This is a genomic window from Pseudomonas sp. CCC4.1, from assembly GCF_035019225.1.
Lineage (GTDB): Bacteria > Pseudomonadota > Gammaproteobacteria > Pseudomonadales > Pseudomonadaceae > Aquipseudomonas > Aquipseudomonas bubulae.
In genome coordinates this window covers 1-108,762 of record NZ_JASJWL010000007.1, presented here as the reverse complement: position 1 = coordinate 108,762, position 108,762 = coordinate 1, and the positions used below count along the sequence as shown (strand labels likewise).

Sequence of the window (108,762 nt, the reverse complement as noted above, 5' to 3'; positions counted from 1 at the left end):
GCCAAGGTATTTGTACCTTTTGTCCAACGTTGTATTTCGATGATGCGCGTCGTGCCTCCAAAGTTAGTGACCACCTTTAGATACTTAAGATCTTGCATATCAAAGCTACAATTACCAAACCCGTCCGAGTGTTCATCGGCATCTTGGTAAGTGGCATTGAACTCTAGCCCGCGCTTCATATAGGCCTTTTTAATCAGCTCTAAGCGCGTGTTGCCAATGCGAGTATCCTGCCGCCCTATGATTGTGCATTGATCGAGGTTGGTACCTTGATAACGCCCGGCGAAGCCGGGAACCAGTGCAACGCCAGTATCGTCAGTAACTTCACAGTTTGTGTACGCCGCCCCCTGATTCAGCAAGTTTCCGACAATACGTCCGACCGGCATGGTGTCCCCAAACGGAACCCGGTTGGGAATGAATGTATTGCAGCCAATAAACTTTGTTTGCCAACCGTTACCCCGGTTAACGAATCCATAACCACCGTTAGCCAGAGAGGCCGGTTGGTTGTAGTCGATCAAACTTGGACTGTCGGCAATGCACCCTACGAACGTGTTTGACTGGCCTTCGTTCCAGAAGCAGGCGAGCATTGGTACAGACTGAGGGATGCCCCCTCGCTCGTACACTCCCCAGTTATGCAAGGCTCCGACCGTGTTGTTATTACCCGTAAACTTTGAGCCGATGGCTGAGCCGACGCACGCACCGGCGCCAAAGTTACCGTCAGATGAAGTGACCAACAGGCCAACAGAGTCTAGATCAGCGTTCGCGGGCTTCCCGCCAAGAATCATCGGTTGATGTACTTTAATTGTCCCAAGGCTCAAACCTGAGCCTGATGTTGATTTAATACCTACAAACAAAGACTCTTCAACGGAAACTTTTTCGTATCCGCAACTTTGTGACCGAGAGAACTCAGCACAAATAACCCGCTGCCTGCCACCTTTTACTCTAAGGTGCCCGCCTCGACCTCGGTAATCTTGGCTAGTCACAGAATTACCGAAGCGGATAACCGCAGCGTTCATTGCGAATCCCGGCAGCGCGACAATGGCCCCATCATTACAATCAAAAATAGTTTTATTATAAACCTGAATCGTTCCAGAAGTTGGGCTGTCACCCAGAAGAATAATTTCAGACTCTGAGTTAGCGGCGGTCGCGGCGTTATAGGCTGGAAGCCAATCCCATGTCGTAGGATCGCTGGGGTCAGCTTTCGATGTAATAAACTTTTCGTATTCCCACAGACTGACTTTCTTTGTGGCCAGGAAGAAGTCGACGGTTCCACGCTTGGCTACGTTTGGAGTTTTTCGTACAGCAGCAACTTCCGTCGCGCCTTTAACAGGGTCGGCAAGCTTTTCCTCAAGCACCCGGACTGCGCTATCTATTATTTCTGATGTTTCCGTCACATCATTACACTGCACCCGCAGCCGATAGTCCCGACTACCCTTCACCACCCGCAGATCATAAATACCATTGGGCGCGGCAAACTGGATAAGGCCTTGCTGATCAGCCACAAAAGGGTTGGCCAGAGCCACGCCATTCGAGGCCTGCAGTTCATTCACCAAGCTCTCAGTGCCCCGCTGATACAAATAGCAAACTGCACCACCGAGGATGTTGCCCTCGTCATCTTGGGCAAAAAAGTTCTTAAGTTCCAAATTAGGCTCCGGTGATGGGCTTCAACTGCCCTGAAAGTTGTGTGCCGGTACCGGCATGACCGGCGAAGCTCGCCGCGTTGGTTGGGACTGGGCTCGATGCGTGCTGGTGGCCAGCGATGTCGGTGTTCATCTGGATAACCAGGTCGATCACGTCACACAGCACCTGCAGCACGTTCACGCTCTCAGAGCCGATCCAGTTGGTGGGGGCCACGCTTTTGCGGACGCCCATGATTCGTTCCACCAGATCGCCACCGATCGTGGTGTTGAGCTTTTGCCCTACGACCAGGTTGAGGTCGCGACCGCTGGCCAGGTGCAGGTCGTCCAGTGCGGCCACGCTCGCGGATCCGCCCGACAGCAGCTTGAGTGCCCCCAGCGCCTCGATCGCCTTGATGCCCCCGACTGACTCCTTCGAGTGGTCATCGATCTCCACTGTGCTGCTCTGGTGGCGTTCGACATTGGTCAGGCTTTCAACCTCCCGATCAACGGACTTGTCACGGATCCGGCCATCGGTCTGGCGTGACCAGTTACCGTCGGCGTCAACCCGTTGCTGGGCGGCTTCGCTGTGCTGCCACACCTGGTCACCCTTCGGCACCTTCGGCAGGCTCAAACCGTGCGGCAGGATCGTTTGGATATACGGCTTGTTTGGCAGACCATAGGCGAAACACACGACCACTTGGGTGCCTTCTTCCGGGAAGGCGAAAAAGCCCATCTCATCCCCGCCCATGGGCATAGGTAGCGGCACACCGGCCAGCACTGGCAGTGCTGGGTCAGGCTCGCCGTCAGCGTCCAGCAGCTCGATGTCCACCGCAAAGCGCGGGCGGAAGTCGTCGCAGATGCCGGCGCTGACCGGGGCATCAGCCACACCCACCACCCGGGCAAAGCGCGGCAGGTGATAACCGCCAGTGAGTTCGGGGAACTGCCGCTCTACACTGCGGCGGATTGCGTCTTCCATCGGATCGCCATGTGGTTGCCGGTGAGCGTCACCTGGGTGATCCGCTCGCCTTGGTTGAAGGATGCACCTGGTCGCAACCCGGGAAGGGCCGCGATCATCGCGCTCTGATTGTTTTGGTAGTCGTTGAACAAATCGACAGGCAGCGGCAGCGGCGATCGGTTACCGAAGAAGCTGTCGACCCAACTGCCCACAAACACTTCGCCGTCGCCCTGCTGCTGCCATATGAAGTCGGTGATACCGAAAACCCGGGGCAAGCTGTCCATGGCCTGGTAGCCGGCAGCCAAGTTGTAAAAGAACGGGGCTTTGACCTTGGCGTAAGCCTTGTCAGGTACGCGAAAGCTCAGCCCGGTTTTCTGGTTGATCTCGGCCAGTACAGTGCTCAGATCGGCATGGCGCAGATTGAGTGGCAATGGGTTAGCCAGGATTGCGGCCAGCTCGCGACAGAACAGCACTTGCTCGATTGCGTTGGACGAGGTGCAGCGCTCGACGTAGCCAATAAAGTGGCGCTGCAGCTGGCTGTCGTTGTAGCCGATATCGAGTGTCACGAGCCCCTTCACCGGCGTCGCTGCTTTGATGGTCAGCGTTGCCCTGCCCGGGGTTCGCAGTTCGAGGCGAACGTCATCGCTGACCAGGGGATACACCACTCCGCCGATGGTCAGCACCTTGTGCAGCTTCATGCTCATGAGACACCGCCCAAGTAGGTATCCAGCTTTTTCAACGTGGCTTCGAACCCAGTCAATTCTTGACCTGCCTCGCCATTTCCGCCCGTACCTGGTGCAGTCACGGACTGCCCCGGGGCACCTTGCTGGTTCACACCCTTCCCGGCTCGGCGCGTCTCAACGCGCTCAGGGTTAGAGAGCTTTTCCGACAGGGTGAACTGCACAAGCCAGGCCCGAAGCGTGTCGTCTTCCCGGGCACTGACGCCGTCAGAGAACTGCACCTGGCGCACGCCAAACGCGGACGCGGTGTCGTTTACGACCCGGTAGGTTTTGAGTTGGCCACCGCTGCCGGTCGCTTCCGCCAGACGCATCAGGTTGCGCAAAAACGTGTCATTAACGAACGGAATCTGCAGCGTGACCGCCAGTGTTTTGGGCTTAAACCCTTTGTGAGCGGAGTCGGTGTTGCTGGTCTGTCCGGACAGATCATCGCTTTCGATTCGCAGGTTGGCGGTGACCTTGAGGTTTTTGCCGCGCACCTGTTCGCCATCGAGCAATAAGGTCATAGGCCCACCAATTCCCGAACAAAGCCCAACCCTTTCAGGGATCCAACCAGTAGCACTCCAGCGGACAGCCCCCATTCGTGACCGGGTGCTTCGCCCTGCAGCAGTTGACGGCGCAACTCGGCGGCATTACCGGGGCCGATCAGGCGGGCGCGCATGGTGTCGTCAGCGGCGCCGCCGGCGAATTGAGACTTGAGGTCGGCCAATTTCTGAGCCTGCGACTGCGCCTGACTGGCTTTGCGCGCGGCCATCTTGGCCAGGTCTGCCATCGGCGAACTGTCCGCGTAGCTCTCCAATGCCGACAGTTGACTGTTCAGGGCTTGGGTGGCGGCCTTGGTCACGGTGCAACGCTCCAGAGGCAGAGCCCCCCAGCGCGGCAGTGTGCCGGCGGTGGGCAATTCCCACTTTTCAGCGTCCAGTGCGAACAGGTTTTTCGCTCGGCGTTCGGCGCGCTGCAGGTCTGGCGTGGGCAATACGGCATTGAATCGGGCCAATGTCGCCGCGAACTTGTCGTACCGCGTGCCAAGGAACATCACCACTAGGGCGTATTGCGAGCCCGCCGGGCGGCTGTCGTCACCGGTATCTTCAAGCTTCTCGCCCAGTTGCTGCAGCAAGTTAGGCGCAGACAGGTAGCGCTGATAGCCGCGGCCCTGCCCCACTCCACTTTGAAACGGGGTCACCACCAGGCAGGCCGGCACTTCGCCCAGGGCATCGCTCAACCTGGCACGACCAGCAGCGACAGCAGCTTCTGCAGCGGCGCCAACCGGCCCCGGTGAGGTCGTGGCCAAGTCGGCCAGACCCTCAAGACGTTGCCCGGTGCTGACCAACTCGCTGCTGGCCAAACCTTTGGCGGCATCGAGGTCGTTGAGCCACTGGGTGGACTGCTCCGGCCAGCGCAGGATGATGGGTGCCCAGGTCATATTGATGTTCATGGCAGTCTCAGCACCTGATACAGGCAAGGAAGGCGATGTTTTTCGAGCGCGTTTCACTGCCACCGGTGGCGGTGATGGTGATGGCATGCGAGTGGTCGCCACCGGAATTTATGGTGATGTTGTGCGCATGCGCGCCTGACTCAGTGGTGGTGGTTATTAAGTAAGGGGTATCGGTCCCGTTCAGTGGGTTTCGTGGCTCGCCTGGAGTGCCAAAGTCCGCCCCATCCGGAGTGAGGTTGCCATGGTGGATGTTGTGGGTATGCGCGCCCTGGGTATCGCTCGAAGCCGTGTGTGTATGTCCGCCAGCTCCGGCAGAACTGCCGGTGTGGTTGTGGCTGCGCATATCGTCAGGCTGGTAGCTACCCAGAACACGGCCGACATCGATGCCCCGGCCATCATCCAGAAAGCGAGGATGGAGTCCGCGTGCGTCAGGCACATTGAAAGTGCTAACACCATCACCCGCACCGTACTTAGTACCGATTTTGGCGAATAACTTGGCGTAAACCGTACGGGATTTCGCATCGCCATTGGCACGCAACGACCTTGTCGGAGGGCTGTCCATCGCAACCGTGAAAATTTCCCCGACTGCTTCGTCAGCAATAAGCTCGTGCAAGGCTTTGAGCGCCTTGGTCGTGGCCAGAATCTCACTGCTGTCAGTGCCCGGATCGTCGCTTTTGGCGTTAGGTAGATTGCCCAGGCCTACGTCGACCTTGGTCGTGGCCCGGGCGCGCAGGTTCTCGTAATCCCCATTTCGTGCCGCGAAGTGTTTCACCAGGGCGCCGGTGATGGGCTCGCTTTGACGCAGGTCGGTGATCTCTCCCGAGATCGCAACGCTGGCCAACTCCACCACGTAGTGGGCGGTCCCATTGCTGTCGATGTAGTCCGTTTTGACCTCATCAAAGACCACTTTCCAAGTGGCTACCGTGCCGTTACCTTCCCGGGCCAGTGAGACGTCAAGCCAGGATTTGACTGGCAACGCCGGCAGTTGCGCATGAACGGGCTCCACCAGATCGACACGAATCCCTTCAACGTAGGCAATACCCGCTTTGACCTGGTACAGACCAAAACTGCGCTCCATCTGAAGGCTGTCGGCCAGGAAACACACACGGCCAAACACGTCACGATTGCTCAAGCGCTCGCGCAGATCGATGCCGTTCAACCGCACCGTGAAGTCGTGCTGCCAGGTACTGGCGTCGACGGTGATGCCCGTCAGCGCCTGGGCACCGTTGAACTCCACCAGGAAGTTGCGGGTAACGTTGTTGCCGATCTGCAGCGGCGGAATGTTCTTGCGCTTCTGCTGCACCGGAACGGTCGCAACCGCCAGTAACTCACCACCGGCGGCTTCCAGACCGATCCAATTGAAGTCCCAGTCACCAACGTCTGAGCCGACCATCAGGCTGTAGATCACCTGGTTGGGGCTGACATAGCCTTTGCGGTCGTAGACTTTGGTGAAGACGATTTGAGCCACCGGCGGCTTGCCCGCTGCTCGATCGACCGGGGCGTTCGGATCAAGGCCAGGCACAAGGGCCAGAACGAAGCGAGCAACCTCAAGCTTCTCCCCAGCGCCTTGCTTTTGGGCAATAAGACTCTCGCCGGCAAGGGTAATGCTAGCTCCCATGGGTGCTCCTAAAATGGGTCATTCAAAAAGGTGAGAATCGCGAGCTCGTTGATCACGATCAGGCGGCTTGAGCTGTCGTCCAGCGTGGCAATCAGGGTCTGCTGGTCGTCGTTGAAGTCAGCCACGCCGATGTTCAATTTCACTGGGGTGATCGTGACGAAGTCGTACCGCCGGCAGGTGCGGCCGTATTGCTGCATCAGCACACGCAGCAACACCGGGTTTTCGCTCAGTTGTGTGTCGGATAGATGCAGCAGCACCACGTCCCAATCGAGGTCCGGCAGGCGCTCCTGGATCTCCACATAACCGACGCCCAGGCGTTCAAAAATGCGAACCATGCCGGCGGTGCTGCCCGCGTCCACGGCATTGATAAAGGCGTACTTGACCCGCAGGCGGTACAGCTTTTCGGGCTCACCGTGGAAGCGCTGAATGTCGCGCTGCCAGGCCAACAGATCGAGCACGCTCAGGTGGCAGGTCTCGGCGTCCATCTGCAGCAGCGGCCAGTTCAGCCAGTTCTCGACCTTGCCCCACCACGCTTGTGCGGCGGCTTTGAGCTTGGCCAGCTCCGGCCCGTCGAGCCAAAAAGGCAGGCTCAACTTAAACATTCAGCTCCACCTCAACCCCGGACAGGCGCGGAATGGTCAGCTCTGAAAGAATGTCGACGTTGTCGAAGTCCAGCGACTCGATACCCGAGAATTGTTGATGCAGTTCCTCGCCCAGGCGGCTGAAAGAAAAGCGCGACTGCGGGTGAGTCAGCGTCGGCTGGTAGTCGCTGGCCGTGCTCTCGCGGAACGCGGCACGGATAAACAGCTCGATGTCAGATTTAAGCGCTGGCCAGCGCTCGGCGCCGACCTCAGCCTTTGGCCAGACCGTCACCCGCACGGTGTGCAGCGTGGCGGGCATCTCCAACACCAGAAGGTCATCACCATGGCCATGGTTGCCCTGGTCACGGATATAGCTATTGATTACAGCCAGGAAGGTGTCCGCCGGCGAATCCGCCTCGAACAGCACAAAGGCGTTGGCACTGCCGGGGCCCCGGGGCGCGTTGTGCTCAAAATAAACGCCATCCGGCTGCACGCCCGGGAAGACCGAGATCATGGCGCGATAGACCGCGTCGGTGTGCCACTGGTTGACCGCCGAGAACTGGTTACGCACGCGCAGACGCAGCTCGTCGTCGGGCTCGGTGTCGGCGCCGGGCTGGGTCAACCAGCTGTCAGCATTCACTACCTGGACCACTCCGGGCACCGGTTCCGGCAGAATCGAAAAGTAACCTGGTGCGAGATTGAATCCGCTGCCCGCCTGCTTGGCGCGGGCCAGTATGCGGATCTGCGACTCGCCATCGGCAAAACTGACCGCAGCCACCGTCACCAGCTCGTACACATTGCCGTTGATCGCAATCGACTGCACGCGGGTACCGGCGGGCACTTCCAGCAAACCGGCCAGCGCACTGCGGGTGAACAGAAGCAAGCCCTCGGCCTTGGTCGCAGGCTTGCGGGTAACGTTGACCGCCCAGGCCAACATATCCAGCCAGGCACCGGTGGCGGTCTTTACGAAAAAATTCGGCAACACAGTGCCGGCGATAAAGTCGATCAGCCACATCACGGGCTTGGTCACCAGCGCGGTGATCACCCGCCAGAACGGTGACCAGGCACTGGTATTACTCAACTTGCTGCCCTGGGCGACAACTTCCAATTCCCAGGCCGCGCGCAGTTTGGCCTCGGTAGTTGGTATCCCGGCGTCACTCAGCGCCTTTTTAAAATCAACGTCGCTCAAAACACCACCTCGACAGATCCGAATTCGACGGTTTTGGCCGCCAGCAAGTACCTGCCCTTTTCCTCTTCAGTGATCTGCACGGTGCCTGGTACCAGGCGCACGTCCGTCTCCACCAACAGCTCCAGTTGCTGAATGCAGTCAGCTCGGCGGAAGCGATCACGCTCGGCTACCAGGGTCACCAGCAACCCGCTTTCGCGGATCATGTGGCCGATGTCCTGGGCGATGCTAGTCCGATCGTCCACCAGCAAAGGCTGGTTTGAGGGATCCAGGGTCAGGTCGTTATGGGTGATCAACAGATCGATATAGAGGCTCATCCGCCCACCGCCATGGCCATCATGTTTTCCATCTCCAGCGGGCTCATGGGCTTGGCCGTGTGGATCTCTACCTTCTCCACATGCGTTCCCTTGTTCTGGCTGCTGGTGTTCTGAATGCTGGTCAACAGCCCACCAGGGGGCACAGCCGAAGCGCGTGTGGGGGAAAGGCTCGGAATCGCTGCGTTGATGCTCTGCTGGACTTTCTGCGAGCGCTCGGCCTGCTCACCAGCACTCATGGCGGAAGTAGCCCCCGGGATCTCCGGCATGGAGCCGAGACTCGCTTCGATATTCACACCGGGAATCTTGTTCAACATCTCGATCAGGCCATTGATGGCCTTCTGGAAAATCGCGACGATGCCGTCCCAGGCGGCTTTGGCCATGCCTGACCAGCCGCCCATTGAGCCGAACCAGTCCGACAGCGCGGAGAGCTGGTCACTGACCCACTTGAACGCGACCGTGTTCATCAGTGCGCTGCTCAAGTCATCCCAGTAATAGATTGCGGCGCCGACGATCGCGACCAGGGCGACAATACCCGCGATGATCAGCCCCACCGGGTTGGCGTACATGGCAGCGTTGACCAGCCAGATCGCGCCCTGCCAGAGCAACATGGCGCCTTTTACCAGCCCCATCCACGCCACCATCAGGATCATGCCGGCGACAAACGCGGTGACCATGACGGCGTGGTACAGGAACATGGCAATGCTTTTCCAGCCGGTCCACGTGAGCACCTGCCAGACGACGACCAAGGACAGCCAAACCATCTTGCTCAGCCCGACGAGGAACGTCATAGCCGCCATCGCCGCCGTAAGCCCCAGTATCGTCAACACGGTGATGCCAACCACACGGGTGATATTTGGGAACAACTGAGTCCAGCGCGTCAGCGTGCCTGCGATACCGACCAGGCGGTCCATTAAAGGCGCCAAGATCGGAATCAGTGCCTGACCGAACGCAATGCGCAGTGCTTCAACGGCCTTCGCAAACTGTTGCCACGGATCCACCATGGCCTTGGCCATGTTCGCGGCGTCCTCCAGCCCACGGACTTGGCCCAGCTTATCCAGGCTGCTTTTGAACCGATCGGTGTCTTTGGACAAGGCGGTGATGACCCGCGCCCCTTCGCCGCCGAAGGCCTCGGTCAGCTTGGCCCCGGCTGCTGCGCTGTTCAGGTCGCCAAACTTGCCCTCAAGCTTGGCCAAAATGTCGGCCATCGGCATCAGTTGGCCGTTCTGGTCGTTGAATTTCATCCCCAGCTTTTCGGACGCTGCGCCGATGTTCTCGAAAAACGACTTATACAGACCTCCGGCGTCACCACCTTCCATGGTGCTGCTCAACGTACCGATCACCGCGAACTGTTCGGCCAAGTCAACGCCGGCCGTATTCGCGATCTGGCCAACTTCCTTGAAGGCATCCTTGAGCTGTGCGCCGTCCGTACGGAACAATTGAGCAGCCAGTGCCGTCTGGCCGCCCATTTTCTCGACCCATTCGCTTTTGCCCATGGCATCCGCCTGGGTTTTGAACAGGTTGTACATGGTGCCGACGTAGGCCCCCATGGTCTCGGCGTCGGATTTGGTCGCCTTGGCCAACAGGTTGCTGGTGTTGGTGAAGGTGGCCAGCTGTGAGCCCGTCAGGCCTTTGATGGCGCCCTCGATGCTGTACGCCGAAGCCACAAAGTCCCGGGCGTTTTCACCGTAGGCCACGGAGAACTCCAACGCCTTCTGATTCAGCGCGGTCAGCGCATCCTCTGCTACGCCCAGTGAACGGACTTCGCCCAGGGCGCGGTTCATCTCCAACGCCGGTTCCAGGGACTGGCTAATCGCAACACCCGCGCCCACCATGCCCGCGAGCCCAAGGCCCATGGTCTTGATGTTGTTTTGACCTTGCTCTGCCAAGTCCGAAAAGCTGGTTTTAACCTTGCCTAACGGCGCGGTGATCTTGTCGGTCAGGCTCAAGATAAAGGCCAGGCGGGCGCTGCGATCTGCCATGTGTCGTTACCCGTTCAATGCAAGAGCGATGGCGTTGGCCACCGCGATTTCCATGCGTTTCCAGTGTTCGTCTTCCAGCCACTTGGCCGTGCCCATGTTTTCGATCGAGGGTTCTGCCCCGGGCAGCCAGCGGTTGGTCAGGGCCATCAGTTGGCCCAGTCCGTCCTCGCTCAGTCGCTCTGCGTGTTCGAGGGCTTTTTTACGATGATTTCAACGTCTGGCCCGTACTCTTCCAGCAGCGCACCGGCCAGCTGCATGACCATCACCGGGTTGACCAGCAAGGGTTTCAGCGTGGCGCGCTCCTGTTGGTCGACGGTGTTGACCAACAGGTTGTTGGCCGGCGACACCTTGTTGTTGGCAGTCAGGCCATTGAAATACTTGGTCACGTCCTGCGGGGTCAGGGTGAAAGTGAATTCCTTTTCACCAATTTCCAGGGTGATTTCGCGGCGTTCAGTCATCGTTTTTATCCAGTCAGGGTTGGGGTAACGGTTAACGCAGGCAGATCCTGCGGACGTGGTCTTGCAGGCCCAGGATCATTTCTCGACTCAGGGCGAGTTGATCTTTGAGGGTGAAATAATCCGGTCGAGCGTCTGTTGCGAGTTCGGCGGTGCCTGCATCAGCCACGCCGCCGGCGCCGGTCTGGTCGGGCTTGGGGCTGCTGCAGGTAGCTTTGACGCGCAGCCGCTGACGGCCATCGTCAACAGCACGGCGCAGATCATTGTTTTCAGACAGTGCATGGTTCAGTGCCTCGGTTCGGGTACGGTCGTTTTCGTCGCGATCAGCCAGCATTTCGCCGCTGATACGGGCCGCTTCGCGCAGACCGGTCACCTCAAGCTGGGCGATGTCGCGCTCGCTGCGTGCGGTGTCGCGCTGCCCCTCTATGAGGTCAAAGTAGGTCCACGCAACCAGGACCATCACCAGGGGAAACCAGCAATCGCGCAGCATCACAAACCCACCTCGCACAACTCACGCTCAGCGGCGCGACGATTGACCAGCCCGGCCAGTTGCTTGCCACCGGCATACACCCAACGCGACAGCTGGGCACATGCGCCCCTCACGTCGCCGCTGTTCAACAGCCGCAACAGTGTCGAGCTGGAAAACTGCCCCTCACCGACGTTGTAAACAAACGACCCGAGGGCAGCGCGGCGGGTATCAGGCAGCGGAACACCCACCTGGCGATCCACCGCGGTCAGTGCGATACGCAATTCACGCTGCAGCAGCTGGTCGCATTGCCCCGGTGTGGCCCGATCGCTCAGCTTTACGCCCTGGGTGACGCCTTCGCAGATAGTGGGAATGCCCACCGGATCGAGGTAGGCCACCAGTGAGCGACCTTCGAACCAGGTAACCAATGCGCCGGTCATGCCCAGCACGCCCGTTAACGCACCAATGACGATCTTATTGCGCAGGCTCATGGCTTGCCCTTCCAGTCGCGCAGCATCTGGCGGTATTTAGGGACCAACAGAAATATCTGCAGCACCATGTAAAGCGCGGTCAGCATGTAGGCAACTGCCGACCAGTCGACGGCACCTGTCGCACCGGTAGCGGCTACGCCGATTGCCGGTGCCGCCTTGGCGAAGGCAATGGCAGTGTCCTGAGCGGCCTGATTTGTGCTCATCGGAGAACTCCTTTCTCAAAAATGGTCTGGCATGGCACGCAACGCAGGATCCCGCCCAGTGCCTGGCGTGCTGCAGGAATTTCGCTGTCACAGTCCAGGCATTCACTTCGGCTTGGCCCGATCGGGCGCGACTTGGCCAACTGGGCGGCAATCGCCTGGTCGCGTTGGCGTTGCTCCGTGGCCTGGGCGCGATCGAACGGGCAAGACATCAGCGCAAGCCCTCGATCTCAGCAGCGGCCAAGTAAGGCACGCCATTGATGCGGATAAAGTCCGGGCTGGTGACGTCAAACGGCACCTTGTGCTTGGACGTTTCACCGCCTTTCTGGCTAATGCCTAACAGGCTCGAGACTCGCAATTTGCAGCCGAAAGCCTCGACACGCAGCTCCTCGTCGCCGGCTTTGGCAAAGAAAACGGTGTCGAAAGGATCCAGCCCGCGAAAGCTGCCGGCAGAGCGTGCTGCTTCGATCAGTAGGTTGAAGTTGCTAGTGGTGAACTCCATTTCTCCGCTAGCCGAGACGTCGCCGTCTACGTGACCATCAGGAACACCCTTGCTCTGTGCCACAGCGGTGTTGTCCGTGATGTCGAGGGTGCAGTTTTCAACGTGAACGAGCAGATCGCCCAGGTTCACGTCAAAGTTCTTGCCGCCAATACGTGACATAGGGGATTACTCCGAATCGTCGGTGGAAAGGTCGAGGGCGATGTTGGCCGTCAGGTCTTTCGGGCAGTCGATCGGCCGGATCTTGATGTAGATCTCGACCTTCTTTTTGCTGAGCCATACCAGGACGATGTCGCCATCCTTGGGCGTCTCGATTTCACCTGGGAACACCTGGCCGGCGAACGTGGCGGACTTGGCCATCTGACGCAGCGGCTTCATAAACGCACTGACAGCAGCAGTCATGCTGTTGGGGGTGTTGTTGAGTCGGCGATCACCGACGCGGCGAATCAGCAGCGGGCGCACCTGACGTGCGGCTTTGTCAGCCAGGCGCAAGTACTCCACCACCAGGAAGTCACTGTCCGGCGCATCGAGCATGTTGCCGTCGCCCCAGAACACGCCCGGGTAATCCGGATAGGTCTGTGAGACCGAGAAGCGCGCCTTGTCCAGCTCGGCACGGATCGCCGATGGCAGCGGCACTTTGTCGAGGTCGATAGGTACGGGGCCCAGACCTAACAGAGCGCCGGACGCCACACGCATGGGGGTGTCGGCAATGCTCACGGCAGCATTCGCCAAACGACCGGCCAGTACGCCCAGGTCATTGCCGTGCAACTGAGGCACGACCAAGACACGCGGCGCGGCAAGATCTGCGGTGATAGCCCGCTGCTCGACCAGGTACTGATCCCAAGTCTGCAGCGGAGTGATACCGGCACTCGCCGCCATCACGAAAACCCGACGGCCATAAATGTTATTCAGCTCGATTGCCGCGTCATGCATGGCCGACAGATCTGAGCCTTCCTCCACCGGCGTGGTGATCACCACGCCCTCGACCGAAAACCCCTGCTGCTGGGCATTCTCCAGCGCTTCGGACCAGTCGCCATTGGCTGCAATCGGCGCTGCCAAGCAGGCCCAGCGATCGCCACCGTTCAATTTGGCGGCAGTGATCTGGGTTTTCAGGTCACTGGCCGGAAGGCCCAGCGAGACGTCCAGATCGCTGTCGTTGTTTAAAGGGATCAGCGAGCCGACGCTCTTAGCGCCGGTGCCGATGAAAAGGAAATAGCGTTCGATCTCAGTCACGGCACCCTGGCCCAGATTGAGATTGTTAACGCTGACTTTGCCGAGTGCCATGCAGTGCCTCGCTAGCGGGGTGAATTAAGGATTTGTTGAAAGACCTGGTTAACCAGATCGCTGGTTTCGTTGCCGCTGCTCACACCGAGGAACTGGCGTTTTGGCAAGGTGATGTCCCAGCTTTGCGCGCCCGACGACTCGGTTCGTTCATCGTTCAAAATGCGGATTAACAGACCGGCCTTGGCGTAATTCACATGTTCTTGAATCCACGCTACCGAGGGCCGAGTCAGTGTTTTTTTGCCTTTCTGCCGGGTGCGAAACCCCAGACGACGCAAGCGCTTGGCTTGTTTGTCCGTGCAGGCGATACCGGGCGGGACTTTGTTCCAGCGGCGCATTTGTGCCGCGGTACGCCGCTCGCTGGCCCCGTTGTGCTGCTGAGATGCAACCCATCGAGTCAGGGCGTTTTTCCAGCCCAATTCCGCTTCGTCGGAGCTGACACGGGTGACCTGCAGCAGCTTGGCCAACCCGGCTTCCATCTTCTTTTTGCCCTTGGCCGACCCCTTGCGCTCAGCGAAGGGGGTGCCGTCCAGGTTCTGCTGCTCACGCACACGCTTACGGCTCATCGAGCGCACACGCTTGGTGACGTTGTTCAGTAGCCGGCGGCGCAGCTGGGGCGGCAGCTCAAGCAGGGCCAGTTGGGCGTCAACGCTGAGCAGCCCCCTGACATCGAGGTCGAGCGGATTAGCGGCCATTGCTGCCCACCTCGCCGTGCTCGGCAATCCAAAGGTCGAACGGGACAAACGCCCAGGTCTTACCGAAGGCCTCGATCTCGCCGGCTGGATCCTCGGCCAGGTACTGCGGCTCGTTGAACTCCAAGGTGATGTCAACATCGGCCAGGTCGTTGTCGAGCATGCTGATGTCGAACTTCGGCGCCGGTAGTTCGTCGCGGTCTCGACTCGGGTCATTGGCTTCAAGCCAGCTCCCCACCAACGCCATCAGACGCCCCGGGTGATCGGCGAAACTCTCAAGGACAATCGTCGCGCTGTAACGCATATCGCCCATGTGCAGACCGCCAACGTCGGGTTTCCAGATCAGATCCAGGTTCACCTGGTTGGTCCAGCTGTCGAGCAGCTCGGGCAGGACCAGGCGGCGCTCGATCAGGAACGTGGTAAGGGCTTTGAGTTTGATCACAGCAGCGCCGCCGTGATGCGGCCACGGCCCTGCAGAGAACGAACACACTGCTGGCTGAATGCGAGGAAGGTTTCCGATCGCTCAGGCAATTCCTTGCCGGTGTTTTCGGCACTTTCACGGCGGGTGATAGTGGCGAACTGGGTCAACAGGTTGGCTTTGGCGCGGCAATACACGGCGCGCTTGTACGTCGCTACGTGAAATGTGCGCTCCGGCAGCACCGTAGGGTCAGCAGATTCCACGCTGGTGACACCAGCGTCCTGCCATCTGACTTTGAGCCTGGCCAGATCTTGATTGACCTCGGTCATCGCCGTGGTCAAACCGTCGACCAGCGTTTCGACCAGGTATTCCCCTGGAAGGCGATAAGCCTCCTGGAACTGAGCCAGTGAGAAATTCGGCCAAAAACCGTCATTCTCAATCTGGCGTTCCGCAAACTTGGTGGGGTTACCTGAAAAGCTCATCGCTGGCCGCTCGAATAGGGCGGGAAAACTGTTTGCAGTGGGTCGACGGCCATAAATGGCTGACTCACTTCGACAGCTTCCCGCTGGGGGGGGTAATTCGGTTATTCGTTTGGTTGTTCTTAAGCGGCTTCGGACTCTTGCTTGGCCAGTGCCTTGCGAGCGCCTTCCAACTTGGTGCCTACGCCGATCGAGTCATACAGCTGCGTGGCACGCTCCAGGTGCTTGATAGCCACCGGCCAATCACGACGATCCATTGCCAAGATGCCGAGCACCTTGTGGTACCGAGCGGGAATGCGTTCAAAGAGCTGCCATTCGCCATCAACCTGGGGCAGTAAGTTGGACAGGTACGGCTCTGGGCTGCGACTGGCTTTGTACTCGGCCTCAGCCCAGTCGATCACCTCATCAGCAACGAAGGTCTGCACGTTGCGCTTGAAGCGCTCCGGCAACTCTTGCTCCTGCTCCATGGCGAAGCTGGCGAGCTCCAGGCCTGCATCAAACTGCGCGGTGTCGAACAGCCAGACCAGGACTTGCATCATTACTGGGTTCGGGAAACTCAATCCGGAATCACGGTAACGCTGCACATAGTCCAGGTACTTGGGCAGTAGTTCGTCACGCTTGAGCTGCTGTCGCAGTTCACGGCTGTCGATTGCGCTGACACGCTCCAGATCAACGTTCAAGGCGTCGACCATCAACTGCAGGTGCTTCTTGGCATTTGCTGGGCTGTTGAGTGCGGTGGCAGCTGAATAGACGACCACCTCGGCACTGACGCCGGCAGCCGCTGGCCCTTTGGCGATTGAGCGGCGCTTATGCGCCAGTGCCAGGCTCACGGGGTCACCAGTTCGACGTTCTCGGTCATGGCGAACTTCTCCAATTGCTCGATCACATAGCCTTCATTTCGGCTGTTGTAATCTTCGACGCGGGAGCGGCGCGGGTTGTCGATGGTCTGTTTGCGCCAGCTGGTGTCCTGGTAGTAAAGCGACAGGTTGTCAAAGCTGGTCACAACAACGGTGTCGACTGGAAAGAATGGGAAACTAAAGCTCGGCAGACCGCCATAAGTCGCAATGACCTGAGCCTCTTCAATACGCTCTTTCTCGGTCGGTACGTCGCCTTGCTTGGCGTACAGCTTTGCCTTGTCGGCTGCCAGCAGGTCAGAGCCGATGATCGCAATCAGGTCGCCGCCATCACGCAGGCGCTCATCCACCATTTGCTTGGTGTCATGCACCAGAGCATCGAGATTCGCGTAGTCGCCACCAGCGCCCAGCAAGACTTTGCCTGCTACATCGCCTTCCGTGAGCACTTGGGAAGGAATCTGCTCACGCGCAATTTGCAGCCAACCTTTGTTCACGTCCTGGAGCATTGGGAAGGCAGCGATATCGGTCTGCGGCGCTGCGTGAGTCCCGTGGAAACCGACCATGATGCGGTCCAGTGCGATCTGTTTCTGCACGGCGGCCGAGTATTTCTGGTGGAAGTCTGGGAATTTGGCCCAGGCATCAATTTTCGCGTAAGGCAGACCGACATCGGATTCGGTGGACGAAAGCTCGTAGGTGTTTGCATCCAGCGCCGAAGCATCCTTGGCTTCGCGATCCTTAGCGGAAGTGTTGGTGCGGCCAGTGACCGGGCCGGAAACACCCAGAAAGACCTTCTGGCCCTTGATTTCCGAAACGCCAATAACGTTGATGCGTAGCAAAAAATCTGACTTAGCCGTGATGGCGTCGTTCAGTTCCTGAGCGATCGAAGGCTCCACGTTGAACATCTTGCGGGCCAGCACAACGCCGTAAGTTTCGGCAATCGCTAGCTGCAGCTCCGCATACATCTTTGCGCCAAAAGCGCTAAGGGACTGAGCCATGTTAGAGCACCCGCTTCTTAGTGTCGGCGCCGGTAGTCTTCGGCAGTGAGCGACCAGCTGAGGTGTTCTTCATATCGTTGAACTCCTTAGTCAGTGCTGCAAATTGGTTGGCCAAGGTCTTATTTGCCTTGCCCTGTTTTTTGCTCTTGAACTCGGTTTCGGCGCTGGTCACTACATCATCGACAGCCTCCTGCACGACTTCGATCAGCGCATCGTCGGGCTCAGGCGCTTCGGCGGCAGCAACCTCGATCACAGAGTCCAGCCCTGCGACGATGATCAGGAGTTGATCGCGCAAGGCCTTGAGGGCCGTGCCGGTGGTTTCATCCATTTCGTTGTTCTCTTCGGTAGTTGTCGGGGAGGAGTCGTCAGGCACTTCGTCAATACCGAAGCGTTTGAGCAGTTTGCTGAACATGCTGAAGACCTTGCCCATTTCGCCGGTTGGCTCTTCTTCTTTCAGCGCGCCGAGAGGCACTGCAGCGGCGTAATGCACAGGCTTACCGGTCTGTCGGGAGAAGTAGAGTTCCTGAGTGCCCAGGCTTGCCGGCGAATCGGTCACGGCCAGACCGGTCAGATAGGCTTTGCCGGTGTTGGCAAAATCCGGAGTAACCTCAATGCTGGTGAACAGTTTTTCACCCTGGTCATTGAGATAAAGCAGTCTCTGGTTTGGCTTCAGTTGGGCTTCCAGCGCTACTTGGCCAGGAGGCAAATCATCGGCGTCCTCAACCAGGCGCACGGCAAATACGGTTCCGTGAGCGCCTGACCAGCGTTCATGCTCGGACCAGATCGACGCTGTATATGTAGCGATGCTGTACGTCTCAGCGATGTCACGCAGTTCCTGGGGAAGGATTACTCGACCATCAACGGTCGGGCCGCTGGTGGCGACACGTTTCCAGAACGAAACAAGGGAACGGGGCATGGGCGTTAACTGCGCTCAATCGGTGATTTGAGCCGCCACGATATGCACCGGAAGACTGCCAAACAAACGGTTCGATTCAGGGTTAACTGTAGAATCTATATCTACGCAGAAAGCAGAAATCACACCCACGTTTCGTGCGTTTTCGCCGCATAGACTGCGGCCTATGCCATACGCCCCCGAATTAAAAGAAGCAGCCAAACGCCTCTATTTACGCCGCTGCAAGCCGCGTGAAATTCAGGCGCAGTTATCCCTGCCCAACATCCGGATCATTTACTACTGGATCCGCCAGGGTGAGTGGGACGACATGCTGTCGGACGAAGAACCGCTCACCGCCGTCAGCCGGCGCATCACCCTGCTTCTGGATAAACCCGGCAGCCTGACGAAGGGCGATCTGGACGAACTGACGCACCTCACCACCATTCGCGAACGCCTGGCCAAGCAATGCGCCAAGCCCGCACCGATGCAGACGAATGATCCACAAGAGGACGGTGGCCACCGTCGTGACGAGCGGCGCAGCGAGCGAAAGGATCGGAGCGATCGAGACGACAAGGCCGGGAAGAAGCGCGAGAAAAAGGTGAAGAACGACGTCAGCGGCCTGACGGAGGTGGACTTTCTCGACAAGTTCATCAGCAAGATGTACGGCTATCAGAAAGAGCTATACGCCGCCAAAATCAACCCGCTGACGGCGCGGATCCGCGACATCCTGAAAAGTCGCCAGGTGGGCCTGACCTACTACTTCGCCGGCGAAGCGTTCATGGACGCTGTGCTAACCGGCGACAACCAGATATTCCTGTCGGCCAGTCGCGCCCAGTCCGAGATTTTCCGTAGCTACATCATCTCGTTTGCCCAGGCATGGTTTGGCCTGGAGCTGACCGGCAACCCGATCGTACTCAGCAAGGACGGCAAACCGTGGGCTGAACTGCGCTTTCTCAGCACCAACAGCAGCACCGCCCAGGGCCACCATGGCCATGTCTACGTCGACGAATACTTCTGGATCAGGGATTTCGAGAAACTGAACACCGTGGCCAGCGCCATGGCGACCCATAAGAAGTGGCGCAAAACCTATTTTTCGACGCCCAGCGCGGTGTCACACCAGGCCTATCCGTTCTGGACCGGCGAGAAATTCCGCAACAGCAAGAAGAAAACCGCCAAAGAGCCATGGCCGAGCGAAAAGCAGCTTGCTGCTGGCGTCCTTTGCCCGGACGGCCAGTGGCGCAAGGTCATCACAATCCTGGATGCGATCGCCGGCGGCTGTGATCTGTTCGACCTCGAACAGTTGAAGCTGGAGTACGACGATGACAAGTTCGAACAGCTGTTCATGTGCAAATTCATCGACAGCACCCAGAGCGTGTTCCACCTGGCAGACCTGGAGCGTTGTTATTCCGATCTGTCGCTGTGGACTGACTACGACGCAGACGATCCGCGACCATTCGGCAACAGCCCTGTCTGGATCGGCTACGACCCAAGCCGAACCCGAGACGATGCAACGTGCGTGGTCATCGCGCCGCCACTTGAGCCCGAAGGGAAGTTCCGGATCCTGGAAAAGCACAGCTGGCGTGGGCAGTCGTTCAAGTACCAGGGCGATCAGGTCGAGCGGCTCACGAAGCGCTTCAACGTCCAGCACATTGGCATCGACACCACGGGCATCGGTTATGGCGTGTTCGACATCGTGCGCGACTTCTACCCGCGTGCGACCTCGATCCATTACAGCCTGGAGACCAAGAACAGCCTTGTGCTCAAGGCGCAGGACACTATCGTCGGCAGCCGCATTGAGTGGGACGCCGGCTGGAACGATATCGCCCAGGCTTTCCTAACGATCAAGCGCGGGGCCACGGGCAGCGGGCAGATCACTTACAGCGCATCGCGCACGGACGCCACCGGTCACGCCGATATCGCCTGGGCAATCATGCACGCCCTGGCCAACGAACCCCTCAACACCGACAAAAAACAACGTAGCCGCTACGTGTTCAGCAACTAAAGGCCACCATGACGAAGCGAACAGTCAAAGACCAACCGACTCAACCCAAGCAACCGACGCGCGCATTCGCATTCGGAGATCCCGAACAGGTTCTTGTCCGCAACATGGGCGACTACCTGGGCGTATTCGCCTCGGAGGACGGTCGTTTGTACAAGCCGCCGGTGTCACGTCAGGGTCTGGCCAAACTGCTTAGGGCCAATGCACACCATGGCGCGATTCCTAAATTCAAACGCAACCTGTTGCTACGTGAGTTCATCCCATCCCAGGGCTGCAGCGTGGCCACCATGGGCCGCGCCGGTCTCGACTTCGTGGTGTTTGGCGAGGCGTACCTGTATCGCAAGCCAAACATGCTCGGCCAGATCCTGGAGCTGGAACACCTCCCCGCAATCAACATGCGGGTAAAGGTCGACGGCGGGTATGTGATGTTGCTGCCGGACGGAAAAGAGATGGAGTTTGATCGGGACGAGATCGAGCACGTCATGGACTACGACGTCGAGCAGGATATTTATGGTGTGCCGGATTACCTCGGCGGCATGCAGGCGCTGTTGCTCAACGAAGCCGCCACCCTCTTCCGCCGGCGCTACTACGCCAACGGTGCCCATGCGGGCTATGTCTTCTATACCAACGATCCGAACTTGACGGAGAAGGACGAGGAGAATTTGCGAGAGCAGATCTCAGGCAGCAAAGGCGTAGGCAACTTCCGCTCGCTGTTTCTGAACATCCCAGGTGGTGCTGAGAAGGCTGTTCAGATCATTCCGGTGGGTGATTTCCAAGCCAAGGACGAGCTGGAGAAGGTCAAGAACATCACCCGCAACGACGTGATCGCCGCCTGGCGAATGAACCCCGCACTGGCCGGCATCATCCCGGAAAACAGCGCGGGCTTTGGCGACATCGAAAAGATAGATCGGGTGTACACCAGCAACGAGATCCTGCCTATCTGCCAGCTGTTCAACCAGTTGAATGACTCACTTCGCGAAGACAGGAGAATCAACTGGAAAGAACGCAAAGAGCCAGTTGAAGCAGCTACTAAAAAAGCATAGCAAAGAGATTACCCCTACAAAATATGGCAAAATGGTGGCTATTGAATGCCCTGGGGAGGGACACCAATGCGAGTTACATGCAAATGCGGGCACAAGGGGTTGATTCGAGATAGCGACATGCACTCACCGGACTTTGTCACGCTTAGGTGCCTGTGCTTGAACGTTGATTGCGCGCACAGCTGGGTGGCGCACCTGACGTTTTCTCATACGGTGAGCCCATCGGCTCAGACCTTCGACAGGGTGTTGATCGACCGTTTTAAGAGTTTGCCAAAAGCACAACAGCGTGAATTGTTTGAGCAACTAGGGGCACAGCCTACGGCGTAAACCGCCGACTCAAAATTGTCGGCGATCGATTAGATGGGTTGGATCATCAGTTGCTGAACGGTTCTTCAGGGTGAGTAGCTAATACTTCGGACATCCGCCGGAGATGAACCTGTTCCTTTTCACTCAGCAGACGGTACAGCCGAATCAGCCGACGTTCAATTTTGGTCAAGCCAATCCATTCGAACTCGGTGGTACCGACATTGCCCAGTTCGTCTTTCGTGCGATCCAACATGCTAACTACTCCATAAAGTGCATTGCTGAATCGACGTTATCGGGGCGGAATCTGGCTTTAGAACAAGGGCGCGACGAATGTCGTACATGCTTTGTTACAAGCTAATTCCGCTGTCGATCGGCATCGTCCGCCATGGCTTTGAGGAATCGACGAATCGCTTCTTGGTCCCCTGGCGCGATGCTTCTGTATTGCTTGATCAACTTCTCTTCTTCTGGAGTAAACATTTGCCCGAGCGGCGTGGAACGCTGGCCTGTCAGCACAAATCCCGCATCGACACCGCATTCTTCAAGTGCTGCCACATAGCGAAGGTCGATCGAGTTCGCCCCCAACTCGTAGTTTTTTTGAGTCCCCCGACTCACCCCAAGAAGCGCTCCAAACTCTGTTTGATTTAATCCCAAGCGCTCGCGCTCTTCCCTCAGGCGTTCACCTACTTGATCTGCTATGAGCATTTTTTTATTCACCACCATTGACTTGATCATTTTTTTGACCAAGAATCACCACAGACAAACGCAAACAACCACAAACGAACAGAGTGACCACTATGCCCGCCACTGTTACGCCCGAGCAAGCCCGCGCTGATCTGGATCGCAGAGGAATAAGCATTGCGGAATTCAGCCGCAAATACGGCCTGAACAAAAATTTAGTCAGCGACCTATTGAACGGTCGGATCAAAGGTCGCCGTGGGGAGGCACATCGCGCCGCCGTACTACTCGGTATCAAAGACGGCGTGATCGAACAGTAATGGCAAAGGCTCAAAGGGAAAAACAGAAGATGAAAAACGTCGTTCTAAAAACTCGTAGGGATGTGGCCAGTGAGCTGATTCGGTCTTTGCCCGGTGGCTGTAAATTCGCGTCAGATCTACTCGGCATGAAACAAAAGAAGTTTGAAAACCATGCCTACGAGAACAACAAAAGCAGTCCATTAACTGCTGAACAGGTTTATCAACTGGAGTTGGTAACAGGAACGACTCATTACCCTGAGTACGTCGCAGCCATGTACGGAGGTATGTTCGTCCCAGTGGCAAATCCGGACTCACTCGACAATGTTGAGCTGTACACCATGTGTGTGAATACAGCCGCTAAGCGCGGGACAGTGGACCAAATCATCGCCCAAGCTCTTGAGGACGGTGTGATAGATCAAGACGAAGCAGACGCTATCCATAAAGCTGAAAGCCTACACATGGCTGCCAGGCATGCGGAAGTTATGGCAGTTCTCCAGCTGCATGCAAAGCGTCGGACATCCTTCGTTTCTTAACAGTCCAGTAGCACCACCAACCCAACAAAACGCCTGTCCCACACCCCGTGGGTTTGGGTGAGCTGCGTCCAAATTCGAGGTTTCACTATGGGAAGCGCCGTGATTGTCACCACCCAAATGCCGCCTGACCAGGCAAGAGCGCTACGGGCTGCCGTGCGTGCGCAGTACCTGATGAGCCTGAATGAACACTGGTACGCAGACGAATATCGCTACGTCCCAGAGATAGTACGACACGAGCGGATCCTCGAAAAATTCCCGGTGATGGCAGCCCAGATAAGCCTGCTGGCCGCCCTATCCCTCAGCCTTAAAGCAGTGAAGCAATCATGAGAGACGATCTCCGTCACGACGTCCTGCAGCGCATAGAGTCCGAATTCGGACTTAAACACCGTGCCCCCACCAACTACATGCGAGGTGGGACTTGTCCCAAGTGCAACAAAAAAGAGCTATACACCCGATTCGATAGTCCGTGGCAGCTCATCTGTGGTCGTCAGGAAAAGTGCGGCCACACGGTGCACGTAAAAGAGATCTACGACGACCTCTTTGAAGATTGGAGCAAGCGAGTTCCCGCCACTGAGAACGCCCCCACAGCGACTGCGCGTGCATATCTTGAGTTTGCCCGCGGCTTCGATATTTCACTGATTGGAGGTTGGTTTACACAGGATACGTACTACTCGGCCCAGCACGATGCTGGCAGTGCGACGGTACGCTTCACCCTGGAGAAAGGGGGATATTGGGAACGCCTGATCGATCGACCTGCGCGCTTCGGTAAGATGAAGGCCCGCTTCAAACCGGGGGAGTCCTACAAAGGAGTGTGGTGGTGTCCGCCGTGTGTCGACGTACTCGAGGCGAAGGAGATCTGGATTGTCGAGGGGATCTTCGACGCGCTTGCCCTAGTTCACCACAACATTGCCGCCGTGTCGGCAATGTCATCAAACGCCTTCCCGGCCGACTCTCTGCAAGCCTTGGTGGCAGCTCGCGCAGGCAACCTGCCAAAGCTGGTTTGGGCGCTCGATAATGAACCAGGTGCACACGCTTACACCAAACGTTGGGTCCGTATGGCCCGTGAACTGGGCTTCACCTGCGAAGCAGCCCAGATCCCCCAGCGGGATAACAGAAAGGTCGACTGGAACGATCTGCACCAGCGTTGGCAATTCCTGGACGAAGGCGAAAAGCGTGATGCTCAGGTCGACAAAGACATCATCGCTGCACGACATCATGGCGCCCTGCTGATCGCTGAGAACGCTACCGAGAAGGCCCTGGTGATGTTCGACTGGAAGCGCCGCAGCGAATTCCACTTGGAGTTCGGCAATCGTCTGTACTGGTTCAAGCTCGACCTGGAGAAGTACAACAAGGCGATCCAGGAGCTCGAGGACAGCGACCACCACGATGACCAGCAGCTGAACAACAAACAGATGCGTTCCAAGGCCATGCAGCAGTGCGGCGCGCTGCAGCGCATCGCCACCTGTAACCCGAAGGCTCTGTACTACCAGGAAAACAAACTCACCGACGAGTCCTGGTACTACTTCCGGATCACGTTTGCTCACGACGCGGCACCGATCAAGAACACCTTCACCAGTTCGCAGATCTCCTCGTCCGCTGAGTTCAAAAAGCGTCTGCTTGGAATTGCCCCGGGCGGGATGTTCACCGGTACCACCCAGCAGCTCGATGCCTTCATCGAGGAGCAAACTGACGCCCTCAAAACCGTACAGACCATCGACTTCACCGGCTACACCCGTGAGCACGGCGCGTACATCTACGGCGACGTGGCGGTACGCGACGGCAAGATGTTCAAACTGAACGAAGAAGACTTCTTCGATATGGATCGACTGAGCATCAAGACCCTGAGCCAGTCGGTCATTCTCAATCTGAACACAGACTTGGAAAAGTTCGACACAGAATGGCTGGACATCATCTGGGAGTGCTTCGGCGCCAAAGGTCTGGTCGCACTCGCATTCTGGTTCGGGTCACTGTTTGCTGAACAGATCCGCCAGCACCAAAAAAGCTACCCCTTCATGGAAATCATCGGTGAGCCCGGCGCAGGTAAGTCCACGCTGATCGAGTTCCTGTGGAAAATGTGCGGCCGTATCGACTATGAGGGCTTTGACCCCACCAAAGGCACCCCGGTCGCTCGGGCGCGGAACTTCGCCCAGGTCGGCAACCTGCCGGTGGTACTCATCGAGTCGGAGCGAGAAAAAACCGACGGCAGCCAGACCAAGCAATACGACTGGGACGAACTCAAGACCGCGTACAACGGCCGGAGCGTTCGCTCTACTGGCGTAAAGAACAACGGAAACGATACCCGTGAACCCCCATTCCGTGGAGCTGTAGTCATCGGCCAGAACCATGCTGTGAATGCCTCCGAACCCATCCTGCAGCGACTGGTACATATCGCCATGACAAAGGACGGGCAGACACCACAGACCAAATTGTTGGTGGAAAAGCTGGAGCGCATGCCGGTCGACCGCGTGAGCGGGTTCCTGATCAAAGCAACGATGAAAGAAAACATCGTGATGCAGACCGTCCGTGAACAAGTGCCGGTCTACGAACAAAAGCTGCTGGCTCTGCCGGAGATCCGCACCGTCCGGATCGCAAAAAACCATGCTCAGTTACACGCTTTGATAGATGCCCTGGTTCACGTTATCCCGTTGAAAAAGCACCAGGTAGACGCGGCCCATACCGAGATCCAGAGCATGGCCAAGGAACGTCAGCTGGCAATCAACGCTGACCATCCGATCGTCGTCGAGTTTTGGGAACTGTACGAGTACTTGAACAGCGCAGCAGGCGGACTCAACCACTCCCGTAATGACGGCCTGATTGCTGTGAACCTCAATGACTTTGCCAAGGAAGCCGCAGAGAAGCGCCAAAAAGTGCCGGATCTCACAGAACTGAAGCGCCACCTCAAAACAAGCAAGTGCCCCAAGTTCATAGAGACGAACAGAAATGTTTGCTCGGCATGGGATGTCGACGCCGCCAACAAAGCGAAAACCGTGCGGTGCTGGATGTTCCAGACAGCCTAAAACCACCCTCCCCAACTTCTGCCGCCACGAACGGTATGGAAAAAGTTATGGCCAATCGAAGCGCAGCTCAAGTCGCACCCATCCTCCCGCGCTTTATTCGCGCTGGAGTGGCATACGGCTATCTCGGCATGTGCCGGGACGAATTCAACAAAACAGTCCGGCCTCATGTTCGGGAATTCCCAATCGGAAAACAGGGTGTCGGCTTCGACCGACTGGAACTTGACGCGTGGGCCGACGCTTACATCCAGGCCATGGCGATTGAAAAAGCAGCCAATCAGGACAACAATCGGCCCCGCAGCGAGCGCCAGGGCGGATCCAAAGGAGATACGCAATGGCACAAAAAGCAATCACCGGGCTCCAGCAAATGCCGAGCGGCATCTGGAAGATCGACAAGAAGTACCGAGGTGAACGAATTCAAGAGAGCACTGGCACTCGTGACCGCGCCGAAGCGGAGCAGTACCTGATCTATCTCTTGGAACAGCGCCGAAAGGAGAAGGTGTACGGGATCAGAAAGGTGAGGACTTGGCGGGAAGCGGCAACTCGCTTCCTGCTTGAGGTGAAGGATCAGGCATCGATCCATATTTCGGCAACGTACATGGCACAGCTGGATCCGTTCATTGGGGATATGCCAATCACACACGTCGATGATGACGCCTTGGCTCCCTACATCAGCTCGAAGCTGAATCCGGCAATGGGCAAGCCAGTAACTAATCGGACAGTGAACATCGCCCTTCAGCGAGTGATCCGGGTTTTGAATCTATGTGCCAGAAAGTGGAGAGATGATGAACGTCGGGCGTGGATAGATGTGGTACCGATGATCTCGCTACTGGATGAGAAGACGAACTGCCGCAAGCCCTACCCGCTTTCTTGGGAAGAACAATCGATCTTGTTCGCTGAGCTGCCGGCACACCTCCAGACCATGGCCATGTTCAAGGTCAATACGGGGTGTCGGGAGCAGGAGGTTTGCAAACTTCAATGGGATTGGGAGATAGCGGTACCGGAGCTGGATACCATGGTGTTTTTGATTCCGGCCGGGTTCGGCGGGCGAAGCGCAAGGTCTGGCGTGAAGAACCGGGACGAGCGCCTGGTGATTCTCAACACAGTGGCCAAGTCGGTCATTGAGAAGCAGCGAGGCCAGCACAAGCTGTACGTCTTCCCTTTCGGCAAGCCAGACGGCGACGGGGACGAAACAATGGTTCACCGCATGAATGACTCAGCCTGGAAGAAGGCCAGGGTCAGGGCGGCGAAAAAATGGCAGGAGAAGTATTTGCGGCCGGCACATGATGGTTTCGCCCGGATCCGCATTCACGACCTGAAGCACACCTTTGGCAGAAGGCTGCGTGCAGCAGGCGTGACTGAGGAGGATCGCAAAGCTTTGCTCGGCCATAAGAACGGCAGCATCACCAGTCATTACTCAGCGGCAGAGCTGGACCAACTAATTGAGGCTGCAAACAAGGTATCAGTAACCGACTCACGCGCACCAGCGCTGACGATCCTGAAGAGGAGGCAGGGATAACAGGAAAACCCAAGGTCACTCGAAAAGTCACTAGGGTAGAAATGAAAAAGCCACCCAAAAGGTGGCTAAGTCATTGAATAATATGGTCGGGACGGAGTGATTCGAACACTCGACCCCTAGCACCCCATGCTAGTGCGCTACCGGACTGCGCTACGCCCCGACTAGGCGTTACAACTTGCTAGAACGTTGAGAAATATACCTTAAGCTTTTGAAATACGAAAGTATTTTAAATGCCTCGGTTATTTCTTCAGTACCAGCAAGACATCCTCCAATTCGGAGATCGTTTGGCGGATCAGCTGCTTGTATTGCGTGGTGTCATCTTTGGCTTCATCACCGGAAAGCCGCAAGCGCGCACCTCCAATGGTGAAACCCTGGTCATAAAGCAGCGCACGAATCTGCCGGATCATCAGCACATCTTGGCGCTGATAATACCGGCGGTTTCCGCGACGTTTTACGGGGTTGAGCTGAGGGAATTCTTGCTCCCAGTAGCGCAGCACATGCGGCTTTACACCGCACAGCTCGCTGACTTCGCCTATGGCGAAGTAGCGTTTGCCTGGGATCGGCGGGAGCTCGTCGTTATGACTTGGTTCCAGCATAAGCCTCTACTCGGGCCTTCAACTTCTGCCCTGGACGAAAAGTGACTACACGGCGAGCCGTGATCGGGATTTCTTCTCCCGTTTTCGGATTGCGGCCAGGCCGCTGTCGCTTGTCACGCAGATCAAAATTGCCAAAACCTGACAGTTTGACCTGCTCGTTGTCTTCAAGAGCGTGCCTGATTTCTTCAAAAAACAGCTCGACCAATTCTTTGGCCTCGCGTTTATTCAGGCCCAACTCTTCGTAAAGACGTTCCGCCATCTCAGCTTTTGTCAGAGCCCCCATACGTCACTTCCTTAGCGTGGCGTTCAACCTTTGTTCAAGCGAGGTGAGGATATTTTGCGTTGCGGCGTTCACCTCATCGTCATTAAGAGTGCGCGATGGATGCTGCCAGGTCAAGCCAACTGCAAGGCTTTTTCTATGCGGATCAATGCCTTTACCCTGGTAAACATCAAATAACCTTAGGTCTGTCAGCCATTCGCCTGCATTTTCACGAATTACATCCAGCACAGCACTGGCTGCAACGTCACGATCGGCCAACAACGCCAGGTCACGACGCACTTCAGGAAAGCGCGATAACTCATGGAATTTCGGCATTTTACCTGCCGCCACTTCTGCCAGAACCAGTTCAAAAACAAACACTGGACGGTCAAGACCAAGGTTTTTTGAAAGCTCAGGGTGGATGGCACCGACATAGCCAACTTCGCGACCGTCACGCTCGATACGTGCAGTCTGGCCCGGATGCAGAGCAGGATGTTTGCCCGGCACGAAGGTAAACGCGTCCAGGGCACCGGCAAAACCCAGCACCGCTTCTACATCAGCCTTGACGTCGAAGAAGTCGACAACATCACGACCTTGAGCCCAGCCTTCAGGCAGACGACTGCCGCAAACAACACCCGCCAGCATCGGCTCTTGTTTCAGACCCTCAAGCTGGCCAACAAAACGCAGGCCGCTTTCAAACAGGCGAACGCGATCTTGCTGACGGTTCAGGTTGTGCTGCAACGACTTGACCAGGCCGGGCCACAACGAGGCACGCATGGCAGCCATGTCGTTGGAAATCGGGTTGGCCAGCAACAGCGGTTCAACACCCGGGCTAAACAGTTCGAACTGTTTCGGGTCGATAAAGCTGTAGGTGATTGCTTCCTGATAACCACGAGCGACCAGCAAACGACGCAACTCCGGCAGGTCGCTACGCGCCTCTGCTTTGGCTTGCGGTGCCAGACGGGCCTGCGGGTAACGGACCGGCAGGCGGTTGTAGCCGTACAGGCGCGCCAGTTCTTCGATCAGGTCAACTTCCAGGCTGATATCGAAGCGATGGCTTGGCACTTCTACGCGCCATTGCCCTGCCCCTTCAGCGGTGATGGTCAGGCCCAGGGCGCTGAGCAGACGCTCAACTTCCGCCGCGTCCATTTCCATGCCGAGCATCTGGCTGATACGCGCTGCACGCAAGGTGATCGGTGCAATCGACGGCAGATACTGCTCGCTGACGGTTTCAACGATCGGGCCAGCTTCGCCGCCAGTGATTTCCAGCAGCAGGCCAGTGGCGCGCTCCATGGCTTCACGGGCCAGTTGCCAGTCCACGCCACGCTCGTAGCGGTGCGAAGCATCGGTGTGCAGGCCGTAGGAGCGGGCCTTGCCAGCGACAGCGATCTGATCAAAGAAAGCGCTTTCAAGGAATATGTCGCGGGTCTTGTCGGTCACACCGCTGTGCTCGCCACCCATTACGCCGGCAATGGCCAAAGCGCGGGTATGGTCTGCAATCACCAGCGTGTCGCTGCGCAAGGTGACTTCCTGGCCGTCGAGCAGTACCAGCTTCTCGCCTTCTTCAGCCATGCGTACACGAATGCCGCCATTGATCTCGGCAAGGTCGAACGCGTGCAACGGCTGACCCAGTTCCAGCATGACATAGTTGGTAATGTCGACAGCGGCATCGATGCTGCGCACGTCAGCGCGACGCAGGCGCTCAACCATCCACAGCGGCGTTGGCCGGGACAGGTCAACATTGCGGATCACACGGCCCAGGTAGCGCGGGCAAGCAGCAGGTGCCAGCACTTCAACCGGACGCACTTCCTCGTGTACCGCAGCAACTGGCGCAACCACCGGGCGAGTCACCTGGGCGTTATACAGAGCGCCCACTTCACGCGCCAGACCTGCCAGCGACAGGCAGTCGCCACGGTTCGGCGTAAGGTCGACTTCAATGCTGGCGTCTTCAAGACCCAGATAGACGCGGATGTCCTCGCCCACCGGTGCATCGGCCGGCAACTCCATCAGGCCGTCATTGCCCTCGCCCACTTGCAGTTCTGCTTGCGAGCACAGCATGCCGTTGGACTCAACGCCACGCAGCTTGGCCTTTTTGATTTTGAAGTCACCCGGCAGTTCGGCACCGATCATGGCGAACGGGATTTTCAAGCCAGGGCGCACGTTGGGCGCACCACACACTACCTGAAAAGTCTCGGCACCATTGCTGACCTGGCAAACACGAAGCTTGTCAGCATCAGGGTGTTGCTCGGTGCTCAGCACCTCGCCCACAACCACGCCACTGAATACACCGGCGGCCGGCGTAACGCTGTCGACCTCAAGACCGGCCATCGACAGACGAGCAACCAGCTCGTCGCGACCTACCTGCGGGTTTACCCAACCACGCAGCCATTGTTCACTGAATTTCATCCTGCTCTCCTAAGAATTCGTTACGACTAGCGAAATTGCGCGAGGAACCGCAAGTCGTTGTCGAAGAACAGACGCAAGTCGTTCACGCCGTAACGCAGCATGGCCAGACGCTCAACGCCCATGCCGAAGGCAAAGCCCGAGAACTCTTCCGGGTCGATCCCGGACATGCGCAGCACGTTCGGATGAACCATGCCGCAGCCCATGACTTCCAGCCAGCCAGTCTGCTTGCAGACACGACAGCCTTTACCGCTGCACATCACGCATTCCATATCCACTTCAGCGGAAGGCTCGGTGAACGGGAAGTAGGACGGACGGAAACGCACGGCCAGTTCTTTTTCGAAGAACACCCGCAGGAACTCTTCGATGGTCCCTTTCAGGTCAGCGAAGTTGATATCGCGATCGATCAGCAGGCCTTCGACCTGGTGAAACATCGGCGAATGGGTGATATCCGAGTCGCTACGGTACACACGGCCCGGGCAGACAATGCGGATCGGCGGCTGCTTGGATTCCATGGTGCGGACCTGTACCGGCGAGGTATGGGTGCGCAACAACATGTTGGCATTGAAATAGAAGGTGTCATGCATCGACCGGGCCGGGTGATGGCCCGGGATGTTGAGCGCTTCGAAGTTGTGATAGTCGTCTTCAACCTCAGGGCCTTCGGCGATGCCGTAGCCAATATGGGTAAAGAACTGTTCGATACGTTCCAGAGTCCGGGTCACCGGATGCAGACCGCCAGAGGTCTGGCCACGGCCAGGCAGGGTCACGTCAATGGACTCGGCAGACAGTTTGGCGGCCAGTTCGGCCTCTTCAAACAACGCCTTGCGCGCATTGAGAACCTCTGTGACACGCTCCTTGGCAACGTTGATGAGGGCACCGACTTGCGGACGCTCTTCTGCTGGCAAATTGCCCAGGGTCTTCATCACCTGAGTCAATTCACCCTTTTTGCCAAGGTATTGAACCCGGATTTGCTCCAGGGCATTGATATCTTCAGCGCTTTGCACAGCCTCTAGTGCTTGAGAGACCAGCGCATCCAGGTTTTCCATGTACAGACTCCAGATACAAAATAGGGGAAGAGCTTGAAGGCTCTTCCCCTATTTATGACGTTTAGCACCCGGGCTTACACAGGCAAGCCCAAGTGACTGTCGGGGGTACTTAAGCCAGAGTGGCTTTAGCTTTCTCGACAATCGCAGCAAACGCCGCTTTTTCGTTCACTGCCAGATCAGACAGAACCTTACGGTCGATCTCGATGGAAGCTTTTTTCAGGCCGGCGATGAAACGGCTGTAAGACAGACCGTTGATACGAGCACCAGCGTTGATACGAGCGATCCACAGAGCGCGGAACTGACGTTTTTTCTGACGACGGTCACGGTAGGCGTATTGGCCTGCCTTGATTACCGCTTGCTTGGCAACACGGAATACGCGTGAGCGTGCGCCGTAGTAGCCTTTAGCCAGTTTCAGAATTTTTTTGTGACGTTTACGGGCGACAACGCCACGCTTTACACGAGCCATGAGTTACTTCCTCTAGTCTTAACCAAAAATTAACGAAGGCGCAGCATGCGCTCGACTTTTGCCACGTCAGACGGATGCAGCAAGCTGCTACCGCGCAGTTGACGCTTACGCTTGGTCGACATTTTGGTCAGGATGTGGCTCTTGAAAGCGTGCTTGTGCTTGATACCGTTAGCAGTTTTCAGAAACCGCTTAGCAGCACCACTTTTAGTCTTCATCTTTGGCATGTTCGGATACTCCGCATTCAGTTGATAAACATAATCAGAAGGCCTGCCGTGCCCAATTGATTACTTCTTCTTTTTCGGGGCGATGACCATGATCAGCTGGCGTCCTTCCATCTTAGGATGCTGTTCGACGGTACCGTATTCCGCAAGGTCAGCTTCAACCCGCTTCAACAGTTCCATACCCAGCTCCTGGTGGGCCATCTCACGGCCGCGGAATCGTAACGATACCTTGGCCCTGTCCCCATCACTCAGGAAACGTACCAGGTTGCGCAGTTTTACCTGGTAATCCCCTTCCTCCGTCCCTGGACGAAACTTGATTTCTTTAACCTGAATCTGTTTCTGGTTTTTCTTTGCAGCAGCAACCTGTTTCTTCTTTTCGAAGATAGATTTGCCGTAGTCCATCAGCTTGCAAACTGGGGGTACTGCATCAGCGGAAATTTCCACCAAGTCCAGTTTGGCCTCTTCAGCTTTAAGAAGCGCGTCTTCAATTGACACAATCCCAAGCTGCTCGCCTTCAGCCCCAATTAACCGAACCTCGCGTGCCGAGATATTCTCGTTGATCGGGGCTTTCGGTGCAGCTCGTTTATCTTGTCTCATTTCACGCTTAATAATAATTACTCCGAATCATGGCGACCACGCCGGGAAACCGCTTGTGCGAGGAATTCAGCGAATTGCGCGACGGGCATCGAGCCCAGGTCAGCACCTTCACGTGTACGCACAGCGACAGTCTGCATCTCGACTTCCCGATCTCCGATAACCAAGAGATAAGGAACCTTGAGCAAAGTATGCTCGCGGATTTTAAAGCCGATCTTTTCATTTCTCAAGTCAGACTTGGCACGAAATCCGCTCTGATTGAGAGTTTTTTCAACTTCAGCAGCAAAATCTGCCTGTTTGTCAGTGATATTCATGATCACTGCCTGGGTTGGAGCCAGCCAAGCAGGGAATGCGCCTTCGTAATGTTCGATCAGGATACCGACAAAACGTTCGAACGATCCAAGGATCGCGCGGTGCAGCATAACCGGGTGCTTACGGCTGTTGTCTTCGGACACATATTCTGCGCCAAGACGGATCGGCAGGTTGAAATCGAGCTGCAGGGTACCACATTGCCAGACACGACCCAGACAATCTTTCAGAGAAAATTCAATCTTGGGACCGTAGAAGGCACCTTCGCCCGGTTGCAAATCGTACGCCAGGCCAGCGCTATCAAGGGCTGAAGCCAATGCGCTTTCGGCGCGATCCCACAGCTCATCCGAACCCACACGCTTTTCAGGACGCGTCGACAGCTTGAGCTCAATGTCCTTGAAACCGAAGTCAGCGTAGACATCCAGCGTCAGCTTGATAAAGGCAGCCGACTCGGCCTGCATCTGCTCTTCAGTACAGAAGATGTGGGCATCGTCCTGGGTAAAGCCACGCACACGCATGATGCCGTGCAGGGCGCCCGACGGCTCGTTACGGTGACAGGCACCGAATTCGGCCAGACGCAGCGGCAGCTCGCGGTAGCTTTTCAGGCCCTGGTTGAACACTTGCACATGGCAAGGGCAGTTCATCGGCTTGATCGCGTAGTCGCGGCTTTCCGACTGGGTAGTGAACATGTTCTCGGCGTAGTTGGCCCAGTGCCCGGATTTTTCCCAGAGGCTGCGATCAACGACCTGAGGAGTCTTGATCTCCAGGTAGCCATTGTCGCGCTGTACTTTGCGCATGTACTGCTCAAGTACCTGGTACAGGGTCCAGCCATTCGGGTGCCAGAACACCATGCCCGGGGCTTCTTCCTGGGTGTGGAACAAGCCAAGGCGCTTGCCGATTTTACGGTGATCGCGCTTTTCGGCTTCTTCGATACGCAGGACGTAGGCCGCCAGCTGCTTTTTGTCAGCCCAGGCCGTGCCATAGATACGCTGCAACTGCTCGTTCTTGGCATCGCCACGCCAGTAGGCGCCCGACAGCTTGGTCAGCTTGAACGATTTGAGGAAACGCGTGTTCGGCACGTGAGGACCGCGGCACATGTCGACGTATTCTTCATGGAAGTACAAGCCCATGGCCTGCTCGTCCGGCATGTCTTCGATCAGGCGCAGCTTGTAGTCTTCACCACGGGCAGCAAACAGTTCGATCACTTCGGCACGCGGCGTCACTTTCTTGATGACGTCGTAGTCTTTTTCGATCAGTTGCTGCATGCGCTGTTCGATAGCAGCCATGTCATCCGGGGTGAACGGACGCTCATAGGCGATATCGTAGTAAAAGCCTTCGTCGATGACCGGCCCGATGACCATTTTGGCCGTCGGGAACAGCTGCTTCACCGCATGACCGACCAAGTGGGCGCAAGAGTGACGAATGATCTCCAGCCCCTCTTCATCCTTGGGCGTGATGATTTGCAAGGTGGCATCGTTTTCAATCAGATCACAGGCATCCACCAGCTTGCCGTTGACCTTGCCGGCCACGGTGGCTTTAGCCAGGCCGGCGCCAATTGAAGCGGCAACCTCGGCTACAGAAACTGGATGATCGAAAGAGCGTTGACTGCCGTCGGGAAGAGTAATAGTTGGCATGGCGCCTCCTCTCCTAGTGGTGACCCCTACCAAAGGTCACGTGGGTTGGGATGAGCCAGTACGCGATTCGGTGGTATGCCTGCCTCACAGTGGCAGGAGCCTTGCGGCGAACCTAAAACCGAACCAGAGTGACTGGAGTTCAAATCAAAAAGGTTAATGGCACTGCATGACGGTTCAAGGAACACGCGAATGCAGGAAATAGCCAGGGCGGCATGCTAGCACAGATGGATACGCCTGTTGCGCACCCCTCCCCGCATCCGCGAGAAAACGGGGTTTTTTACAAAAGGGTGAACTTGAGCTCCACTTACCTTTCACATACTCAGTGATACACACTCGGTTTTAATGCCTACAAGGAGCATCTTATGCGCACGATCCGCTTACTCGCCTTCGCAGCCCCCCTGGCGCTGCTGCTACCCCTGAGCGCCCAGGCCGATAACTGGCCTGCAGGCGCCAAAAAAGACTACATGAAGGACTGCGTAGCGGCAGCCAGCCAAAGTGTTGACGCAAAAACGGCCCAACAGCATTGCGCATGCGGTGCGGACAAGCTGTCCGAGAAGTTTACAAGCGCCGAAATCACACAGCTGATGAGCAAGACAACCCAGCCTAGCGCAGAGCTTCGCACCCGGGCTCTGGACGCCATCCAGGCTTGCCGGGCCAAGAAATAACCACCCTCCTCACGGCTCGAATTGAGCCGTGAGGAGAGCAAAAACAGTCAAAAACGCTTTTGCACGTAAAAAATATTGATTCTCGACTGCTTTTTTTCTAACAGCCTTTAGCCCTCAACCCCCCGTAAACCGGGGGTCTTGAGCATTTCAAAGAGCAGACGAGGGTTAACATTGCAGCAATCTGTAGCTCAGGGGGGCTCCCAAAGCGCACATTTCGACTATGATACCTCGGTGTGCCCAGTTGGCCTGAGCAGCACAGTACTACTGAAAATATAAGTTTCTTGGAGATACACCATGTCTAATCGCCAAACCGGCACCGTAAAATGGTTCAACGATGAAAAAGGCTTCGGCTTCATCACTCCTCAAGGTGGCGGTGACGACCTGTTCGTACACTTCAAAGCTATCGAAAGCGACGGTTTCAAAAGCCTGAAAGAAGGCCAGACCGTTTCCTTCGTGGCTGAGAAAGGCCAAAAGGGTATGCAAGCTGCACAGGTTCGTCCGGAGTAAATCTCCCGCGAACAAAAAAACCCCGTCCATGTGACGGGGTTTTTTATGCCTGACGCAATGTCAGGCCAGGTTAGCCGCAGTTAACCCGGGTAATGATGCCAGCGTCGTCCGCATTGAGATTGAGACGGTCCGAGCGGTACTCAAGCGTCATCACGTCATGCGGCATCAAAATACGCGCGTTCTGCGCACCAGCCTTGATACGGGCCTGCTCCAGAAGCTGCGCCGAAGCCTTTTGACCGACTGCAAATGCTGCTGATTTAGCATCGCAACGGCTATGCCCCGCCTCGGCGACAGGCTCCTTGACCGAACTTGCGGTGCTGCATCCGGACAGTGCCAAGACCGCCAACAACGAACCCAATGACACTAGCTTCCAAGACATGAAGCCTCCTTAAGATAAATAGTCTGAACCCTTGCGACAGCTTTTTCGCACATAGGTTGCATGACGCCTCTCAGCGCCTTCTGATTTGCCAGCACCGGCAAGTGTGCCCGAGCCGACTTTTACCGTGCACCCCTAATCATTGCCAAATATGTTCAGGTGTCAGTACACATCAATGTAATCGAACGGCGGATTAGGCCAGTTGTCCTTGAGGGCATTGAATATCTGCATGACCCAGACCTCATCGCTTGCTGCAACTTTTCCGACATAGCCAGAACCTGCCGCCCAGGTCTCCAGCCTGAAAAGCAGACCGTCGATATCGACACCGCCCACCACACCCGAAGAAATATAAGCGATACCCGTCTTGGTCACGCGCAACTGTGTATGGGCATCATCACTGGCCGAGGCCAGCAACTGACGCACAGCGCCAAGAGTAAAGCCCTCAGGGTTGTTTAGATCAATTTGCATGGCCTGCACCGCTCCCAAAAAGTGCAAGTGTGGCACGCAGTGCGGGGGTCATGGGCTGTTGAGGGTGCAAAAACCAATATTTACTTTGGTCTATTCATAGCGAAATGACGACTTTTTGCTAAAATCGCCTTTTCACGCCCCTTTCCCATGAGCACCCCATGACAACAGTCAGCATCGATGCAGATATCAAGGCCAAGTGGCATCAAGGACAGTGCTCATACAGCCCTGGCAGCCCTGAAGAGCTGGCCATTATCGGCATCGACCTTTTGGTTAAAGAGCTCGGCACGGAAGCTGCCCGAGCGTTCGTCAGTCAGGTGTTCGAAAAGTACAAACCGGCCGAGCCCGTCAGGCTGACCTGACGGCGCGCAACCTCACTTCACTTGAGCCGGCCCAGACGCGCGGTAAGCAAGTCAAAAAAGCCCTGCGCGTCACCGCTCTCGACCCAAAAGGCGTTTTTGGGCTGGTTCAAGGTGTTGTACCAGTCCGGGATAGTCTGGCCAAAGGTCGGCCCCTCGCGAGTATCCACGACCAGGTTGACTTCACGCCCGGAGAACAGCGCAGGATTGAGCAGGTAGGCAATGACACTGGCATCGTGAACAGGCCCGCCAGGCAGTCCGTAGTGCACCATGTCGCCTTTCACATATTCATTGAGAATATCGCCCACCAGTTTGCCGGCCGTATTGCCCAGTGCAGCGATCTGCTTCAGTCGCGCCTCGCTGGTAAGGATCTTGTGTGTCACATCCAGCGGTACATAGGTCAGTTTCACCCCGCTCTTCAACACCACGTCTGCCGCATGCGGATCGGCATAAAGGTTGAACTCGGCAACCGGGGTGATATTACCGCCATTGAAATGGGCGCCGCCCATGACCACGACTTCCTTGATTCCCTGCGTGATTTCCGGGGCCTGGATCAAGGCCAGGGCCAGGTTTGTCTGCGGGCCGAGCATGGCAATGGTCACGCTGCCTGGCTTGGCTGCACGCAAGGTATCAACCAGGTAATTGACCGCATTGGCCTTTTCGAGACCTTTGGCCGGCTCATGCACAGGCACACCGGTGACGCCTTCCTGGCCGTGAATGTTCTCGGCGTAAATCGGCGTACGCACCAGGGGTTTAGGGGCCCCGGCATACACCGGCACGTCTTCGCGCCCTGCCCACTCCCGGGCCAGCCGGGCATTGCGCGAGGTCTTGTCGAGCCGTACGTTGCCCGCCACGGTGGTAATGGCCCGCACCTGTAACTGCTCCGGTGAAGCCAGTGCCAGCAGCAGAGCGACCACATCATCGGCGCCGGGGTCCGTGTCGATGATCAAATCGATCTTGTCTGCGGCTTGAACACTCGACATCGTGATGGCGGACACGAACAAGACACTCCTGATCAATGGCTGAAAAATCCGGGTAAAACGTGGCATCACAACTCCCTGGTTATTTGTCTAAAAAGTCACGCCAGAGACCAAGGCAATATTGCAGTACGGGCGACACTCTCCAGTACGAACAATCACCTTTGCCTGCAGGCATAGTTCCTTGAAAGCATTATGGGTGAGAAGGCTCCTTGAGCCCAACTCCCCCTTGCCTGCATATTCGTCGATACATGACAGCGCCGGGCATGGCGCCTGCAACAACTCAGTGGCGAGCACATGGCTTTGCACCTGCATCTCACTGAGCAGGGCGCGCAACGTGCTGGCAACATCAGGCACGCCTTGAGTCAGGGCCAGATCAATCAGTTCGATGCCCTTGGGCACCGGCAAACCGGCATCGGCAATCACCACGATGTCGCCATGCCCCAGCGAGGCAACCAGCCGCGACAAGGCGATATTCAGCAGCGGTGTTTTTTTCATGGTGCTTTAAAGCCCTGAACATCACGCAACAATGGAATCGAAGGCTGAGCCCCCGCCCGAGTGACCGATAACGCGGCGGCGACCTGCGCAAAGCGTATCGCGTCGTCCTCTTCCATACCCGCCGCCAGCGCGGCAGAGAGGCCGCCGACAAAGGTATCGCCCGCCGCCGTGGCATCCACCGCCTCGACCTTGGGCGCAGTAAAGTGCATCACTCGGTGGGCACTGACAAACAAGGCCCCCAGCGCGCCCAGGGTGACAATCACCTTGCCCGCGCCCAGCTCGACCAACCGCCGGGCAGCCCGCCCGGCCGACTCAAGGGAATCAACCGGCACACCGCTAAGCGCCCAGGCCTCGCTCTCATTCGGGATCAGGTAGTCGATGGCGCCATACCAGTGCCCCGGCAACGGAGCACTGACCGGGGCGGGATTGAGGATCACCACTTTGCCCAGTTCACGTCCACGCGCCAGCACGCATCCGACTGTTTCCATCGGCACTTCAAGCTGGCAAACAAGCACTTGCGCACCTTGCAAGACGTGATCAAAGGCGCGGATATCTTCCGCGGCCAGGCAGCCATTGGCACCCGGCACCACCACAATGGTGTTCTGGCTGCAGGCATCCACCGTGATAAGGGCCACGCCGCTGGCACAATCAGGCACGGTGCGCACTGCCACACAATCAACCCGGTCAGCCAGCAAGCCGTCGCGCAACTGCACGCCATAGGCGTCACCGCCGACACAGCCGAGCATTGCCACCCGGGCCCCCAGGCGCGACGCTGCTACCGCCTGGTTCGCGCCCTTGCCACCGTGCACGGTGGTAAAGGATTGCCCGAACACCGTTTCCCCCGGGCGCGGCAATCTCTCGGTACGCGTGACCAGATCCATATTCAGACTGCCTGCAACCAGAACATTCGCTTGCATGTATCGACACTCATCCAGTGATTGTAGGGGGGGATTTCAACGGTGCTTGCGCATAAGCCCGGGTGGACTCGCGCAGCACAATGTCGGGTTTGACGATCCGCTGCTCCACCGCCCGCCCGGGTACGGCAATGCGGCGCAACAATAACTGGGCAGCGATCTCGCCCAGTTGCAGGATCGACTGCCCGACAGTTGTCAGCGACGGATAGACATAACGGCTCATCTGTACATCATCAAAACCAATCACCGACAACTGCTGGGGTACCCGAATATTGCGCTCGGCCGCCGCTCGCAATACGCCGATGCCCATCATGTCGTTGCAGGCAAAAATGGCCGAGGGCGGGTTGTGCTGCAGCAAGCTGACCGCCGCGTTGTAGCCCCCGACACTGCTGAAGTCACTCTCGACCATCCACTGCCCCTGAGGCGTTATACCCGCCTCCAGCAGCGCACGCCGATACCCGGCCATACGCAACTGCGCGACACGGGTGGCGGCGGGCCCGCCAATGCAGGCAATGGCACGATGCCCCAGATCGAGCAAATGCCGCGTAGCCAGATAAGCCCCCAGTTCGTGGTCGATGCACACCAGGTCAGCCTCAACCCCCTCAAAGCTGCGATCGACAATCACCATCGGCGTGCGTACGCCGACCAACCCGCTGGCCATCCCCAGGTCGCCTGTGGACGAAGCGACCACCAGCCCGTCCACACGCTTTTCCAGCAGCACCCGCAGGTAATTGCGCTGCTTGACCGGGTCATCATCACAGTTGCACAGGATCACGCAGTAATTGTTGCGCTCACAGTAATCCTCGATACCTCGCGCCAACTCGGCAAAGTACGGGTTCAGGCTATTGGCCACCAGCAGGCCGATGGTCGCTGTGGTCTTGGCCTTGAGCGAGCGTGCTACCGCGCTGGGTACATACTCCAGGTGTGCAATGGCTTGCTCAACCTTCAAGCGCACAGGTTCACTGACAGGGCGGGTTTTATTCAAAACATGAGAAACCGTCGTGTACGAAATGCCTGCCATTGCCGCGACATCTTTAATCGTTGCCATTGCTCAATTCCGTCGCTGTGCGCGTTGACTGCGGTAAGTGTCCAATACCACTGCTATCACAATGACAGCACCGGTAATAATACGCTTGGTGGGTTCCGTCGCGCCGATTTGAGCCAGCCCTGCGGCCAATACTGAAATAATCAGCACACCAAAAAACGTACTGATCACCGAACCGCGCCCGCCCATCAAGCTCGTGCCACCGATCACCACGGCCGCAATCACCTGCAGTTCAAGGCCCGAACCGGCATTGGGGTCTGCCGCCTCGAGGCGGGATATCTGAAACAGCGCCGCCACTCCTGCCAACAACCCCATCAGGCTAAAGACCAAAATCTTGTAGGGCTTTGGATTGATACCGGCCAGGCGAACGGCTTCTTCGTTGGTGCCAATGCCAATCAGATAGCGCCCAAACACCGTGCGCGTCAGCACCGCCTGGGCGATGACAATAATCAGCAACGCAATAATGAACGCGGGCGAGATGCCAAAGGCAACCGGATTGGCAAGCCAGGCGAACGCGTCGCCGATATACGCCGTGCGCGATCCTGTAAGCTGGTAGGCCCCGCCCCGGGCCATTTCCAGCACCCCCAGCGAGACAATAAAAGACGGGATTTTCCAGGCCACCGTGATCGACCCCGTAAGGGTCCCCGCCAGGGCCGCACAGCCCATGCCCAGCAAAGCGGCAGGCAATACACTCCAGCCCCAGCCCAGAATCGCAACGCTGACCGCCGACGCTGCCAGGGCCAACACCGAGCCGACCGACAGGTCGATGCCGCCGATGATCAGCACAAAGGTCATGCCGACCGACAACACCATCAAGTCGGGGATCTGGTTGGCCAGCGTGCTGAGCGTGTCATAGGAGAAAAAATGTTCACTCAGGCTGGAAAACAGAATGATCATGGCCAGCAAGGCGCCCGCCAACCCGAGGTAGGTGCCCATTCCGTAGTAGTTATGTGCACTTTTATACGGCACGCGGGTAGGGTTCATGAGGCTTCCTTTGGCGTGGCTTCAGCAAGCAACGCATCTCGTTTTTGATAACCGGCAAAAGCTGCCGCCAGTAACTGTTCCTGACTCCAGCTGTCACGTTCAAAGGTATCGATCAGCCGGCCCGCAGACAGCACGCCAATGCGGTCACAAATCAGCATCAACTCGCGAAGATCGCTCGACACCACCACCAGCGCCTTGCCCTTGCGCGTCAGCTCGCCCAGCAGCCGGTAAATATCGAACTTGGCGCCAATATCGATACCGCGCGTAGGCTCATCGAACAGCAGAACCGAACAGTCGCGCTCCAGCCAGCGGCCAATGACGACCTTCTGCTGGTTGCCACCGGACAGTTGCGACACCACTTGTTCCGGGCCGCTGCTGCGGATGCCCATGGCGTCTATCTGACGCCGGGCCAATGCGGCCTCCTGCTCCCGGTTGACCAAGCCACTGCTTGAAATCCGATCCATATTGCCCAGGCCGATGTTGGCACTGATCGACTGGGTCAGCAGCAAGCCTTCACCCTTGCGGTCCTCGGTAATCAGTGCGATGCCCTGCCGGACAGCATCTGCCGGCGAATGGAGGGTCACTACCTGCACAGGAGTACCCACTGCAACCGTGCCGCTGTCGGCCACATCGGCACCATAGATCAGTCGCAGCAGTTCGGTGCGCCCTGCCCCGATCAGTCCGGAAATCCCGAAAATCTCGCCTTTTCTGACTTTAAACGATACATCTCGTACCTTGTCCGAGCGGCTGATACCACAGACTTCAAGTGCCGTTTCACCCAAGCTACGTTCGCCCAAATCCAGCTGGTCACCCAACTCGCGGCCCACCATCAAGTTGACCAGTTGTTCGCTGTTGTAATCGGCAATGGGCTCGACGCACACCAGGCAACCGTCGCGCAGTACGGCAATCCGCTGCGCCACCTGTGCCAGCTCTTCAAGTCGATGGGAGATATACACAATCGCCACGCCACGGGCCTGCAGCCGTTCGATTTGCACAAAAAGCATTTCAACTTCACGGGCGGTGAGCATGGCCGTGGGCTCATCGAGGATGAGCACATGGCAATCGCCGATCAGGTTGCGCGCAATCTCGACCATCTGCTGATGGCCAATGCCCAGCTCCCCGACCAGGGTGTCCGGGTCAATCGCCTCCAGACCCACCTGGCTCATGGCCTCAATGGCCGCTTTGCGCAACTGCTTGCGGCTGATCCAGCCCAGGTGGCCGGGCAATTTGTCCAGAAACAGGTTTTCCGCCACCGTCAGCGTGGGCAGCAGGTTCAGTTCCTGCATGACCATGCGCACACCCAATTGCTCGGCCTGCGCACGACTGCCCGGGGCATAGGCCTGGCCATTGAATTGCATGTGCCCGAGAGTCGGCACCTCCAGGCCACCCATGATCTTCGATAGTGTGCTTTTGCCAGCGCCATTCTCACCCGTCAGGGCCAGAACTTCGCCGCGATGCAACGACAGCTCGATAGCAGCCAGTACCGGCTGCTGAGTGTAGGTTTTACCAATCCCGCTGACCGTGAGGACCACGCTGGCATCAGGAGCAGACATGACATTTCTCCGGGCACCTGCCCGACCGGGCAAGTGCCTGCGACAGCGAGTGGGATTACTTGTTGATGACCAGTTCGACAGGGGTATCGATGACACCGTCCTTGAGGTTTTCAACCGGTTCTTTTTTGACCAGCTTGAGCGCCGTTTCGATGCCATAAACCGCCTGTTTGGCGGCAGCCTGATCGGCCGTTGCCAGCACGCGGCCATCCTTGAGCATGGGTTTTATCGCATCGATGTTGTCATAGCCGACCACTTGCACCTTGCCGACCTTGCCTGCAGCCCGGATAGCCGACACCGCGCCCAGCGCCATGCTGTCATTGCCCGCCAGGATGGCCTTGAGGTTTGGATACTCGCTGAGCATGCCCGCCGCAACCTTGTTGCCACCGTCGATTTCCCAGTTGCCCGACTGCACCGGCACAATCTTCATCCCGGCAGCGTTCATCGCATCCGTGAAACCCGCTGTGCGCATTTGCGCATTGGTCGTGGTCGATACACCCTCGATGATCCCGACCTCATCACCGGCCTTGAGCCTGGTGGCCAGGTACTCGCCGACCTCACGAGCCCCCTGCCTGTTGTTGGGCCCCACAAAGGGTACTTCGAGCCCTTTGCTTTTCAGCACCTGGGGGTCGAGCTGGTTGTCGATATTGACCACCACAATGCCACGGTCACTGGCCTTTTTGATGGCCGACACCAGCGCCTTGGAGTCTGCGGGCGCAATCACCAGCGCATCGACCTTGGCGATGATCATCTGATTGATGATGTCGATCTGGCCCGCAGTGTCCGTTTCATTTTTGATCCCGTTGGAAATCAGGTCGAAACTGGCGGCATTGGCCTTTTGATAATCCTCGCCACCCTTTTGCATGGTGACAAAGAACTCGTTTGCCAAGGACTTCATGACCAGGCCGACTTTGGGTTTTTGTGGCGTATCGGCATTGGCGACAGGGAGGGTAAGGGATGCCGCAGCCAGCATGGCGACAGCAAGAAGGCGTCCAGCAAATGGCAGCTTCATGGGGGCAACTCCGATCTTATGATTATTGTGAGCAACGTCCTGCTCGCACACGCCTGAGCGCCAAAAGCTGGGTGACTGGCATCAGGTCATGCCTGACTGCCAGAAATACAGACTCAAGAAAACGGCGCAAACGTTTGCTAGGCCCTCACTATGGAAAGCCACCTGTTATTTGTCAATGTGAAAAAAAACGCGATCAGACACATCGATATTCGACTCTCCGAACAAAAAAAAACGCTTCTGTTCGGAAAACCGTCCGATTTCTTTTCCAGAAAGCGGATCGTGGAAATAAAGACCCATAAATCAATACGTTGTGTGCGCCCCGAGAAACTTCGCTTAGTGGCACAAATAGTGCTTTCCAGTCTCTATGCATGGTCAATAAATGGCACATGCCGAACAAAGTGTGCAGTCATCGGCATACTCACTAATAAGAGAAAAAACAATGAAAAATGCTGTTTTGAAAACTTTTGTTCCGGGCGCACTGGCCCTGCTGCTGGCACTGCCGACCGCTCAAGCGCAAGAGGCTGTCACCAAGCCCAACGTCATCATCCTCGCCACTGGCGGCACTATCGCCGGTGCAGGTGCCAGCGCTGCCAACAGCGCCACTTACACGGCCGCTAAAGTCGGTATCGACAAATTGATCGCCGGCGTCCCCGAGCTAAGCCAACTGGCCAATGTGCGTGGCGAGCAAGTGATGCAAATAGCATCCGAGAGCATCACTAACGAAAACCTGCTGCAATTGGGCCGCCGGGTCGCCGAACTGGCTGACAGCAACGACGTTGATGGCATCGTTATCACCCACGGTACCGACACCCTCGAAGAAACCGCCTATTTCCTGAACCTGGTCGAAAAAACCGACAAGCCCATCGTGGTGGTCGGCTCCATGCGTCCGGGCACCGCCATGTCGGCTGACGGCATGCTGAACCTGTACAACGCCGTTGCCGTTGCCGGCAGCAAAGATGCGCGCGGCAAAGGCGTGCTGGTCACCATGAACGACGAAATCCAGTCGGGCCGTGATGTCAGCAAAATGATCAACATCAAGACCGAAGCCTTCAAAAGCCCGTGGGGTCCGCTGGGCATGGTCGTTGAAGGCAAGTCCTACTGGTTCCGCTTGCCAGCCAAGCGCCACACCATGGACTCCGAGTTCGACATCAAGAACATCAAGAGCCTGCCAAACGTTGGCATCGCCTACTCCTACGGCAATGTGGACGACACCGCCTATAAAGCGCTGGCCCAATCCGGTGCCAAAGCCATCATCCACGCGGGTACCGGCAACGGTTCAGTGTCCTCCAGCGTGGTGCCGACCTTGCAAGCCCTGCGTAAGGATGGCGTACAAATCATTCGTTCTTCCCACGTAAACAACGGCGGTTTCGTACTGCGTAACGCAGAACAGCCTGACGACAAAAACGACTGGGTTGTTGCCCATGACCTGAACCCGCAGAAAGCCCGCATCCTGGCCATGGTCGCCCTGACCAAGACCCAGGACAGCAAAGAGCTGCAGCGCATCTTCTGGGAATACTGAGTGCTTGCTTGACGCCTTGGCGCGCTGAATAAGCAAGGCCGCCTCCCCTATGGGAGGCGGCCTTTTTATTGGTCGGACAAAAGCTGCGGCACAACCGGCAGTTGCACCAAACAGTTGCCAAATGTGGCGCAGTTAAATACTGTATGCGCATACAGCACACCAAGGATTGCATCATGGCTAAAAAAGCAGCAAAAGAGCCGACTCCGCCAAGCCCCTATGAAATTTTCGGCACACGTATACAAAAAATCATCAGCTCGCCAAAAGCTCAAAAAGACAAAATGGCGGTGCTTGAGCGACTCGAAGGCGATAACCCTGAGTTCTGGGAACGCCTGCTGGAAGAAATTTCTGAAAACGATAACGTCACTGTCGCCCACCGCGATGATGGCGGCGTGAATGTTTTCTGGACCGTGCTTGAGGAAGACTGAGTCAATGAGGGTTTGTTTACTGGTACTGCTCGGTCTTTTCACCGTTGCAAGCGCACAGGCCGCGGCCCCGAATACCTTCAGCGAAGCCAAGAAGGTTGCCTGGAAGCTCTACGCGCCGCAGTCCACCGAGTTCTACTGCGGTTGCAAATACACCGGCAACCGCGTCGACCTGAAAGCCTGCGGTTATATCCCGCGCAAAAATGCCAACCGTGCCGCACGCATCGAGTGGGAACATATCGTTCCCGCCTGGCAGATCGGCCATCAGCGCCAATGCTGGCAAAGTGGCGGGCGAAAAAACTGCACCCGCAATGACCCGGTGTTCAAAGTTGCTGAAGCCGACTTGCACAACCTGGTACCCAGCATCGGCGAGGTCAATGGGGACCGCAGCAATTTCAGTTTTGGCTGGTTGCCCGAGCAAAAAGGCCAATATGGTTCGTGCCTGACACAAGTCGATTTCAAATCCAAAAAGGTCATGCCCCGCCCCTCCATTCGCGGGATGATCGCGCGCACCTACTTTTACATGAGCAAGCAATACAACTTGCGTCTGTCCAGGCAGGACCGCCAGCTTTACGAAGCCTGGAACAAAACCTACCCGGTTCAAGCCTGGGAGCGCCAGCGCAATCAGGCGGTGGCCTGCGTGATGGGCCGTGGCAACGAATTCGTCGGCCCGGTCAACCTCAAAGCCTGCAGTTGAAATCACCCCTGCCTGCACCCGCCTTGAGCCCTGGTTAAAACTGCGGTTCAAGGTGCTGTCCCTGCCCTTCGACGTTCGCTTTCGGCCAATCATTGTCCGACTGGATTCAGAGGGCGAATATTGCCGAACCGACAATGCTGAGCTATTACTTTCGGCATGATCAAACAGGTTCGATTCAATAAAAAACAACGGGTGGTAGACGAACTCGTCCACCGTATCGAAAGCGGGCTTCTGGCAGACGGTCACCTGCTGCCGGAAGCAGACCAATTGGCTCAAGAACTGCGTGTCAGCCACAGTACGTTGCGAGCAGCACTGGCCGAACTGGAAAAGCGAAAATACATTGCCAAACGCACCGAGGGCGGCGCCATCGTCACCTACGACGGTATTACGCTCGACCAAAACAACGGCTGGACACAGGCCCTGGCCAACACCGGCGCCCGTATCCACACCGAGCTACTGCGACTCGAGGCCATAGAGCGTGCGGACCTCCTGCATCGCTTCGGCTTGAGCCAGTTCGTGATCCTTGAGCGCCGCCGTCGCCGCGATGATGGCACTGCGATTTCTCTGGAACGCTCGTTCGTGCCCGCAACAGGTGGCCTGGAAGGTCTGCCACGTATAGGGCTGATTGACGACTCGCTCACCATTACGCTGGCGGCCTATGGCTTTGTCGGTGATCGTGGCGACCAATGGATTGGCGCCGAGCCGCTCGATGAAGAAGACGCACTATTGCTCGGCCGCCCCGCCGGCACGGTTTTTCTCAAAGCCCTGCGCACCACCTACGACCGCCAAGGACGCTTTATGGAAATGGTCGAGAGCTGGCTGGATCCTGTGCACTTTCGCATGTACCACTCATTTGGCACGCCAACATGACGCAGGCGGATCTCGCCCTTGGCGCACTGTACGGCCTGGCCCTGGGTGATGCGCTGGGCATGCCGACCCAATCGTTCAGTCGCGGACAGATCCAGGCCCGCTTCGGGTGCATTACAACCCTTGAGAATGCCCCGGCCGATCAACCCATTGCGCCAAATATGCCCGCGGGCTCAATCACCGACGATACCGAGCAGGCAATACTGGTCGGCCAACTGCTCGTTGAAGGCAAAGGCAATATTGACCCCCACCAGCTTGCCCGGCGCCTGATCAGTTGGGAGTCCGGCATGCGGGCCAAGGGTTCCCAGGACCTTCTGGGGCCATCAACCAAGCGCGCAATCGAGATGATCCTCGCTGGCCACAGCCCCACCGAATCGGGCCGCTACGGCACCACCAACGGCGCGGCCATGCGCATTGCTCCGGTAGGTATCGCCAGCGATATCAACCAGCCGGAACGCTTCATCCATTGTGTGGTTCAGGCGTGCCAGGTGACGCATAACACCAGCCTGGGGATTGCCAGCGCAGCCGCAGTGGCCGCCGTCATCTCCAGCGGCATAAACGGTAAAAAACTTGAGCACGCCCTCAATGCTGGCACTGAAATGGCCTTTATCGCCGAACACCAGGGTCACTGGGTTGCCGGGGGCCGCATCGGCCCGCGTATTCGCTGGGCCAGACAGGCCAGCTGCGAGTGCAACCCCGACAATTTTGGCGACCTGCTCTATGACGTGATTGGCACTTCGGTCGCTTCCCAGGAGTCCGTAGTAGTCGCCTTTGCCCTTGCCCAACGCGTGGCCAGCGCAGGGCTGAACCGTTTCGATGCCCTGTGCATGGCCGCCAGCATCGGTGGCGACACCGACACCATTGCCGCCATCCTCGGCGCCATGCTTGGTGCCTGTGGAGGAATGCAACAGTGGCCCGCGACACTGATCGAACAGATCACAAGGGTCAACGACCTGCATCTGCAGCCTCTGGCACGCGATCTGTCAGCCCTGCGCCTTGCGTAAAAAACCTGCCATGGACAGCAACACGACGGGCCTGGCACAAAGTCAGCGCCACACACAGCCTGCGACAACGATAACAAGCGCATCAGGAGCCATACGCCATGACTTCCCCTGACCCCGGGCACAGTGCCGGGCAACTGGAAACACGCGGCATCGAGCCGGTTCCCGAAAACGAGTGCAACGGCAACCCCGGGCAGCTGTTCTGGGTATGGTTTGCTGCCAATATCAGCATCCTCGGCCTGCCACTGGGCGCCACGCTGGTGGCCTTCCATCAACTGGCCATCTGGCAGGTGGTCATCGTCGCCTTGATCGGGGCTGGCGGCTCGTTCGCCCTGGTCGGCGTCATCTCCATCGCCGGTCGACGGGGCCGAGCACCAAGCCTGACCCTATCGCGAGCTATATTCGGCGTACGGGGCAATATAGGTCCTACGCTGGTTTCACTGATTTCCCGTGTCGGCTGGGAAACCGTAAACACCACCACCGCGGCATTTGTGCTGCTGGCCTTGTCTTCAATCCTGTTCAATACCCCCACCGAAGCCAAAAGCGCACCGGTGCTCACCCTGGTGTTTATCGCCCTCTTCACCCTGCTGACCCTTGCGGTTTCAGGCCTGGGCCACGCCACGCTGCTGCTGATCCAGAAGTGGGCAACTTATGTGTTCGGCGCGCTCAACCTGCTGGTCGGCGGTTTTCTGTGCGCCACCATCGACTGGCCAGGCGTCTTCAGCGCCAGCCCGGCACCCGTCAGCGCCGTGATTATCGGGATTGGCATCATGGCCGCGGGCACCGGTATCGGTTGGGCCAACGCCGGGGCTGACATGTCGCGCTACCAAAAATCCAGCGTCAGCGCCGCGCAACTGGTGGCAAGCGCAGCCTGGGGCGCAGGGATTCCACTGGTTCTGCTGATCACTCTGGGGGGGTTGCTGACGGTCGGCAACCACGCGCTGGCATCCGCAACCGACCCCATTGCAGCAATCCGCAGCCTGCTGCCCTCCTGGATGGCGGTTCCCTACCTGGTCAGCGCCTTTGGCGGCCTGTTGCTGTCCAATCATCTGTCCGTCTATTCGGCCGGTCTCACCACCCTAACCCTGGGTGTAAGGATCAAGCGGGTGCAGGCCGTCGTCGTGGATATCGTGGCGATTTTCTGTGGTTCGATTTACTTCATGCTATTTGCCGACAGCTTTTACGGCCCTTTCATCACTTTTATTTCACTCACTGCCATCCCGATTACCGCCTGGGTAGCGATTTTTGTCGTCGACCTGCTGCACCGTCACTGCTACAGCGCCAACGACTTGCTCAACGTCAGCCCCAGCAGCGCCTACTGGTACAGCGGCGGCATCGAATGGCGGGCCTTGAGTGCCTGGGCCGTGGCCCTGCTGCTGGGGTTATGCTTTACCCGGGTTGGCAGCAACGATGCCGACTGGTTTACCGGCCCGCTCGCCGATTCCTGGCTGGGCCACAACGGCCTCGGCTGGGTCGTGACTTTCATCGTGGCTGGCGGCCTGTATGCGCTGCTGGGCGGCGCCAGAGACCGCCGCCTGCCAGCACAGGACAGCGCCCATGCCTAGATTGCTGCACACAGGCCAGGTGATCATCGATCTGGCCATGAGCCTGGACACACTGCCCGCCTCCGGCGGCGACGCGCTGGCCCACAGCGCCAGCTTTCACGCCGGTGGCGGGTTCAACGTAATGGCCGCTGCCCAGCGCAACGGCCTGCAGAGTGTGTACCTGGGGCGTCATGGTCAGGGACAGTTCGGTGACATGGCTCGCCAGGCCATGCACGCCGAGGGCATACACATGACCCTGCCAGTAGACCCGCATAAAGACACCGGGCTGTGCGTCGCACTCACCGAAGCCAGCGCCGAGCGTACTTTTATTTCCTGCATTGGTGCCGAAGGCGGGTTGTCTGCCCACGACCTCGCGCACGTCAGCGTGCAGCCCGACGACCATCTCTATGTCAGCGGTTACAGCCTGCTCCATGTCGGCAAGGCGAGGCCGCTTTTGCAGTGGATACAGGGCCTGGCGCAGAGTGTCCAGGTGACCTTCGATCCCGGCCCGTTACTGACCGATATTGACCCGCAACTGCTCGACGCCCTGCTCCCGCGCCTGAACCTGTGGACCGGCAACACTGCCGAAGCGCTGAGTTTTACCCATGCCCCCACACTGACCGACGCCCTGCCTGCCCTGAGCGCACGCCTGCCCACACACTGCCTTGCGGTTGTGCGCGACGGCCCGCAAGGCTGCTGGATCAGTGACCGCCACGGTCAGCAACACATCGCCGGGTTCAAGGTGCAGTGCATCGACAGCAATGGTGCCGGGGATGCTCATACAGGCGTGCTGATTGCCGCATTGGCGGCCGGGCATCCCGCACCGCAAGCGGCGCAACGGGCCAATGCAGCAGCGGCAATCGCCGTGACCCGTCGGGGGCCTGCCACAGCGCCGGGCGCTGGCGAAATTGATCGTTTATTGGGCGAAAATGGTTTTCATTGATCGAAAAAGAATTCCCCTACATGCAAATACGACTATAGGCCTGCCCACAACAGGACTAAAGACTGTAAAAAACATCTGCAAAAACATGATGAAACGTTAGAAAATATTCAAAATACTGTTTTAACCCTAACCAGGCTCACGGAATGCAACTCCAGCGCCCGATAACTCTTCTAGAGGTCGGGCCATTTGTGCGTGTTTGCAGGGCTGCGTTTCTCCTGAATTGTGAAGATACTCTTGAAACTCATCATTATTGCTGTCTACGTCTTGTCCATCGCCTATGTCCACCTGCGGGGCAAGGTTCGCCATAAGCTCGGGCGTCAACTGACCGATCACTCCTCCTTCCTGGCTCCGATCAACTGCTTTTTGTATCTGTTTTCCAAAGTGCCCGGCCAGCCCTACCTCAAACCTGCCGATTTCCCGGAACTGCAACCCTTGCAGGATCACTGGCAGGAAATCCGTGAAGAAGCGCGAAACCTGATGCAGGCGGGCGAGATCAAGCGTTCCGAGCAACCCAACGATGTCGGCTTCAACTCGTTTTTCAAAAGTGGCTGGAAGCGCTTTTACCTGAAGTGGTATGGCGACAACCACCCTTCGGCGGTCGAACTGTGCCCGCGCACCATTGAGCTGCTCAACAGCATCGGTACGGTCAAGGCCGCCATGTTTGCCGAATTGCCCCCTGGCTCCAAACTGGTGCGTCACCGCGACCCCTACGCCGGATCGCTGCGTTTTCACCTGGGCCTGGACACCCCGAATGATCCAGGCTGCTATATCAACGTTGACGGCCAGAACTACGCCTGGCGTGACGGCGAGGCGGTGATGTTTGACGAAACCTTTATCCATTACGCCGAAAACACTACCGATAAAAATCGCATCATCCTGTTCTGCGATGTCGAGCGTCCGATGCAGTATCGCTGGGCCAGTGCCTTCAATCAGTGGTTCAGCCGCACAGTGATGGCATCCGCCAGTTCGCCTAACGATGCCAGTGACAAAACCGGCGCCCTGAACCGCGCATTTACCCGGTTATACAAGATTCGCCTGCGCGGCAAAGAGCTGAAAAAGCGCAATCGCACGCGTTACTACGTAGAAAAATGGTTGGTGTTCGGCGGGTTGCTGGGTGTGTTTTTGTTGGTCTAGCCTTGTAGCCGCTACGAGGCACGAAGCTGCGAAGGGCTGCGTAGCGGGCCCGCACTTTTAAACTCCTGTGGCCCTTAATGCAGCCTCGCACCTCGTCAGCCGCTACACCACCAGCGGCGGCAAGGTGCCCAGCAATGACACGGCGGCGACTGCCGCCAAGCCAAACAGCCATTCCAATGCAACGCTTCTGCGCAACAGGGTGAAGCGGCCCGCACGACTCATCAGCAGATTGAACAGCGCCAGCAGCAACATCACCCCCACCAGGGTCACCTTGATCAACAGAATCAGGGCGAAGCCTTCAAACAAAGGTGAAGGCCAGAGCGCACCGGTCAGCACGCGGGTATTGATCAGCCCGGTAAGAATAATCCCGGCGACCAACATAAATCCCAGATTGCTGAAGCGCTGCAACACAGCGCCCACGTCCTGACCGACAGGCCGCACAAGGATAAGCTGCAACCCCAACAGACCACCGATCCAGGCCCCCACACACGCCAGATGCACCCACTGGTTAAGCATCAGCAATTGCCCACGCCAGCCATCCAGCATCGCGCCGTGACCCACCGGAGCCAACGTGCCCAACAACAGAAAACCCAGCAACCAGATAAGGTTAAATCCGCTACGGGCATACAAGGCGAGCAACAACAGCACGCAAAACAGCAGATGAAAAGCCCACACCTGGCCGAAAAAGGTACTGCCCAACACCAGCCACAACGTCGCCGGGGCCAGGGTTTCAGGCCAGCTTCCTGCCATCGAGTGGGTGGTCAACAGTAACCAGGCAAGGCCGCTGGCCAGCGCCACCCAGGCCAGCACCCGATTGACCTTAAGCAATTGGCCATCAATGTCGAAGGATGGCCATGCCCCGCGCAAAAGAGGCCTGAATGCACAGGCTCCGAAGATCAGCAACACCACACTGAAATGCACAAACCGGCAGATCACCATTGCACTGAGCATCAACTCAGTTGCTCACCGTAAAGCTGTAATCGCCGGCACTTTTGTGGGTATCGACAGACACGGCGTTCCATTTGACGTTATAGGTACCCGCCGGCAACGGCTGTGCCGGTGTCACAATCAGGGTTTTCTTGTTGCCGGGTTCGGTCTTGATGCTGCTCACCGGCACCGGCGCCTGGTCATGGCTGATCACAACCTGGGTAAACGCCTGCTCCACGCCTTCACTGAACACCAGGCGCAGTTCGTTGACGCTGTTCACCGTGCTGTCGGCGGCGGGGGTCGCCTGCTCCAGATGGGCATGGGCAAACGCTGCGCCGGCCCCGGTCATCAGTGTCAGTAACGCAGCCGTATTAAGAACTTTCTTCAAAAAAGCAGCAGCCATTGCACAGTACCTTGAGAGTGAAATACACGGTCATAATACTCGCCTAAACTGATTTGAAGGGCGAGCGCAGACAACACAAACACAACGTCTCCCCCGCAAGGATTCCGGTATGCCCACCCGCCTCAGCTTTATTTGTCATGCCCGCACAGAAGCCCAGCGTCTGGGCCGCTTTGCACTGGATGAGGCGGCTGACCCGAAAGGCCTGCTGTTGGCCGCCGAATTGAGTGCCAGGCTGAAGAAGCCGGTACGCATACTCTGTGCGCCCGAAACCCGCACATTGCAAACCGCCCTGGCACTGGGTGGTGAGATTGAAATCGTGCCCGCCCTGGGCGATTACGATATCGGCGACTGGCAGGGCCAGCGCCTGTCAGACCTGCAACAAAGCATGCCCCAGGCGCTAGCCAACTGGATCAGCAACCCCGATGCCGCGCCCCATGGCGGCGAGTCGATACAGGCCCTGTGCCTGCGGGTCAGCGCCTGGCTCGACGAGTTTCGCGAAGAGGGTCATTTTGCCGTGGTGACTCATCCTTTTGTGATCCGCGCTGCCATATTGCACGCCCTGGCAGCGAGCACTGCCTCCTTCAACCTGATTGACGTAGAGCCACTGGCGGTGGTCGACCTGCGCTTCAACGAGCGCTGGCGCTTGCGGGTGTAATTCACTCCTCCAGCGTCAGCCCGCCGGGAGGCAATGGCAGCGCAGTTTTGTAGCGCACCTGTTTGAGGGCGAAGCTGGAGCGGATATTGGCCACCCCGGGCACCTTGGTCAAAAAGTCCATCATGAAACGCTCCAGCGCCTGAATGCTGGGCACCAGCACCCGGATCAGGTAATCCGGGTCGCCGGCCATCAAGTAGCACTCCATGACTTCATGGCGATCGGATATCGCCGCTTCAAAATGCTGCAGGGCTTCCTCGACCTGTTTTTCCAGGCTCACATGGATAAACACATTGACATGCAGCCCCAGCATATCGGCGTCAAGCAGGGTCACCTGCTCGCGGATCAGGCCGCGCTCTTCCATGGCCTTGACCCGGTTGAAACAGGGCGTCGGCGACAGGTTGACCGAACGCGCAAGGTCCGCATTGGTGATGCGCGCATTCTGCTGAAGGCTATTGAGAATCCCGATATCAGTTCGATCTAGCTTGCGCATGAGACAAAAGCACCTGTTTTTTATGTTTATGCAGAATTCTTATCCTTAAACGCTGCAAAGCACAATGAACTACAGAGAAATATTCTTCGGCGTCAGGAATATGATTGTTGTAGGACAAGATCTTGGTTTTTATCAGACAGATCTTCGACAGTACTACCTAGCTCCCGCGCCTATAAACACGACAAGATCGAGCGTAGAGAAAGCCATGAATGAATATGCACCGCTGCGCCTGCACGTTCCCGAACCGTCCGGCCGCCCAGGCTGCAAGACCGACTTCAGCTACCTGCGCCTGACCGATGCCGGTCTGGTGCGCAAACCCCCGATCGATGTAGAACCTGCCGACACCGCAGACCTGGCCAGAGGCCTGATCCGTGTTCTCGACGACAAGGGCCAGGCCCTTGGCCCGTGGGCCGAAGGCGTATCGAGCGAAGTGTTGCGCGAAGGCATGCGCGCCATGCTCAAGACGCGCATTTTCGACACGCGCATGGTGGTCGCCCAGCGTCAGAAAAAAATGTCGTTCTATATGCAAAGCCTGGGCGAAGAAGCCATCGGCAGCGCCCAGGCCCTGGCCTTGAACATCGACGACATGTGCTTCCCCACCTACCGCCAGCAAAGCATCCTGATGGCTCGTGATGTGCCGCTGGTCGACCTGATCTGCCAATTGCTCTCCAACGAACGCGACCCGCTTAAGGGTCGGCAATTGCCGATCATGTACTCGGTGCGCGACTACGGCTTTTTCAGTATTTCCGGCAACCTCGCCACCCAATTCGTACAGGCGGTTGGTTGGGGCATGGCCTCGGCCATCAAGGGCGACACCAAAATCGCCTCGGCCTGGATCGGTGACGGCGCCACCGCCGAATCGGACTTCCACACTGCCCTCACCTTTGCCCACGTTTACCGCGCCCCGGTGATCCTCAACGTGGTCAACAACCAATGGGCCATTTCGACCTTCCAGGCCATTGCCGGTGGCGAGTCCACCACCTTTGCCGGACGCGGCGTGGGCTGCGGTATTGCTTCGCTGCGGGTCGACGGCAACGACTTTATCGCCGTTTACGCCGCCTCGGCCTGGGCCGCAGAGCGCGCGCGCCGCAACCTGGGGCCGACCCTGATCGAATGGGTCACTTATCGTGCTGGCCCGCACTCCACCTCCGACGACCCATCCAAGTATCGTCCGGCCGATGACTGGAGCCACTTCCCGCTGGGCGATCCGATTCTTCGCCTCAAGCAGCACCTGATTGCCACCGGCAACTGGTCGGAAGAAGAGCACGCAGCCGTCAGTGCCGAGCTGGAAGCGGAAATCATTGGCGCGCAAAAGGAAGCCGAGCGTTTCGGCACCCTGGCAGGCGGGCAGATACCCAGTGCCGCGAGCATGTTCGAAGACGTGTACAAGGAAATGCCCGAGCATTTGCGCCGGCAACGCCAGGAATTGGGGTTATAACCAGATGAACGACAACAATAAAATTCAGATGGAGAACGCCGTGAGTACCAGCACCATGACGATGATCCAGGCCCTGCGCTCGGCCATGGATGTGATGCTCGAGCGCGACGATAACGTGGTGGTGTTTGGCCAGGACGTGGGCTACTTCGGCGGTGTGTTCCGCTGCACCGAAGGCCTGCAGGCCAAGTACGGCAGTTCGCGGGTGTTCGACGCACCGATCTCGGAAAGTGGCATCGTCGGTACCGCCGTGGGCATGGGCGCCTATGGCCTGCGCCCGGTGGCCGAAATCCAGTTTGCCGACTATTTCTACCCGGCGTCCGACCAGATTGTTTCTGAAGCGGCGCGCCTGCGTTACCGTTCTGCCGGCGAGTTTATCGCGCCAATGACCATCCGCATGCCCTGCGGCGGCGGGATTTACGGTGGCCAGACCCACAGCCAGAGCCCCGAGGCCATGTTTACCCAGGTCTGCGGCCTGCGTACCGTGATGCCATCCAACCCCTACGACGCCAAGGGCCTGCTGATTGCCGCCATCGAGAACGATGACCCGGTGATCTTCCTCGAGCCAAAACGCCTGTACAACGGCCCGTTCGACGGCCACCACGACCGTCCGGTAACCCCCTGGATGAAGCACCCGGCCAGCGCCGTGCCCGACGGTTACTACACCGTCCCGCTGGACTGCGCCGCCATTGTGCGGCCCGGTACTGAAGTCACCATCCTGACCTACGGCACCACCGTTTATGTGGCCCAGGCCGCCGCCGAAGAAACCGGCATCGACGCTGAAGTAATCGACTTGCGCAGCCTCTGGCCGCTGGACCTGGACGCCATTGTCACCTCTGTAAAAAAGACCCGCCGTTGCGTTGTTGTTCACGAAGCCACCCGTACCTGCGGGTTTGGCGCCGAGCTGATCGCACTGGTTCAAGAGCACTGCTTCCACTACCTGGAAGCGCCGATCGAGCGCGTAACCGGCTGGGATACCCCCTATCCCCATGCCCAGGAGTGGGCCTATTTCCCCGGCCCGGCGCGAGTGGGTGCTGCACTACAACGGGTTATGGAGGTCTGAATGGGTACGCACGTTATCAAGATGCCGGACATTGGCGAAGGCATTGCGCAAGTAGAACTGGTGGAATGGTTTGTCAAAGTCGGTGACATGGTCAGCGAAGACCAGGTGGTCGCCGATGTGATGACCGACAAGGCCACGGTAGACATCCCCTCCCCCGTGGCCGGCAGGGTCCTGGCCCTGGGTGGCCAGCCTGGCGAAGTCATGGCCGTGGGCAGCGAACTGATCCGCATCGAAGTCGAAGGCGCCGGCAACCTGCGTGAAAGTGCGCAAGCTGGCCCTGCAGCGGAACCTGTGGTCGCCGCAGTAAAAGCCGCCCCTCAAGCTCGCGTAGAAGTGGCCGTGGTGGCCGCCCCACCGATCAAGGCGGCACCGGCACAACGATCGGCGCCTGTGGCCCGTGAAGCCAACGAGCGCCCGCTGGCCTCCCCGGCCGTGCGCAAGCGCGCCTGGGATAGCGGTATCGAGTTGCGCTTTGTGGTTGGCAGCGGCCCGGCGGGCCGTGTCCTGCATGACGACCTGGATGCATACCTGGCCCGCGACACCGCAACCAGCGTGGCACCGGCCAGCGGTTACGCCCTGCGCAACGACGAGCAACAGATCCCGGTGATCGGCCTGCGCCGCAAGATCGCCCAACGCATGCAGGACGCCAAGCGCCGTGCCGCACACTTCAGCTATGTCGAGGAAGTGGACGTCACCGCCCTGGAAGAACTGCGTGCCCAGCTCAACCAAAAATGGGGGGACAGCCGCGGCAAACTGACCCTGTTGCCGTTTCTGCTGCGGGCCATGGTCGTGGCCTTGCGCGACTTCCCGCAGATCAACGTGCGCTACGACGACGAAGCGCAAATCATCACTCGCTTTGGCGCCGCCCATATTGGCGTCGCCGCGCAAAGCGACGGTGGTTTGATGGTGCCTGTGGTGCGCCATGCCGAGACCCTCAACCTGTGGGGCGCCGCCGATGAAATCGCCCGCCTGGCCAACGCCGTACGCACCGGCAAGGCTACCCGCGAGGAACTCACCGGCTCGACCATCACCCTGACCAGCCTGGGAGCCTTGGGCGGGATTGTCAGCACACCGGTGGTCAACCTGCCCGAAGTGGCGATCATTGGCGTCAACCGCATCGTCGAGCGCCCGGTGGTGGTCAAAGGCCAGATCGTGGTGCGCAAAATGATGAACCTCTCCAGCTCCTTTGACCATCGTGTGGTCGACGGCATGGACGCGGCGCAATTTATCCAGGCCATGCGTGGCTTGCTCGAACAACCTGCCACCCTGTTTGTGGAGTGAACATGCAGCCAACCCAACACACCACGCTGCTGATTATCGGCGGCGGCCCCGGCGGCTATGTGGCAGCGATCCGCGCCGGCCAGCTGGGCATTCCGACGGTCCTGATCGAAGGCCAGTCGCTGGGCGGTACCTGCCTGAACGTCGGCTGCATCCCGTCCAAGGCCCTGATCCACGTTGCCGAACAGTTCCATGCCACCCAGCGCTACAGCACCGGTACTTCACCGCTGGGGATCAAGACCCAGGCCCCGACCCTGGACATCGGCCAGAGCGTGCAATGGAAAAACACCATTGTTGATCGCCTGACCAGCGGCGTCGGCGCTCTGCTGAAAAAGAACAACGTCAAGGTCATTCACGGCTGGGCCAAAATCCTCGACGGCAAGGCGGTTGAAGTCGGCGGCCAGCGCATCGAATGCGAACATCTGTTGCTGGCCACCGGCTCGCAAACGGTCGACCTGCCGATCCTGCCCATTGGCGGGGCGATCATTTCGTCCACCGAAGCCCTGCAGCCCACCACCATTCCCCGACGCCTGACCGTGGTTGGCGCTGGCTATATCGGCCTGGAACTGGGGATCGCCTACCGCAAGCTGGGGGCCGAAGTCACGGTGGTTGAAGCCCGTGACCGTATCCTGCCAACTTACGACAAGGACCTGACCTTGCCCGTGGCAGAATCCCTCAAGGCACTGGGGATTACCCTGTATCTGGAGCACAGCGTCGAAGGTTTCCAGGCCAGCAGCAAAACCCTGTCGATGCGTGACCGCATGGGCCAGAGCCAGACCCTGGAAACCGATCAGGTGCTGGTGGCGGTGGGTCGTCGGCCGCGTACACAAGGCTTCAACCTTGAAGCGCTGGCACTGACCATGAACGGCCCGGCGATTCGCGTCGACAACCGTTGCCACACCAGCATGCGCAATGTCTGGGCGATTGGTGACCTGACCGGCGAGCCGATGCTGGCCCACCGGGCCATGGCCCAGGGTGAGATGGTTGCTGAAATCATTGCCGGCAAACAGCGCGAGTTCAGCCCTGCGGCGATTGCCGCGGTGTGTTTTACCGATCCCGAAATCGTCGTGGTGGGCAAAACCCCGGTTGAGGCGCAAGAGGCCGGTCTGGACTGCATCAGCGCCAGCTTTCCGTTCTCTGCCAATGGCCGGGCCATGACCCTGGAAGCCAAAACCGGCTTTGTGCGGGTTGTGGCGCGACGTGACAATCACCTGATTGTCGGTTGGCAAGCCGTGGGGGTCGGTGTTTCGGAGTTGTCGACGGCCTTTGCCCAGTCATTGGAAATGGGCGCCTGCCTGGAAGACATCGCCGGCACCATCCACGCGCACCCGACCCTGGGCGAAGCGGTCCAGGAAGCCGCGTTGCGTGCGCTGGGGCATGCGTTGCACCTGTAATCCCCCCCTTACTGTGGGAGCGGGCTTGCTCGCGATGCAGGCGACGCGGTTTATCTGATAGACCGAGTGGCTGCTATCGCGAGCAAGCCCGCTCCCACAGCAAGTCAGGCCCTGCGCAATCCAACACTGGGCGTAATGGCTCAACACCAGTAGAATCGCGCTCTTTTTTCCAGGGCGCTCGCCATGACCTCTCTTAAAACCCCGCTCGAAGCCGAGTCCCAAACCAGCGAGCTGGTCTTAGGTCTTGAAGACCGTCCCAAGCCGTGGATCGCCTTTCTGGCCGCCCTGCAGCACCTGCTGGCCATTATTGTGCCGATCGTCACCCCCGGCCTGCTGATCTGCCAGGCCCTGGGTGTGTCCAGCCGTGATACCAACCTGATTGTCTCCATGTCGCTGGTGATCTCCGGTATCGCTACCTTTGTTCAGTGCAAACGCTTTGGCCCCTTTGGCGCCGGACTGCTGATCGTCCAGGGCACCAGTTTCAACTTTGTCGGCCCGCTGATTGCCGGCGGCGCACTGATGGTCAAGCAAGGCACGCCGGTTGAAGGCGTGATGGCGGCGATCTTTGGCGTGGTGATTGCCGGCTCGTTTGTCGAAATGGGTATCTCGCGCATCCTGCCTTTTGTAAAACGCATGATCACCCCGCTGGTCACCGGCATCGTGGTGCTGATGATCGGCCTGACCCTGATCAAGGTCGGCCTGATCAGCATGGGCGGCGGCTTCACGGCCATGGGCAACGGTACCTTCGCCAACGGCGAAAACCTGATGCTGTCGGGTGTGGTGCTGGCCATTATCGTGATCCTTAACCGCATCCCGCTGGTGTGGATGCGCAGTTGCGCCATTGTTATCGCCCTGGCCGTGGGCTACGCCCTGGCAGGCTACCTGGGCCGCCTGGACTTCACCGGCATGCACCAGGCCGAGCTGTTCCAGGTGCCAATGCCCTTGCATTTCGGCCTGGGGTTTTCCTGGGCGCTGTTTATTCCCATGCTGGTGATCTACCTGGTCACGTCGCTGGAAGCCATCGGTGACGTCACAGCCACCAGCAAAGTATCGCGCCAGCCGGTCGAAGGCCCGGTGTGGATGCAGCGCATCAAGGGCGGGGTGCTGGTCAACGGCGCCAACTCGTTTCTGGCGGGTATCTTCAACACCTTCCCGAGTTCGGTGTTTGCCCAGAACAACGGTGTTATCCAGCTCACCGGTATCGCCAGCCGCCATATCGGTGTGTGGATTGCCGGCATGCTGATCCTGCTGGGCCTGTTCCCCAGCGTTGCCGGTGCGATTCAGGCAGTGCCTGAGCCGGTACTGGGCGGTGCGGCCATGGTGATGTTCGGCGCCGTTGCCGCTTCGGGTATCAATATTCTGGCCAGCATTACCCTGGACCGCCGCGCCCTGCTGATCATTGCCGTGTCCCTGGCGCTGGGCCTGGGCGTATCGCAAGTGCCTGAGTTCCTGGCGCATATGCCTGCAGCTCTGCGTAACGTACTGGAGTCAGGTGTGGCTACAGGCGGTATCTGTGCCCTGCTGTTGAACTGGTTCCTGCCGGAAACAGAGAAAAAACCGACGTTGTAAGCGACACGGCCAGGCAGGAGTGCCTTTTGCCCTCCTGCTTGTGCTTACAAAAACGGGTCGTTATTCACCGCCAATCTTTCCCAATTTCTTCATTTGGCCTACTATTTTCTCAAACCCTCAATGCCTGACATAGGCGATGTTTATGAACACATACGGTGAGCGACTCAAACATGAGCGTTTGCGCCTGAAACTGACACAGGCACAACTGGCGAATGCGGGGGGTATAGGGCGCCATGCACAAAGCTACTATGAGCGCGATATCACCTTGCCCCGCGCCGACTATCTGGCGGCCATTACTCTGCTCGGTATCGATGTGGTGTTCATCATCACTGGCAAGCACACCCTGCCTGTTTACGAGGAAATCAGTTGTGACCGAACCCGGCACCCGGCATCAAAAAGCACTTGATCGCTTTCTCAGTGACCACCCTGAACTGGTCGTGGCGCTTGAGACATTGAACCCATTGGCCGCCCGCGCTATCGGCCAATCGATAAAGGAATATCGCCAGGAACGCTTGAACGAAGCCTTTGAGGCCGAGGCTGAGCGTCTGGGATTTTTCGCCTGGGAGCTGACCCTGCAATTGACCAGCGCCAGCCCGCAAGAATTCGAGGCCCAGCGCCTTGAAGTGCATCGCGAAGTGGCGCAAATGGCCGGCATGGAATGGGTTGAATACTGCGAACTGCATGGCCCGCTCCGTAGCAGTTGACGAGCCGTGCGAGGCTACGGCAGCCAGATACTCGAACATACCTTCTGCAGCAACGCCTTGTTGTGACTGAACACAATCATCCCCAGCTCCCGACGCCTGGTCTCTTCGAGCAAGACTTGCCACACCTGCGCCTGTACATGCGCATCCAGTTGCGCCGTCACTTCATCGGCAATCAGGTAGCGGGTGCGCGGATCCAGCGCCCTGAGCAAAGCGATACGCGCCAATTCTCCGCCAGACAATTCGTCCGGGCGACGGGCCAACCACCCGGGATTCACCGCCAGGCGTGCCAGCCAGGCGGCATCTGGCGACCAGGCATCACGCAGGCTCTCGCCCGTTGTGCGATAAGGGTTGAAGGTCTGTTCAGGATGCTGCGGCACCAGCTGCACCGGGCAATAGCCCTTTTTCGCAAGCGCTTTGCCATCCACTGTGATGCTGCCCGAGGTTGCTGACTGCCATTGCGCCAGCACCCGGCCCAGGGTGGTTTTGCCATAACCGCTGGGCGCCGAGATGCCCTGACGCTCCCCCGGCCGCACCTGAAACGACACACAGTCCCAGAGCTGCCGGCCATCCTGGACAATGCTTAATTGCTGGACCTCAAGCATATTCCGGCACCCGCCGGGCAAAAAACTGTTGTTCCGGCAAGGCTGCCCACAACGACTGCAACCAGGGGCTGCCGCCGTTTTCGCGCAGTTCCAGGGCACTCAGGGTTTCGTGCAGCTCGCCCTGATGAAACACAGCGATCCTGTCGGCAAAGCGCGCCGCCAGGGCCAGATCATGGGTCACCCACAAAATCCCCCGACCTTGCAGGCAAAAGCCCTTGAGATGGGTCAACAGTTGGCAGGCATGTTCGTCATCCAGCCATGAGGTGATCTCGTCCGCGAGGATATAACGCGCAGGAGTCAAGGCCGCGCAACTGGCCAGAACGCGCTTGGCCATGCCCCCTGACAACATGCGCGGGAATTCGTCCACCAGTTCTGGCTTGAGGTTGTAGTGCGTGAGCTGCTCGGCCACATCGCCAAGCCCCAGCCTGACCCCGCTCAAGTGCGCAGCACGCTGCAATTGCGGCCCGACCTTGATCAGCGGGTTCAGGGCGTTGACACCCTGGGGTACATAGCACAGGGCTTTGCCCCGCTGATTGACCTTGCCGGCCTCCCCCAGCACCTGCCCGTCGAGCACTATTTCGCCGCGACAACGCATGTTTTCCGGGAGCAAGCCCAAGGCACTTTGCAGCAGCAGGCTTTTGCCTTCGCCGCTGGAGCCCACCAGCGCCGTCAATTCTCCGGGGCGTACTTCAAGGGAGATATTGCTCAGCAGCGGATGCCAGGTTTTATGGCCCAACCAATGATAGTGCGCAACGTCGATCGCAAACCGGTCGAATTTCAGCATCAGGTAATCCTTATCCAGAGCTGCTGCAATGCCCGTGCAAACTGGTCAAAAACCAGTACCAGGCCCACCAGAATCAAACCCGGAAAAAACGCCAGCCACCAGGCACCACTGCTCAAGTACCTTAGCGCATCAGCCAGCAACAGGCCCAATGACGGATCATGGGGCGCCAGGCCGAAGCCCAGGAAACTCAACGCCGCCGAATGCAGAACTGCGTGGGGGAACATCAACAGGGTACCGACGATCCACTGCGGCATCAGCAACGGCAACAAGTGATGACGCCAGCGATAGAAGCTGCTGTTGCCCAGGCGATGGGAGAGCATCACAAAATCGGTCTCGCGGATACGCAGGATCTCGCCGCGCAGGATCAGGGCCAGGCGTGGCCAGTGGGTCAACGCCACGGCCAGGATGACCCCCTGCTTGCCACCGCCCAAGGTGAAGCAAATCAATACCAGCAGCAACAAATGCGGCAACGCCAGCATGCTGTCGATCAGCCCGCGAATCAGGTAATCCAGGGTTTTGTTCAGCGCACACAAACTGGCCGCCAGCATCGCCAGAAAGCCGCTGCTGAACGCTGCAGTCAGGCCGATCTGCAGGCTGGTGGTCATCCCCTGAAAACACCGCAGCCACAGATCACGGCCCAGGCTGTCAGTGCCAAACCAGTACTCGGCAGACGGTGGCAGGCGCCGTGCCAGCAGATCCATGGAGACATCAATATTGATGATTGAGATACCGTAGGCGATCAACCCCAGCAGCATCAGCAACGAGAGGCAGAGCCTTAGCAAGGCGCGATTGGGGTTGTAGGTCATACCTGGCGCGCCGCCCCGCGGTTAAGGCGCAGTAACAGCGCGTTGGCAATGCTGTTGCCGGTGAATACCAGCACCGCACAGAACATCACGATCCCCATCAACAATGGAATATCGCCGCGTAATCCGGCATCGATCGTGGCCTGCCCCAGGCCTGGATAAGCGAACACTTTTTCAGCCAGCAGTGAACCGCCGATCAACTCCCCCACCGAGGCAAATTGCAGGCACAAGGCCGGGGTGATGGCATGGCGCAGGATATGAAAGTTGATCAGCGGCCAGCCTTTGTCGCCCTGGGCATGGGCGAAACGAATAAATTCGCTGTTCATCACTTCAGCCACCCGCGAGCGGGTATGCAGGGCGATATTGCCCACGCCCAGTACACCCAGGGCCAGCATGGGCAGGATCAAGTGTCGCAACTTGTCGCCCCAGGTTGCGGTTTCGGCATTGCTGCCGGGGGTCCAGGCGCAGCAGATCGGCGCCCAGTTGAGCGTCACGGCAAACAGTGACAGCAACAGCAGGCCAATCCAGAACGTCGGCATGGATGCCAGCACATAGGACAGCGTCGAAATAAGGCGGTCAGGCCAACGGTTCAAATAACGCCCGGCCGTCAGCCCCATGGCCAGGCCGACGATGCCGGAAAACAGCCAGGCCGAAAACAGCAGTGCAAAGGAGGTGGCAAAACGCTCTCCAATCACCTGCGAGACCGGCGCGTTATAGAGCATTGAATAGCCGAAATCGCCTTGCAGCATTTGCCCGAACCAGCGCAAAAAGCGCTCCCATAACGGCAGATCGAGCCCCCAGCGCGCCGCAATCAATGGATATTGCTCGGGCGGTACGTGCAACAGATCGTTACCTATATAGGCCCGGATCGGGTCTACCGGAGAAAAACTGAGCAAGGCAAAGGTGCCCGCTGCCGTTACCAGCAGCAGGCCCAGCAAACGCAGCACAAACAGCGATAGGCCGCGGATCACCGGCAGGTCCACTTCCAGTGATCAACGCTGTTGAGCAGCGACCAGGAACCGTGGATTTCCGGGGCGCCCTTACCCAGATCGATGCACTCATCGGTGAGGTAAGTGTGCTGAACATTGAGCAACCAGGCCCAGGCGGCATCTCCTTTAACGCCGACGCCGGTTTTGCCGTCCCACTCCACTTGCTGCCAGAACGGCACCGCCTGCTGCCAGGTCGGCGCATCGAGGGCTTGCTGCAGATGCTGATCGACAACCGGGTTCTGGTAATAACCGGGGTTGTAGTATTCCACGCCTGCCGCCTTGCTGCTGTAGTGATGGTAAAGCTCCATCGGGTCGAGGCTGCCCCAGCCAAACAGGGTCGGGTTGGCGTGCATGTTGCGCTCAACGGTTTCCCAACTGCCGGACTTCAGGTCTACGTCGATGCCCACGGGCTTGAGCATTGAGCGCACGGCCTGGGCCAGATCCCGGCGAGTGGCATCGCCACTGGCGTACCACAGGGTGATTTTGGCCGGCAGGCCGTTTTTTTCACGGATGCCATGGGCGTTTTCAATCCAGCCTGCGTCTTCCAGTATCTGCCGGGCTTTGTCGGTATCGCCATCCTTGAACAGCGCATCCGGGTTATCCCACGGTAAACCCTGCACGCCGGTGTAGGCCGGGATCGCGTGGCCTTCGAGAATCTGATCGGCAAGCAGTTGGCGATTGATGGCGTAGTTGATGGCTTTGCGGATGGCCACATCAGCCGTCACATCATTGCCAATCGGGTAGCCCTGGGCATCTTTTTTACCGGACGCGAGGGTTGGCATCACGATGCCACGGTTTTCCACACTGGGGCGAACCCACAGTTTCATGCCCGCGGCAGGCGTCACGGCCAGCGCAGGGGCGATGCGCACAATACCCAGCTGCTTGCTTTGGGCGGCAGCGAAAGCGCTGTCTTCATCCAGGAACACAAACACCAGTTTGTTGAAATCGTTCTTCTGCCCTGCGTAGTACGGGTTGGCCTCAACGATCAACTGCTGACCCGGCTGGTAGCTGACCAACCGATAAGGCCCGGCGCCAATCGGCTTTTGCGCGTAGGTTTTGGCGTCGTATTGGTCTGCCGAGACAATCCCCAGCGAACCGAGCACATTGACGAACGTGCTTTGCGGCGCCTTGAGCTCAATACGCACCGTGAGCGGATCAACCGCCTCGGCCTTGAGGAAGTTGCCCATATCGACCTTGCCACCACTGGCCGCCGCATTGTTGTAGGTGTAAGCCACGTCCTTGGCGGTCAGTGGCGAACCGTCGGAGAACTTGAGGTCGGGCTTGAGCTTGAGGGTCCAGGTCTTGCCATCCGCGCTGGCCTGATAATCGCTGAGGAGAAAACCGCTCCAGGACAAATCTTCGTTTTGCTTGAGCAAAGGGCTGTGCAACAGCAGATAACTGCCGTGGCTCCAGCCCAGCATTGGATCAAAGCCTTCGGTCGGCTCATCACCAATGGCCAGTTGCAGGGTGCGATCCTGCGCTGAGACAACAGGCGCTGCCAACACACTCAACAAGGCCGCAGCCACCAGGGTGTTACGCATCCATGCGGGTTTTGACATCTATCCTCCTGATATGAAATGGCCTCGCCCAAACGGGCCGTACGCAGGTTATCGCGCCCCACAGTAATAGCAGGCTGATTTTAAATAGCCAGTTATGCATCTGATTTTTTAGGGGTTTTCCAGGCGATACGTCTTACCTTGTAACAATTGCCACAGGTCAGGTTCCCCGGGCATGACTGTGCTATACCAATGGGTACGCTTATTCAGTCACGCCATACAGACACAGCTGACAGAGGTTCGCATGTTCAAAGGATTAGCCGGTCACCTCACAGAAAAAAACGTTCACTCGATCAACACCTTGCCGTCCAACAATATCGAATTGTTCGACTGCTATGCCGGTTTGATCCTGGGCCACCTGTACCGTAACTTCCCCTTGCCCATCACCCTGACTGCCGAGCGCTTTATCGACTACAAAGGCCTGGCGGACAGCAACCGCGAGGCGCTGGAAAAAGAAGAGAACCTGTTCCTGGCCACGGTCAAATGGCTGGCGGATATTGGCTACATCCACTTCGACGGCATGTCGGGCGTAGCCTTTTACGAAGTGGTTCTGACCAACAGCGGGCTGCTGATCCTGCGCGCTTACCCGGAAGGCACCGACACTGCGCCGACCCTGGGCGAAAGACTGGCGCAGTGCGTCAACAACGAAAACACCGCCGATATGAGAGCGCTGGTAACCCAGGCACTGAGTCTGGGCGTGCGCATGATCAGCCCGATGAGTCGGTCGGGGATTTAAGCCAGGCCCATCAATGCACTTGGCCATGAACGCTCACCGTGACCAAGTGCATTTAAACAGCCATTATCCTCCACTCACTACCCGCCGCCCTCCCACCCGCCACCCCAGCTGAATCCCGGCTGCCGCGATTAAAATCGCCGCCACGCCCACCCATTGCAGCGGTTCCAGGCGATGGCCAAAGGCAAACCAGTCCACAAATATCGCGGCAATGGGGTAGATAAAGCTCAGTGCTCCGATCAATGCCGTGGGCAGTTTCTGGATTGCTCCGTAGAGCAGTACATACATCAAGCCGGTATGGACTACGCCAAGCGTCAGTAAGGCGCCCCACGCCTGTGCGCCAGCAGGCAGCTCAGTGACGTTGGCCAGGGGTGCCAGCAGCAGTGCGCCGGTGCTGACCTGGATCAGCGCGATCAGGTGCGGGGGGATCCCGCGCAGGCGTTTGATGATCAGCACGGCCACGGCGTACATCAAGGCCGCACTCAGCGCCAGGGCAATCCCCAGCAAGTACTCACTGCCGCTCTCCCCTTGCCCGTGGTGGGCGCTGACGATCGCCAACATGCCCACAAACGACACCACCAGCCAGGCCAGTTTGTGCAGGGTTATTCTTTCACCCAGGAACAACGCTGCCAGACCGAGCAGGATAAATGGCTGAACGTTGTAGACCGCCGTACCAATGGCGATTGAGGCCCTGGAGTAGGACGCGAACAACAACACCCAGTTGGCAACGATGGCCACGCCGCTCAAAACAACCATCGCAAAGGTAGTGCGGTTCAGCAGACCGCGGCGTAAAAAACCCATCCGCGCACAGATCAGCAGCAACGTCACCGCGCCAAACACACAGCGCCAGAACACCACATCCAGCACTGCTTGCCCGCTTAGCAGGACAAGCCAGCCAATGGTGCCGGAGATAAGCATGGCTGCGACCATTTCCAGCGAACCGCGTTGCGTGGTTTTGTCCATATTTGCCTCCCTCAAAGTAGGAAACAGTATGGCAATCGCGATTCATGCAGCGCCATAATCCAGAAAAGGCAATTCGTCATTTTTGCCTTTAGTGTTAAGGCATTCTGCCAATTTGGCCTAAGGAGCAAAGATGAGCGACGAGATAGATCAGCTGTTGATCAGCGCACTGATGCAAGACTCACGCAGCTCCCTGAAAACACTGGCCAGCCTCAGCGGCCTGTCGTCACCCAGCGTCGCCGAGCGCATTCGCAAGCTCGAAGAGCGCGAAGTGATCAAGGGTTACACCGTGGAAGTCGATCCCAAAGCCTTTGGCTATCAACTCCAGGCCATCATCCGCATTCGACCGCTACCGGGGCAGTTGCAGGAAGTGGAGCGCCAGATCCAGAACATCCCCCAGTTCACCGAGTGCGACAAGGTGACGGGCGATGACTGTTTTATTGCCCGTCTGCATGTGCGTTCAATCGAGCAATTGGACAGCCTGCTTGATGGCCTCAATGCTTACGCCGAAACCAATACGTCGATCATCAAAAAAAGCCCGGTCAAACGCCGGTTGCCGCCCATGGCCTGAGTGCGCCCCTCCCTAAGCATGGGCCTGAACCACCCACTTCACTTTCGCCAGGCCCTCACGCAGGGCCGTCATGCCCACCGAGCCCAGCGCCAGCCTTATCGCATGGGGCACATGGGCCGAAGTTGCAAAGGGCTGCGCGGTCGACACCGAGACCTGCTCACGCGCCAACGCCGCAACAACCTGGTCCGCCCGGGCGTCCTCTGACAGAGGCAACCAGACAAAGTAGGACGAAGGATGGCGGATCCTGTGCAACCCCGCCAACTGCTCATCAGCAATGAGCTGCCTTGCCTGTGCGTCTTTGCGCTTTTGCGACTCGAGCCGGGTCACGGTGCCATCGTCGAGCCAAGCACTGGTGATAGCGGTCATCACACCGGGAGCATTCCAGGCAGTCACTCGGATTATCCGCTCAAGGACACTGACCTTTTCTGCGGGCGCGACGATAAAGCCCACGCGTAAACCCGCTGCGACACTTTTGGAAAACCCAGACACGTAAACGGTTCTTTCCGGCGCCAAGTCAGCCAAAGACGTCGGCGGGTTATCGACCAGAAAAGCGTAGGCCGCATCTTCGATGATATGCAGATCATGTGCCCGGGCGATCGCGACCAAGTGTTGGCGCTGCTCCAGGCTCATCACCCACCCCAACGGATTGTGCAACGTCGGCATGCTGTAGACAGCACGCACAGAGCGACGGCGACACAGCCTGGCGAGGGCATCCAGATCCGGCCCGCTTTCCGTGCTCGGGATGGGCAGCAATTCAAGGTGCAGGGCCAGCGCCAGTGCCTTGAAACCTGGGTAGGTCAAGGCGTCCACCGCGATCACGTCACCAGGCTGGAGCAGTGCCATCAGCACCACGCTCAACCCGTGTTGTGCGCCGTTGACGATCAACACCTGTTCGGCGGGCACATTCAACCCGCTCCTGGCCAGGTGCCTCGCGACCGAGGCGCGCTCATGCAGGCGCCCGCCATGGGGCTGGTAGCGCAACAACGATTCCAGATCGCCAGACAACGCCAACTGCCGCAGCGCAGTACGCAACAGTTCGGCCTGGCCCGGCAAGGAGGGATAGTTGTAATTGAGATCCAGCATCCCCGCTATCACGTCGGGCTGGTCTATACCGTGGCCTGGTGGTAGCGAGGTTTCCCGGACAAAAGTGCCACGCCCGGTTTCGCCACTGACCAGCCCCATGGCCTCAAGCTCGGCATACACGCGACTGGCCGTGACCAGCGCCAGCCCTTCGCTGGCTGCGAGCTGGCGATGGGTAGGCAAACGCGTGCCCGGCGGCAAACGGCCTGAGCGGATATCGTCGGCAAACGCGTCTACCAGCAGCTTGTAGCGGGAACGGGGCATCGGGCTTTGTATCCATGACAATTTTTTGATTGTCATTAATCATCAGCCATAGGATGGACTGTATGCAATCCCGCGATTGGCCTTGAGCGTGAGACTCGATGGAACGTACTTCCAACTTGCAAACCCCCACCACTGAAAAAAACCTGAGCGGCTGGATAAACGGGTTTATCGGCGTGGTCATTTTCAGCGCTTCATTGCCTGCGACCAAGGTGGCCGTGCTGGAACTTGACCCGGTATTTCTGACCCTGGCCCGTGCCACCATCGCCGGTGTGCTTGCCCTGGCCATGCTCGGGCTACTCAAGGCACGACGGCCGCAGTTCAGCCAGCTGGTGCCCCTGCTGCTGGTGGCAACCGGGGTTGTGGTGGGGTTTCCGCTGCTGACCGCGCTGGCTTTGCAGCATGTGACTTCGGCCCATACCATTGTCTTTCTGGGCCTGCTGCCGCTGTCTACCGCAGCCTTCGCCGTGGTGCGCGGGGGTGAAAGGCCGCGGCCAGCATTCTGGCTGTTCTCGATCCTGGGCAGCGCGTGCGTCGTGGCCTATGCCCTTGCGCAGGGTCTGAGCGCAGCGCCCGAGGGTGACATCCTGATGCTCCTGGCAGTACTGATCTGTGGTCTTGGCTATGCCGAAGGGGCCAGGTTGTCGCGTACGCTGGGCGGCTGGCAGGTCATTTCATGGGCACTGGTGCTGTCACTGCCATTGATGGCTCCGCTGGCATGGTTGTGGGCCCCCGCTTCGTTCCAAGGTATTAGCGCACCTGCCTGGCTCGGCCTGGCTTACATCTCGATCTTCAGCATGCTGATAGGCTTTGTATTCTGGTACCGGGGGCTGGCCCAGGGCGGGATTGCCGCCGTTGGGCAGTTGCAGCTGCTGCAACCATTTTTTGGCCTGGCACTGGCTGCCACCTTGCTGCACGAGACTGTAAGCATGGGCATGTTTGGTGTTACAGCGGCGGTGATCCTGTGCGTTGCCGGGGCCAAAAAGTTCGCCCGGTAGCCTGTAGCCCCCGTGCTTGACCTCTGAGAAGTCGGTACTGACTATGCCGATGACACTTTTGGAGCGAATCGTTTCAGCCGCTGCCTCGATAATCATTCCTTACTGAGGACAGGTCGAGGTGCAGCATGACAAGCGTATCCATAGAGCAGGTCAGCCCTGAAACGCTGAGAAAAGTGATTGTCGCCGCCGCCATCGGTAATTTCGTCGAATGGTTCGACTTCGCCGTCTACGGTTTTCTGGCCACCACCATCGCTCAGCAGTTTTTCCCCAGTGGCGATGCCAGTGCCGCATTGCTCAAGACCTTTGCTGTGTTTGCGGTGGCCTTTGCCTTTCGCCCCCTTGGCGGGATTTTTTTCGGCATGCTGGGGGACAGGATAGGCCGCAAGCGTACCCTTGCCATGACCATTTTGCTGATGGCCGGGGCCACTACCTTGATCGGTATATTGCCCACTTATGCTGCAATCGGGGTTATGGCGCCGATCCTGCTCACCCTGATTCGTTGCGCCCAAGGCTTTTCTGCAGGCGGTGAATACGCCGGGGCCTGTGCCTATTTGATGGAGCACGCCCCCAGCGATAAAAGAGCCTGGTACGGCAGCTTTGTGCCGGTTTCGACATTTTCCGCTTTTGCCGCTGCGGCCGTAGTGGCCTACGCCCTTGAGGCTTCGTTATCCGCTGAAAGCATGGGCAGTTGGGGCTGGCGCCTGCCGTTCCTGATTGCTGCGCCACTGGGCCTGGTAGGGCTTTATTTGCGCTGGAAGCTGGATGAAACCCCGGCCTTCCAGGCCGTGAAGGAGGAGCATGCGATCGCCCACTCCCCACTCAAGGACACCTTGCGCAACCATGGCGCGGCGATCTGCTGCCTGGGAGCCTTTGTGTCGCTGACGGCACTGTCCTTCTACATGTTCACCACTTACTTCGCGACCTACTTGCAGGTCGCGGGCGGCTTGAGCCGGGCAACCGCTTTGCTGGTGTCGCTGATCGCCCTGCTCTTCGCCGCCGCCATCTGCCCTCTGGCCGGGCTGTATTCGGACCGGGTCGGGCGGCGGGCGACCGTGGTGACCGCGTGCGTTCTACTGATGGTCGCGGTGTATCCGTCGTTCCTGATGGCCAGCTCGGGCGGGTTCGCAGCGTCCATCGTCGGTGTCATGCTGCTGGCAATTGGCGCGGTGTTGTGTGGCGTGGTGACCGCAGCTTTGCTCTCGGAGACGTTTCCGACCCGCACTCGCTATACCGCTTCGGCCATCACCTACAACATGGCGTACACCCTTTTTGGCGGCACCGCACCGCTGGTGGCGACATGGCTGATCAGCACCACCGGCAGCAATATGTCGCCCGCGTTTTATCTGATGGCCGTTGCACTGCTCGCCCTGGCTGGCGGCCTGGCATTGCCGGAGACCTCGCGGATTTCCTTGCATGATGTGGCGACACCCGAAAATGCGGCGCAAGCCGTCGCTGCGGTCTGAGGGGCCAAGAGGCTGAGAGTGCCGGGGCTGCCCGGCACTCTCTGCAGAAGATCATTCACCCTGCCCCCTTGAGCACCGGCAACACAACCCTCACCGCCAACCCGCCACCCGTGCGGTTGCTCAGGGTTAGCGAACCGCCGTGTTCCAGCACAATCGCTCTGGCTGCCGACAGTCCGAGCCCCACCCCGCCGGTGCTTTTGTTGCGCGATTCTTCAAGCCGATAAAAAGGCACAAACACCTGCTCATGACTTTGGACAGGAATGCCCGGCCCCCGGTCAAGAACGAAAACAGTGACCTGCTCATCGTCCCGACTCAGCTCGATGGCCGGCTCGCCTGCGTACTTGATAGCGTTATCCAGCAGGTTGGTCATCACCCGTTTCAGGCCAAGCGGCCGCCCCAAATACACCAGGTGCTCAGGACCGTTGAAGGCAATGTCAATGGACTGGTCGCGGTAGTCATCAATCAGGGTTTGCAACAACCCTGCCAGGTCAAATTGCGTGGCCTGCTCCAGCCGGGCATCGTCGCGAAAGAACTCCAGGCTGGAGTTGATCATGGCCTGCATCTCGTCTACATCGCGAAACAGACGCTGTTGTTGGTCCGGGTCGTCAATAAACTCACCGCGCAGTCGCATGCGTGTCAGCGGGGTGCGCAAGTCATGGGAAATGGCCGCGAGCATCTGGGTACGGTCTTTTATGAAGTGTTGCAACTGCGCCTGCATGGCGTTGAACGCAAGAATGGCCTGTCGGATCTCCCGAGGGCCAACCGGCTCAATGGGCGGAGCACGAAAATCGACACCAAAACGCCGGGCGCCCTCGGCAAATTGCTGTAAAGGCCTGGCCAGATGGCGAGTGGCGATCAGCGCCACAAGCACCGTGGACAACAACACCAGCAGGATCAAAATCAGGTTTCGCTGCCATTGGCCCAGGCCCCAGCTGCGCGATGCGATGCTGAACATAAGCCATGAGCCATCCTCCAGTTGCACCAGCAGGGCGTAATGCCCGTTGTGCTGTGGCCAGTCATCAGGCTGATAGGCTTCGAGGCGTCGCTCTGGGCTATTGAACAGTCGCTGCGCCAGCGGCGTGGCCGTGCGACTGGCCGCTTCGGCCACCTGCGGCAAATCCAGGCCGGCACGGCTGGCATGCCAACTGATGCTCAGGGCGCTGTCAGTGGCTGCCGCAGCCAGACGTTGGCGCTGTGGCGCCGGCGAAGCTTCGATCAGCTTGGTCGTCAGGGAAATCTTTTCCAGCAGCCCGATTTCACTCAGCGGCGGGTAAGCCCAAACACCCGCCAACTGAGTAAACAGCGCATTGAATGCCAGCGCCGTAAGCATCGCGACAATGGTGGTCAAGGCAATCCAGCGTGCGATGGTGTTGCGTGAGCGCAGGCGCCAGCCTGAAATCCAGCCCGTCACTGACAGGTCACCCCGGGCGTGAACAGGTAACCGACATTGCGCACGGTGCGAATCATCTCGACCCCTTTGCTGTCGAACTCCAGCTTGCGCCGCAAACGGCTGACCTGTACGTCGATGCTGCGATCGAACGCGTCATGGCCAGCGCCACGAGCCAGATCCAGCAACAGTTCGCGAGTCAGAATGCGCTGGGGATGTTCGACAAACACCAACAACAAATCGAACTCTCCGGCAGACAAGGGGATCATCACCTGATCCGGTGAGCGCAGTTCGCGACGGGTCAGGTCCAGTTGCCAGCCCGCAAACTTCATCAGTGGCCGCGGCACCTGCCCGACCGAGGGCTGGCCCTGCCCTGCCCGGCGCAACACGGCACGCACCCTGGCCAACAGTTCCCGGGCATCAAAAGGTTTGCTCAGATAATCATCGGCGCCCATTTCAAGACCGACGACCCGATCACTCAGCTCGCCCATGGCCGTCAGCATGATGACCGGCGTGGGGTATTGCTGACGCAAACGCTGACACAGCATCAGGCCGTTTTCGCCAGGCAGCATCAAGTCGAGAATAATCAGGTCCGGTGGTTGCAGCGCCATCGCCGCCCACAGTGACGTGCCATCGGTGGCCACCTCCACCGAATATCCGTGTTGTACAAAAAACTTCTTCAGAAGCGCGAGGACCTCCAGGTCATCGTCCACGATCAAAAGGCTGCTCACCGGCGCATTCCACTTAAGGTATGTAAAGGCTTCCATCTAAAACTATTCGTCCCGCTGCGTCATATATTTCAACTTGGTAACAAAGTTGCGGCCAGGCAAAAAAGCAGACATATCCAGGCAAACCGCGAATGCGAGGATCAGACCTCTTTCCTGCCAAGAACGCGTGTACCCATGCCTTGCGAAAACCCGGCCATGATCCTGGAGCAGCGACTGGTAAAGCGTGCCAACGCCGCCCTGCACTGTCGCGAAACAAGCCTGCGCCTGTCGAGCGATCGCGACACGCTGGTACTCAGCCGCTATATCGAGCATTACAGCCATGAAGGTGTTCAGTGGATCGAGAGCACTCATACAGTGCCGGTGAGGGCTTTGCTGAAATGGATGATCAGCCACGGCGAACCGCAAACCCTGAGCCAGGATAAAGACCTGTAGCCATCTGGTGACCCCGGCGCAATAGACTTAGCATGGTGCTCCCTATCCCCAGCCAGAGGAACGGCCATGCCCCTGATCAAATCCGATGCGGCACTGATCATCATCGATATGCAAAAAGGGATAAGCCTTCCCGGGCTTGGTCGCAGAAACAACCCGCACACCGAGCTCAACGTACAGCGCCTGCTGGAAACCTGGCGGCATGTACAGCGTCCGGTAGTCCATGTCCGGCATATATCCCGATCGCCTGCCTCGGTATTCTGGCCCGGCCAGCCTGGCTGCGAGTTTCAGGAGGGGCTGGCCCCGCTCGATAGTGAGCACGTGGTTGAAAAGAACGTACCCGATGCATTTACCAACACAGGCCTGGAACGCTGGTTGCGCACGCGCGGGATTGAGCAGTTGGTCATCGTCGGCGTGATTACCAATAATTCCGTAGAGAGCACGGTTCGCTCAGCAGGTTGCCTGGGGTTCGATGTGATTGTGGGATCGGATGCCTGCTATACATTCGATCAGATAGACCTGAATGGACGCCTGTGGCCTGCCGAGGATGTACATGCACTGTCGCTTGCCAGCATGGCAATGGATTACGCCAGGGTCCGGGACGTCAACCAGATACTTGAACAGCAGGGTTAGGAAGGAAGCCGCCGAACTTGCGTTCGGCGGCAGCCGGGGTCAGGAGACCGCGTCCAGCGCGGTTTTTTCCGCCTTGGCCAGCGAGCGACTGCGCAGCCAGCTGAAGCAAATGGCGAGGATCAGCGCAAAGCCTACGTAGCCCAGCAGCGGATACACGGTGCCCACCAACTTGCTGAAACCACCCAGGCTCAAAGCCAGACCGACACAAACGGTCACTGCACTAAACAACTTGAAACGGCCCGATTCCGGCTTGGCAAAGCGTGCACTGAAGGCAAAGAACATCCCAACCGCAGTGCTGTAGACCATGCACACCAGTGCGATGGACATCACCACCGAGAGCAGTGGCGAGATGCGCCCGGCCAGTGCCAGGGACGGCATTTCAATACCCTGCAGCTGGTTGATGTTGGCAAACAGGCCGATGTTCAACAACAGGATCAGGGCGCCCAAACCAAGCCCGCCGAGCACACCGCCGAGAGCGGCCGCCTTGGGTTGTTTGGTCATGCCACCGATCACTGCCAGCATCGGGAAACCTACCGCGATATTGAACGAAGCGTAGAGCAAGGCGCCGACAAACCAGTTGCCAGTGACCGTCTCGTTGTTTTCACGCGCCACAGCATCCAGGGTCTCGATTGGAGCGTTGTAGCTGAAAATCGAGTAGGTCGTGATGATTAGCACCATCGCCAGCAGAAAAGGCATGACCGCGCTGATCAGATCAATGATGCGCTTGACGTTCATGCACAGCGTGGCGATCACCAGCACGGTCATCAATACACCGCCAAACAATGGGGGCAGATCGTACTGCTGGGCAAAAATCGAACCGCTACCGGCCAGCATCACCACACCAACCCCATAGAGGAAGAATGACAGCACCACATCGACGACCCAGCCCAGACGTGCGCCGAACAGGGCGTAGAGTACTTCCTTGTGCGAGTTGGCCTGCATCTTCGAACTCATGCGGGCGATCTGCATACCGAGGAAGGCAAACATCAAACCGCTTACCAGGGTGCCCAGGATACCGATAAGCCCATAGCCGGTGAAAAACTGCAGCACCTCCTGCCCGGAGGCAAAGCCACCACCGATAACTACGGACATGTACGCAAGCGCAATCTGGATCGACTGTTTATTCATTACACTTTTTCTCATTCTTAGACTTATTAGGTGCAGGAAACAAGACGACGCGGACACCACCTCATTTACGCAGGGTGGCTATCGCCATAGCAGTTCGATCACTCATCGTGATTGGCTGAACTGTACAGGTACGTAGACACCGCGGGCAGTATAGGAAGTGTTGCGCAGGTAATTTCACCATATACACAACAAAATTCAGCTAAAACGTCATGCCGGAGAGGTTTTACCCTATCAATTATCTCGCAAGCGGCATTATTGACCGCAAAACCATCAGAAACATTTAGATACATGCTTGTTTTTATAAATCAGTCACTTAGCTTATTTCTGTGCTGGCCTCTGCGCATTTTTGCACGCCCCCGGGAACAGCCAATGACCACAAGAAAATGATGGAATGAACGAACAACATAATAACGACACACTAAAAAAACATGACACACATTAAATTTCGCACAAATATGAAAAGAAATGAACCACACAAGTAACAGAAAAAAACTACATACCTTAGCGAGCCCAAAAATCTATTGTTTTTACGCGATAAACTTAAAACATGAACACCTAAAAACGTCTGACTCGCACAGCCAATCAAGCGTCATAAACCGGAAATCAAATAATGAAAGGCACGCCCCCAGCCATATTTATGTTGAGTGCCGTCCTCTGGGCGGGAGCTGCCATCGCAGACATGCCAACACCCGCAAAGTCTGACGTGTTGCAACGAATCGACATGCCTGATACCCACTATCAAATGGGCTTGCAAAAAGCAGTACTCGCCCCGAACGAAGTCAAGGCTCGCCACATACATACAGGACCAGAAGTCGCCTATGTGCTTGAAGGCGAGGTCATCATTACAATGGATGGGCAGCCTGAAAAGCGAATAAAGGCCGGTGACAGTTTTCAACACCTGGCGCACGAACCCCACATCAGCAAAGCGGGCCCACAGGGCGCTACCGTTCTTGCCACCTGGGTAGTGGAAAAAGGCAAGAGCTTTTCTGTCCCTGCACCCTGATCCAGCGACTGCGCATCACACCGGGCAGCATCTTGCATGGCTAACATGAGGTAAATCAGGGGGAGGATATACTGCTTCTTTTGGCATGGTCACTGAAGACATTACAATGGATCCGTACTCTCATTGATGACCCCCCTGATGTTTAATCCGTTTCAATCAGCAGGCACAAAGTCCGCGACCTTTAACTTGGAACGCACATCCAAAAACCAACGACTCAGTTGCGAATCGAAACCCTGAGCAATCCGGTCTGCAGCATGGAGTGCCTCATCAGCGCTTCCCCTATTGCCCAGCCCTTGGCAAGCTTTAGACACTTGAAGCAGCAAGAATGCCCTGTCCACCTCCTCCACCCCGTTCGATTCGATAATGACCAGTGCCTTGCCAGCACTATCCAGAGCACTCTGCCACTGCCCGAACCGGTTAAAAGTCAACGCACATAAATAAAGGCTTCGCTCATGGTTCAACCAGGTTCCAAACTGCATCCAGAGCCGCTCACACACAACAGCCGCATCCATAATGACGTTTCGATGGGACAGCTCGTCACCCTGAAGGCGGGGGTTATCCACAGAACCTTGCAAACTTTGTACGCATAGCAAACCAACATGCGCCTTGGCCTCTATTAAAGAAGCGCCTGTAAGTTCGGCATATTCAAATTCGGCAGCAAACGCATTATTTCAGTGCATACCTTGCATAAGACTTTGGCCTATTCACGTCTATAGCGAGGTTATTTCGGTGCCGCGAGCGCACCAAAAACCATCCCGGGCTTCTGGTGCACTCAGTTGGGGCTTGCTGTTACTTATCCAGGCTCACCCCGTAGAACGGTGTCAGCCCAAAGGGGCTGATTTTGAAATCAGTCACTTCCTTGCGCAGGGGCTGGAAAACCGTCGAGTTCGCAATGGGTGTAATCGGAACTTGCTCCTTGAGGATCTTCTGCGCCTCTTGATACAACTTGATGCGTTGTTCGCGGTCGCTGCTGAGCTTGGCTTGCTGCACCAGCTTGTCATAGTCTGGGTTGCACCATTTGGCGTAGTTGCTGCCCTTGACCGCCGCGCAGCTGTAGAGCACGCCGAGCCAGTTATCCGGGTCGCCGTTGTCGCCCGTCCAGCCGTAAATCATCACGTCGTGCTCGCCGTTCTTGGCGCGCTTGATGTACTCGCCCCACTCGTAGCTAACGATATTGGCCTTGATGCCGACCTTGGCCCAATCCTGCTGGATGATTTGTGCCGACATACGCGCGTTCGGGTTGGAGGCGCGTTGAACGGTCATCGCCCACAGGTTGATAGTGGTCCCTGGTGCAACCCCAGCTTCTTTTAAAAGCTGCCGGGCCTTGACCGGGTCGTAGGGGGCATCCTTGATTGTCGGGTCATAAGACCACTGCGCAGGTGGCAAGGCGTTCTGCGCCAATTGCCCTGCGCTCTGGTACACGGCCTTGATGATTGCCGGCTTGTCGATGGCCATGTCCAGGGCCTGACGCACCTTGAGTTGGTCCAGCGGCGGATGTGTCACGTTGTAAGCCAGAAACCCCAGGTTGAACCCGGCTTGCTGCAGCACTCGCAAGTTGGGATCCTGCTTCATCACTTCGATATCCGCCGGTCGCGGGTAACCGCTGACCTGGCACTCCCCGGCTTTGAGTTTCTGCAGGCGCGACGCCGCGTCAGGGGTGATGGCAAAAACCAGGTTGTCGAGTTTCACATCCTCGGGCTTCCAGTACTGTTTGTTGCCGACGTAACGAATCTGCGAGTCCTTCTGATAGCGCTTGAACACAAACGGCCCGGTGCCCACCGGTTTCTGATTGATCTCTTCAGCCTTGCCCTGCTTGAGCAGTTGGGCTCCGTATTCGGCGGACTGCACCGAGGCGAAGCTCATGGCCAGGTTTTGCACAAAGGCGGCATCAACGTTATTGAGGTTGAAACGCACGGTTCGGTCGTCGAGCTTGTCGACGCTCTTGATCGTGGTGTTCAAGCCCATATCGGTGAAATAGGGCGATTCGGACGGGTAAGCCTTGCGGAACGGACTCTGGGCATCCAGCAGGCGATCGAAAGTAAACAACACGTCATCCGCGTTGAAATTCCGGGTCGGGGTGAAGAAATCGGTGGTATGGAACTTGACGCCATCGCGCAGGTGGAAGGTGTAGGTCAGGCCGTCATTGGAGACATCCCAGCGGGTGGCCAGGCCAGGTTCGACTTCAGTACTACCCCGTTTGAACTGGATCAGGCGGTTGAATACGGTTTCGGCGGAGGCATCAAAATCGGTACCGCTGGTGTACTGGCTGGGGTCAAAGCCGGCGGGGCTGGCTTCGGAGCAGTAAACCAGCGTGCTGGCGGCGTGGGCCATTGGCATGAACGCCAGGAGGCCGGCGACGAGAAGGAGCGGTTTGAAGGCGATTCTATCCATGGAGACCCTTGAAGTTGCAGACATAAATATGCGCCTAGACGAAACCGGCACCCACCGAGATTAACGTCGTTGCCGAACATCAGATAGCGGAAACCTGAATTATTGGAAAACGGACGGCATACACGCCTGCAGAACTTCGAAATCAAGGGCGATAGAGTCGCCTCAGCGCCCTGGACACCTCCAGCCCCGAAAAAACAGCGGCCAAGCTCATTTCGCTGTATGTACAGCGCAGGAGCCTTGAGTGGGCGGGAAGTTGGCGCACCCGGCTTTCGGCACCTTATTTTATTTCGTACCTGATGCTTCCTTGCCACAGGCTTTCAGCGCGATCAGGCTGATCATTGGTTGAGCATGCGCTCGGTCAAGTCGGGCTCTATGGACACCCTAAATCACACCGCCGGCGAGGCGGGTGACTTGTAATAAATAAACCCCTCGAACTGTTTCATTCGTGCACTTTCAAGCGTAGGAATTCCTCTGAATAATCCACCATCGGACTGCGCACCCTCATGACCGCTTAGACCTGAACATGCCGATACCAGCGCTTGTATCCCCCTGCATACTTTAAACAGACGCCGCACAGGCCACTGCTTAGCGATGGCGCTGAGTGTTCTGTATCGCAAATCGTACAGGACACAATTAACAGCGGGCGCCACAAAGTGCAGACAATCAACACCTTTATTCTGCAAGTGTGCCGCCTCCACTTGAATAATGACCCCCTCGAAACTTAATACATATTTGTCAAGACCACACCCGTAAAGTAATTACATCCGCCGCCGGATTCATCCAGAAGAGACACTTGCTGGCCTGTCAGCTTCGACAGGGACAGCATATTAAGCAGTGCATAACCTGTGGGATCATTCAGATTGCGCTCCCCATGAACTGCCCACCAGCGCGTTCCGGTCGAAGTTAACATTACGCTGATCCCATTGCCGCTGTCGTAGTTACCTGCCCCTATATGTATTTGCTTTACCGTGCCCTGCGCGCACTTTACATCCCGACTCATCCGCGTTGAACCAGGCTCTTCGGCAAAAGCATTGACACTCAACACCAACAACAAGGCTGCAAGACGCATGCTCATACTCCTCAACGTTTATAGCTCATCATGGTTAATAATGGAGGTACTGCTGTTATAAACAGACTCCAGGGTAAACATTATTGCTGGAATATCTTGCTTCAGATCCGAACGCGACGCAGCCAGGCACGCCCCGACCATCGGGATCATGCCCAACCAGGTCGGCCTTCTTTCTCGTGGGGCTTCACCGTTGAAATAGGGCCTGTTCGTGGCTCGGGTATTATCGGCCACATAACGGGGGTTAACCTGAGCAGTTGAAACTTGCAACTCACCGTCGACAACAATATAGGATTCCACGTCCCTGATATTTTGAGTGGGAATGACGGTCGGCGTTATATATTCATTAGCTGCCCGTGAGGGATGGTAGTTCAAGGGGGTGATCGGGACTTGCGGATTGTTGTCATGTAATGTCCGCAATGAGGCCTCGGCATTGAAGAAGTTGCTGTCCGGCCTGACGCGATAAAGATAAATACGCTGACCGGGTTGGGCAAAAGCCCTGGCAGCTGCGGCAGTGCGAATAAACTGAAAGTTCGCCGCGGTTGAGACAAAACCTGAATCTCGCTGCCCCTGCTGCCTGTTGACGCATGACTCGCCGGTCACATGATCATGAACATTAAAGTTACTACCCCAGGCCTGGAAACCAGCGTGAAATATCAGCTGTTCCGGCCGGGTATCCATTCGCCACACCGTACCTGGCGACTCGGCCCATGAATAAGGAGCCTTTAATGTAACTGCCACAAAAACCCATAGCAAAACCCCCAGCTTCTTCATGACCCTGCCCCCGGTAATTAAAGAAATGCCTGCAAAGCACACGCACTTAATTAATATTACCGAAAAACAAATTACCCGCCATTCATTATGGGCGCCAACAGAACGATAATAAACTCAAAATATTACATGACTGACCCCATACTTTTAATTACCCCCGCGCAGCACCTCGGCGTACGGAATCTCTATGACTGTTTCGTTAAAGTACCAGGGCTACGTTCAATATTTAATTTAAAGCACAGACTGTGCGTGCTGGAACTCAAGCTCAAGGCACCGCAGTACGTCGATGAACGCGGCCAACTGCCCTTGTGCCTTAGGCTCATACCTAAGAAGACGAGGCACCCATCAACAACATCTCGTATCACCACAGCGCGTGTAGGTTGCGCCGGACGACCTTTAGTCTGAGTTTGATTGGCTGCGGCTTCCAAGAAGCATATGGGTATATGGCTGGCCAGCTCGAAGTCATGACGCTTCCTGCTCCTGCTTGCCAACCCGCTGATGCGCAGCTACTGTCAGCTCCATGAATCAATTACGAGTTGCCTTGACCACGACTACCACGACCGCCGAAGGCGGGTCGTGAGAGGTATCGTGAGGCCATAACGCACGAACTTCAAAGGCCCGCCAGTGATGGTAAGGGCCTTTTCTTTTGCCCTTGTGTCACTGGCCAAAACGCAAGGAAAAGCCCCATGTATGCACTGTTGATTCTTGATATGCAGGTAGGATTGGTGCATGGCCCGGACAAGCCATGGGCTGGCGAGGCCCTGTTGGACACATTGAACACGTTGCTGGATAAAGCCCGGAGCGCAGGTGCCCCGGTCTTTCTCGCCCGTCATGTCGGCCCTACCGGTTCACCGATTGAACCGGGAAGCCCGTTGACCCAACTGATACCGGAACTGGTGCTACAGGGCAGCGAAGTGATTTTCGAGAAAAACCGCCCCAACGCCTTTGCCAGGACAAACCTGGCCGACCAGCTACAGGCTCTTGGTGTTGAGGGTGTGGTCATCACGGGCATGAAAACCCAATATTGTGTCGACAGCACCTGCCGCGCGGCACGAGACCTTGGGTTCGACGCAGTACTGATTGCCGATGGCCATACCTGCAGTGACACCCATGCGTTGAAGGCACAGCAGATTATCGCTCATCACAATGCAACCCTGGCGGGGCCATTCTGTCGTGTCATCAACGCTGAGGACTGGGGGTTTTAGTCTCGGTCGACAGATCAGGCTGATCCAGGCTGATCTGTTGCTAAAACAATGAGGCACAGAGGTAAAAATCGAGCGCTAATACCTGTCGAGGCCGGCTGCTTTCAAGACCTCTATGGAGAAATACAGCACGTGGCCTGTAGGCCACGTGCTATGTGGGAGTATTTTTCTTTCAGGCCGGTGTTTTTTTCAACTAAAAATCTATGGGGCAGTTGAATCAAGATCGAATTTCACGATATTGATCTCACCATCAACTTTAAACAATGAAATATTGTGAAACCCATAAATAACCCCATCAACTTTTAGTTTGACCCGATCATCTAAAACCTCGCGAACAGCTGCAGAGCTTTTTGTAACAAGGAATGGGGCGGTCTTCTTTGCTTCCTGAAGCGCTTCTTCATCGCCAGGTTGAAGATTCATCAGGAAATACCTATAGACAACTGGCACCGTAGCGCCACCAGAATCATATAAGACCTCATAGATGGCCCCGCCATGGCCAACATTTGTAACTGAAGTAATCTTGACAGGATTAGGTCTGCCTGGAGCAGACATATATATGTACAAAGCTTGCCCAAGACAAACAAAAAACAAACTCCAAACAACCCACTTAATACCCCTTCGACTTCGCATAATCTATTCCTGCTTTAATCCATACTTGATCAACAGGATCATCGCCGTAAGGAGCCTCTGACCACCATTTATCGAATTCTGCCTGAGAAGTCCCAGCTAAGGACTGTGCAGCACCAGCTGCTCTTAAAAGTACCGTTTCAGAAATCCCAGCTGCCGTACCAACAGCACCATAATTAAAATTGCCGAAGCTCTCATACTGAGGCTGGCCTTTTTTGTAATCCCACTCGCCCTTGTTTCTGACTTGGGTGTAAAACCAGCTGAGCAAAAAACCTCTACCCTTAATACTAAAGTATGCTTTTTGGCTTTTCGCAAATTCTAGGTTCTCATCTAAAGAGACGCCGGGTGGAACGCTAGGATACTTTTTATGTCTGGCTTGCTCTTTCGCATCGCGCAGATTTGTCGCTTTAGCCACCTCTATGAGAGCCAATTTCTGCTGCTTTTCTTTCAAGCGTCGGGCCGTTTCTGAATAGACCTCAGACAACCTGGCAAATTCATACCTCTGTGCCCAATCAAGAAGTTTAGGTGTATTAACTATGACCCTCATCTTCCCGGCCTGAGTAAAACTCCCCGCACTTGGTCTTTTTGAAGCTTGTACATCACTGCCGTCCCCAGAACCTTTAGAAGCCTTAACCTTTCTATCAGCCTCATTCTCTTTAGCCATATATAGTGTTACCAGGATATTTTTCTCTCTTGTGATTATTTTGCTTGACGTGGATACATCCATAGGCATATTTAGCCCGCCTGCACCCTTGATTTCCTGGTCAATCTCAAAATCTATGGCCGCAATATTATCTTTGTGCTGCATATCAAATCTATATGCATTATCAAAAATCCATTGAGTTACATTCTCAAGCGCCCTTATAAATAGACCGAGTATATCATGCATATAATCTGGCATCATAGACTCTCTCGATGTGCCAGGAATGGAGAAGTCTATTATTCTCCCCACAACAGATATCGGACCAAGCTCTAATGGCATATTCATACTCATTATGAATCAATCCAGACTTTATATTATTCATCGAACTCCCTACTCATACAAATTTATAAAGTCACAACATATGTTCAGACCGAAATTTTAGTGACGAGTTTTTTTGTACGCATAATACGAAATGGCGCCTTCATGAGTTCATGGCAATAACGGCTCTCAAGTATATTGAATACTTTGCTTTCGTAGGCAAAACGAAAGCAGGTGAGGTACACGGGTATGCTGGTAACGGGGACTGTTTACATACGGGTTGTGAAAATTGTGAACGCTACCTGTTAAATCGGCGAAAAGTGCACAGCTAAAAAGCACTTTCCCTCCGACTAAAACACAGCCGTTAAAAACGCTGGATCGGGCTCTAAAATTGCCCCAGATGCGGACACGGTCTGAAGCTATGCGAAAACGACGAGCTCGGTGCAGCGCCCTTCCCCACCCCCCAGAAACGACAAAGCCCGCCAAAAGGCGGGCTCTGCGGTGTAGCAATATGGCGGAGGCGATGGGATTCGAACTCATGGACCTGTTACAGTCGACGGTTTTCAAGACCGTTGCCTTAAACCACTCGGCCACACCTCCTATACGTTGTTTCGGGCGCCATAATACCTGAATGAAACACGTTGTCAAACTCTCTTGATCGCTTGTTTCAGAGCCTCTGCTATGATCTTTGCTACTTAACATTTCTAAACACAGGAGTATCGCCATGCGCGAACAGGATTACGCAGTTAATAGCAGCGTGCAGGCCGAGCAGCTAGAGGTTAGCCGCGTCCTGCGCAATACGTACGGTTTGCTGGCCCTCACCCTGGCTTTCAGCGGTGTGATGGCTTATGTCTCGCAGCAGCTGCGGGTCGGCTATCCCAATATTTTCGTTGTGCTGATCGGGTTCTACGGCCTGTTCTTCTTGACCAACAAGCTGCGTGATTCGGCATGGGGCCTGGTTTCTGCCTTTGCCCTTACCGGTTTCATGGGCTTCTTGCTGGGCCCTATTCTCAACCGTTACCTGGGCATGCAGGGCGGCGCCGAGGTGGTCAGTTCTGCCTTTGCCATGACGGCTCTGGTATTTGGCGGCCTGTCTGCCTATGTATTGATCACTCGCAAGGACATGAGCTTCCTCGGCGGTTTCATCACTGCCGGTTTCTTTGTTCTGCTGGGCGCTACGCTGGCGAGCTTCTTCTTCCAGATCAGCGGCCTGCAGCTGGCTATCAGCGCCGGTTTTGTACTGTTCTCTTCGGTCTGCATTCTGTTCCAGACCAGTGCAATCATTCATGGCGGCGAGCGCAACTACATCATGGCTACCATCAGCCTGTATGTATCGATCTACAACCTGTTTATCAGCCTGCTGCAAATTTTCGGCATCATGAGCCGCGACGACTGATCAACAACCGCTATATAAAAGCCCGCTTCGGCGGGCTTTTTGTTGTCTGCCACAAGCATCTTTGGGCATCTGGCTTTATCATTGCCCCAGATTTGCCGACAGAGCCCACCATGAAATTCGCCATTGCCCTTTATTCAGCGGCCCATGCCCCCTCCTCCCGTCGAGCCTTGCGCTTTGCCGAGGCAGCGCTGGCAGGCGGCCATGAAATTGTCCGTTTGTTCTTCTATCAGGACGGTGTTCATATTGCCTCGAGCAATATCGTCACGCCGCAAGACGAGCAGGACCTTGCGCAACAATGGGCAACTTTTGTCAGCCAGCACCAACTCGATGGTGTGGTCTGTATTGCCGCTGCCTTGCGCCGCGGTGTACTCAATGAAGACGAGTCCGCACGCTATCAGCGGCCCGGGGTCAATGTTCATGCACCCTGGGAGTTGTCCGGACTGGGCCAATTGCACGATGCCATTCAATCGGCCGATCGATTGATCTGTTTCGGGGGACCTTGAAATGCCCAAGTCACTATTGATTATCAGCCGTCAGGCACCGTGGTCGGGGCCCGGCGCCAAAGAAGCACTGGATATCGTGCTGGCAGGCGGTGCATTTGATTTGCCGATTGCCCTGCTGTTTATGGATGACGGTATTTTTCAGCTGCTGGCGACTCAAAATGCCGCAGCCATCCAGCAGAAGAATCTAACGGCCAATCTGCAGGCCCTGTCCATGTTCGGCGTTGACGATCTGTTTGCCTGCAACCACAGCCTTGACGAACGCGGCATCTCAACCGAGGGGCTTGCGGCAATTGATGTGCAGCCCTTGTCGACTGAAGCTGTCCGCGCTCTTATTGACCGTTATGACCAAGTGATCACCCTCTAATGTCGACTCTACATGTTGTGAGCCACTCACCATTTTCTGACATACGCCTGAGCAGCTGTCTTCGCGTGTTAGGCAGCGACGATGCCCTTTTGCTCTGTGGCGACGCGGTGTATGCCCTGCAGCTTCAAGGCACTGCTCTCACAGCCCTGACTGGAAAAACCGTATTTATCCTTGAAGAGGACTTGCAGGCACGCAACCTGGAATGTCCGCCATGGGCGGCCTGCGTTGATTACCCGGCTTTCGTCGAGCTGTCGATTCGTTACGACAAGGTCAACAGCTGGCTATGAATACGCTCACCCTCAACGGTAAAAATATCGAGCTGGACAAGGACGGTTATCTGCTCGATCTCAACGACTGGTCCGCTGATGTTGCTCAGGCACTGGCGGCGCAGGCAGGTATTGAGTTGAGCGCCGAACACTGGGAAATCCTCGAGTTGTTGCGCAGCTTTTATCAGGAGTTCGAGCTATCGCCTGCCACTCGCCCTCTGATCAAGTACACGGCACTCAAATTGGGTCCAGAAAAGGGCAATAGCCTGCATCTCAACCGACTGTTTAACGGCACCCCTGCCAAACTCGCCGCCAAGCTGGCGGGCCTGCCCAAACCGACCAATTGCCTATGAACACTCTCGCTGCGCTGACACTTGAAACTCCCGCCGAACACCCTTTTGCGCAATTTGTACGCATCCTGGGCAAAGGCAAACGGGGTGCCCGCAACCTGACTCGGGAAGAAGCCCGCGAAGCCATGGGCATGCTGCTTGACGACAAGGCAGAAGACACGCAACTGGGCGCCTTCCTCATGTTGCTGCGGCATAAAGAAGAAAGCGCAGAGGAAATGGCCGGTTTTACCGAGGCCGTCAGGGAGCGACTGACACCTCCCGCGATCAAGGTCGACATTGACTGGCCGACTTACGCCGGTAAAAAACGCCACCTGCCCTGGTACTTGCTGGCAGCCAAGTGCCTGGCACAGCACGGTGTACGCATTTTCATGCATGGCGGCGGCGCCCATACCGCGGGCCGAATGTACAGCGAGCAGCTTCTCGACGCGCTGGCCATTCCACTGTGTCGCAACTGGCAAAGTGTCAACGAGGCCCTGGATGCGGGGAATCCGGCCTTTATGCCGCTGCAGGACTGGGCGCCACAATTGCAACGCATGATCGATCTGCGCAACACCCTCGGGCTGCGCTCGCCGATTCATTCATTGGCTCGCATACTCAACCCGCTGGGTGCGCGCTGCGGCCTGCAAAGCATCTTCCATCCGGGCTATCAAAGCGTGCATCGCGAAGCCAGCGGTTTGCTGGGTGACACCAGTATTGTGGTCAAGGGTGATGGCGGCGAAGTCGAAATCAACCCCGATAGCGCAAGCCATCTTTACGGCACTACAGCTGGTGTTGACTGGGATGAAGAATGGCCAGCACTGTCTTCACAGCGCCATGTCAAACCAGCGTCACTAGACCCTGAACACCTCAAGGCATTGTGGCGTGGAGAAGTCCAGGACAGCTACCCGCAACTGGCCTTGCTGTCGACCATGGCCCTGGCATTGCGCGGTCTGGGCACACCCCGGGCGCAAGCTTTTGAACTGGCTCAGCATTACTGGGACAACCGCAACAAGGCGATTTAAGCCCAAGGCCAACCACCTCAACACGCTTGCTTACGAGAGCCCAAGATGCTTATCCCCTACGACCAGCTTGAACCTGACACCCTCACCCGCCTGATCGAGGACTTTGTGAGTCGCGACGGCACGGACAACGGCGATGACACTCCCCAGGAAACCCGTGTACTGCGGGTTCGACATGCATTGAGCAAAGGCCAGGCAGTAATTTTCTTCGATCTGGAAAGCCAGCAATGCCAACTGATGCCCAGGCACGCGGTACCGAAGGAATTTTTTGATTAAACCTTGGCCGAAGATCCGGTTGCCTGCTGCCCGACGGGCTGGTTTTTTATCCGCTCATAAATTTCCGAGCGATGCACGCTGATATGCCTGGGAGCTTCAATCCCCAGGCGCACGTTGTTGCCGTTAACGGCGATGACAAACAGCGTTATATCTTCCCCGATTGAAAAATGCTCTCCGACGGTTCGACTCAGTATCTGCATGGCTCTCATCCTCAAGGGTGGGGAGCCACAAAGACTGCACGGCATAAAAACCGGCTTCAATACTTACAAGTTAATTCAGTTACAACCTACTGCATACAAGGCTTATTCCTACGTACTCCCTACGGAATTTTCCCTTTACGAGGGGGTAAAACGCGGTCCCAGCAAGATGATGGTCGCGCCAATCACGCACAGTCCTACCCCGAGCCAATCTGAGCCCAGTGGCCGGATACGTTCCACCACTGCCAGCCAGGCAATGGATGTCACGATGTAAATCCCGCCATAGGCCGCATAGGCCCGCCCGGCATAGGCTGCCTCAACCTTGGTCAGCAGCAGGGCAAACAGCACCAGGCTCAGAATGGCGGGCAAAGCCCACCAGGCACTTTTGCCCTGACGAAGCCACATCCAGAACCCGTAGCAGCCTGCAATTTCAAACAGGGCAGCCAAAAAAAACCAAACGTAATTGAGCATGTGCAGTGTTTCCAGGTGGGCAGCGCGCCACCCTACCTGCGCACCTGCCACCGATCAAGGCAGAACTGTTTTTGAGTACGGCATGAAAAAAGTTGAATTATTCATCGAGCTGGAGAGTCGGATTTTATAAGCACTGCCCATCCTTGTTCCTGAAGCGGCGCCCCGTAAAACTGAACGTTGGCGGAACACCACAAAAAGGAAATGCTCATGACCACAATTCTTCTGATCGTCCTGATTTTGCTGTTAATCGGCGGATTACCTGTGTTTCCGCACTCCAAAAGCTGGGGCTATGGCCCCTCAGGGATTATCGGTACCGTACTGGTTGTACTGTTGATATTACTGTTGCTCGGCAAGATTTGACCCAATAAAAAAGAGGCCCTGAGGCCTCTTTTTTATTTAACTGGCTGATTATTTCGGATCAGCCACACCTGCGGTGTTGTCCAGCAGGCTCTTGGTCGCGGTCTGCAGGAAGGATTCGAGCTTTTTCTTCAGCTCGGTCGCTTCAGGCGAGTCAGTGACCACGGTCGCTTCAGGGTTGGCACCCAATTTGTACTGCCAAACCTTGGCCGGCATGTCTTTAGGCTGCACCAGCAAGTGGTCGTCACTGATGATCGCCACGGTCTGGTCACTGCCAGACGGCTTGATCACACCACTGCCTTTGTCACCCTCAGGCAGAGTCAGCAGGTCACGGCCCCAGCATTGCTGACGGAACTCACCACCCAGACGCCCCATGATGGTTGGCACGATGTCGACCTGAGTGCCCACGATATCAGTGCGTGTACCAAACTTCTCCTGGATACCAGGGCCGATCAGCAGCAACGGCACGTTGAAACGCCCCAGGTCCATCTCGGAAATCTGCTGCTCGTTACCGAAACCGTGGTCGCCCACAATCACAAACAGGGTTTCCTTGAAGTAGGGTTCTTTGCGCGCTTTTTCGAAGAACTGCCCCAGCGCCCAGTCGGAATAACGCATCGCCGTCAAATGCTCGTTGAGCGAACCGCGATCGGTTACCGGCTCGACCGGCAATGGCGTAGGCAAGGCATACGGCGTGTGGTTGGACAGGGTTTGCAGCAGCGCATAGAAAGGCTCTTTGCCTTCACGCTTTTTCAGCTCTTCCAGGCCGCGGTTGAACATGTCCTGGTCGGACACACCCCAGGTAGGATCAGAGAACACCGGGTCAACGAAATCGTTACGACCTACAAAAGTGGTCATGCCCTGGTTACTGAAGAAACCAGACTGGTTGTCCCAGGCAAAGTCGCCATTGTAGACATACACGTCATCGAACTTGCGGGCGCTGAGCAGTTCCGGCAAGCCGGACAGCTTGTGGCTGCCTTCCGGGGTCTGCATCAGGTATTCAAAACCCGGCAGGTTCGGGAAGCACGCCATGGTGGCAAACATGCCCTGGTGGGTATGGGTGCCGTTGGAGAAGAAGCGCTCGAACAGCAAGCCTTGCTTGGACAGCTCATCGAAGTACGGGGTGATATTGCCCGGACGACCCAGCGCACCCACCGAGTGACCGGCGAAGCTTTCCATCAGGATTACGACGACGTTCTTGATAGGCAGGGTTTTTTCCGCAGGCGGCGTGGTGTCGCGACGCACAGGAGCGGTATCAGGATCAACCAGCTTGTCATTTTCAGTCAGCAGCATGTCGCGCACGGTCTGCGTCGCTACGGGCTGCTCAAGGGTAGCCTTCCAGATATTGGTGCGATCGTCACCGAAGCGGCTTTTCGCAGCGGCAATCAATGACAGAGAGCCGTTGAGCCCCAACTGATTGGCGAAGTTGGAGTCGGTTGTGTAGGCATCACCCCAACGCAGCGGAGGACCCTGACGCAATGTGCCACGGGCCAGGACCACACACACCAGCAGCAGCACGACAAATACCGCTGCACGGCCGTACCAGGGCGCCACCGCACGCGAAGTGCCAGCAGCCGCGCGGGTAGCGCTGGAACGGGTCACGCGGTCGGCGCCGCGGAAGGCAAAGTACAAAATGACAGTGCCGACAGCCCAGGACAGCAGGTAACGCACCACCGGGAAGCCATACCAAAGCATGCTCATCACGGTTTTCGGGTCTTCCTTCACATACTGGAAAACCAGACCGTTAAGACGCTGATGGAACTCACGGTAGAAGTCCATCTCCATCAGGCCCAAAAACAGCGCCAGGCTGGATGCTGCAGTCAGCCAGAAACGCAGCACACCGCGCATGGCCATGGCCTTGACACTGAGCACCGCCAGCAGCAGCGGAATACTGAAGTACACGACAATCCGCGCGTCAAAGCGCAGACCGTTGCCGAAGGCTTCAAGGAACGTCGATGCCGGGGTGTCGAGGATCATTTCCCGGTTGTAAACCAGCAATGCCACCCGCAACAGGGTGAACATCACCATCATGATCAAGGCACAGAGCAGCGTAAACGCCAGATGCGATTTGACGGTCGGTTGCAACACACGCGTGGCCGCGTGCTGTTGGCTTGGGGCGTCCGGGTTTGCCATGTCGTTTTAGGACCCATTGGTTCAAGTTGAAGTGGCTTTATCACCGGTGGCTTGCCACGGGTGCATCGCTCTTTAATTACACAGATTTTGGCCCGAGACCCACCAGAAACGCCTGAACTGAGGCGTTTACGAGTAGACAGGCAAAATTTTGCGTGCGAATTGTCTTAAAGGTACCGTGAAAATTTCGTGCAGAGCACATCTTGAAACATAAGAAAGGGCGCTCATTCCCTGTGGGAGCGGGCTTGTTCGCGATTGCAGCAACGCGGTCCAACTTTAAACCGCGTCGCCTGCATCGCGGGCAAGCCCGCTCCCACAGTTCTGCAACTGACGCCCTGCCTTGCTACTGCACAGCCTCAGTCGTTGCTTGGCTTGTTGATAGCCTGCAAAACATATTGCGGCAAGGCGAAAGCACCGATATGAACTTCCGGATTGTAGTAGCGGGTCACGATACCGCTACCGGCAAAACGTTGACGCAGGGTCTCAAGCGGCAACTTGCGATAGCTCGCATCAGTCGAACCCCAGGCGAAGGTCATGGAGCCGCCGATATAGGTAGGCACGGCAGCCTGGTAGAAATGCCAGTCAGCAAACAGGCTGCGCATGCGCCCGGCGGTGGTCTGCACTTCCTGCAACTGCATAAATGGCGTGCCGTTCTGGGTGACCAGTACACCCCCTTCATTCAGGCAACGGTGGCAAGCCTGGTAGAAGTTCTCGGAGAACAGCACTTCGCCCGGCCCGATCGGATCGGTGGAATCCGAGATGATCACGTCGAATTTTTCTTCGGTGGTGGCGACAAAGCGCATGCCGTCGTCGATCACCAGGTTAAGGCGTGGATCGTCGTACGCACCCTTGGAGTGGTTGGGCAGGAACTCTTTGCACATGTCCACCACGGTGCCGTCGATCTCGACCATGGTGATGTGCTCAATGCCAATGTGCTTGGTGACTTCGCGCAACATGCCGCCATCACCACCGCCAATGATCAGCACGCGCTTGACCGCACCGTGGGCCAGGATCGGCACATGGGTAAGCATTTCGTGGTAGATGAATTCGTCCGCTTCGGTGGTCTGGATCACGCCGTCCAGAGCCATTACGCGGCCCATGACCGGGTTTTCGAAGATCACCAGATGCTGGTGATCGGTTCGCACTTCATGGAGCAGCTTGTCCATGCGAAAGCGTTGGCCATAGCCTTCGTAAAGGGTTTCGAGATAGTGGTTGTCAAGCGATTCGGCCATGGGTAGTCCCCTTGAATGCTGGTGGCAACGGACGGTCACCCGCCCATGATCGACAGCCGAACCTCATACCGCTATCGCGACACGGGTCCAACTGCCCAAGAAAGGCGCGCATTCTACGTCGAGGAACATGACAGGTCGAACCTTGACGCCGACAATCTAAGCGGGCAACCACGATTTACCGTCGCTGCCCGCTGGCAAGCAGCTCAAATACGCACATTGCCCCGCGGCCCGGCGATGGCCCAAATCACCAGCCCCAGTACCGGCAGGAACAGAATCAGCAGCACCCAAAGCACTTTCGCGCCCGTCCCGGCGCCGCTTTTGATTACGTTGATGATGGCCCAGATATCCAGGGCCAGAATAATCAGACCGATCAGACCATTAAACGTTGAACCCATGATGACGCTCCCGAGTGAGTACTTGTGCTCATAGGATAGTCACCCGCGGCCAGGGTTCCGTTTTTTATTGCAGCAGCCAGGGTTTCAGACGTGGACGGCAACCTTGAGGGCTTCCAGCGATGGCGCAGCGGCGATGCCGACTTCGGCACACAGTTCCAGCACGCGCGGCACGTCATTGCCGTAAACCAGCACCACCTGGATTTCGTCGTCCAGCGGCTGGCTCAGGTTGACCAGCACATAACCGCCCTGCTCCGGGCTCATGCTGCCCATCTGGATCTGGATGCGGTTGAGCGCGGTCAGCGCTTCGGTCTTGGCCAATTGCTTTGGCTTGATATTGAACGCTACATCAGGACCGAAAGAGGCGACGATCTGGGCAAACAGGTCCATCCAGGTATCGGCCTGGAACAACACCGTTTCCGGCAAGCTGCCCACCACAACCCATTCACCCAGCGGGATCGGGAAGCTGTCGTCGTAGTTGATGTCCGGGTTGGCAAGCAGAAATGCTGCCTGATCGGCGTAGGCTTGAGCCGCCTCGTCCGCGATGGAGGCGATTTCGTCGTCGCCCATGCACCCAGAGCTGATTTTGCTGATGAGTTCAACGAGAGTGGTTTTCATGGGCGAGGCCTGTCACAAGGAAAATTAAGGGCGCGCAGGATATATCAATTGCGCCCTTCAAGGGGCGATCAGCCCAACAGCTTCTCAAGTTGCGCCACGGTTTCGGCTGCGCCCATGGTCCTGGCGGCATCCAGGGCGGTGATGCCATTGGCGTCCTTGGCTTTTGGATCGGCGCCCTTGCTGATCAGGTAATCGATGATTTCCCCACGATTGAACATGGCGGCCATCATCAGCGCTGTACGGCCATCAAATGATGCGCCTTCAACTTGTGCGCCACCTTCAACCAGGGTCTTGACCATTTCCAGGTCGCCCTTGAAGGCAGCACCTGCAATCGGGCTCTGGCCATTGTCATTGCGGATCTCGGGGTCGGCATTGTGCTCAAGCAGCACCTTCACCGCTTCAACGTGGCCGTGATAGCTGGCCAGCATCAACAGGGTATCGCCCTTGTGGTTGCGCAAATTGGCCGGCAAGCCCTTGCTCAGCAAGGCTGCCAGCATTGCAGCATCACCATCCCGTGCCTTGTTGAACACCTGCTCGGCAAAGTCGGCGGCCTCTTCCGGGGTCATCTGGCGGCTCTGGTCTGCTGGCTTGTTCTCTGACATGTAAGGTTCCACCCTGGCTACAAAAAAAACCTAGTTTCCTGAGACGCAGACACGGTGTCACCCCTTTTTTGCTCAATGCACCCATAGGAACAATCAATCAGCTGTCTGAGCCTGATACCGACTGGGCAAAATGCAGGATGCACGATGGCCACTCATGCAAAATGCACGATAAATGCTTTTTGCATAAATTATAAGCTGTTGATTTATATGGATTTTTTAAAAAAAGAATAGTGGCACAATCACTGCAATCTCTACTCCATACAAGCATTCAAGCGCTAATGGAGCTGAACATATGAGCCTGATCCAGGAAAAATTCGCATCGTTGTTCTCCAACCACACTGTCACCGTTAAACCCCGCCCGGATGGCGGCGTGCTGCTGACATTGTGTGACAACGAAGGCAAACAGACCCAGCGCACACTTTCTTACACCCAACTGCATACCGCCGAGGAACTGACTTGGGCCATCAGCGCGATTCGTCGTGACCTGGCAGGCACTGCCAGTGAATTGCCGACCATTTCGCTGCTGCAAAGCCAGCATCGTTTTGCCCTGCCGACCTATCACACCCGCTGAATCCAAGGGTAGTGCAAAGCAGTCCGCGATAGAGAACGGCATGACTGTGGGAGCGAGCAGGCTCACTCCCACAGCAGTGTTATTTAAACTGCGGCAGGATCAATCTCGGCAAAACTGCTCACGGTTTTATGTCCCGCCAGTTCCCCACCCTCACGGGCCAGACCGCAGGTCAGCATGCCGGCCGCCTGTGCAGCATCGAGTTCTTCAACGATATCCGACAAAAACAGGATCTTCCCGGCCGGGCAGCCTATGGCCTCGGTAATGTGGCGATAGGATTGCGCCTCACGCTTGGGCCCGGAGGTGGTGTCAAAGTAGCCATTGAACAGTGGCGTCAGGTCACCCGCCTCGGAACAGCCAAAAATCAGCTTTTGCGCCTGTATCGAACCTGACGAGTAGACATACAGGTCATACCCTTTGGCATGCCACTCGCGCAGCGCTTCGACCGCGTCCGGGTAAACATGGCCCTTAAGCTCACCCGCGGCGTATCCCTGCTTCCAGATCATCCCTTGCAAGGCCTTGAGTGGTGTGGCCTTGCGGTCTTCGGCCAGCCATTGCTGGAGGATCTCGATGACCCGTTCGACATCGGCCTCAGGCTCGCCGCTATCCAGGCGTACTGCGCCCAGCTGCATGGCCACTTCAGGGTCTTCGGCATGCTCGCGCACAAACCCGGGCAGATGTTTGGCCGCATACGGAAACAACACGTCAAATACGAAGCTGACAGCGCTGGTGGTGCCTTCGATATCGGTCAGGATGGCTTTGATCGGCATGGGAGATCCTTAGTCTTCGAGGCGCGGGAAGCGTTCAGCGATGTCTTCGCCGGTAAAGTTGGCAACCCAGCCTTCCGGGTTGTTGAACAGGCGGATGGCGACAAAATGCGGATGCTCACCCATGTCGAACCAGTGCGGCGTGCCTGCGGGTACTGAAATTAGATCGTTCTTTTCGCACAACACCGCATACACATAGTCGCCAATATGTAGCGTAAACAAGCCACGACCGGCGACGAAAAAACGCACTTCATCTTCGCCATGGCGGTGCTCGTCGAGGAATTTGGCGCGCAATTCGGCTTTTTGCGGGTGATCGCTGTTGAGACTGATCACGTCCACGGTGACATAACCACCCTCGCTCATCAGCCGGTCAATCTGCACGCGATAGGCGTTGATCACTTCATCCTGACTGGCCCCCGGCTGGATCTGCGTGGCGGCCTGCCAGCGGTCAAAGCGCACGCCCTGCTCGGCCAGTGTTGAAGCGATATCATCAAAATGGGTGAGCACCTTGTTGGGGAGTTCCGGGCTCGATACGTGATAAACGGACAAACTGCTCATGGGGCGTGGTTCCTCGGCTTCGGCGCGCATTCGGCTTTTACAGGCCGTTCAGGCAGACCGTTCAAATCAGGGTGTGAGCTTCTTCACGGTGAAGTCAGCGTTAACGATTGAGTATTGCGCGAGCTTTCAGTTCGCATTCAAACAAAAACTCGAAGGCTTCGATCTGGCGCAAGGCGTCGCTCATGCGCGCGCCCCACGTGTAAAGGCCATGCCCGCGAATCAGATAGCCCACACAGTCCGGGTGGGCTTCAAGCCATGGCTGAACCTTGGCCGCCAGCCGCGCGATGTCTTGATCATTGTCAAAAATCGGCACCAGCACACTGGACTCATGGGTCGAGACGCCACTGAAAGCCTTTTGCAGTTCGTAGTCTTCAAATTCAATGCTGTCGCCCGGCGTCAGGCGCGACAGCACCGTGGCATTGACCGAATGGGTGTGCAGCACCGCGCCAATTTCGGGGCGCCAGCTGTACAACTGGGTATGCAGCAGGGTTTCAGCGGAGGGTTTCTTGCCTGGTTCCAGGCTGTTGCCTGCCAGGTCAGTGGCAAGCACATCATCAGGTCCCAGCTGGCCCTTGTGCTTGCCCGACACCGTCAGCAGCGCCTGGCTGGCCGACAGCCGGGTGGAATAGTTGCTGCTGGTAGCCGGTGACCAGCCACGCGCATATAAAAAGCGCCCGGCTTCAATGATTTCCAGGCTCAGGTGTTCACGGGTAAGGCTCATGGCCTGTCCTCTTGCAGTCGGGTGGCAATGATAACGGCTGCAGCCAGCGCTGCGACGCTCGCCATACTAAAGGTGAAAGCGGGGCCCAGGGTGTTCCAGCTGTAACCGGAGTACAGCGCCCCCACGGCGCCACCGATACCGGCCAGCGTGGCGTACAGGGCCTGGCCCTGGCCTTGCTGGCCGGGACCGAAACTGCGTTGCACAAAGGTCATGGCCGAGGCATGAAAACTGCCAAAGGTGGCGGCGTGCAGCAGCTGCGCCAACAGCAACACCCACAGGTGCTCGGCAAAAGACCCCAGCAACAGCCAGCGCAAGGCAGCGAGGATAAAACTGAACATCAGCACCCGGCGCACAGAAAATTTCAGCAGGATACGGCGCATGGCCAAAAACATCAGCACTTCGGCCACCACTCCCAGGGCCCAGAGCAAGCCGATCACACCACGGCTATAGCCGAGGTGTTCCAGATGCAGAGTCAGAAATGTGTAGTACGGGCCGTGGCTCATTTGCATCAGCGCCACACAGGCATAGAACGCCAGCACGCCCGGGCTGAACAGTTGCTTCAAGAACCCGCCTTCCACCTGCTTGCGGCCCAGGCTGGAGGGCTGCGCATTGGGCACCCACAGGCTGCACAGCACAATGCCAGCCATGATCACGAGCAGCGCCACCGGGTAGATATCCAGGCTCAGCCATTCGAACAGGCGGCCCAGGATCACCACGGTAAGGATAAAACCGATCGAGCCCCACAAACGAATCTGACTGTAACGCTCAGGCTGCTCACGCAAGTGGGCAAAGGTAATGACTTCAAACTGCGGCAACACCGCATGCCAGAAGAACGCATGCAGCGCCATCACCAGCGCCAGCCAGGCATAGCTCTGGCTGACAAAGATCAGGGCAAAACTGCACAAGGTGCAGAGCGCACCCAGACGCACGATCAGCAGACGCTGACCGCTGTAGTCCCCCAACCAGCCCCACAGGTTGGGCGCAACGCAGCGCATCAGCATCGGGATGGCCACCAGTTCGCCAATACGCGCACTGGAAAACCCCAGGTGATTGAAGTACAGCGCCAGAAACGGCGCTGTGGCACCCAGCAAGGCGAAATAGAAAAGATAGAAGCCTGACAGACGCCAGTAAGGAAGTGTCGCCACGGCCGTCAGACCGTGACGCTCAACAATCCTTGCATTACAACTGGCCCAGTACGGGCGTGCTGACGCGTACGTCGGCGTTCTGGCCGCGATGACGCAACAGGTGATCCATCAGCACAATGGCCATCATGGCTTCGGCAATCGGCGTGGCACGGATACCCACGCACGGGTCATGACGACCCTTGGTAATCACGTCCACCGGATTGCCATGCACGTCGATCGAGCGGCCCGGGGTGGTGATGCTCGAGGTTGGCTTGAGCGCCAGGTGGGCAACGATCGGCTGGCCAGACGAAATACCGCCCAGGATGCCGCCGGCGTTGTTGCTCAGGAAACCTTCAGGGGTCATCTCGTCGCGATGCTCGGTGCCGCGCTGGGCAACACTGGCAAAACCGGCGCCGATTTCAATACCTTTTACGGCATTAATGCTCATCAGCGCATGGGCCAACTCGGCATCCAGACGGTCGAAAATCGGCTCGCCCAACCCCGGGATCACGCCTTCGGCGACCACGGTGATTTTGGCGCCAACCGAGTCCTGGTCACGGCGCAGTTGATCCATGTAGGCCTCAAGCTCCGGCACTTTGTCCGGGTCAGGGCTGAAAAAGGCGTTTTGTTCAACCGAGTCCCAGGTCTTGAACGGGATTTCAATCGGGCCCAGCTGGCTCATATAACCGCGAATCACGATGCCTTGGGTGGCCAGGTACTTTTTCGCGATGGCACCGGCGGCCACACGCATGGCCGTTTCACGCGCCGAACTGCGCCCGCCGCCGCGGTAATCGCGCTCGCCGTACTTGTGGTGATAGGTGTAATCAGCGTGGGCCGGGCGGAACAGATCCTTGATCGCCGAGTAATCCTTGGACTTCTGGTCAGTGTTACGGATCAGCAGGCCAATGGCGCAGCCGGTGGTGCGGCCTTCAAACACCCCGGAGAGGATTTCAACTTCGTCGGCCTCCTGACGCTGGGTGGTGTGGCGGCTGGTGCCGGGCTTGCGTCGATCCAGGTCACGTTGCAAATCTTCAAGGGACAGCTCCAGCCCTGGCGGGCAGCCATCAACAATGGCGACCAACGCCGGACCATGGCTTTCGCCAGCGGTGGTGACAGTGAACAGCTTGCCGTAGGTATTGCCGGACATGCAGGGCGCTCCGCGAAAATCAGCCGATAAAGTTCAGCCCGGGATCAGTTCAAGTCTTGTTGCAACACAACAGATGTTGAACAGATCCCAGATAACCAAAAGCGCCAGTATACGCAGGCTACCTCTGTAGTTCATCCTCGAACCTTACTCATCCGGGTTTGTCCAACCGGCACACTAGACAATGATGGCGCTATGATGCTGCGAATACTTTTATTAGCACTGACCCTGTTTGGCTTTGGCACCCAGGCCCTGGCGGCCCCGCCCTCCAATGTCTTGCTGCGGCCCATTGAGCTCGATACCGGCTCCGGCACGTTGTATGGCTCGCTGGTTTTGCCCAAGAGCGACAAGCCCGTACCCGTGGTGCTGATTATTGCCGGTTCCGGCCCGACTGACCGCGACGGCAACAACCCTATCGGCGGGCGCAATGACGCCCTGAAAAAACTGGCCTGGCGCCTGGCCCAGAGCAATATTGCCAGCGTCCGCTTCGACAAGCGCGGCATCGCCCAGAGCCAGCCTGCCGGGCCTGACGAGCAAAAGCTCAACTTCGATCAGTATGTGTCCGACGCCGTGGCCTGGGGCGAGAAACTCAAAAGCGACCCGCGCTTTGGCAAGGTGTTTGTACTCGGGCACAGTGAAGGCGCAATGATCGCCAGCCTGGCAGCCCCACAAATCGGTGCTGCCGGCGTGGTTTCGATTGCCGGTACAGGGCGCCCGGTGGGCGTGCTGTTGCGCGAGCAACTGCAACGCAATCACCTGCCGCCTGCCCTGCTCAAGCGCAGTTTTGAGCTGATCAGCAGCCTGGAAGCCGGCAAGACCGACGACAAGATGCCCAAGGATCTGCAAGTGATCTTCCGCCCCAGCGTGCAGCCGTACATGATCAGCCTGCTGCGCCATGACCCGGCAGCCGCTTTCGCCGCACTGAAAATGCCGGCCATGATCATTCAGGGCACCCACGACATTCAGGTAGAGGTCAAGGATGCCCGCCTGCTCAAGGCCGCCAAGCCCGATGCCGTACTGACACTGATCAATGGCATGAACCACGTGATGCGCATCGTGCCAATGGACATGAAGCGCCAGGTGCAGTCCTATAACGACCCCAATCAGCGTTTGGCAGGCGAACTGGGCGATCGAACTGTGCGCTTTATCACGAAAGTCAATGCGGGCCAGCCCTACAGTACTGCGCATAACGGCCGATAAACCGGTGTCGGCCGTCTTTGCTTGGCTGACATCCAGCACAGGATCGAGCCGTTATGAGCGACACCCCAACACAACCCGCCGGGCCCGAGGCACCGGAAGTGCCCGAGGCCCCGCCGCTGCCTTGGGCCGATGTGCAGCCCGAGCATTTGCGCATGCTGCGCCTCGCCCCCCTGCCCACTGACCGCAACACCGGGGCACGGTCGTTACGCTTTGTGCAGTTCGGCCACGCCACACGCCACAGCAAAGACCTCAGCCTGCTGCGCATGACCATCACCCTGCCCGGCCAGCGCGTGCGCAGCGAACAGAACCAGCTTGACCTGTGGGTCGACCATAGCACCCACCGCGTGCGTTTCAGCCCTGAGCGCGGTTTGCAAGTTGAACCGGCGAACCGCGGGATCGGCCGCTTTCTGCTGGCTCAGGCCGCGTTGTGGGCGCAGAAAAAATGGTCGCACTACCGCGTTGACGGCACCGACCTGGCCAGCCGGGACGCCCTGAATGAAGACAGCCGCCTGCGCCGCGATCATGTTTTGCGGGTACAGGGCTTTGATGTGGTGTATGCCGACGCCCAGTTTCTCAAGGCACGGATCGAAGACGTGCAAGTGGGCGAGTTGCTGGACAGCTGGAATGGCGAAAAGCTTCAGTTCCTCGACATTCTTGAGACTGCGCAAATGCTCCAGCAAGCCGAACAGAACTTGCAGGAACAAGAGGTAAAACTGCGGGAAAAAGAAGAAAAACTCGGCAGGTACCAGCGCGAAGAAATGGGCCTGCGCTTTACCATCACCTGCCTGATAGCCTTTTCGGTGTTCCAGGCAGGGTTGTTGATCTGGATTGCGACGCACCGCTGATGGTACCCACCCGCTGCACAGGGTCACTATGGGTTACGGATAGCCAAGACCTGTTCCCCTGGGGTAGCGCAACGCCCCCGGCTGGCTGCCATCGGCCAGGGCAAAAATATCAACCGGCAAACGCCCCACGGGGACGCTCCGCCCCAGCATGACATCCACAGCAGCCGGCAAGGCTGGCCCCAGCAGACCTCGGTCATACCCCCTGGACGAGTAGGTCGCCAATGTGGCGCCGGCGATATCGTCAAATTCCACCACATCGTAGGGCGAGTTCATCGTCAGATGAATAGCCAGCTTGCCGCGGGACGTGGCGTATTCCATGGCACAGCGCAGCCATTGCAAACTGCTCTGCACGGTTGCTCCTGACAACAACTGATCGGCATGCGCATTTCGCACGACAGCACTGACACCGATTGAAGAGGTACCGAGAATCACCGTTTCTGCGGCGTTGATCGCCCGCTTTATCTCAACCCAGCCAACGCCTCTCAGCGCCTTGCCTGTCAACAGGAGCGCAGGATAGCCGGCCTCCTCGAACCTGCGGCGCAAGGCTTCGGCCTGCTCATTCCTCGGGGTCAGGATCAAGATCCGCGCGCACTGGTTCTTCAGAGGCAACGCGGCGCACTGATTACGAATCAATGTAATGGATTGCGCGGTAATACGTTGCTCGAGCGCACGATGTGCCGGGCTGCCAATTATATTCAACTCAGGTCGAGGCCTGGCGCCCTGCTCGGCGGTAATCCCGTTGCGCAACTTCATTCGCACAATCCGCAATACCGACTGATCCAGTTCCTGTCGATCAATATCGCCCGCCTCGACAGCCGCTACCACCTGATCAACCAACCCGGACAGGAGCCCGGCCTGGCGAGCGGTACGAAATTCAATGGGCATCAGGGCGATATCCACATCCGCCTGAAAAGCCTTTATCACGGCGTCGGCCTGACCGAAAAAACCGGCAATGGCCTTCATATCCATCGCATCCGTGATGCTCACGCCCTGAAAGCCAAGCTCACCCCGTAGAATATTGTGCTGAATTTTCCGCGACATGGTCGCAGGTGCAATAATCGGTTCACCGGTGCGCGTCTGAACCAGGGTGCTATCGAGCGCAGGATATTGAATATGGGCGGTCATGACCATTTCTGGCGCTTCACCCGCTTCAATGGCCAAACGATAGGGCGCCAGATCAATTGCCCAGGCATCTTCACGGGACTTGTTCACCACCGGCAGCCCGATATGCGAGTCCGTTTCCGTATCCCCATGCCCCGGGAAATGCTTGTACGCCGCGATCACGCCCTGTGCAGCCATACCTTGCATCATGCGTCGGGCCAACAGGCTGACCGTGCGTACATCATCACCAAAAGCGCGCACATTGATGACGGGGTTGAACGGGTTGCTGTTGACGTCCACCACCGGGGCAAAATTCAAGTTAAACCCCAGAGCCGCAATCTCGGCGGCCAACACCACACCCTGGTCATAAGCCATCCGCTCGTCACCACCGCCGTGCCAGGCCGCAGCCAATGCCATGTTGCCCGGGAAAACCGTGGCCGCCCTGCGCGGCAGGCGAAACACTGACCCCCCCTCCTCGTCCACCCCCAGCAACAGGCCGAGTTCACCCGCGACCGGGGGCACAGCGCGCAGATCATCCAGAAGGGTTCTGCCCTGCTCAAGCGAACTCAAATTGTTACCAAACAAAATCACCCCGCCAATGGCGTTGTTACGCAGGGCATCGCCCATGGCGGAATTGAACCGGGTGGTACTCAGGGTGCACGCTGGCTGGTCGTCAGGACACCAATAACGAAAGGCCACGAGCAACTTCTGCCCGATTTTTTCGCGCAGGGTCAAGCCCTCAAGGAGGCATCGGGCGCGCGTGTCGAGATCAGTGTCGCTGGGAGCCAAAGGAAACCGGGACGCTTGTGTCATGCTTTGATCCTCGTATACAAACCAATACGGGCATCAAGCAGGCAGCCACTTCAGGGAGATGCGTGCCAAAACCGCTTCGCTTGATGCCCAGCCGTTGTCGAATGTATCGAGTTGCGGACGAACAAAAAGCGAAGAGGTATTGCAGCGTTTGTAATGCTCTTGCCTGATCAGATTCGAGAAGCAAACAGCCCCTGATGGGCACGGCACTGTTCGGCGGTCAACATGAATACACCGTGCCCCCCGCGCTCAAAATCAAGCCAGGCGAAGTCGACTTCCGGGTACAGCGACTCAACGTGTATCTGGCTGTTGCCTACCTCAACGATCAGCAAGCCTTTTTCGGTCAGATGATCCGCCGCTTCGGCCAGCATCCGGCGTACCAGGTTCAGGCCGTCGTCACCGCAGGCCAGCCCCAATTCCGGCTCGTGCTGATACTCGGCCGGCATGTCGGCGAAATCTTCGGCATCCACATACGGCGGGTTGGACACAATCAGGTCGAAACGCTGCCCCGGCAAGCCATCAAAGCCGTCGCCCTGCACGGTGTAAACCCGTGCGTCGACACCGTGGCGCTCGATGTTCTGGTTGGCCACTTCAAGGGCCTCGAAGGACAGGTCGGCCAGCACCACTTCAGCGCTCTGGAACTCATAGGCACAGGCAATGCCGATACAGCCCGAACCGGTACACAGGTCAAGAATGCGCGCGGGCTCGGCAGCCAGCCACGGCTCAAAACGTTTTTCGATCAACTCGCCAATCGGCGAACGCGGGATCAGCACGCGCTCATCAACGATAAACGACATGCCGCAGAACCAGGCCTCACCCAACAGATAGGCCGTGGGCACGCGTTCTTCGATACGGCGCTTGAGCAGATGCTGCAGGTTCACCAACTCATCGTCTTCAAGGCGGCAGTCGAGATAACTATCGGCAATTTCCCACGGCAGGTTCAGCGCACCCAACACCAATTGACGGGCTTCGTCCCAGGCATTGTCGGTACCATGACCAAAGAACAACTCTTCCCCATGAAAGTGGCTAACGGCCCAGCGAATATGGTCGCGCAGAGTGCGCAGGCGGGAAGTGATCAATGGTCTTACTCCTCAAAATCGATTGGCGATTCTAACAGCCAAACTCCGACGCGCCAAAGGTGGCCGGACGACTACACGTGACAGCGTTTCAAAAAGTAAGAGCGTGTACAATAAAAATTCAAAATCGCTCCAGTTTGTACGTTTTATGGCTACAAAGCATTAGCTTGACATCGCTACAGACCAGCAACCACAAGGCCTGCACGACAAGTCATTCACATAAACGCTCCGCCAGTGGACAATGTCGCAAAAGCCCCATTCAAAGGAGCCCCCGAATGCCCGCTTTAAAGACGATGTTTCAACTCACAGGACGTGGCTATGCCGCAGCCAATCTGAGCAACGCCAGCCTGCTGATCATCGATGCGCAAAATGAATACCTGAGCGGGCCGTTGGCCCTTTCCGGCATGGACGCGGCCACCGCCAACATTGCCCGCCTGCTTGACGCGGCACGCAAGGCCAGGCGCCCGGTCATCCATATCCGTCACCTGGGCACCGTTGGCGGTATGTTCGACCCTCAGGGCGAGCGTGGCGCCTTCATCAAGGGCCTGGAACCACAGGGTGATGAGCAGATTATCGAGAAGCGCATGCCCAACGCATTCAACGACACCGGGCTGCAAAAGGCCCTGGAAAACCTCGGCTCGCTGGATGTGATCGTCTGCGGCTTCATGAGCCACTCCAGCGTCAGCACTACCGTGCGTGCGGCCAAGGACTACGGCTTGCGCTGCACCCTGGTGGAAGACGCCTGCGCCACCCGCGACCTGCCGACCGCGGACGGCATTATCAGCGCCGAGCAAGTGCAAAAAGCCGAAATGGCCATCATGAACGACAACTTTGCCACCCTGACGTTGACCCAAAACCTGATTTGATCTGAACCGGACGTTGACGGGCGGCCCCTGCAACCGCCCATCCCGGACCAGCTCCAGCCTGCGGGCGCTTTCCTATTTCACTACACTCAGGAACAACCTGACGAAGTCCCTGTCGAAGGGCCGATACCCTTTAAGGAAAGATCGGAATGAAGATCTCCGATGGTTTTGATGCTCGGCGTTTGCGCCCCAAGGCTCATCGCGACTGGCGCTCGCGCCTGGTACTGATGTTTGCAGCGCTGCTGGCACTGCTTGGCATGCTGTTGCTGTTGGCGGGTGCCGCCAGCCTGATTGGCCATCCAACGGCACTGGGCGAGCTCAATGCCAGCCCCGCAGGTGCAACACTGGTGTTGGTGTCCGGCCTGTTGGTGTGCTGGCTGGGGGTATGGATGTGGCGTCGACGCCGGCGCCTGATGCGCAAGCCATTTGGCCTGAACATGGCCCCGCACCTGATGAAAAAACACGACTGACGCATATCCGCCGCCCGATTGTCGTCGACTTGGGTAAACTGGCAGCCCTTCGCGGAGGCTGACATGCAAGACGACGATTTTTCCCTGTTCAAAAACGAGATTCGCGGTGTCAAACCGATCAAGCATGATCGTGCCGACACCGGCAAACCCAAGGCTGACCGTGCGCAGCTGGCCAAGTTGCGCCAGAACGCCATTGTGCGCACCAACGCGACCATCATCGACGGCCTGTCAGACCAGTTTGTGATTGATGTTGGCCCCGAGGACCAGCTGAGCTGGGCCCGTGACGGCGTGCAGGAAAGCCAGATGCGCAAGCTCAAGCTGGGGCAGATCGCCTTTGAAGGCAGCCTTGACCTGCACGGCATGACCGTTGAAAAGGCCCGCGAAACCCTTTGGGAATTCCTCGGTGAAGCCGTGCGCCTTGAAGTACGTTGCGTGCGCGTTACCCACGGCAAGGCCGTGCGTCTGGACGGCAAGCGCCCGATGATCAAAAGCCACGTCAACACCTGGCTGCGCCAGCACTCACAGGTACTGGGCTTCTGCTCCTGCCAGGCCAGGCATGGCGGCGCCGGCGCGGTCTATGTGATGCTCAAGCGCACCATGATGGAGGGGCGTGACGAGTAACAGCGTGTCATCACGCTTGCAGCGTCGTGTCAGCCCCCGTACCCTTACTCTTTGCGAAAAATCCCACAGGTAGATTAATGTCCCTGGAACAAAACTACACCGCGATCCTCGGTCAACTCGGCGAAGACGTTTCCCGTGAAGGCCTGCTGGATACGCCAAAGCGTGCCGCCAAGGCCATGCAGTACCTTTGCCGCGGCTATGAACAAACCCTGGAAGAAGTCACCAACGGTGCCTTGTTCAGCTCAGACAACAGCGAAATGGTGCTGGTCAAGGACATCGAGTTGTACTCGCTGTGCGAACACCACCTGCTGCCGTTTATCGGCAAGGCCCATGTCGCCTACATTCCGAGCGGCAAAGTGCTGGGCCTGTCGAAAGTGGCGCGTATTGTCGACATGTATGCCCGTCGCCTGCAGATCCAGGAAAATCTCAGTCGCCAGATCGCCGACGCCGTGATGCAAGTCACCGGCGCCCTGGGCGTGGCCGTTGTGATCGAGGCCAAGCACATGTGCATGATGATGCGCGGTGTCGAGAAGCAGAACTCGTCGATGATCACTTCGGTGATGCTGGGTGAGTTCCGCGAAAACGCCGCCACGCGCAGCGAGTTTCTCAGCCTGATCAAGTAACTGCGGCACAGAAAAAACCGGCGTTTATCGCCGGTTTTTTTTCGCCTGCACAATTTCAGGTAAGCTGCGTCCCTTATTAATTTGCCCATGAGGCTTTTACTGTGTTTATCAAAGCGCTTCGCGTAGGCCTGGGTCAGCTCATCATCGCTGGCGATTTCGTGACACGTCCAAGCAAAAAGCAGCGCCCTGCCGCCGCTCAGGCGCAGGTCGACCAGGCTGCCAAGGGCCTGACCCTGTTTCAGTTCCACGCCTGCCCTTTCTGTGTAAAAACGCGCCGCACCCTGCGCCGCCTGAATGTGCCAGTGGCCCTGCGTGACGCGAAGAACAACGAGCAGGATCGCCAGACCCTGCTGGAGCAAGGGGGCAAGATCAAAGTGCCTTGCCTGCGCATCGAAGAAGGCGGCAAAACCACCTGGATGTATGAGTCCAAGGTGATCATTGACTACCTGAACCAGCGCTTTGCCAACGTTTAAGGCCATCCCCCGGTCTACCCTCTCTGTGGGAGCGAGCCTGCTCGCGAACTGTCTCTTATACACATCT

General features: G+C 57.5%; 127 protein-coding genes, 2 tRNA genes and 1 pseudogene (1 of these 130 only partly in view). 52 read left to right on the top strand and 78 right to left on the bottom strand.

The window, feature by feature from the left end; translation table 11 throughout:
• From QN377_RS05085 to QN377_RS04970, 24 genes are all read right to left on the bottom strand, one after another.
• Window positions 1-1,640 carry the 5' portion of a hypothetical protein gene (locus QN377_RS05085; protein WP_322212734.1) on the bottom strand. The gene continues 133 nt to the left of window position 1, outside the view, so the window shows 1,640 of its 1,773 coding nt (coding positions 1-1,640); its start codon is at window positions 1,638-1,640; the stop codon falls past the left edge of the window.
• A gap of 1 nt (window position 1,641) precedes the next feature.
• Complete coding sequence (locus QN377_RS05080) at window positions 1,642-2,592, bottom strand: phage baseplate assembly protein V (protein WP_322212732.1); 951 nt, start codon at window positions 2,590-2,592, stop codon at window positions 1,642-1,644.
• Window positions 2,565-3,275, bottom strand: coding sequence for a hypothetical protein (locus QN377_RS05075; protein ID WP_322212730.1), 711 nt, complete (start codon window positions 3,273-3,275; stop codon window positions 2,565-2,567). The genes QN377_RS05080 and QN377_RS05075 overlap by 28 nt, the downstream gene beginning before the upstream one ends.
• Entirely contained in the window at window positions 3,272-3,814 is a 543-nt protein-coding gene (locus QN377_RS05070) for a DNA-binding protein (protein WP_322212729.1), read from the bottom strand. The genes QN377_RS05075 and QN377_RS05070 overlap by 4 nt, the downstream gene beginning before the upstream one ends.
• Window positions 3,811-4,731 carry a hypothetical protein gene (locus QN377_RS05065; protein WP_322214108.1) on the bottom strand — a complete coding sequence of 307 codons (921 nt, stop codon included), beginning with the start codon at window positions 4,729-4,731 and terminating at the stop codon, window positions 3,811-3,813. Before QN377_RS05065 ends, QN377_RS05070 begins: the two co-directional genes overlap by 4 nt.
• A gap of 19 nt (window positions 4,732-4,750) precedes the next feature.
• Window positions 4,751-6,361: a phage tail protein gene (locus tag QN377_RS05060; protein ID WP_322212728.1), complete on the bottom strand. Its 1,611-nt coding sequence runs from the start codon at window positions 6,359-6,361 to the stop codon at window positions 4,751-4,753.
• Between the two features lie 8 nt (window positions 6,362-6,369).
• The gene (locus tag QN377_RS05055) at window positions 6,370-6,963 is read right to left on the bottom strand and encodes a phage tail protein (protein ID WP_322212726.1); all 594 of its coding nucleotides are present in this window, start codon (window positions 6,961-6,963) and stop codon (window positions 6,370-6,372) included.
• On the bottom strand, window positions 6,956-8,131 hold the full coding sequence (locus QN377_RS05050; protein ID WP_322212725.1) for a baseplate J/gp47 family protein: 1,176 nt from the start codon (window positions 8,129-8,131) through the stop codon (window positions 6,956-6,958). The genes QN377_RS05055 and QN377_RS05050 overlap by 8 nt, the downstream gene beginning before the upstream one ends.
• Window positions 8,128-8,445: a DUF2590 family protein gene (locus tag QN377_RS05045; RefSeq protein ID WP_322212724.1), complete on the bottom strand. Its 318-nt coding sequence runs from the start codon at window positions 8,443-8,445 to the stop codon at window positions 8,128-8,130. Before QN377_RS05045 ends, QN377_RS05050 begins: the two co-directional genes overlap by 4 nt.
• Window positions 8,442-10,424, bottom strand: coding sequence for a phage tail tape measure protein (locus QN377_RS05040; protein ID WP_322212723.1), 1,983 nt, complete (start codon window positions 10,422-10,424; stop codon window positions 8,442-8,444). Before QN377_RS05040 ends, QN377_RS05045 begins: the two co-directional genes overlap by 4 nt.
• 6 nt (window positions 10,425-10,430) lie before the next feature.
• Window positions 10,431-10,571, bottom strand: a complete 141-nt coding sequence (locus tag QN377_RS05035) for a DUF6890 family protein (protein WP_165878347.1) — start codon at window positions 10,569-10,571, stop codon at window positions 10,431-10,433.
• A 23-nt stretch (window positions 10,572-10,594) separates the two neighbouring features.
• Entirely contained in the window at window positions 10,595-10,882 is a 288-nt protein-coding gene (locus tag QN377_RS05030) for a putative phage tail assembly chaperone (protein WP_127195797.1), read from the bottom strand.
• Between the two features lie 31 nt (window positions 10,883-10,913).
• Complete coding sequence (locus QN377_RS05025; RefSeq protein WP_322212720.1) at window positions 10,914-11,369, bottom strand: lysis protein; 456 nt, start codon at window positions 11,367-11,369, stop codon at window positions 10,914-10,916.
• Window positions 11,369-11,836, bottom strand: coding sequence for a lysozyme (locus tag QN377_RS05020; protein ID WP_322212719.1), 468 nt, complete (start codon window positions 11,834-11,836; stop codon window positions 11,369-11,371). The genes QN377_RS05025 and QN377_RS05020 overlap by 1 nt, the downstream gene beginning before the upstream one ends.
• Complete coding sequence (locus QN377_RS05015; RefSeq protein ID WP_322212717.1) at window positions 11,833-12,039, bottom strand: hypothetical protein; 207 nt, start codon at window positions 12,037-12,039, stop codon at window positions 11,833-11,835. Before QN377_RS05015 ends, QN377_RS05020 begins: the two co-directional genes overlap by 4 nt.
• Window positions 12,036-12,248, bottom strand: coding sequence for a TraR/DksA family transcriptional regulator (locus QN377_RS05010; RefSeq protein ID WP_322212715.1), 213 nt, complete (start codon window positions 12,246-12,248; stop codon window positions 12,036-12,038). The genes QN377_RS05015 and QN377_RS05010 overlap by 4 nt, the downstream gene beginning before the upstream one ends.
• The gene (locus QN377_RS05005; RefSeq protein WP_322212714.1) at window positions 12,248-12,697 is read right to left on the bottom strand and encodes a phage protein; all 450 of its coding nucleotides are present in this window, start codon (window positions 12,695-12,697) and stop codon (window positions 12,248-12,250) included. The genes QN377_RS05010 and QN377_RS05005 overlap by 1 nt, the downstream gene beginning before the upstream one ends.
• Window positions 12,698-12,703: 6 nt before the next feature.
• On the bottom strand, window positions 12,704-13,819 hold the full coding sequence (locus tag QN377_RS05000; RefSeq protein WP_322212713.1) for a DUF2586 domain-containing protein: 1,116 nt from the start codon (window positions 13,817-13,819) through the stop codon (window positions 12,704-12,706).
• A gap of 11 nt (window positions 13,820-13,830) precedes the next feature.
• Window positions 13,831-14,511, bottom strand: a complete 681-nt coding sequence (locus QN377_RS04995) for a virion morphogenesis protein (RefSeq protein ID WP_271351040.1) — start codon at window positions 14,509-14,511, stop codon at window positions 13,831-13,833.
• Window positions 14,501-14,950: a phage tail protein gene (locus QN377_RS04990; protein WP_322212710.1), complete on the bottom strand. Its 450-nt coding sequence runs from the start codon at window positions 14,948-14,950 to the stop codon at window positions 14,501-14,503. Before QN377_RS04990 ends, QN377_RS04995 begins: the two co-directional genes overlap by 11 nt.
• The gene (locus QN377_RS04985; RefSeq protein ID WP_322212709.1) at window positions 14,947-15,408 is read right to left on the bottom strand and encodes a head completion/stabilization protein; all 462 of its coding nucleotides are present in this window, start codon (window positions 15,406-15,408) and stop codon (window positions 14,947-14,949) included. Before QN377_RS04985 ends, QN377_RS04990 begins: the two co-directional genes overlap by 4 nt.
• Window positions 15,409-15,527: 119 nt before the next feature.
• Entirely contained in the window at window positions 15,528-16,235 is a 708-nt protein-coding gene (gene gpM, locus QN377_RS04980) for a phage terminase small subunit (RefSeq protein ID WP_322212708.1), read from the bottom strand.
• Window positions 16,232-17,254, bottom strand: a complete 1,023-nt coding sequence (locus QN377_RS04975) for a phage major capsid protein, P2 family (protein WP_322212707.1) — start codon at window positions 17,252-17,254, stop codon at window positions 16,232-16,234. The genes gpM and QN377_RS04975 overlap by 4 nt, the downstream gene beginning before the upstream one ends.
• A 1-nt stretch (window position 17,255) precedes the next feature.
• Window positions 17,256-18,170, bottom strand: coding sequence for a GPO family capsid scaffolding protein (locus QN377_RS04970; RefSeq protein WP_322212705.1), 915 nt, complete (start codon window positions 18,168-18,170; stop codon window positions 17,256-17,258).
• A gap of 163 nt (window positions 18,171-18,333) precedes the next feature.
• Here QN377_RS04970 and QN377_RS04965 point away from each other — a divergent pair.
• From QN377_RS04965 to QN377_RS04955, 3 genes and pseudogenes are all read left to right on the top strand, one after another.
• Window positions 18,334-20,341: pseudogene (locus QN377_RS04965) on the top strand (terminase large subunit domain-containing protein).
• Window positions 20,253-21,188 (top strand): phage portal protein, encoded by a 936-nt coding sequence (locus QN377_RS04960; RefSeq protein WP_322212704.1) that lies wholly within the window; start codon window positions 20,253-20,255, stop codon window positions 21,186-21,188. The pseudogene QN377_RS04965 and the gene QN377_RS04960 overlap by 89 nt, the downstream one beginning before the upstream one ends.
• 66 nt (window positions 21,189-21,254) lie before the next feature.
• Window positions 21,255-21,512 (top strand): ogr/Delta-like zinc finger family protein, encoded by a 258-nt coding sequence (locus tag QN377_RS04955; RefSeq protein WP_322212703.1) that lies wholly within the window; start codon window positions 21,255-21,257, stop codon window positions 21,510-21,512.
• A 46-nt stretch (window positions 21,513-21,558) separates the two neighbouring features.
• On the opposite strand, the gene QN377_RS04950 is transcribed toward QN377_RS04955, so the two are convergent.
• Both QN377_RS04950 and QN377_RS04945 read right to left on the bottom strand, forming a co-directional pair.
• Window positions 21,559-21,744, bottom strand: coding sequence for a hypothetical protein (locus QN377_RS04950; protein WP_322212702.1), 186 nt, complete (start codon window positions 21,742-21,744; stop codon window positions 21,559-21,561).
• A gap of 101 nt (window positions 21,745-21,845) precedes the next feature.
• Complete coding sequence (locus QN377_RS04945; RefSeq protein WP_322214107.1) at window positions 21,846-22,193, bottom strand: helix-turn-helix domain-containing protein; 348 nt, start codon at window positions 22,191-22,193, stop codon at window positions 21,846-21,848.
• A 92-nt stretch (window positions 22,194-22,285) separates the two neighbouring features.
• Between QN377_RS04945 and QN377_RS04940 the strand changes: the two genes are divergently transcribed.
• The 6 genes from QN377_RS04940 to QN377_RS04915 all read left to right on the top strand — a co-directional run bounded on the left by QN377_RS04940 (window position 22,286) and on the right by QN377_RS04915 (window position 27,531).
• Window positions 22,286-22,486 (top strand): DNA-binding protein, encoded by a 201-nt coding sequence (locus QN377_RS04940; RefSeq protein WP_322212701.1) that lies wholly within the window; start codon window positions 22,286-22,288, stop codon window positions 22,484-22,486.
• Between the two features lie 29 nt (window positions 22,487-22,515).
• Window positions 22,516-22,998: a YmfL family putative regulatory protein gene (locus QN377_RS04935; RefSeq protein ID WP_322212699.1), complete on the top strand. Its 483-nt coding sequence runs from the start codon at window positions 22,516-22,518 to the stop codon at window positions 22,996-22,998.
• 87 nt (window positions 22,999-23,085) lie between these two features.
• Window positions 23,086-23,325 (top strand): hypothetical protein, encoded by a 240-nt coding sequence (locus tag QN377_RS04930; RefSeq protein WP_322212698.1) that lies wholly within the window; start codon window positions 23,086-23,088, stop codon window positions 23,323-23,325.
• Window positions 23,322-26,015 carry a toprim domain-containing protein gene (locus QN377_RS04925; RefSeq protein WP_322212697.1) on the top strand — a complete coding sequence of 898 codons (2,694 nt, stop codon included), beginning with the start codon at window positions 23,322-23,324 and terminating at the stop codon, window positions 26,013-26,015. Before QN377_RS04930 ends, QN377_RS04925 begins: the two co-directional genes overlap by 4 nt.
• 47 nt (window positions 26,016-26,062) lie before the next feature.
• Complete coding sequence (locus QN377_RS04920) at window positions 26,063-26,479, top strand: hypothetical protein (RefSeq protein WP_322214106.1); 417 nt, start codon at window positions 26,063-26,065, stop codon at window positions 26,477-26,479.
• Entirely contained in the window at window positions 26,380-27,531 is a 1,152-nt protein-coding gene (locus tag QN377_RS04915) for a tyrosine-type recombinase/integrase (RefSeq protein WP_322214104.1), read from the top strand. The genes QN377_RS04920 and QN377_RS04915 overlap by 100 nt, the downstream gene beginning before the upstream one ends.
• 83 nt (window positions 27,532-27,614) lie before the next feature.
• Here the strand turns inward: QN377_RS04915 and QN377_RS04910 are convergent.
• From QN377_RS04910 to thrS, 9 genes are all read right to left on the bottom strand, one after another.
• Window positions 27,615-27,691 (bottom strand) — tRNA-Pro (locus tag QN377_RS04910).
• Window positions 27,692-27,770: 79 nt separating this feature from the next.
• Window positions 27,771-28,127, bottom strand: a complete 357-nt coding sequence (locus QN377_RS04905; RefSeq protein WP_095001969.1) for a MerR family transcriptional regulator — start codon at window positions 28,125-28,127, stop codon at window positions 27,771-27,773.
• Window positions 28,108-28,410: an integration host factor subunit alpha gene (gene ihfA / locus QN377_RS04900; protein ID WP_002553164.1), complete on the bottom strand. Its 303-nt coding sequence runs from the start codon at window positions 28,408-28,410 to the stop codon at window positions 28,108-28,110. The genes QN377_RS04905 and ihfA overlap by 20 nt, the downstream gene beginning before the upstream one ends.
• Window positions 28,411-28,413: 3 nt before the next feature.
• Window positions 28,414-30,792 carry a phenylalanine--tRNA ligase subunit beta gene (pheT, locus tag QN377_RS04895; protein WP_095020763.1) on the bottom strand — a complete coding sequence of 793 codons (2,379 nt, stop codon included), beginning with the start codon at window positions 30,790-30,792 and terminating at the stop codon, window positions 28,414-28,416.
• Between the two features lie 26 nt (window positions 30,793-30,818).
• Window positions 30,819-31,835: a phenylalanine--tRNA ligase subunit alpha gene (pheS, locus tag QN377_RS04890; RefSeq protein ID WP_095001971.1), complete on the bottom strand. Its 1,017-nt coding sequence runs from the start codon at window positions 31,833-31,835 to the stop codon at window positions 30,819-30,821.
• A 109-nt stretch (window positions 31,836-31,944) separates the two neighbouring features.
• A complete protein-coding gene (gene rplT, locus QN377_RS04885; protein ID WP_003442184.1) occupies window positions 31,945-32,301 on the bottom strand; it encodes a 50S ribosomal protein L20 in 357 nt (118 codons plus the stop codon).
• A 29-nt stretch (window positions 32,302-32,330) separates the two neighbouring features.
• Window positions 32,331-32,525: a 50S ribosomal protein L35 gene (rpmI, locus tag QN377_RS04880; protein WP_002553160.1), complete on the bottom strand. Its 195-nt coding sequence runs from the start codon at window positions 32,523-32,525 to the stop codon at window positions 32,331-32,333.
• Between the two features lie 60 nt (window positions 32,526-32,585).
• Window positions 32,586-33,137: a translation initiation factor IF-3 gene (infC, locus tag QN377_RS04875; protein ID WP_169916631.1), complete on the bottom strand. Its 552-nt coding sequence runs from the start codon at window positions 33,135-33,137 to the stop codon at window positions 32,586-32,588.
• Window positions 33,137-35,059 carry a threonine--tRNA ligase gene (gene thrS / locus QN377_RS04870; RefSeq protein WP_095001972.1) on the bottom strand — a complete coding sequence of 641 codons (1,923 nt, stop codon included), beginning with the start codon at window positions 35,057-35,059 and terminating at the stop codon, window positions 33,137-33,139. Before thrS ends, infC begins: the two co-directional genes overlap by 1 nt.
• A gap of 362 nt (window positions 35,060-35,421) precedes the next feature.
• Here thrS and QN377_RS04865 point away from each other — a divergent pair, with 362 nt between their 5' ends.
• On the top strand, window positions 35,422-35,724 hold the full coding sequence (locus tag QN377_RS04865; protein ID WP_095001973.1) for a hypothetical protein: 303 nt from the start codon (window positions 35,422-35,424) through the stop codon (window positions 35,722-35,724).
• Window positions 35,725-36,018: 294 nt separating this feature from the next.
• Complete coding sequence (locus QN377_RS04860; RefSeq protein ID WP_003179963.1) at window positions 36,019-36,231, top strand: cold-shock protein; 213 nt, start codon at window positions 36,019-36,021, stop codon at window positions 36,229-36,231.
• A gap of 70 nt (window positions 36,232-36,301) precedes the next feature.
• Here QN377_RS04860 and QN377_RS04855 read toward each other — a convergent pair whose 3' ends face one another.
• Window positions 36,302-36,610, bottom strand: coding sequence for an I78 family peptidase inhibitor (locus QN377_RS04855; protein WP_095001974.1), 309 nt, complete (start codon window positions 36,608-36,610; stop codon window positions 36,302-36,304).
• Window positions 36,611-36,769: 159 nt separating this feature from the next.
• Window positions 36,770-37,075 carry a hypothetical protein gene (locus tag QN377_RS04850; RefSeq protein ID WP_095001975.1) on the bottom strand — a complete coding sequence of 102 codons (306 nt, stop codon included), beginning with the start codon at window positions 37,073-37,075 and terminating at the stop codon, window positions 36,770-36,772.
• A gap of 158 nt (window positions 37,076-37,233) precedes the next feature.
• Here QN377_RS04850 and QN377_RS04845 point away from each other — a divergent pair, with 158 nt between their 5' ends.
• Complete coding sequence (locus tag QN377_RS04845; protein ID WP_095001976.1) at window positions 37,234-37,434, top strand: hypothetical protein; 201 nt, start codon at window positions 37,234-37,236, stop codon at window positions 37,432-37,434.
• A gap of 17 nt (window positions 37,435-37,451) precedes the next feature.
• On the opposite strand, the gene QN377_RS04840 is transcribed toward QN377_RS04845, so the two are convergent.
• The 7 genes from QN377_RS04840 to QN377_RS04810 are packed head-to-tail and all read right to left on the bottom strand — an operon-like array spanning window position 37,452 to window position 44,411.
• The gene (locus QN377_RS04840) at window positions 37,452-38,480 is read right to left on the bottom strand and encodes a nucleoside hydrolase (RefSeq protein WP_095023610.1); all 1,029 of its coding nucleotides are present in this window, start codon (window positions 38,478-38,480) and stop codon (window positions 37,452-37,454) included.
• Between the two features lie 21 nt (window positions 38,481-38,501).
• Window positions 38,502-38,906: a D-ribose pyranase gene (gene rbsD, locus QN377_RS04835; RefSeq protein ID WP_095001978.1), complete on the bottom strand. Its 405-nt coding sequence runs from the start codon at window positions 38,904-38,906 to the stop codon at window positions 38,502-38,504.
• The gene (gene rbsK, locus QN377_RS04830; protein WP_322212693.1) at window positions 38,903-39,823 is read right to left on the bottom strand and encodes a ribokinase; all 921 of its coding nucleotides are present in this window, start codon (window positions 39,821-39,823) and stop codon (window positions 38,903-38,905) included. The genes rbsD and rbsK overlap by 4 nt, the downstream gene beginning before the upstream one ends.
• Before the next feature lie 10 nt (window positions 39,824-39,833).
• Window positions 39,834-40,868 (bottom strand): LacI family DNA-binding transcriptional regulator, encoded by a 1,035-nt coding sequence (locus QN377_RS04825; protein ID WP_095023609.1) that lies wholly within the window; start codon window positions 40,866-40,868, stop codon window positions 39,834-39,836.
• A 3-nt stretch (window positions 40,869-40,871) separates the two neighbouring features.
• Window positions 40,872-41,849: an ABC transporter permease gene (locus QN377_RS04820; protein WP_095025804.1), complete on the bottom strand. Its 978-nt coding sequence runs from the start codon at window positions 41,847-41,849 to the stop codon at window positions 40,872-40,874.
• Window positions 41,846-43,402 carry a sugar ABC transporter ATP-binding protein gene (locus tag QN377_RS04815; RefSeq protein ID WP_095025805.1) on the bottom strand — a complete coding sequence of 519 codons (1,557 nt, stop codon included), beginning with the start codon at window positions 43,400-43,402 and terminating at the stop codon, window positions 41,846-41,848. Before QN377_RS04815 ends, QN377_RS04820 begins: the two co-directional genes overlap by 4 nt.
• 55 nt (window positions 43,403-43,457) lie before the next feature.
• Window positions 43,458-44,411 (bottom strand): sugar ABC transporter substrate-binding protein, encoded by a 954-nt coding sequence (locus QN377_RS04810; RefSeq protein ID WP_095001983.1) that lies wholly within the window; start codon window positions 44,409-44,411, stop codon window positions 43,458-43,460.
• Between the two features lie 439 nt (window positions 44,412-44,850).
• On the opposite strand from QN377_RS04810, the gene QN377_RS04805 reads away from it, so the two are divergent.
• The 8 genes from QN377_RS04805 to lpxO all read left to right on the top strand — a co-directional run bounded on the left by QN377_RS04805 (window position 44,851) and on the right by lpxO (window position 52,538).
• Complete coding sequence (locus tag QN377_RS04805; protein ID WP_095023608.1) at window positions 44,851-45,930, top strand: asparaginase; 1,080 nt, start codon at window positions 44,851-44,853, stop codon at window positions 45,928-45,930.
• 173 nt (window positions 45,931-46,103) lie between these two features.
• Window positions 46,104-46,355, top strand: a complete 252-nt coding sequence (locus tag QN377_RS04800) for a DUF1654 domain-containing protein (protein WP_095001985.1) — start codon at window positions 46,104-46,106, stop codon at window positions 46,353-46,355.
• Between the two features lie 4 nt (window positions 46,356-46,359).
• Entirely contained in the window at window positions 46,360-47,049 is a 690-nt protein-coding gene (locus QN377_RS04795) for an endonuclease (protein ID WP_095020767.1), read from the top strand.
• A gap of 156 nt (window positions 47,050-47,205) precedes the next feature.
• Window positions 47,206-47,919, top strand: coding sequence for a GntR family transcriptional regulator (locus tag QN377_RS04790; protein WP_095018572.1), 714 nt, complete (start codon window positions 47,206-47,208; stop codon window positions 47,917-47,919).
• Complete coding sequence (locus QN377_RS04785; protein ID WP_095018571.1) at window positions 47,916-48,920, top strand: ADP-ribosylglycohydrolase family protein; 1,005 nt, start codon at window positions 47,916-47,918, stop codon at window positions 48,918-48,920. The genes QN377_RS04790 and QN377_RS04785 overlap by 4 nt, the downstream gene beginning before the upstream one ends.
• A gap of 98 nt (window positions 48,921-49,018) precedes the next feature.
• Window positions 49,019-50,482 carry a purine-cytosine permease family protein gene (locus QN377_RS04780; RefSeq protein ID WP_095001989.1) on the top strand — a complete coding sequence of 488 codons (1,464 nt, stop codon included), beginning with the start codon at window positions 49,019-49,021 and terminating at the stop codon, window positions 50,480-50,482.
• Window positions 50,475-51,404 carry a PfkB family carbohydrate kinase gene (locus QN377_RS04775; RefSeq protein ID WP_095018570.1) on the top strand — a complete coding sequence of 310 codons (930 nt, stop codon included), beginning with the start codon at window positions 50,475-50,477 and terminating at the stop codon, window positions 51,402-51,404. Before QN377_RS04780 ends, QN377_RS04775 begins: the two co-directional genes overlap by 8 nt.
• Window positions 51,405-51,638: 234 nt before the next feature.
• Window positions 51,639-52,538 (top strand): lipid A hydroxylase LpxO, encoded by a 900-nt coding sequence (gene lpxO / locus QN377_RS04770; RefSeq protein ID WP_095001991.1) that lies wholly within the window; start codon window positions 51,639-51,641, stop codon window positions 52,536-52,538.
• A 102-nt stretch (window positions 52,539-52,640) separates the two neighbouring features.
• Here the strand turns inward: lpxO and copD are convergent, their stop codons facing one another.
• On the bottom strand, window positions 52,641-53,489 hold the full coding sequence (gene copD, locus QN377_RS04765; protein ID WP_095018569.1) for a copper homeostasis membrane protein CopD: 849 nt from the start codon (window positions 53,487-53,489) through the stop codon (window positions 52,641-52,643).
• Window positions 53,490-53,493: 4 nt separating this feature from the next.
• Window positions 53,494-53,868 (bottom strand): copper homeostasis periplasmic binding protein CopC, encoded by a 375-nt coding sequence (gene copC / locus QN377_RS04760; RefSeq protein ID WP_095001993.1) that lies wholly within the window; start codon window positions 53,866-53,868, stop codon window positions 53,494-53,496.
• Window positions 53,869-53,977: 109 nt separating this feature from the next.
• On the opposite strand from copC, the gene QN377_RS04755 reads away from it, so the two are divergent.
• Entirely contained in the window at window positions 53,978-54,523 is a 546-nt protein-coding gene (locus QN377_RS04755; RefSeq protein ID WP_095001994.1) for a histidine phosphatase family protein, read from the top strand.
• A 1-nt stretch (window position 54,524) separates the two neighbouring features.
• On the opposite strand, the gene bkdR is transcribed toward QN377_RS04755, so the two are convergent.
• Window positions 54,525-55,013 carry a Bkd operon transcriptional regulator BkdR gene (gene bkdR / locus QN377_RS04750; protein ID WP_016781430.1) on the bottom strand — a complete coding sequence of 163 codons (489 nt, stop codon included), beginning with the start codon at window positions 55,011-55,013 and terminating at the stop codon, window positions 54,525-54,527.
• A gap of 205 nt (window positions 55,014-55,218) precedes the next feature.
• Between bkdR and QN377_RS04745 the strand changes: the two genes are divergently transcribed.
• The 7 genes from QN377_RS04745 to QN377_RS04715 all read left to right on the top strand — a co-directional run bounded on the left by QN377_RS04745 (window position 55,219) and on the right by QN377_RS04715 (window position 62,456).
• On the top strand, window positions 55,219-56,451 hold the full coding sequence (locus QN377_RS04745; RefSeq protein WP_169916544.1) for a 3-methyl-2-oxobutanoate dehydrogenase (2-methylpropanoyl-transferring) subunit alpha: 1,233 nt from the start codon (window positions 55,219-55,221) through the stop codon (window positions 56,449-56,451).
• Window positions 56,452-56,455: 4 nt separating this feature from the next.
• Window positions 56,456-57,511: an alpha-ketoacid dehydrogenase subunit beta gene (locus QN377_RS04740; RefSeq protein ID WP_016781432.1), complete on the top strand. Its 1,056-nt coding sequence runs from the start codon at window positions 56,456-56,458 to the stop codon at window positions 57,509-57,511.
• Window positions 57,512-58,792, top strand: a complete 1,281-nt coding sequence (locus QN377_RS04735) for a dihydrolipoamide acetyltransferase family protein (protein WP_095001996.1) — start codon at window positions 57,512-57,514, stop codon at window positions 58,790-58,792.
• A 2-nt stretch (window positions 58,793-58,794) separates the two neighbouring features.
• A complete protein-coding gene (gene lpdA / locus QN377_RS04730) occupies window positions 58,795-60,183 on the top strand; it encodes a dihydrolipoyl dehydrogenase (protein ID WP_095001997.1) in 1,389 nt (462 codons plus the stop codon).
• A 183-nt stretch (window positions 60,184-60,366) separates the two neighbouring features.
• Complete coding sequence (locus tag QN377_RS04725; RefSeq protein ID WP_095018566.1) at window positions 60,367-61,752, top strand: nucleobase:cation symporter-2 family protein; 1,386 nt, start codon at window positions 60,367-60,369, stop codon at window positions 61,750-61,752.
• Window positions 61,753-61,894: 142 nt separating this feature from the next.
• Window positions 61,895-62,158, top strand: coding sequence for a helix-turn-helix domain-containing protein (locus QN377_RS04720; RefSeq protein WP_095025809.1), 264 nt, complete (start codon window positions 61,895-61,897; stop codon window positions 62,156-62,158).
• Window positions 62,121-62,456, top strand: coding sequence for a DUF6388 family protein (locus QN377_RS04715; RefSeq protein WP_095002000.1), 336 nt, complete (start codon window positions 62,121-62,123; stop codon window positions 62,454-62,456). Before QN377_RS04720 ends, QN377_RS04715 begins: the two co-directional genes overlap by 38 nt.
• A gap of 14 nt (window positions 62,457-62,470) precedes the next feature.
• Here QN377_RS04715 and QN377_RS04710 read toward each other — a convergent pair whose 3' ends face one another.
• From QN377_RS04710 to QN377_RS04690, 5 genes are read right to left on the bottom strand one after another with little or no spacing between them, the layout of a single operon-like run.
• Complete coding sequence (locus QN377_RS04710) at window positions 62,471-63,058, bottom strand: ATP-binding cassette domain-containing protein (RefSeq protein ID WP_095002001.1); 588 nt, start codon at window positions 63,056-63,058, stop codon at window positions 62,471-62,473.
• Window positions 63,051-63,842, bottom strand: a complete 792-nt coding sequence (locus tag QN377_RS04705) for an ATP-binding cassette domain-containing protein (RefSeq protein ID WP_322212688.1) — start codon at window positions 63,840-63,842, stop codon at window positions 63,051-63,053. Before QN377_RS04705 ends, QN377_RS04710 begins: the two co-directional genes overlap by 8 nt.
• Window positions 63,842-64,648: an ABC transporter permease gene (locus QN377_RS04700; protein WP_095002003.1), complete on the bottom strand. Its 807-nt coding sequence runs from the start codon at window positions 64,646-64,648 to the stop codon at window positions 63,842-63,844. Before QN377_RS04700 ends, QN377_RS04705 begins: the two co-directional genes overlap by 1 nt.
• Entirely contained in the window at window positions 64,645-65,616 is a 972-nt protein-coding gene (locus tag QN377_RS04695) for an ABC transporter permease (protein ID WP_232527677.1), read from the bottom strand. The genes QN377_RS04700 and QN377_RS04695 overlap by 4 nt, the downstream gene beginning before the upstream one ends.
• Window positions 65,613-67,193: an ABC transporter substrate-binding protein gene (locus QN377_RS04690; protein WP_095018563.1), complete on the bottom strand. Its 1,581-nt coding sequence runs from the start codon at window positions 67,191-67,193 to the stop codon at window positions 65,613-65,615. Before QN377_RS04690 ends, QN377_RS04695 begins: the two co-directional genes overlap by 4 nt.
• Before the next feature lie 241 nt (window positions 67,194-67,434).
• Here QN377_RS04690 and QN377_RS04685 point away from each other — a divergent pair, with 241 nt between their 5' ends.
• On the top strand, window positions 67,435-67,926 hold the full coding sequence (locus QN377_RS04685) for a hypothetical protein (RefSeq protein WP_322212686.1): 492 nt from the start codon (window positions 67,435-67,437) through the stop codon (window positions 67,924-67,926).
• Between the two features lie 63 nt (window positions 67,927-67,989).
• Here QN377_RS04685 and QN377_RS04680 read toward each other — a convergent pair whose 3' ends face one another.
• Entirely contained in the window at window positions 67,990-68,886 is an 897-nt protein-coding gene (locus tag QN377_RS04680; protein ID WP_322212685.1) for a DMT family transporter, read from the bottom strand.
• A gap of 130 nt (window positions 68,887-69,016) precedes the next feature.
• On the opposite strand from QN377_RS04680, the gene QN377_RS04675 reads away from it, so the two are divergent.
• A complete protein-coding gene (locus QN377_RS04675) occupies window positions 69,017-69,454 on the top strand; it encodes an Lrp/AsnC family transcriptional regulator (protein WP_095002007.1) in 438 nt (145 codons plus the stop codon).
• Window positions 69,455-69,466: 12 nt separating this feature from the next.
• Here the strand turns inward: QN377_RS04675 and QN377_RS04670 are convergent, their stop codons facing one another.
• On the bottom strand, window positions 69,467-70,798 hold the full coding sequence (locus QN377_RS04670; RefSeq protein ID WP_322212683.1) for a PLP-dependent aminotransferase family protein: 1,332 nt from the start codon (window positions 70,796-70,798) through the stop codon (window positions 69,467-69,469).
• A 98-nt stretch (window positions 70,799-70,896) separates the two neighbouring features.
• On the opposite strand from QN377_RS04670, the gene QN377_RS04665 reads away from it, so the two are divergent.
• The gene (locus tag QN377_RS04665) at window positions 70,897-71,793 is read left to right on the top strand and encodes a DMT family transporter (RefSeq protein WP_315264706.1); all 897 of its coding nucleotides are present in this window, start codon (window positions 70,897-70,899) and stop codon (window positions 71,791-71,793) included.
• Between the two features lie 125 nt (window positions 71,794-71,918).
• Window positions 71,919-73,256: an MFS transporter gene (locus QN377_RS04660; protein WP_095027263.1), complete on the top strand. Its 1,338-nt coding sequence runs from the start codon at window positions 71,919-71,921 to the stop codon at window positions 73,254-73,256.
• 55 nt (window positions 73,257-73,311) lie between these two features.
• Here the strand turns inward: QN377_RS04660 and QN377_RS04655 are convergent, their stop codons facing one another.
• Both QN377_RS04655 and QN377_RS04650 read right to left on the bottom strand, forming a co-directional pair.
• The gene (locus QN377_RS04655; protein WP_095027264.1) at window positions 73,312-74,667 is read right to left on the bottom strand and encodes a sensor histidine kinase; all 1,356 of its coding nucleotides are present in this window, start codon (window positions 74,665-74,667) and stop codon (window positions 73,312-73,314) included.
• Window positions 74,664-75,374, bottom strand: coding sequence for a response regulator (locus tag QN377_RS04650; RefSeq protein ID WP_095002098.1), 711 nt, complete (start codon window positions 75,372-75,374; stop codon window positions 74,664-74,666). The genes QN377_RS04655 and QN377_RS04650 overlap by 4 nt, the downstream gene beginning before the upstream one ends.
• 171 nt (window positions 75,375-75,545) lie before the next feature.
• Here QN377_RS04650 and QN377_RS04645 point away from each other — a divergent pair, with 171 nt between their 5' ends.
• Together QN377_RS04645 and QN377_RS04640 are read left to right on the top strand one after the other, a co-directional pair.
• A complete protein-coding gene (locus QN377_RS04645) occupies window positions 75,546-75,803 on the top strand; it encodes a hypothetical protein (RefSeq protein WP_095027265.1) in 258 nt (85 codons plus the stop codon).
• Window positions 75,804-75,869: 66 nt separating this feature from the next.
• Window positions 75,870-76,433 (top strand): cysteine hydrolase family protein, encoded by a 564-nt coding sequence (locus QN377_RS04640; protein WP_095002013.1) that lies wholly within the window; start codon window positions 75,870-75,872, stop codon window positions 76,431-76,433.
• 39 nt (window positions 76,434-76,472) lie between these two features.
• Here the strand turns inward: QN377_RS04640 and QN377_RS04635 are convergent, their stop codons facing one another.
• On the bottom strand, window positions 76,473-77,561 hold the full coding sequence (locus QN377_RS04635) for a hypothetical protein (protein WP_095002014.1): 1,089 nt from the start codon (window positions 77,559-77,561) through the stop codon (window positions 76,473-76,475).
• Between the two features lie 610 nt (window positions 77,562-78,171).
• On the opposite strand from QN377_RS04635, the gene QN377_RS04630 reads away from it, so the two are divergent.
• Window positions 78,172-78,564, top strand: coding sequence for a cupin domain-containing protein (locus QN377_RS04630; RefSeq protein ID WP_095025816.1), 393 nt, complete (start codon window positions 78,172-78,174; stop codon window positions 78,562-78,564).
• A gap of 152 nt (window positions 78,565-78,716) precedes the next feature.
• Here QN377_RS04630 and QN377_RS04625 read toward each other — a convergent pair whose 3' ends face one another.
• The 4 genes from QN377_RS04625 to QN377_RS04610 form a co-directional block, all read right to left on the bottom strand.
• Window positions 78,717-79,076 carry a hypothetical protein gene (locus tag QN377_RS04625; RefSeq protein WP_095019516.1) on the bottom strand — a complete coding sequence of 120 codons (360 nt, stop codon included), beginning with the start codon at window positions 79,074-79,076 and terminating at the stop codon, window positions 78,717-78,719.
• Window positions 79,077-79,353: 277 nt separating this feature from the next.
• Window positions 79,354-80,955 carry an ABC transporter substrate-binding protein gene (locus tag QN377_RS04620; protein ID WP_095002017.1) on the bottom strand — a complete coding sequence of 534 codons (1,602 nt, stop codon included), beginning with the start codon at window positions 80,953-80,955 and terminating at the stop codon, window positions 79,354-79,356.
• Between the two features lie 721 nt (window positions 80,956-81,676).
• Window positions 81,677-82,024: a hypothetical protein gene (locus QN377_RS04615; protein ID WP_095019517.1), complete on the bottom strand. Its 348-nt coding sequence runs from the start codon at window positions 82,022-82,024 to the stop codon at window positions 81,677-81,679.
• A gap of 18 nt (window positions 82,025-82,042) precedes the next feature.
• Window positions 82,043-82,795 carry a hypothetical protein gene (locus QN377_RS04610; protein ID WP_095019518.1) on the bottom strand — a complete coding sequence of 251 codons (753 nt, stop codon included), beginning with the start codon at window positions 82,793-82,795 and terminating at the stop codon, window positions 82,043-82,045.
• Window positions 82,796-83,478: 683 nt separating this feature from the next.
• On the opposite strand from QN377_RS04610, the gene QN377_RS04605 reads away from it, so the two are divergent.
• Complete coding sequence (locus tag QN377_RS04605) at window positions 83,479-83,997, top strand: cysteine hydrolase family protein (RefSeq protein ID WP_095019519.1); 519 nt, start codon at window positions 83,479-83,481, stop codon at window positions 83,995-83,997.
• 198 nt (window positions 83,998-84,195) lie between these two features.
• Here the strand turns inward: QN377_RS04605 and QN377_RS04600 are convergent, their stop codons facing one another.
• The 3 genes from QN377_RS04600 to QN377_RS04590 all read right to left on the bottom strand — a co-directional run bounded on the left by QN377_RS04600 (window position 84,196) and on the right by QN377_RS04590 (window position 86,182).
• The gene (locus QN377_RS04600) at window positions 84,196-84,414 is read right to left on the bottom strand and encodes a hypothetical protein (protein WP_095032571.1); all 219 of its coding nucleotides are present in this window, start codon (window positions 84,412-84,414) and stop codon (window positions 84,196-84,198) included.
• A gap of 187 nt (window positions 84,415-84,601) precedes the next feature.
• The gene (locus QN377_RS04595) at window positions 84,602-85,615 is read right to left on the bottom strand and encodes a polymorphic toxin type 44 domain-containing protein (protein ID WP_322212680.1); all 1,014 of its coding nucleotides are present in this window, start codon (window positions 85,613-85,615) and stop codon (window positions 84,602-84,604) included.
• 479 nt (window positions 85,616-86,094) lie between these two features.
• Window positions 86,095-86,182, bottom strand: a tRNA-Ser gene (locus tag QN377_RS04590).
• Between the two features lie 124 nt (window positions 86,183-86,306).
• Between QN377_RS04590 and QN377_RS04585 the strand changes: the two genes are divergently transcribed.
• The 7 genes from QN377_RS04585 (at window position 86,307) to QN377_RS04555 (ending at window position 89,735) form a co-directional block, all read left to right on the top strand.
• Window positions 86,307-86,978, top strand: coding sequence for a Bax inhibitor-1/YccA family protein (locus tag QN377_RS04585; protein ID WP_095002022.1), 672 nt, complete (start codon window positions 86,307-86,309; stop codon window positions 86,976-86,978).
• 110 nt (window positions 86,979-87,088) lie between these two features.
• Entirely contained in the window at window positions 87,089-87,481 is a 393-nt protein-coding gene (tusD, locus tag QN377_RS04580; protein WP_095019560.1) for a sulfurtransferase complex subunit TusD, read from the top strand.
• Between the two features lies 1 nt (window position 87,482).
• A complete protein-coding gene (gene tusC, locus QN377_RS04575; RefSeq protein WP_095002024.1) occupies window positions 87,483-87,845 on the top strand; it encodes a sulfurtransferase complex subunit TusC in 363 nt (120 codons plus the stop codon).
• Window positions 87,845-88,132 (top strand): sulfurtransferase complex subunit TusB, encoded by a 288-nt coding sequence (gene tusB, locus QN377_RS04570; RefSeq protein ID WP_095002025.1) that lies wholly within the window; start codon window positions 87,845-87,847, stop codon window positions 88,130-88,132. The genes tusC and tusB overlap by 1 nt, the downstream gene beginning before the upstream one ends.
• A complete protein-coding gene (locus QN377_RS04565; protein WP_095002026.1) occupies window positions 88,129-88,464 on the top strand; it encodes a TusE/DsrC/DsvC family sulfur relay protein in 336 nt (111 codons plus the stop codon). The genes tusB and QN377_RS04565 overlap by 4 nt, the downstream gene beginning before the upstream one ends.
• Entirely contained in the window at window positions 88,461-89,462 is a 1,002-nt protein-coding gene (locus QN377_RS04560) for a glycosyl transferase family protein (protein WP_095019561.1), read from the top strand. Before QN377_RS04565 ends, QN377_RS04560 begins: the two co-directional genes overlap by 4 nt.
• A gap of 45 nt (window positions 89,463-89,507) precedes the next feature.
• A complete protein-coding gene (locus QN377_RS04555) occupies window positions 89,508-89,735 on the top strand; it encodes a YheU family protein (protein WP_095002028.1) in 228 nt (75 codons plus the stop codon).
• Here the strand turns inward: QN377_RS04555 and csrA are convergent.
• Together csrA and QN377_RS04545 are read right to left on the bottom strand one after the other, a co-directional pair.
• Window positions 89,732-89,935: a carbon storage regulator CsrA gene (gene csrA, locus QN377_RS04550; protein WP_095019562.1), complete on the bottom strand. Its 204-nt coding sequence runs from the start codon at window positions 89,933-89,935 to the stop codon at window positions 89,732-89,734. The genes QN377_RS04555 and csrA overlap by 4 nt on opposite strands.
• A 135-nt stretch (window positions 89,936-90,070) precedes the next feature.
• Window positions 90,071-90,403, bottom strand: coding sequence for a YnfA family protein (locus QN377_RS04545; RefSeq protein ID WP_095002030.1), 333 nt, complete (start codon window positions 90,401-90,403; stop codon window positions 90,071-90,073).
• A gap of 201 nt (window positions 90,404-90,604) precedes the next feature.
• On the opposite strand from QN377_RS04545, the gene QN377_RS04540 reads away from it, so the two are divergent.
• Window positions 90,605-90,763 (top strand): DUF3309 family protein, encoded by a 159-nt coding sequence (locus QN377_RS04540; RefSeq protein ID WP_095002031.1) that lies wholly within the window; start codon window positions 90,605-90,607, stop codon window positions 90,761-90,763.
• A 48-nt stretch (window positions 90,764-90,811) separates the two neighbouring features.
• Here the strand turns inward: QN377_RS04540 and QN377_RS04535 are convergent, their stop codons facing one another.
• The 5 genes from QN377_RS04535 to QN377_RS04515 form a co-directional block, all read right to left on the bottom strand.
• Entirely contained in the window at window positions 90,812-92,890 is a 2,079-nt protein-coding gene (locus QN377_RS04535) for an LTA synthase family protein (RefSeq protein WP_095019563.1), read from the bottom strand.
• A 353-nt stretch (window positions 92,891-93,243) separates the two neighbouring features.
• Entirely contained in the window at window positions 93,244-94,119 is an 876-nt protein-coding gene (gene speE, locus QN377_RS04530) for a polyamine aminopropyltransferase (RefSeq protein WP_095019564.1), read from the bottom strand.
• Window positions 94,120-94,322: 203 nt separating this feature from the next.
• Window positions 94,323-94,514 carry a PLDc N-terminal domain-containing protein gene (locus tag QN377_RS04525; protein WP_016781476.1) on the bottom strand — a complete coding sequence of 64 codons (192 nt, stop codon included), beginning with the start codon at window positions 94,512-94,514 and terminating at the stop codon, window positions 94,323-94,325.
• 84 nt (window positions 94,515-94,598) lie between these two features.
• Complete coding sequence (locus QN377_RS04520; RefSeq protein WP_095019565.1) at window positions 94,599-95,129, bottom strand: hypothetical protein; 531 nt, start codon at window positions 95,127-95,129, stop codon at window positions 94,599-94,601.
• A 68-nt stretch (window positions 95,130-95,197) separates the two neighbouring features.
• Complete coding sequence (locus QN377_RS04515) at window positions 95,198-95,731, bottom strand: ankyrin repeat domain-containing protein (protein ID WP_095002035.1); 534 nt, start codon at window positions 95,729-95,731, stop codon at window positions 95,198-95,200.
• 292 nt (window positions 95,732-96,023) lie between these two features.
• On the opposite strand from QN377_RS04515, the gene QN377_RS04510 reads away from it, so the two are divergent.
• Complete coding sequence (locus QN377_RS04510; protein ID WP_095002036.1) at window positions 96,024-96,302, top strand: DUF3509 domain-containing protein; 279 nt, start codon at window positions 96,024-96,026, stop codon at window positions 96,300-96,302.
• A gap of 83 nt (window positions 96,303-96,385) precedes the next feature.
• Here QN377_RS04510 and mtnC read toward each other — a convergent pair whose 3' ends face one another.
• The 5 genes from mtnC to aroC all read right to left on the bottom strand — a co-directional run bounded on the left by mtnC (window position 96,386) and on the right by aroC (window position 100,616).
• Complete coding sequence (gene mtnC / locus QN377_RS04505) at window positions 96,386-97,069, bottom strand: acireductone synthase (RefSeq protein ID WP_095002037.1); 684 nt, start codon at window positions 97,067-97,069, stop codon at window positions 96,386-96,388.
• Between the two features lie 9 nt (window positions 97,070-97,078).
• Entirely contained in the window at window positions 97,079-97,624 is a 546-nt protein-coding gene (locus QN377_RS04500) for a 1,2-dihydroxy-3-keto-5-methylthiopentene dioxygenase (RefSeq protein ID WP_095002038.1), read from the bottom strand.
• A gap of 100 nt (window positions 97,625-97,724) precedes the next feature.
• Complete coding sequence (locus QN377_RS04495; protein ID WP_095019566.1) at window positions 97,725-98,345, bottom strand: methylthioribulose 1-phosphate dehydratase; 621 nt, start codon at window positions 98,343-98,345, stop codon at window positions 97,725-97,727.
• Complete coding sequence (locus QN377_RS04490; protein WP_095002040.1) at window positions 98,342-99,490, bottom strand: MFS transporter; 1,149 nt, start codon at window positions 99,488-99,490, stop codon at window positions 98,342-98,344. Before QN377_RS04490 ends, QN377_RS04495 begins: the two co-directional genes overlap by 4 nt.
• 34 nt (window positions 99,491-99,524) lie before the next feature.
• Window positions 99,525-100,616 carry a chorismate synthase gene (gene aroC, locus QN377_RS04485; RefSeq protein WP_095019567.1) on the bottom strand — a complete coding sequence of 364 codons (1,092 nt, stop codon included), beginning with the start codon at window positions 100,614-100,616 and terminating at the stop codon, window positions 99,525-99,527.
• A gap of 192 nt (window positions 100,617-100,808) precedes the next feature.
• On the opposite strand from aroC, the gene QN377_RS04480 reads away from it, so the two are divergent.
• Both QN377_RS04480 and QN377_RS04475 read left to right on the top strand, forming a co-directional pair.
• A complete protein-coding gene (locus QN377_RS04480) occupies window positions 100,809-101,813 on the top strand; it encodes an alpha/beta hydrolase (protein WP_322212676.1) in 1,005 nt (334 codons plus the stop codon).
• 53 nt (window positions 101,814-101,866) lie between these two features.
• Window positions 101,867-102,658 (top strand): hypothetical protein, encoded by a 792-nt coding sequence (locus QN377_RS04475; protein ID WP_322212675.1) that lies wholly within the window; start codon window positions 101,867-101,869, stop codon window positions 102,656-102,658.
• 33 nt (window positions 102,659-102,691) lie between these two features.
• On the opposite strand, the gene QN377_RS04470 is transcribed toward QN377_RS04475, so the two are convergent.
• Together QN377_RS04470 and prmB are read right to left on the bottom strand one after the other, a co-directional pair.
• Window positions 102,692-104,572 (bottom strand): glycoside hydrolase family 3 protein, encoded by a 1,881-nt coding sequence (locus tag QN377_RS04470; RefSeq protein WP_095032290.1) that lies wholly within the window; start codon window positions 104,570-104,572, stop codon window positions 102,692-102,694.
• A gap of 167 nt (window positions 104,573-104,739) precedes the next feature.
• Entirely contained in the window at window positions 104,740-105,648 is a 909-nt protein-coding gene (gene prmB, locus QN377_RS04465; protein ID WP_095021341.1) for a 50S ribosomal protein L3 N(5)-glutamine methyltransferase, read from the bottom strand.
• Between the two features lie 272 nt (window positions 105,649-105,920).
• Between prmB and QN377_RS04460 the strand changes: the two genes are divergently transcribed.
• From QN377_RS04460 to QN377_RS04440, 5 genes are all read left to right on the top strand, one after another.
• Window positions 105,921-106,511: a cysteine hydrolase family protein gene (locus QN377_RS04460; RefSeq protein WP_095027149.1), complete on the top strand. Its 591-nt coding sequence runs from the start codon at window positions 105,921-105,923 to the stop codon at window positions 106,509-106,511.
• Between the two features lie 146 nt (window positions 106,512-106,657).
• The gene (locus tag QN377_RS04455; RefSeq protein ID WP_095002046.1) at window positions 106,658-106,978 is read left to right on the top strand and encodes a hypothetical protein; all 321 of its coding nucleotides are present in this window, start codon (window positions 106,658-106,660) and stop codon (window positions 106,976-106,978) included.
• Between the two features lie 63 nt (window positions 106,979-107,041).
• Complete coding sequence (locus QN377_RS04450; RefSeq protein WP_095002047.1) at window positions 107,042-107,599, top strand: Smr/MutS family protein; 558 nt, start codon at window positions 107,042-107,044, stop codon at window positions 107,597-107,599.
• A 77-nt stretch (window positions 107,600-107,676) separates the two neighbouring features.
• The gene (gene folE / locus QN377_RS04445; RefSeq protein WP_003442011.1) at window positions 107,677-108,222 is read left to right on the top strand and encodes a GTP cyclohydrolase I FolE; all 546 of its coding nucleotides are present in this window, start codon (window positions 107,677-107,679) and stop codon (window positions 108,220-108,222) included.
• Window positions 108,223-108,323: 101 nt separating this feature from the next.
• Window positions 108,324-108,695, top strand: coding sequence for a glutathione S-transferase N-terminal domain-containing protein (locus QN377_RS04440; protein WP_095002048.1), 372 nt, complete (start codon window positions 108,324-108,326; stop codon window positions 108,693-108,695).
• The last annotated feature ends 67 nt before the right edge of the window (window positions 108,696-108,762 follow it).

What these genes read in the sequence shown, in the direction of transcription:
- QN377_RS05045 (WP_322212724.1), bottom strand. Translation starts at nt 8,445, where the DNA reads ATGAGCCTCTATATCGATCTGTTGATCACCCATAACGACCTGACCCTG.
- QN377_RS04745 (WP_169916544.1), top strand. Translation starts at nt 55,219, where the DNA reads ATGAATGAATATGCACCGCTGCGCCTGCACGTTCCCGAACCGTCCGGC.
- QN377_RS04985 (WP_322212709.1), bottom strand. Translation starts at nt 15,408, where the DNA reads ATGAGCTTTTCAGGTAACCCCACCAAGTTTGCGGAACGCCAGATTGAG.
- QN377_RS04460 (WP_095027149.1), top strand. Translation starts at nt 105,921, where the DNA reads ATGCCCGCTTTAAAGACGATGTTTCAACTCACAGGACGTGGCTATGCC.
- QN377_RS04955 (WP_322212703.1), top strand. Translation starts at nt 21,255, where the DNA reads ATGCGAGTTACATGCAAATGCGGGCACAAGGGGTTGATTCGAGATAGC.
- QN377_RS04785 (WP_095018571.1), top strand. Translation starts at nt 47,916, where the DNA reads ATGACGCAGGCGGATCTCGCCCTTGGCGCACTGTACGGCCTGGCCCTG.
- QN377_RS04825 (WP_095023609.1), bottom strand. Translation starts at nt 40,868, where the DNA reads ATGGCAACGATTAAAGATGTCGCGGCAATGGCAGGCATTTCGTACACG.
- QN377_RS04525 (WP_016781476.1), bottom strand. Translation starts at nt 94,514, where the DNA reads ATGGGTTCAACGTTTAATGGTCTGATCGGTCTGATTATTCTGGCCCTG.
- QN377_RS04960 (WP_322212704.1), top strand. Translation starts at nt 20,253, where the DNA reads ATGGGCGACTACCTGGGCGTATTCGCCTCGGAGGACGGTCGTTTGTAC.
- QN377_RS04820 (WP_095025804.1), bottom strand. Translation starts at nt 41,849, where the DNA reads ATGAACCCTACCCGCGTGCCGTATAAAAGTGCACATAACTACTACGGA.
- ihfA (WP_002553164.1), bottom strand. Translation starts at nt 28,410, where the DNA reads ATGGGGGCTCTGACAAAAGCTGAGATGGCGGAACGTCTTTACGAAGAG.
- QN377_RS04710 (WP_095002001.1), bottom strand. Translation starts at nt 63,058, where the DNA reads ATGCTTGAGGTCCAGCAATTAAGCATTGTCCAGGATGGCCGGCAGCTC.
- QN377_RS04605 (WP_095019519.1), top strand. Translation starts at nt 83,479, where the DNA reads ATGTATGCACTGTTGATTCTTGATATGCAGGTAGGATTGGTGCATGGC.
- QN377_RS05075 (WP_322212730.1), bottom strand. Translation starts at nt 3,275, where the DNA reads ATGAGCATGAAGCTGCACAAGGTGCTGACCATCGGCGGAGTGGTGTAT.
- QN377_RS05025 (WP_322212720.1), bottom strand. Translation starts at nt 11,369, where the DNA reads ATGCTGCGCGATTGCTGGTTTCCCCTGGTGATGGTCCTGGTTGCGTGG.
- QN377_RS04790 (WP_095018572.1), top strand. Translation starts at nt 47,206, where the DNA reads ATGATCAAACAGGTTCGATTCAATAAAAAACAACGGGTGGTAGACGAA.
- QN377_RS04850 (WP_095001975.1), bottom strand. Translation starts at nt 37,075, where the DNA reads ATGCAAATTGATCTAAACAACCCTGAGGGCTTTACTCTTGGCGCTGTG.
- lpdA (WP_095001997.1), top strand. Translation starts at nt 58,795, where the DNA reads ATGCAGCCAACCCAACACACCACGCTGCTGATTATCGGCGGCGGCCCC.
- QN377_RS04735 (WP_095001996.1), top strand. Translation starts at nt 57,512, where the DNA reads ATGGGTACGCACGTTATCAAGATGCCGGACATTGGCGAAGGCATTGCG.
- QN377_RS04805 (WP_095023608.1), top strand. Translation starts at nt 44,851, where the DNA reads ATGAAAAATGCTGTTTTGAAAACTTTTGTTCCGGGCGCACTGGCCCTG.
- tusD (WP_095019560.1), top strand. Translation starts at nt 87,089, where the DNA reads ATGAAATTCGCCATTGCCCTTTATTCAGCGGCCCATGCCCCCTCCTCC.
- QN377_RS04705 (WP_322212688.1), bottom strand. Translation starts at nt 63,842, where the DNA reads ATGCTGAAATTCGACCGGTTTGCGATCGACGTTGCGCACTATCATTGG.
- QN377_RS04945 (WP_322214107.1), bottom strand. Translation starts at nt 22,193, where the DNA reads ATGCTCATAGCAGATCAAGTAGGTGAACGCCTGAGGGAAGAGCGCGAG.
- QN377_RS04560 (WP_095019561.1), top strand. Translation starts at nt 88,461, where the DNA reads ATGAACACTCTCGCTGCGCTGACACTTGAAACTCCCGCCGAACACCCT.
- rbsK (WP_322212693.1), bottom strand. Translation starts at nt 39,823, where the DNA reads ATGCAAGCGAATGTTCTGGTTGCAGGCAGTCTGAATATGGATCTGGTC.
- QN377_RS04665 (WP_315264706.1), top strand. Translation starts at nt 70,897, where the DNA reads ATGGAACGTACTTCCAACTTGCAAACCCCCACCACTGAAAAAAACCTG.
- QN377_RS04565 (WP_095002026.1), top strand. Translation starts at nt 88,129, where the DNA reads ATGAATACGCTCACCCTCAACGGTAAAAATATCGAGCTGGACAAGGAC.
- QN377_RS05035 (WP_165878347.1), bottom strand. Translation starts at nt 10,571, where the DNA reads ATGGCCCTGACCAACCGCTGGCTGCCCGGGGCAGAACCCTCGATCGAA.
- QN377_RS04940 (WP_322212701.1), top strand. Translation starts at nt 22,286, where the DNA reads ATGCCCGCCACTGTTACGCCCGAGCAAGCCCGCGCTGATCTGGATCGC.
- QN377_RS04810 (WP_095001983.1), bottom strand. Translation starts at nt 44,411, where the DNA reads ATGAAGCTGCCATTTGCTGGACGCCTTCTTGCTGTCGCCATGCTGGCT.
- QN377_RS04500 (WP_095002038.1), bottom strand. Translation starts at nt 97,624, where the DNA reads ATGAGCAGTTTGTCCGTTTATCACGTATCGAGCCCGGAACTCCCCAAC.
- QN377_RS04600 (WP_095032571.1), bottom strand. Translation starts at nt 84,414, where the DNA reads ATGAATCTTCAACCTGGCGATGAAGAAGCGCTTCAGGAAGCAAAGAAG.
- QN377_RS05060 (WP_322212728.1), bottom strand. Translation starts at nt 6,361, where the DNA reads ATGGGAGCTAGCATTACCCTTGCCGGCGAGAGTCTTATTGCCCAAAAG.
- speE (WP_095019564.1), bottom strand. Translation starts at nt 94,119, where the DNA reads ATGGCCGAATCGCTTGACAACCACTATCTCGAAACCCTTTACGAAGGC.
- QN377_RS05005 (WP_322212714.1), bottom strand. Translation starts at nt 12,697, where the DNA reads ATGTCACGTATTGGCGGCAAGAACTTTGACGTGAACCTGGGCGATCTG.
- QN377_RS05070 (WP_322212729.1), bottom strand. Translation starts at nt 3,814, where the DNA reads ATGACCTTATTGCTCGATGGCGAACAGGTGCGCGGCAAAAACCTCAAG.
- QN377_RS04930 (WP_322212698.1), top strand. Translation starts at nt 23,086, where the DNA reads ATGGGAAGCGCCGTGATTGTCACCACCCAAATGCCGCCTGACCAGGCA.
- QN377_RS05010 (WP_322212715.1), bottom strand. Translation starts at nt 12,248, where the DNA reads ATGTCTTGCCCGTTCGATCGCGCCCAGGCCACGGAGCAACGCCAACGC.
- QN377_RS04545 (WP_095002030.1), bottom strand. Translation starts at nt 90,403, where the DNA reads ATGCTCAATTACGTTTGGTTTTTTTTGGCTGCCCTGTTTGAAATTGCA.
- QN377_RS05040 (WP_322212723.1), bottom strand. Translation starts at nt 10,424, where the DNA reads ATGGCAGATCGCAGCGCCCGCCTGGCCTTTATCTTGAGCCTGACCGAC.
- QN377_RS04865 (WP_095001973.1), top strand. Translation starts at nt 35,422, where the DNA reads ATGCGCACGATCCGCTTACTCGCCTTCGCAGCCCCCCTGGCGCTGCTG.
- QN377_RS04925 (WP_322212697.1), top strand. Translation starts at nt 23,322, where the DNA reads ATGAGAGACGATCTCCGTCACGACGTCCTGCAGCGCATAGAGTCCGAA.
- QN377_RS04755 (WP_095001994.1), top strand. Translation starts at nt 53,978, where the DNA reads ATGCCCACCCGCCTCAGCTTTATTTGTCATGCCCGCACAGAAGCCCAG.
- pheT (WP_095020763.1), bottom strand. Translation starts at nt 30,792, where the DNA reads ATGAAATTCAGTGAACAATGGCTGCGTGGTTGGGTAAACCCGCAGGTA.
- QN377_RS04840 (WP_095023610.1), bottom strand. Translation starts at nt 38,480, where the DNA reads ATGCCACGTTTTACCCGGATTTTTCAGCCATTGATCAGGAGTGTCTTG.
- aroC (WP_095019567.1), bottom strand. Translation starts at nt 100,616, where the DNA reads ATGTCCGGCAATACCTACGGCAAGCTGTTCACTGTCACCACCGCTGGC.
- QN377_RS04675 (WP_095002007.1), top strand. Translation starts at nt 69,017, where the DNA reads ATGAGCGACGAGATAGATCAGCTGTTGATCAGCGCACTGATGCAAGAC.
- QN377_RS04630 (WP_095025816.1), top strand. Translation starts at nt 78,172, where the DNA reads ATGAAAGGCACGCCCCCAGCCATATTTATGTTGAGTGCCGTCCTCTGG.
- QN377_RS04995 (WP_271351040.1), bottom strand. Translation starts at nt 14,511, where the DNA reads ATGGCCGCTAATCCGCTCGACCTCGATGTCAGGGGGCTGCTCAGCGTT.
- pheS (WP_095001971.1), bottom strand. Translation starts at nt 31,835, where the DNA reads ATGGAAAACCTGGATGCGCTGGTCTCTCAAGCACTAGAGGCTGTGCAA.
- QN377_RS04970 (WP_322212705.1), bottom strand. Translation starts at nt 18,170, where the DNA reads ATGCCCCGTTCCCTTGTTTCGTTCTGGAAACGTGTCGCCACCAGCGGC.
- QN377_RS04585 (WP_095002022.1), top strand. Translation starts at nt 86,307, where the DNA reads ATGCGCGAACAGGATTACGCAGTTAATAGCAGCGTGCAGGCCGAGCAG.
- QN377_RS04475 (WP_322212675.1), top strand. Translation starts at nt 101,867, where the DNA reads ATGAGCGACACCCCAACACAACCCGCCGGGCCCGAGGCACCGGAAGTG.
- QN377_RS04680 (WP_322212685.1), bottom strand. Translation starts at nt 68,886, where the DNA reads ATGGACAAAACCACGCAACGCGGTTCGCTGGAAATGGTCGCAGCCATG.
- QN377_RS04455 (WP_095002046.1), top strand. Translation starts at nt 106,658, where the DNA reads ATGAAGATCTCCGATGGTTTTGATGCTCGGCGTTTGCGCCCCAAGGCT.
- QN377_RS04920 (WP_322214106.1), top strand. Translation starts at nt 26,063, where the DNA reads ATGGCCAATCGAAGCGCAGCTCAAGTCGCACCCATCCTCCCGCGCTTT.
- QN377_RS04520 (WP_095019565.1), bottom strand. Translation starts at nt 95,129, where the DNA reads ATGAAAACCACTCTCGTTGAACTCATCAGCAAAATCAGCTCTGGGTGC.
- QN377_RS04670 (WP_322212683.1), bottom strand. Translation starts at nt 70,798, where the DNA reads ATGCCCCGTTCCCGCTACAAGCTGCTGGTAGACGCGTTTGCCGACGAT.
- csrA (WP_095019562.1), bottom strand. Translation starts at nt 89,935, where the DNA reads ATGCAGATACTGAGTCGAACCGTCGGAGAGCATTTTTCAATCGGGGAA.
- thrS (WP_095001972.1), bottom strand. Translation starts at nt 35,059, where the DNA reads ATGCCAACTATTACTCTTCCCGACGGCAGTCAACGCTCTTTCGATCAT.
- QN377_RS04690 (WP_095018563.1), bottom strand. Translation starts at nt 67,193, where the DNA reads ATGTCAAAACCCGCATGGATGCGTAACACCCTGGTGGCTGCGGCCTTG.
- copC (WP_095001993.1), bottom strand. Translation starts at nt 53,868, where the DNA reads ATGGCTGCTGCTTTTTTGAAGAAAGTTCTTAATACGGCTGCGTTACTG.
- copD (WP_095018569.1), bottom strand. Translation starts at nt 53,489, where the DNA reads ATGCTCAGTGCAATGGTGATCTGCCGGTTTGTGCATTTCAGTGTGGTG.
- QN377_RS04610 (WP_095019518.1), bottom strand. Translation starts at nt 82,795, where the DNA reads ATGAAGAAGCTGGGGGTTTTGCTATGGGTTTTTGTGGCAGTTACATTA.
- QN377_RS04480 (WP_322212676.1), top strand. Translation starts at nt 100,809, where the DNA reads ATGATGCTGCGAATACTTTTATTAGCACTGACCCTGTTTGGCTTTGGC.
- QN377_RS04685 (WP_322212686.1), top strand. Translation starts at nt 67,435, where the DNA reads ATGTTCAAAGGATTAGCCGGTCACCTCACAGAAAAAAACGTTCACTCG.
- QN377_RS04620 (WP_095002017.1), bottom strand. Translation starts at nt 80,955, where the DNA reads ATGGATAGAATCGCCTTCAAACCGCTCCTTCTCGTCGCCGGCCTCCTG.
- tusB (WP_095002025.1), top strand. Translation starts at nt 87,845, where the DNA reads ATGTCGACTCTACATGTTGTGAGCCACTCACCATTTTCTGACATACGC.
- QN377_RS04915 (WP_322214104.1), top strand. Translation starts at nt 26,380, where the DNA reads ATGCCGAGCGGCATCTGGAAGATCGACAAGAAGTACCGAGGTGAACGA.
- QN377_RS05015 (WP_322212717.1), bottom strand. Translation starts at nt 12,039, where the DNA reads ATGAGCACAAATCAGGCCGCTCAGGACACTGCCATTGCCTTCGCCAAG.
- QN377_RS04555 (WP_095002028.1), top strand. Translation starts at nt 89,508, where the DNA reads ATGCTTATCCCCTACGACCAGCTTGAACCTGACACCCTCACCCGCCTG.
- QN377_RS05020 (WP_322212719.1), bottom strand. Translation starts at nt 11,836, where the DNA reads ATGAGCCTGCGCAATAAGATCGTCATTGGTGCGTTAACGGGCGTGCTG.
- QN377_RS04540 (WP_095002031.1), top strand. Translation starts at nt 90,605, where the DNA reads ATGCTCATGACCACAATTCTTCTGATCGTCCTGATTTTGCTGTTAATC.
- QN377_RS05030 (WP_127195797.1), bottom strand. Translation starts at nt 10,882, where the DNA reads ATGACTGAACGCCGCGAAATCACCCTGGAAATTGGTGAAAAGGAATTC.
- QN377_RS05080 (WP_322212732.1), bottom strand. Translation starts at nt 2,592, where the DNA reads ATGGAAGACGCAATCCGCCGCAGTGTAGAGCGGCAGTTCCCCGAACTC.
- QN377_RS04975 (WP_322212707.1), bottom strand. Translation starts at nt 17,254, where the DNA reads ATGGCTCAGTCCCTTAGCGCTTTTGGCGCAAAGATGTATGCGGAGCTG.
- QN377_RS04935 (WP_322212699.1), top strand. Translation starts at nt 22,516, where the DNA reads ATGAAAAACGTCGTTCTAAAAACTCGTAGGGATGTGGCCAGTGAGCTG.
- QN377_RS04845 (WP_095001976.1), top strand. Translation starts at nt 37,234, where the DNA reads ATGACAACAGTCAGCATCGATGCAGATATCAAGGCCAAGTGGCATCAA.
- rbsD (WP_095001978.1), bottom strand. Translation starts at nt 38,906, where the DNA reads ATGAAAAAAACACCGCTGCTGAATATCGCCTTGTCGCGGCTGGTTGCC.
- QN377_RS04615 (WP_095019517.1), bottom strand. Translation starts at nt 82,024, where the DNA reads ATGCGTCTTGCAGCCTTGTTGTTGGTGTTGAGTGTCAATGCTTTTGCC.
- QN377_RS04625 (WP_095019516.1), bottom strand. Translation starts at nt 79,076, where the DNA reads ATGGATGCGGCTGTTGTGTGTGAGCGGCTCTGGATGCAGTTTGGAACC.
- QN377_RS04860 (WP_003179963.1), top strand. Translation starts at nt 36,019, where the DNA reads ATGTCTAATCGCCAAACCGGCACCGTAAAATGGTTCAACGATGAAAAA.
- QN377_RS04795 (WP_095020767.1), top strand. Translation starts at nt 46,360, where the DNA reads ATGAGGGTTTGTTTACTGGTACTGCTCGGTCTTTTCACCGTTGCAAGC.
- QN377_RS04905 (WP_095001969.1), bottom strand. Translation starts at nt 28,127, where the DNA reads ATGCTGGAACCAAGTCATAACGACGAGCTCCCGCCGATCCCAGGCAAA.
- mtnC (WP_095002037.1), bottom strand. Translation starts at nt 97,069, where the DNA reads ATGCCGATCAAAGCCATCCTGACCGATATCGAAGGCACCACCAGCGCT.
- QN377_RS04775 (WP_095018570.1), top strand. Translation starts at nt 50,475, where the DNA reads ATGCCTAGATTGCTGCACACAGGCCAGGTGATCATCGATCTGGCCATG.
- QN377_RS05065 (WP_322214108.1), bottom strand. Translation starts at nt 4,731, where the DNA reads ATGACCTGGGCACCCATCATCCTGCGCTGGCCGGAGCAGTCCACCCAG.
- QN377_RS04855 (WP_095001974.1), bottom strand. Translation starts at nt 36,610, where the DNA reads ATGTCTTGGAAGCTAGTGTCATTGGGTTCGTTGTTGGCGGTCTTGGCA.
- QN377_RS04640 (WP_095002013.1), top strand. Translation starts at nt 75,870, where the DNA reads ATGCCCCTGATCAAATCCGATGCGGCACTGATCATCATCGATATGCAA.
- QN377_RS04725 (WP_095018566.1), top strand. Translation starts at nt 60,367, where the DNA reads ATGACCTCTCTTAAAACCCCGCTCGAAGCCGAGTCCCAAACCAGCGAG.
- QN377_RS04720 (WP_095025809.1), top strand. Translation starts at nt 61,895, where the DNA reads ATGAACACATACGGTGAGCGACTCAAACATGAGCGTTTGCGCCTGAAA.
- QN377_RS05055 (WP_322212726.1), bottom strand. Translation starts at nt 6,963, where the DNA reads ATGTTTAAGTTGAGCCTGCCTTTTTGGCTCGACGGGCCGGAGCTGGCC.
- QN377_RS04635 (WP_095002014.1), bottom strand. Translation starts at nt 77,561, where the DNA reads ATGAATAAACAGTCGATCCAGATTGCGCTTGCGTACATGTCCGTAGTT.
- QN377_RS04535 (WP_095019563.1), bottom strand. Translation starts at nt 92,890, where the DNA reads ATGGCAAACCCGGACGCCCCAAGCCAACAGCACGCGGCCACGCGTGTG.
- QN377_RS04815 (WP_095025805.1), bottom strand. Translation starts at nt 43,402, where the DNA reads ATGTCTGCTCCTGATGCCAGCGTGGTCCTCACGGTCAGCGGGATTGGT.
- QN377_RS04515 (WP_095002035.1), bottom strand. Translation starts at nt 95,731, where the DNA reads ATGTCAGAGAACAAGCCAGCAGACCAGAGCCGCCAGATGACCCCGGAA.
- QN377_RS04595 (WP_322212680.1), bottom strand. Translation starts at nt 85,615, where the DNA reads ATGAGTATGAATATGCCATTAGAGCTTGGTCCGATATCTGTTGTGGGG.
- QN377_RS04780 (WP_095001989.1), top strand. Translation starts at nt 49,019, where the DNA reads ATGACTTCCCCTGACCCCGGGCACAGTGCCGGGCAACTGGAAACACGC.
- QN377_RS04510 (WP_095002036.1), top strand. Translation starts at nt 96,024, where the DNA reads ATGAGCCTGATCCAGGAAAAATTCGCATCGTTGTTCTCCAACCACACT.
- QN377_RS04645 (WP_095027265.1), top strand. Translation starts at nt 75,546, where the DNA reads ATGCCTTGCGAAAACCCGGCCATGATCCTGGAGCAGCGACTGGTAAAG.
- QN377_RS04660 (WP_095027263.1), top strand. Translation starts at nt 71,919, where the DNA reads ATGACAAGCGTATCCATAGAGCAGGTCAGCCCTGAAACGCTGAGAAAA.
- QN377_RS04950 (WP_322212702.1), bottom strand. Translation starts at nt 21,744, where the DNA reads ATGTTGGATCGCACGAAAGACGAACTGGGCAATGTCGGTACCACCGAG.
- QN377_RS04450 (WP_095002047.1), top strand. Translation starts at nt 107,042, where the DNA reads ATGCAAGACGACGATTTTTCCCTGTTCAAAAACGAGATTCGCGGTGTC.
- QN377_RS04740 (WP_016781432.1), top strand. Translation starts at nt 56,456, where the DNA reads ATGAACGACAACAATAAAATTCAGATGGAGAACGCCGTGAGTACCAGC.
- QN377_RS05000 (WP_322212713.1), bottom strand. Translation starts at nt 13,819, where the DNA reads ATGGCACTCGGCAAAGTCAGCGTTAACAATCTCAATCTGGGCCAGGGT.
- rpmI (WP_002553160.1), bottom strand. Translation starts at nt 32,525, where the DNA reads ATGCCAAAGATGAAGACTAAAAGTGGTGCTGCTAAGCGGTTTCTGAAA.
- QN377_RS04700 (WP_095002003.1), bottom strand. Translation starts at nt 64,648, where the DNA reads ATGACCTACAACCCCAATCGCGCCTTGCTAAGGCTCTGCCTCTCGTTG.
- QN377_RS04800 (WP_095001985.1), top strand. Translation starts at nt 46,104, where the DNA reads ATGGCTAAAAAAGCAGCAAAAGAGCCGACTCCGCCAAGCCCCTATGAA.
- rplT (WP_003442184.1), bottom strand. Translation starts at nt 32,301, where the DNA reads ATGGCTCGTGTAAAGCGTGGCGTTGTCGCCCGTAAACGTCACAAAAAA.
- tusC (WP_095002024.1), top strand. Translation starts at nt 87,483, where the DNA reads ATGCCCAAGTCACTATTGATTATCAGCCGTCAGGCACCGTGGTCGGGG.
- QN377_RS04470 (WP_095032290.1), bottom strand. Translation starts at nt 104,572, where the DNA reads ATGACACAAGCGTCCCGGTTTCCTTTGGCTCCCAGCGACACTGATCTC.
- folE (WP_003442011.1), top strand. Translation starts at nt 107,677, where the DNA reads ATGTCCCTGGAACAAAACTACACCGCGATCCTCGGTCAACTCGGCGAA.
- bkdR (WP_016781430.1), bottom strand. Translation starts at nt 55,013, where the DNA reads ATGCGCAAGCTAGATCGAACTGATATCGGGATTCTCAATAGCCTTCAG.
- QN377_RS04495 (WP_095019566.1), bottom strand. Translation starts at nt 98,345, where the DNA reads ATGAGCCTTACCCGTGAACACCTGAGCCTGGAAATCATTGAAGCCGGG.